Raw genomic sequence first — 114,618 nt, 5'->3', positions numbered from 1 at the left:
ATGCCGTCCGCGTATGAGCCTGACCTGAGGAGCACCCTTGGCCTGTGATCTGTGGCTGGTCCCGCTCGTCGACGTGCTGTGCCACAGCCCCGACAATCCCTTCGCGGAGGAGATCGCGGCGTACGACAAGGCGCTGCACGAGGCCGGCCTGCCCCCCGTTCCCGTCTTCGCCTACATGCCGGGCCTGTCCGGGGACGTGGCCCCGGTCGCGGGCTTCGACTACGACGCGCTGCATTTCCTGCGCCGGGCGTATCTCCTCCAGGTCTGCGGCCTCGAGGTCACGCCGGTGGACGAACTGGGCGGGGACTACGAGCAGTTGCTGGAGATGTTCGACACGACGGCCCAGCAGTCGCACCTGGTCTGGCACTACGACCACGCGGGTGCGTACGTCCCTGTCGACTTCCCGGCGCCGTTGTCCAACGACGAACTGCTTGCGGGCGGGGGGCCCTTGGGCTCGGCGCAGGCGCTGCTGCGGGAACTGGAGTTCGTGGCCCCGTCCATCGGCATAGACGCGGCGAATCCTCCGCGCCCGCCGACGCCGCCGGAGGCGCCCACGTCCCTGGAGGAACCGGCGGCCCCGGCTCCCCCGGACGACAGCCCCTTCGCGAGGGAGCGCCACGTGTGGCTGGGCCTGCACGCGGCAACGACGCGGAGCCTGGCCCAAGGCTCAATGATCATCTACAGCTGACCCGGGGCTTCGGCCCCCGGGAGCACGCCCCGCACTTGGCCTGCCGGAACCCGCCTTTCCGCCTCCGGCAGGCCAACCCTCCTCCCACCCACCCCGCACTCCGGGGTGCCCCCCGCGTCGGGCCCGCCCAGCACCGCTCCATCCCGCCCACAGAGCCCGCCCTTCTCCCACCCACCCGCCCCGCGCTCCGGGGTGCCCCCCGCGTCGGGCCCGCCCGGCGGTGTCCCAGCCCGCCCGCAGAGCCCGCCCTTTTCCCACCCGCCCGCCCCGCACCCGGGGGCGACACCCCCCGCGTTGGGCCCGCCCGGCGGTGTTTCAGCCCGTCCGTAGAGCCCGCCCCTTTCCCGCCCGCCCACCCCCCACCCGGTGGGGGACATCTTTCAGCCCGTCCGGCGTTTGAGGACGAACTCGGCGGAGCCGGTGATCGACCGAGCCACGGCGGGGTCTGGGGCGGAGCCCCAGTTTCGGGAAGGGGCGGGATTGGGGATTGCCCCGCAGGGACCGCCTTGACCCGCACCCACCCCACCCCACCCCGCCCCCTCAACGAGGCTCAGGCGGCCGCTGCCGAGGCATGTTGGGCCGAGCCCCCGGCGGCAGAGCGGCCCGGATGGGGAGGACGGCCCCTGCCTCCCCCCGGGAGGCCGGAACCACGGCCTGCATGGCCAACGGCGCGGGACCGGACCGAAACTCCACCATCCAGTCCGCGGTCTCGGACCGCACCAGCTCGGTCACATCCTCCGAGAACCGCCGAAGCACCCCAAGACACCGCTCGGCAGCCTCACTCGCAGTCCCCTCGGTGGGCCCCAGCACCTCCCGCACACTCTCCGACGCCCAGTCGAACTGGAGCACCTGAAGCCGCCGCTGCACGGCCTGCGCGGTGGCCACGTCCCGCATCCACCCGGAGGTCAGCCCGAAGAACCGGTCGCACCCGAGACACGCGACCCCCGCGAGCAACGAGACGAACCCCCAGGTGGCGACGCCCCCCACCGCCCCCGCGAGATCGAGCAGCGGAAACACCCCCGCCCCCACGGCCCCCACCGCGGCCCCGGCCCGAGCGAGCCGCGCCCCGCACCGCTTCCACGCCCGGTCGGACAAGTACCACTCCGCGGTGTTGAGCGCGCCCCGCTCCACCCACCGGTACAGCTCGTCGAGCCGTTCCGCGGGCTCACCCCAGTCGCCGAGGGGAAAGGTCCGCCCCGTCAGATCCCCGAGCCGAGCACCGTCCGCGCCACCGGAAGCGCTCTGCTGCGCACCGGCACCCGCACCGGCACCCGCACCGGCACTCCCACCGGCCCCCGCCCCGGCACCCTGCCCCTCATGGGGCACCCCCTCGGGCTGCATATCCGGCTGGCTCACCCGGCACTCCCTCTACCTCTACGAGATCCCTGACTGTTCCCTGCGGCGGTTCCGTACGGTGCGCGCCCGGTGACAGCTGGTGCTGACGCGACAGATGTCATCTGCTCATGCGCAGCCCCAGTCCTACCGCCCAATGGGTGGCCCTGAGCCCGTTTTCGCGGTATTTCCGCCCGGAAGAGGTGCTTGATCAGGTATAGGAGGACGGCTGATCTCACTCGAAAGAGTGCTGGGGCGAGGGCACCCTCGACCACGTAGGCTCATTCCAGGTGGAAAATCCACCGTAAACACCTCCATGAACAGGAGCTGATCGTGATCCCCGGTGGTGGCCAGCCCAACATGCAGCAGCTGCTCCAGCAGGCCCAGAAGATGCAGCAGGACCTCGCGACCGCGCAGGAGGAGCTCGCGCGCACCGAGGTCGAAGGTCAGGCGGGCGGCGGCCTCGTCAAGGCGACGGTCACCGGCTCCGGCGAGCTGCGCGGCCTCGTGATCGACCCCAAGGCGGTCGACCCGGAGGACACCGAGACTCTCGCCGACCTGGTCGTCGCGGCGGTCCAGGCGGCGAACGAGAACGCGCAGGCGCTCCAGCAGCAGAAGCTGGGCCCGCTCGCGCAGGGCCTGGGCGGCGGAGGCATCCCGGGCCTTCCCTTCTAAGAGGGCCGCAGGCCAACTACCGTACGTATCAAAGCCTGATACTCGGCAAGAGCAGAAAACTGGAAGCAGGAAAGGCACCCCGTGTACGAAGGCGTGGTTCAGGACCTCATCGACGAGTTGGGCAGGCTGCCCGGCGTCGGTCCCAAGAGCGCGCAGCGGATCGCCTTCCACATCCTGCAGGCGGAGCCGACGGACGTACGCCGCCTCGCGCACGCCCTCCTTGAGGTGAAGGACAAGGTCCGCTTCTGCGCGACCTGTGGCAACGTCGCGCAGGAAGAGCTCTGCAACATCTGCCGCGACCCGCGCCGCGACCTCAGCGTCATCTGCGTGGTCGAGGAGCCGAAGGACGTCGTGGCGATCGAGCGTACGCGCGAATTCCGGGGGAAGTACCACGTACTGGGTGGAGCGATCAGCCCCATCGAGGGGGTCGGCCCGGACGACCTGCGTATACGAGAGCTGCTCGCGCGGCTCGCGGACGGCACGGTCACCGAGCTGATCCTCGCCACGGACCCGAACCTGGAGGGCGAGGCCACGGCGACGTACCTCGCGCGCATGATCAAGCCCATGGGCCTGAAGGTCACCCGCCTGGCCAGCGGGCTCCCTGTCGGGGGAGATCTGGAATACGCGGACGAGGTCACCCTGGGCCGCGCCTTCGAGGGGAGACGACTCCTAGATGTCTAAGAAGCAGACAGAGAACGCAGCACAGCCGGAAGCGACAGCCGCCGTCGAGCCGACCGCCGCCGCCGCCGATCCGATCGTCGTCCCTGAGCCGATCATCGCCGCCGAGTCGACGGTCCTCCTGCACGCGTCCGCCCAGGACCCGGACTCCTTCGCCGTGCAGATCTCGGACCAGATCGAGAGCTTCATCGTCGCGGTGACAGAGGTGGCCAAGGGCGACGAGCCGGACTCGGCCGTCCCCTTCCTCCTCCTGGAGGTCTCCCAACTCCTCCTGGCCGGCGGCCGCCTGGGCGCGCACGAGGACATCGTCCCCGACGAGCGCTACGAGCCGGACCTCGGCCCGGAGCGCGACGTCGACGACCTGCGCGAACGCCTGGCCGCCATGCTGGAGCCGATCGACGTCTACTCCGAGGTCTTCGATCCGTACGAGCCCCGCAAGGCCCCGGTGGCCTGCCGCATCTCGGACGACCTGGCGGACGTGGTCGCCGATCTCTCCCACGGCCTTGCGCACTACCGCGCGGGCCGCACCACGGAGGCCCTGTGGTGGTGGCAGTTCTCGTACTTCTCGAACTGGGGCTCCACGGCATCCGGCGCCCTGCGCGCCCTCCAGTCCCTGGTGGCCCACGTCCGGCTGAACCAGCCCCTTGAGGACCTCAACGGCCTGGACACGGACGAGGACCTGGCCGAGGACGCCCTCGCGGAAGCGGCGGGCAAGGTCATGGCGGAGGAGATCGCCGGCCCCCTGGGCCTGCGCTCGGTGCAGTAGACGCCGGCGAGGCGCCGACCTGGCACCGGCTCCGGTCCGGGCCCGACCGCCCGGACCGGACAAGGCCGGTGAAGGATCAGCCCTTCGCGCCCAAGTCACCCGCGCCGCCGCCCGCGCCGCCCGTGCTGCCTGTGCTGCCCGTGCCGCCCGGCCGCAGCTTCCGCCACAGCGACCACGCGGTGGTGGCCCAGGCCCACACGCCGACGACCAGCACGACGACCTTGGTCCAGAACCAGAGGGACGCGGGCTGCGGATCACTGACCAGGTCGAGCCCCCACCAGAGCATGCCCACGGTGAACAGGGCGGTGGGCAGCACCTCGGCCCGTGCCGCGCGCCGCGACTTCCCCGGCCCTTCGCTGAGCCGCAGTGCGTAGACCTCGACGTCACCGAACTCGCCCACGGCGCTCCCGCCCGAGGCGGCGAGATGGTCCCGCGCCTCGGCCACGCAGCGCCGGGCGCTCCCCGCGGACATGCCGTGCCGCCCCCGCAGCAGGGCGGAGAGCCGTGCCAGCCAGGCCTCGTCGTCACTCCGTATCGCCTCGGCAGGCACGGCCCGGCCACGGAACCAGCGCCCGACGGGCTCGGCGGGAACGCGCCATCCCAGCACCCCGAGCAGCGCGCCGACGACGAACAACGAGGGTGCGGGAACGCTCACTTGAGGCCCCCGGGGAATGGCGGTGAACCCCGCGGCGCAGGCCACGACGAGCACAGCGGCGCAGCCCATGGCGACCCGCCCGGCCCGAAGCCGTCCCGCCGCCCGCAGCTCGGGGATGACACCGGTCACCAGGACGACGAGCACGGCGAGCAGCAGCCCGGCCCCACCCGTGGGCCAGCCGACCGGAATCCAGAGCCCGGCACTGGCCCACAACACCACACCGAACAGGGCGACTTGGGCACCGGCCACAAGGAGCGAGCTGGTGAACCGGTCACCGGCGGCGAAGCCCTCGACGTCGACGGAGCTGCGATGGGCCTCGTCGATCCGCTCGGCGGCCACGGCGTCGGCGTACGCGGCGGGATCGCCGAGGACCTCCCGGGCGGGGAGCCCCGCCTCCGCGGTGGTCAGCCGGGCTTCCTCGAGCACCTGCTCGGCGAGCCCGTCGGGCGGTGTGTGCCCCAGCGCCAGGGCGAACTCGAACTCGGCGGCCCACTGCGCGTCGTCGCCGCTGGGCCAGTCGGGCTTCTGTTCCCTGCCGTCCGTACGCATCATCGTGTTCCCCCAGTCCGTGTCGGTCGGCCTTCCGGCCCTTCTGGCTTCCCCGACGCTTCCGTCGAGCCTTCGGTGCCACCGGCCAAGGCGGCGCCACCGGTGTCGCCGGCGCCACCGGCCAAGGCGGTCACCACGCCGTCGAAGTGGCGCCAGGCGCGATATTCGACGGTCAGCCGCTCGCGGCCCGCGTCGGTGAGGCTGTAGTACTTCCGCCCGGGGCCGCCCTCGCCCGCGCTCCAGCGGATGTCGACGGCGCCTTCCTCTTCCAGCCTGGTCAGGGCCGGATAGAGGGTCGCCGCCTTGGCGTTGGCCAGCCCGGCCGCGCCCAGCTCCTGAAGCAGTGCGTACCCATAGCTCTCGCCCCGCTCCAACATTCCGAGCAGGCACAGCGGCAGCGCCGCACGCAGCCACGCGGAACTGACATCCGCCATCTGACCCGCCTCCCCGACTAGTTGAGTTTTTAGAATAGTCGAGGACTCGGACATCTGCCAGCCCCCAAGTGAGCCGCCGGGCTCCCTCCCGCAGAGGCCGGGCTCCCTCCTGCGGAAGTGCAGCCACAAAAGTGCAGAACCTGTGACCCGCCCCACTTTCCGGAGTGCTCCACTCCCCAGCGGGCATGTGCCAAGCCGAGCGGTCGAAACGTACGCCCCGAGCAGCGGGCGCGTATGCCGGCGGATGATCACGTAGTGGGCGGGACATCTCACCATGTGATATCGGCGAGGCGAATTTCGGCCGCTCGTTAGACTGAGCCGACCGCAGCAGTGCGGTAAGAGACGGACTGAGCGAGGAGCGCACGTGAGCCTTGTCGTGCAGAAGTACGGAGGCTCCTCCGTAGCCGATGCCGAGGGCATCAAGCGGGTCGCCAAGAGGATTGTCGACGCCAAGAAGAACGGCCATCAGGTCGTTGTCGTGGTGTCCGCCATGGGTGACACGACGGATGAGTTGATCGATCTTGCCGGGCAGGTATCCCCGATTCCTGCCGGGCGTGAATTCGACATGCTGCTGACCGCCGGGGAGCGGATCTCCATGGCACTCCTTGCCATGGCGATCAAAAACCTGGGTCACGCGGCCCAGTCGTTCACGGGCAGCCAGGCCGGTGTCATCACCGACTCCGTCCACAACAAAGCGCGGATCATCGATGTCACGCCGGGCCGCATCCGGGCCTCGATCGACGAGGGCAACATCGCCATCGTCGCCGGGTTCCAGGGCGTCAGCCAGGAGGGCAAGAACATCACCACGCTTGGTCGTGGTGGATCCGACACGACCGCTGTCGCCCTCGCGGCCGCGCTCGACGCGGAGGTCTGCGAGATCTACACGGACGTGGACGGCGTTTTCACCGCCGACCCCCGTGTGGTGAAGAAGGCCCAGAAGATCGACTGGATCTCGTTCGAGGACATGCTGGAGCTCGCGAGCTCCGGGTCCAAGGTGCTGCTCCACCGCTGTGTGGAGTACGCCCGTCGTTACAACATCCCGATCCACGTCAGGTCGTCCTTCAGTGGACTTCAGGGCACGTGGGTCAGCAACGAACCGCAAGGGGACCGCAAGGTGGAGCAGGCCATCATCTCCGGTGTCGCGCACGACACCTCGGAGGCCAAGATCACGGTCGTCGGCGTGCCGGACAAGCCGGGTGAGGCCGCCTCGATCTTCCGCGCCATCGCGGACTCCGGGGTCAACATCGACATGATCGTGCAGAACGTGTCGGCAGCCTCGACCGGGCTCACGGACATCTCGTTCACGCTGCCCAAGGCCGAGGGCCGCAAGGCGATCGACGCTCTTGAGAAGACGCGCTCGGCGATCGGCTTCGACTCCCTTCGCTACGACGACCAGATCGCCAAGATCTCGCTGGTCGGCGCGGGCATGAAGACGAACCCCGGCGTCACGGCCGCCTTCTTCGAGGCGCTCAGCGACGCGGGCGTGAACATCGAGCTGATCTCGACCTCCGAGATCCGCATCTCGGTCGTGACCCGCGCCGATGACGCGAACGAGTCCGTCCGCGCCGTGCACACCGCCTTCGGCCTCGACTCCGACACGGACGAGGCCGTGGTCTATGGAGGCACCGGGCGATGACCGGAAAGCCGACGCTCGCGGTCGTCGGAGCGACCGGGGCCGTCGGCGCGGTCATGCTCCAGATCCTGTCGCAGCACGCCGACATCTGGGGCGAGATCCGACTCGTCGCCTCACCGCGCTCGGCCGGCAGGAAGCTGGCCGTGCGCGGTGAGGAGGTCGAGGTCGTCGCGCTGAGCGAGGACGTCTTCGACGGCGTCGACGTGGCGATGTTCGACGTGCCCGACGAGGTCAGCGCGCAGTGGGCTCCCATCGCCGCGTCCAAGGGCGTCGTGGTGGTCGACAACTCCGCCGCTTTCCGGATGGCCCCGGACGTGCCGCTGGTCGTCCCTGAGGTCAATCCGCATGCCGCGCGCGTACGCCCGCGCGGCATCGTCGCCAACCCCAACTGCACGACCCTGTCGATGATCGTGGCCGTCGGCGCGCTGCATGCCGAGTTCGGCCTGCGCGAGCTGATCGTCTCCTCGTACCAAGCGGTGAGCGGGGCGGGGCGCGACGGCGTGGACACGCTGCGGCGGCAGATGTCGCTGGTGGCGGGCTCGGAGCTGGGCACGAGCCCCGGTGACGTACGACGTGCTGTCGGCGACGACACCGGGCCCTTCCCGGAGCCCGTGGCGCTGAACGTGGTGCCGTGGGCCGGGACGCTGCGGGAAGACGGCTGGTCGTCCGAGGAGATGAAGGTGCGGGACGAGTCCCGCAAGATCCTCGGTCTGCCCGATCTGAAGGTCGCCGCCACGTGCGTACGCGTGCCGGTCGTGACCACCCACTCGCTGACCGTCCACGCGCGCTTCGAGGACGAGGTCACGGTGGACCGCGCTCGCGAGATCCTGGCCACCGCTCCGGGTGTCGTGCTCTTCGACAATCCGGCAGCCGGGGAGTTCCCGACACCCGCCGACGTGGTCGGGACCGACCCCACGTGGGTGGGCCGGGTGCGGCGCGCGCTGGACGATCCGACGGCCCTGGAGCTCTTCGTGTGCGGGGACAACCTGCGCAAGGGGGCCGCGCTGAACACGGCCCAGATCGCGGAGCTGGTGGCGGAGGAGTTCACCTCCTGATGGGGCAGATCGGCCCACCTGATGGGGCAGATCGGTCCACCTGATGTGGGGCAGATCGGTCCAGACCAGGCCTGATCGTGCCTGATCAGGCCCGACCGGGCCCGAATGATCCCCGGGGTGAAAGCGTTTGTGGGATCTGTGTAAGTTCTGTGTCCAACTTGGTGGCCAGGATCGCTTGAACTGGACCATTGCCGCGTTCGAAGATTCGCATTATTCGTCCCCGTCCACTGCAACCGGCAGCTGGGCGGGGCGCGTCTTTGCGATCGCCCTCCCGGGGGCATGACCTGAGCGCTGCGGAAATTGGGCATAGGGGAAGAGCTGGTACGCATGGGGGCATTTGATGCATCGTCACCGACACCGACGATGCCTGCCGCAAACGCGCCGCGCGATGCGTACAACCCTCACGGGGGTAAGCGTGTCCAACAGGCGTGGCAGAGGTACTCGATTTCACAGCGGTTCAGGCGAGGGGCGCGACCCTGCGTCCGCCTCGCCGTCCCCGTGCGCCCGCCGGCATGCCGGTGATCGCCCCCATGCCCACCACGAGATCGGCCCGCATCCCGACGCAGCGCGAGGGCGCTGAGGAGACGATGAGCGCGGGCACCACAGTCGACCACCTGACCGAGACCTACCGCGCCCACTACAGGTCGCTCCTCGGCCTCGCGGCGCTGCTTCTCGACGACACGGCTTCCTGCGAGGACGTCGTGCAGGAGGCGTTCATCCGGGTGCACTCGGCGCGCAAACGCGTCCGGGACCCGGAGAAGACGCTCGCCTATCTGCGGCAGACCGTCGTGAACCTCTCGCGGTCCGCGCTGCGGCGCCGGATCCTCGGTCTGAAGCTGCTCTCGAAGCCGATGCCGGACATGGCGAGCGCCGAGGAGGGTGCGTACGACCTCCTTGAGCGGGACGAACTGATCAAGGCGATGCGCGGTCTCCAGCGCCGCCAGCGCGAGGTCCTGGTCCTGCGGTATTTCGCGGACATGACCGAGGCGCAGGTCGCCGAGACCCTGGGCATATCGCTCGGGTCGGTGAAGGCGTACGGCTCGCGCGGGATCGCGGCTCTGCGGGTCGCCATGGAGGCACCGGCATGAGCAAGCAGGAGTACGGGCGTGAGCGTGATCGCGATGAGAACGCCGAGAACGCCGAGAGCGCTGAGGGTGCCGAGAGCGCCGAGAACGCCGAGTTTGAGCAGCATGCTGGGGACGGAACTGTGAAACACGGTCAGGGCGACGAGCCCACCGGGTCCGAGCGTGAGGCCGGTGCCGAGCCGGACGCTTCGTCGGGTGCCTCGCCCGGCGGCTCGCCGGACTCCGCACCGAGTGCCGCGTCGGATTCCGGATCGGATTCCGCATCGGATTCCGCCTTGGACTCCCTCTTCGGCGGTGAGAGCGGCCCCGACGAGCTGGCGCTGCGCAGGATGATGCGTTCGGCCGTCCAGGAGATCGAGCCGGGGGACCGTGCCCTGGAGCGTCTGCGGCATGCGGTGCCCGCGCGGCGGGCGCGCAAGCGCCAGGCCGTGGTCGGCATGGCCGCCGCCGCGCTCTTCATCGGCACCGCCATCCCCGCTCTCGTGCACGTGACGAACTCCGGCGGCGGCTCGGACGACCGGCCGTCGATCGCGGGCAACAGCGAGCAGACGCAGGGCGGTTCCAGTCAGGGCAAGGGCCCTGACGGCGGAGAGAAGGGCGAGGGCAGCGACTCCGGCCCCTCCAAGTCCAAGGACAAGAAAGATAAGAAGGACAAAAAGGACGGCAAGGGGAAGGGCGAGTCCAGCGGCGGCGCGACCGGTGGCCCCGACCCGTCGGGCACAGAATCCGCCGACTCGCCTGCCTGCACGGCGGACCAGCTCGGCGACGCCGGCGGTAGCGCGGGCGCGGCGGAGGCCGACGGCAAGGTGTACGGCAGCTTCCGCATCTCGAACGTCTCCACCAGCAGCTGCACGGTCAGCGCCGCGGGCAGCGTGACCACGTCGACGACGGGGGCGGCCGACCCCGCGAAGATCGGCGTCGCCGACCATGTGGCGGGCGACGCGGCGACCGGTCTGCCGGACCCGGCCCAGGCCGTCAGCTCGCTGGTCCTCCAGCCGGGGGCCGCGTACGAGGTGAAGTTCGCCTGGGTGCCTTCGGAGGCGTGTCCGACGGACGGCGGCGGCGACCCCTCGCCCGACCCGACTCCGACGGAGGGCAGCGGCGGCGACAGCGGTACGCCGGGCGGTGTCGAGCCCCAGATGGTGCGCGAGGACGGCGGCGTCCTTGACGGCGGAGTGACGGTGTCCCTGACGGCGTCCGCGGGCGCGCCCGCGTCGGGCGCGACGATCGCCAACGCGTGTGCGGGGACGGTCTACAAGACGGGGATGCTGTCGGCGTCGTAGGCGACACCGAGCAGGAACGCGTACGCGTACGCATACGCCGGGCGGGCTGGAAGCATCCAGCCCGCCCGGCGTTTGTGTTCGTGAGCGCCGCGCGGGCTAACTCTCGGGCAAGAGCCCCAGCTCGGCGTCCCGCGCGAACTCCCGCTCCCGCCGGAACAGCCGGAACCACATGAAGACGACGAACCCCGCGAAGACGAACCACTCGCCGGTGTAGCCGAGGTTCTGGAAGGCCTTGAGGTCGAGCCCGGAGTTCTCCGGCGTGGCCGCGGGCACGGCCTTCATCCCGGAGTCGCCCTTCTCCAGGGTGACCCAGGCGTCGTACACATTGCCCTGGACCAGGTTCACAAGGGAGGCCGCGCTGATGGCGCCGAGCTGCCCGTCGGGCAGCCCTCCGGCCGCACTGACCCCGTTCGACCCGGGGCTCTCCGAGGCCTGGAGCGCGCCCGTCACGGTGACCTCGCCGGACGGCGCCGGGGGAGCCTTCGCCGCGCTCGCGTTCCCGGGGAGCCAGCCCCGGACGACGGGCAGGTCCTTGCCGTTGCCGGTGCGCAGGAGCGTCAGGACGTAGTACCCGGACTTGTCGTCCAACTCCCGGTCCGGGACCAGCAGTTGCTTGCCGTACCGCCCTGTCGCGGACGCCCGTTCCCCGGATGTCTCCTGGTCCACGGGGAGCAGCGAGTCCAGCGGCTTGGGCTTCGTCTCCGACGTGGTCGGCGACGCCTGCCGGTCCGCCTGCTTCTGCGCGGCGTCGTGCGCCTCGACGCGGTCCTCGAACCGCCCCAGCTGCCATGACCCCATGAAGATGCAGACGGGGATGGCCAGCAGTACGAAGACGTTGATCCCCCACCAGCGGGGCGTCAGCAGGAACCGGTACACACCCCCACGGTACGGGGGCGCCCGTGGGAGACGGGCCGCGGGGTTGGCGAAGCCGCCCGCCCCGCGGCCACCGCCCGCCCCGCGGCGGGCCGCCCCCGGCTAGCGAAGGTGTCGCTCGGCGAAGTCCAGTTCCAACCGCACCTGCTTGATCCGCTCGTCGACGACGAGCGAGCCGTGCCCCGCGTCGTAGCGATACACCTCGTGCACCGCGTCCCGGGCCTTGAGCCGGTCCACGTAGTTGTCGACCTGGCGGATCGGGCAGCGCGGGTCGTTCACGCCCGCCGAGATGTAGACCGGCGCCTTCACCGCGTCCACGTACGTCAGCGGGGACGAGGCCTCGAAGCGCTCCGGGACCTCCTCGGGCGTACCGCCCAGGAGCGTGCGGTCCATGGCCTTCAGGGCCTCCATCTCGTCGTGGTACGCCGTCACGTAGTCCGCGACCGGTACCGCGGCGAGGCCCACCGCCCAGGCGTCGGGCTGGGTGCCGACGCCGAGCAGCGTGAGATACCCGCCCCAGGAGCCGCCGGCCAGGACGATGCGGTCCGGGTCCGCGAGGCCCGACGTCACCGCCCACTCCCGGACCGCGGCGATGTCCTCCAGCTCGATCAGGCCGACCCGGTGCTTGAGCGCGTCCGTCCACTCCCGGCCGTACCCCGTCGAGCCGCGGTAGTTGACCCGCACCACCGCATACCCGTGGTCGACCCAGGCCGCCGGGCCCGCGGCGAACGCGTCGCTGTCGTGCCACGTCGGGCCGCCGTGGATCTCGAAGATGGTGGGCAGGGGGCCGCTCGCGTCGGCCGGCTTCTGCACGAGGGCGTGGACCCGGCCGCCGGGTCCCTCCACCCACACGTCCTCCACCGGCACGGAGGCCGGGGCCTTCATGCCCGGCGGGTCGAGCACGACGCCGCCCGTCGTGGAGCGCACCACCGGCGGCTCGGCGGCCGACGACCACAGGTACTCCACGCTGCCGTCGGGCCGTGCGGTCGCCCCCGACACCGACCCGGCGGGAGTGTCGACCCTGACGAGATCACCCGAGGCGAATCCGTACCGGAACAGCTCGCTGCGCGCCTCGAAGCTGTGCTCGATGAGCAGGGCGGAGCCGTCCGGATACCACTCGGCGCTGACGTCCCCCGGCAGGTCGAGCGCCAGGTCCGTCTCCTCGCCCGACGCGACGTCCCACACCATCGGCTCCCAGCGGCCGCGCCGCTGATGCCCGACGAGCAGCCGCGTGTCCCCGTCGACCGGCGCGAAGCCGAGGACCTCGAGGCCCAGCTCGACCGTGCCGCCCTTGGTGTCGTCCAGCTCGGCGACCGTGGAGCCGTCCGGCCTGACCACCCGGAGGGTGGAGTGCATCGCGTCGCCGTGCTCCGTGTGCTCGACGGCGATCAGCGAGCCGTCGTGGGAGAGGTCGCCGACGCCGGCGGACTCGCGGTGGCGGTAGATCTCGACGGGGCCGGCGCCCGGGGAACGTACGACATGGATCGTCGAGCCCTCGTCGTCCGTCGAGCGGCCGACGACCGCCATCCGCCCGTCGCGCGCGAGGGCGAGGCCCGACGGATACGAGGCTTCGAGTCCCGCCACCGCGGGCTCGTCGCTGCCGCCGCCCGCGAAGGGCTGGCGCATCCATACGCCGAATTCGTCGCCGTCCGTGTCGTTGAACCACCAGATCCATTCGCCGTCCGGCGAGAGCAGGCCGTCCGTCGTGCCGTTCGGCCGGTCCGTCACCTGGCGCTGCTCGCCGGTCGCGCGGTCCCATGCGTACAGCTCGTACGTCCCCGTCGCGTTCGACACGAACAGGGACCGGTCGGGGGCGTCCTCCGCCCAGTCGGGCAGCGACACCCGCGGCGCGCGGAAGCGCTTCTCCCAGTCCGGCATCTCCGTGCCCCCGCCCGCGTCGGTCGTCTCCACTGCACCCGCACCCAAGTCGCTCATGGACCCCATAGTGCACGCCCCGGCCGACAATCCGCTGGCGAGGGTCCCCAGCCTGTGGATAACTTTCTGGGATGTACTCACCGACCCCCTCCGACTGGCGCGAGGCCAACCGAAGACGCTGGGACGAGCGCGTGCCCCTCCACCTCGCCAGCGACTACTACGACCTCGAAGCCTTCCGCTCCGGCAAGGACCCGCTGCGCGACTTCGAGCTCACCGAGGTCGGTGACGTCACCGGGTGCTCGCTGCTCCACCTCCAGTGCCACATCGGCCTGGACACCCTCTCCTGGTCCCGGCACGGCGCGTCCCGCGTGGTCGGGCTCGACTTCTCCGAACCCGCCGTCGAGGCGGCCCGCGACCTCGCCGCGGAGCTCGGCCTCACCGCCGACCAGGCGTCCTTCGTCGCCGCCGACGTGTACGACGCGGCCGGTGCGGTGCCCGATTCCTCGTACGACATCGTCTACACCGGCGTGGGAGCCCTGTGCTGGCTCCCCGACATCCAGCGCTGGGCGGAGACGGCGGCCGCGCTCGTCGCGCCCGGCGGCTTCCTCTACCTCTCGGAGTTCCACCCGCTCGCGGACATTCTCGACGACGCGACGGGCTCACGGATCGAGTACGACTACTTCGCCCGTGACGCCTGGATCGACGAGACTCCCGGCGGGTACGCGGACACGACCACCCCCACGGTGCACAACCGCAGCGTGGAATGGCAGCACCCCGTGGGCGAGGTCGTCACGGCCCTGGCATCGGCGGGCCTGCGCATCGACTTCCTCCACGAGCACGACGCGACGCTCTTCGAGCGCTTCGGCAGCCTCGAACTGCGCGACGGCACCTACCGGTTCCCCGCGGACCGCCCGCGCATCCCCCTCATGTACTCCCTGAAGGCGAGCAAGGCGGTGAGGTGAGCTCCGGATGCCGATCCGACGGACGCGGGGGAGAGCCGTACCGCTCAAGGCCGCGCGGTCGGCCGCATCCACCCCTCCCACACGAGCCCGGCCGGCGTCGGGGCCTCGGTCTCGCCCCGGCGGGGCGGCGCCGCCGATCCGGGCGCGCCCCGGTCGAACTCCCCGAGTTTCGTCCAGCCCCAGGACCGCAGGACCTCCCGCCCCAGATCGTCGTCCCGCTTGATGACCGCGACGACCAGATCCGTGGCGTGCCGGATGAGCAGCAGCGTGCGCAGGCGGTCCGAGACGCCCTGGCGCCGGTAGGCGGGCACGACCATCAGCTCGGTCAGGATGAAGACCCGGCCCGATGCCGTGCGTTCCTCGACCTCCGGGGGAAGGACGCCGCGGAACCCCTCCCACCACTCGCCGGTGCGCGCGGCGCGGTAGCCGTAGAGGCAGCCGACCAGGCCCGCCGCGTCGGCGACGACCATGTCGAAGTCGGGCCGCTGCACGGTGTTCTCGAACGTGCGCAGGAACCCCTGCCGGTCCCGGTACTCGGCTCCGGCATCTCCTTCGTAGGCCTCGACGTAGACGTCGGCGACCGCTTCCCGCTGCTGCTCCGCCTGCCAACGGGTCAGCCGCCGCAAGAACACCTCTGCCATTCGTTCTTCCTCCGCCCGCCCCCGCCGAGGGAACCCCTCGACCCCCTCGACACCCCTGGACTCCGCATGGTGACACCACCGAACGGTGAGCGGAACGGGGCGTCGGGTATACATCGCGCCGGGTCAGCGCGGTTTCAGGGGCGCTGCGCCCGCCTTGTGCCCCGTCCCGGTCCACTTGCCCCAGCAGGGGGCGATTACCTCCCCGTCGAACACGCGAAAATCTATGTTCGCTGGAGTAGACATTGGGTGGTCGCGTGGTTATGGTTTCTCTCGTAGCCAGAGAGACAGCAGGGCCCGGCAGAGACGAACTGCCGGGCAGCAGTACGAAGTCCCCCCTTCGGTAAATGTTGATCAAGAGGGAAGAACGGAGGAGCCTCGCGCCATCAGGATCGCCCGGGCGGAACTGCAGAGCCCGGGTACCGCAGGACATCGATAGTGAGGTGGTCTCCGGTCGAGCAACCGCGATCCCCGCACTCCCCCGCTCCCAGGCGGGTGTGCGGAAACAGAAGGCCGGCGCGGTATCAGGGCCGGCAGATGGTGTAGCAGTTTCCTTCGGGGCCCGGGTGCCAGTACGGCACCCGGGCCCCTCCACGTGTTCACGCCCCGTCGGCGCATGGGTGGGGAGCTTCTAGCGCGGGGGTACGGGGCGGTCGTAGATGTTGTTCGGGGTGACGATCTCGGTGATCGCTCGGGCGATCGGCGAGGACGGCTCCACGCCGTTCTGCGTGATGTCGGTGTTGAGCTGTACCACCAGGGTCGCCTTCTTCGAGGGAAGGTAGACCGTCACGCTCTCGTAGCCCGGGATGGAGCCGTTGTGCCCGATCCAGCCGCCGCTCTTGAAGATGCCGAGGCCGTAGCTCGTGCCGGGGTAGCCGGTCGGCAGCGTCCGTAGCCGCTGCTTCTGGGTCTCCGGGCTGAGCAGCTCCCCGGTGGCGACGATCTTGGCCCAGCGGCGCAAGTCGTGCATGTTCGAGATCATCGCCCCGGCCGTCCAGCCCCAGCTGGGGTTCCAGTCGGTGGCGTCCTCGACCTTGCCGCTCAGCGTCTGGTTGGTGTAGCCGCGCGGGTGCGGCTCGGGGAACTCGGCGCCACTGGGGAACAGGGTGTGCTCGAGGTGGGACGGGCGGAGCACCTGCTCGTCGATGAAGTCGGCGGCGCATTTGCCGCTGACCTTCTCGATCACCAGACCGAGGAGGATCAGGTTGGTGTTGGAGTACTGGAACTCCTTGCCCGGGGCGAAGGTGTTCTTGTGCTTGTAGCCGTACGCGAGCACTTCCCGCGGGGTGAACGAGCGGCTCGGGTCGCTCAGCAGATCGTGCTGGAAGTCCGCGTCGGCGGTGTAGGGGTACAGGCCGCTGCGCATCTCGGCGAGGTGGCGGAGCGTGATCCGGCGACCCTTCGGTACGCCGTCGATGTAGCGGGAGATCGGGTCGTCGAGCCGGATCAGTCCGTCGTCGACGAGCTTGAGCAGCGCGGTGACCGTGAAGGTCTTGGTCTCGCTGCCGATGCGCGTGTACAGATCCGTGGTCATCGGCCGGCCGGTGGCCTTGTCGGCGACCCCGCTCGCGCGGACGTAGCACCCCTTGCCCGGCATCCACAGCCCGACGGCGACACCGGGGACGCCGGTCGCCCGGCGGACCTTCTCGATGGCCTTGTCCAGGCGAGCGGTGGTCTTGCGGCTGAAGCCGCCCGAGGGGCAGTCGTCCTGGCCGTGGCCGTCGCCGTCCGTGAGACGGACCGCAGCGCCGGCGACACCGGCGGCAGGGGCAGGACCGGCCGTGGCAGGAGCCGCCGCCAGCGGGGCCAGCACGGACGCCACCAGCAGCGAAGCTGCGAACAGGCGCCGGGAGGAAGTACTTCGCATGTCGGGGGCACCGCTTCCGGGTCGGGGCTGAGGGTGCTACGGCACCACCCGGAGCGCGGACGGAGCCCCTCCTGCGGTCTGCGCCCCCGCGAGTCCACTCGATCGGACCGATGTTCGGTCACAAGGCGTGACGACCGACAGGCGTTCGACGACGGACGCGCTCTCCATGGCTCGCTGAGAGCGCGTCAGGGGCGACGACCACGGGAGGGACGTCGTCAGAGATGCAACATGGACATCACTTCGGGACTCCGCACACCGGTCGCCACGCTGGGGATGTTCTCGCCGGGCCGGATCCATCCCGCGGCTTCGGCCGCTGTGACGGCGGCCTTCTCCGCCGCATCGGCCTCGGCGTTCAGACCTTCGTCGGCGCCCAGGGACCTCGCCCCTGCCGCGGTTCCCGCGGCGAGTGAGGCCTTGAGGGCCGCCTTGCAGGCGAGGGCTGCCGATTCGGCATCACCATCGACGAGTTGACCCATCTGGGAGGCCTGCGCGGCGGACGAGGCCGCGTTCCGGGCGCAGCGGGAATCCGCTGCCGGGTCGGGCTCGCTCTCGGAGAGTACGGCGAGGGCCTGCGCTGCCACGCGGGCCGCGTGAGCGGCCTTCCAGACGGCGTCGGCGTTGCCGTCGGCGGCATGTTGCTCGACGTAGCGGCTGAGGGCTGCCGCCCGCGCGGCCGCGCTCTCGGCACGCGCGGCGTGCCGCGCCTTGAGGGCTGCGGCCGTCGGCTCCCGCTCCTCGTGGTTGTGCTCGTTCACCGGCACCTCCTTGTCTGCGCAGGGAGCGGCGGAGCGTTGTAACCTCGCCCTCGCCCCCGCCCCCGGCGTCGCCCACAGCGGTGGACGGCGGATGTGTCGGGCAGGGTGGCACGTTGCCGCACAACAGACCAGAGCCGCGCGCAACAGACCAGAGCCGCGAACGAAAGACCAGAGCCGCGAACGAAGGGCTCTTCGCGCTACGAGTCCCGCCGGGCGGGCGGCAGCAACAGATCGCGTTCCGGGTGCTGTTCACCCGAGACGCTGCCCTGGATCCCCAGATCCTTGCGAGCGGCGTCGTGGAAGGTGTTGATGGCACGGAACGCCTCGCGGTTTCGGTGGCGCCACTCGTCGAGCGTCCCCTCGGTCCTGCCGGTCGCCTGCCAATCGATCTGCGCGATCAGGAAGTTCAGGTCGTGGCCTGCCTCGACGGCGTCGTCACCGCCCATCAGCATGACCCGCTCGAACGCACTGCCCCAGGCGCGCCCGGCCTCCGCCAGGTCGTCACGCAGCTCGTGCTCGGTGCGACGGTGGTCCCGCAGGCCCTCGCGCTGCTCGTAGAGCCGAACGGCCATGGCTATGCGGACCTTCGCCGCGTCCACGTAATTGCCGTACGCCTCGACCTTCTTGTCGTCCCACCGGGTCAGGAGCTGGTTGCGGTTCCGGCTCCGTTCCAGCAGGAAGTTGGTCACGTGCGTGCTGAGGGCGCCGAGCAGGACAGCGGCCACCGTGACGAGCTGTTCGCCCGTTCCCACTGTTCCCCCAGTTCGGCCGACTCCTCGGAATGACTCGACGATCTTACGAGTGCGGCGAGTGAGGGGGAAGGATCTCCCGCCTACTGGAAGAGCCCCAACGCGTCGTCCAGTGACCAGACTTGCCAGCCCATGGCGAAGAGGACGACGACTGAGATGAGGGCCATCATCAGGTTCTGACCTTGTTCGGCCCAGTCGTGGATCATCAGCACGAAGTAGATGAGGTTGAGTACGAGTCCGCCGACGAGCGCGATCGGTGTGAGCAGGCCGAAGATGAGGCCGAGTCCAAGGGCCAGCTCCGCGTAGGCGACGACGTAGGCCATCACTTGCGGTCGCGGCTTCACGGTCAGGTCGAAGCCCGCCCGTACGAACTGCCAGCGGTGCTTCTCGGCGATGCCCACCGCCCAGCCGATGCCCCCTCCGGTGAACCAGGTCTTCTTGTCCTTGTGGCGCCAGCTCTCCAGCCACCACAGGCCGAGCCCGATCCGGAGCACGGCGACCCATTCGGCCCCGCTGAGCCACATCGTCTGCATCGAGCGCCCTCCTTCGTCCTGACCTGACGGAGCGTCAGTTCAGCGGATGCGGGCCGATCGCGCAAGGGGTCGAGTTTCAGGCGGGCTGTTGCCGTTGCCGAAGCGAGCCCATAACCTCAATCTGATGGACCGTCAGATGCGTGTAAGGGAAACCGGCAGGTAGTTGGGGGCACAGCAGTGGACAACAACGAGGTCGGGGCCAAGGAGCTCCCCCGCATCATCAGCGTGGACGACCACGTGATCGAACCCGCCCACCTCTTCGAGAAGTGGCTCCCGAGCAAGTACCGCGACCGGGGCCCCAAGCCCTTCACCGCAGGTATCGGCGAGCTCGAGTACATCGGCGGCAAGTACAAGTTCACGACGGATCCCGAAGGCCAGGTCACCGACTGGTGGGAGTACGAGGGAGAGATCTTCCCGTACAAGCGCATCATCGCCGCCGTCGGATTCTCGCGGGACGAGATGACGCTCGACGGCATCACGCGCGAGCAGATGCGCCGTGGCTGCTGGGACCCGAAGGCCCGCCTGGAGGACATGGACGTCAACCACGTCGAGGCCTCCCTCTGCTTCCCGACGTTCCCGCGCTTCTGCGGGCAGACGTTCTCCGAGGCCAAGGACAAGGAGGTCGGGCTCGCCTGCGTCCGGGCGTACAACGACTGGATGGTGGAGGAGTGGTGCGGTGACAGCCGCGGGAGACTGATCCCGCTCTGCCTCATCCCGCTGTGGGACGTGGACCTCGCCGTCGCCGAGATCAAGCGCAACGCCGCTCGCGGCGTGCGAGCCGTGACCTTCAGCGAGATCCCCACGCACCTCGGGCTTCCGTCGATCCACTCCGGCTACTGGGACCCGTTCTTCGCGGCGTGCGAGGAGACCGGCACGGTCGTGAACATGCACATCGGCTCGTCGTCGCAGATGCCGGCGGCGTCGCCGGACGCGCCCCCGGCCGTTCAGGCCTCCCTGAGCTTCAACAACGCGATGGCCTCGATGATGGACTTCCTCTTCTCCGGGGTCCTCGTGAAGTTCCCCCGCCTCAAACTCGCCTACAGCGAGGGGCAGATGGGATGGATCCCGTACGCCCTGGAGCGCGCCGACGACGTATGGGAGGAGCATCGGGCCTGGGGCGGGGTCAAGGATCTGATCCCGGAGCCCCCGTCGATGTACTACTACCGGCAGATCTTCTGCTGCTTCTTCCGGGACAAGCACGGGGTCGCGTCGATCGAGACCGTGGGCGTCGACAACGCCACCTTCGAGACCGACTATCCGCACGTCGACTCGACATGGCCGCACACGAAGGCAGTGGCTCAGGACCACGTCGGCCACCTCCCCGAGGACGTGGCGTACAAGCTGCTCCGCGGGAATGCGATTCGTATGCTGGATCTGCCGTTCGACCGGGACCTGCGGGCGCGTCCGTAAGCGCGCCTGTGGGCGCGCCCGCTCGTGGTGGGCCGGGAGCGACCGGCTCAGCCGGCTCCACCACCGGGCAAGGCCGTCGGACGGGGCCAGCGGGTCAGCGGGTCAGCGCAGGGTCTCGGCATCGATACGGGAGAAGACCAGCTCGCTCTCGCCGACGATGGGGCCCCGCCAGCGCACCGGGGGCTCGGGCCGGCGCAGGGCCCGGGGGTAGTTCTCGGGCCTGTAGTCCGTGGGCAGCCGGTAGGTGCGAAAGCCGTGCCCGGCCATGGTGTCCATCAACTCGTCGATGGAATCGCCCAGTTGGGCCATGCGCTCCGGAGTGACCTCCACGGCGATCTCCACGTCAGGGCGGAGCTGTCCCAGTACGGGAGCCAGCCCTCGCATGACCCCGCCCTCGGCGCCCTCGACGTCGATCTTGATCACGCGGGCCCGGGTGAGTTCGTCCTCGTCCAGGATCTCGGGCAAGGGCCGGGCCTTCATCTCGAAGCTCGACTCGGCAGGGCCGTCGTACGGGACGATGGAGTTCGCGCCCATGTTGTTCGAGCTGGCGAGTATGAAGGTCAGCGTCTCGTGGCGGTCGGAGACCGCTGCGTTGACCGCGCGGACGTTGTCGCAGCCGTTGATCTCGATGTGCCGCAGCACGCGCTCGTGGAAGGCGCCAGACGCCTCGATGGCCACGACCCGCCCCGCGCTGCCGACGAGGCGAGAGCCAAGGACCGCGAAATAGCCGATGTTGGCGCCGACGTCGACGAACGTGTCCCCGGTACGCAGGCGGCTCTGCAGCCACCGCGTCATGTGCGGCTCCCACGCGCCGTAGAGGCTGATGAACCGCTGGATGAGGTCACGGGAGTCGCAGGCGAAACGGGCCCCGAACTCCGCCTCGACCACGCGCTGACGCGGATGGTCGCGCAGGTGCGGGTTGAGGTACCGGGCCGCGAGGGGGCCCTTGAGAAGGGAGCCGGGTGCGTTGCGTACGTAGCCGCGGCCGAGAGTGACCAGAAGCTCCGACGCGCGGTGGAGAGAAGCGGGGGGCATAGCCGCGACCGTACGAGTCCGTCGCGGCGTGGGCAAGATCGGATGGCTTTCAGGCCAGTATCAGCGTGCGGTGCACATGTATCGGCGTGCGTCGCACATGACGGCTTTACCTGCTTTATTGACGGACGCCGGACGCTGTTTCTCCGCCGGTTACGGCATAACCGCTCTTGATTGAGTGCCGAACCAGCGGGACCTGTCTGCATAGCGCCCCAAGCTCCCGGTGTTTTCGCCTTTGTGGGTTTCGGTCCAATGCCGATCCAATGCGCTCACCCTCCCCGTGCAGGAGCGAACGGCTTGATTTGTTCGCCTATTGACGGGGTGGGTTGGTCGCGGAGCGCAGCGACTGTTGCACGGGAAGTCAGTCGGAGCTGACGGGATAGCGCCACTGGAAGTGTTCCAGCGCTCGCGCCCTGGCCTCGACCACCGTCATGCGGGCATCGCGCTCTGCCGTGTCGACGTGCGCCGCCTGGCCGGTCACCTGGCCTTCCCACTTGCGGTAGAGCAGGCCGACCTCGGACGAGAACCAGCCGCGGCAGGTCGAGTTCAGGGCGAGCAGCAGCCCCGTGTCCTCGGACGCGGGCAGCGCCATCCAGCCGCCCAGGGCCACGAGCAGGTCGCGGCGGACGAAGAGCGTCGCCGGGTGGACCTGTGCGCGGTAGTCGTGAGAGGCCCAGTAGTCGAGTACTTCCTGACGCTCGATCGGCCCGTGCTCGGGGTCGCCGGGGAAACCGGCCGTGGAGCCGTCGGGGAGCAGATCGAGCACGCGTGACGTCGCCCAGCCGATGGTGCGATCAGCTTCGAGCGCCGCGAGGTCGCGGGCCAGCGAACCCGGCGCGAGCTGGTCGTCGGCGTCCAGGACCTTGACGTACGCGCCGTCCGCGTGGGCCAGGGCGATGGTCCGGGCAACCCCGGGGCCTCCCGGGCGACCCTGCTTGAAGGTGATGCGGGCGTCGTCGGGGACGTGGGGCGCGACCTGGTCGGTCGTGCCGTCCTCCTGGATCAGCCAGTGCCACTCCCAGCCCGCGGGCAACTCCTGCTCGCGGATGGACTTGTACGCGTCAGCCAGGAAGTGCGCCGACGGTGCGTGGACGGCCGTGATGATGATGATGCGCCGGCTCACGGCTCACCACCTTTCCAAGTGAGTCGTGAAGAGCATTTCCGTGCGGTCGCCGGGCAGCGTGACGTCAGACATCTCCACGATGCGGTCGTCCGTGTCGTACAAGGTCTTGCGCAGGACGAGAACCGACGTGCCGGGCGGCAGGCCCAGCTCGTCCGCTTCCTCCACCGTCGGGGGCCGGGCCGTCACCCGTTCCTCGACGCGGTCGATCTCGATGCCCACCGTGAGCAGCTGGTTCCATGTCCCGCCCGGCCAGGGCTCTTTCGTCTCGTCCAGGAGGTCGGGGTTCTGCTGGACGAGGTCGCGGATCAGGAGCGAGGTGACGAGGCTGAACGGATTCCGCTCGGCGCTGTAGCGCGTCCGGTAGGTGCGCTCGACGAGCGCCGTTCCTTCAGCGACGCCCAGGGCCGCTGCGATCTCCTTGGATGCCCCGATCTCGCGGTACGCCGCGTGAAAGACGAGGTCGTCGACCCCGAGCCCGGTGTCGCGCTCGGTCGCCCCCGTGCCCAGGCGCTGCCGCTCGGGCGCGCGGGCACGGTCCTTCTCCCACTGGTGCCGTGCGTTCGTGCGCTCAATCGGCGTACGCGGGCGGCGGACGAAGGTGCCGCGGCCGTGCTGCTTCTCGATCAGCCCCTCGGCCTGGAGCACGCGCAGGGCTTGCTGGACGGTCGGCCCGCTGCGCCCGGTGGTCCTGACGAGGTCCGACTCGGACGGCAGCCGGTCACCGGGCCCGAGCCGGCCTGCGCGGATCTGCGCGCGCAGCTCGTCCGCGATCTCCTCGTAGGCCTTCGCCATCCGCGCGCACCGTCCCGTCGTTCACAGCGGGCTCAGCATACGACTCCTAAAGAGGACTTGACGAGGCCCGGTCACCAACGAGCTCCGCTATCGCGCTTCACCAACGGGCTTCGCTAACGAGCGAGGCGGGCCGCATCCGCGTTATGCAAGGCCCGCTGTCCACGAAGCATGGCCCCACCACCCAGTTGGGCCGGAATTAGCTGTCCGGCTGTGCCTCAATTTGAACCACCGGGCGCTGAGGCCACGAAAGGGCCCGATCGCTGGCGACGGGGGATGCACCAGCGATCGGGCTGTGGCCAACCGTAACAAGGCTGCTCGGGTAAAGGGAGGCAACTACTCCGTCGAAATGGGGAGTTGTGACCGGGATCACGCAACGTGATCCGTAGGGGAGGGGTGGCGAACCGTTAGTCGTCGCAGGGAGGCGCGTACGAGAGGCGCGGCAGATACTCGTGCCATTTCTCCCGTGTAAGAACGTCCCGAGTGGTCGAGCAAATGCGACGAATCGCCTCGCCGGTGTCCAAGTTCCAGAGCCGGACGGTATCCGTGCCGCTCGAAACTCCGAGCATCTCGCCCTGCGGGCTGAACGACAGAAAACTGCCGGTCTTGGCGTTGGGGCTCATGGACTGACCGATGGGGGAGGCGCTTGAGGGGCGGGTGACGTCCCAGAGGCGGACCGTGTTGTCGTTGCCGCCGCTGGCCAGGGTGTGGCCGTCCTGGCTGTATGTCAGGGAGACCACCGCGTCGGTGTGGCCGGTGAGTGGGGACCCCAACTGGGCTGCTTTGCGGGGGTCGGTGACGTTCCAGAGCCGGACCGTGCCGTCGTCGCTCCCGCTGGCCAGCGTACGGCCGTCCGGGCTGTAGGCGAGCTCGTTGATGGGGCCGAGGTGCCCCTTGAGAGGCTTGCCGAGCCGGGTGACATGGCGCGGGTCGGACACCTTCCAGAGCCGGATCGTGCCGTCCGCGCTGGCGCTGGCGAGAGTGCGCCCGTCCGTGCCGAAGACGAGGGAATTGACGTAGCCCTTGTGGCCCGTGAGCGGCTCGCCGAGCTTACGGAGGCGCGAGGGCTCGCTGACGTCCCACAACTGAATGGTGCGGTCGGTGTCGGCGGTCGCCAGCGTGCGCCCGTCCGGGCTGAAGTCCAGCGCGGCCGCGAACCGTGTCCGCAGGGCGACGGGCGGCCCGTGGGGGACGGGGCGCGTCGGGTCGGTGACGTTCCACAGCTGCACCGCGTGGTTTCCCGTGAGGACCGCGAGAGTGCGGCCGTCGGGGGAGAACACAGGCGAACGCACCTCCCCGTCCCAGGGCTTGAACGGTTTGCTCAGCGCCACGGGCCGGTTGGGACGCTCCACGTCCCACAGCCGAAGCTGTTGGTCGCGTGCGGCTGTGGCGAGCACCTTCCCGTCAGGGCGGAACGCTCCGATCCGGCCGATCATGTCCGACGTCGGTATCGACCACAGGCGGACCTTGTTGTCGCCGCTCCCCGTGGCGAGAGTACGTCCGTCGGGGCTGAATCCGAGCGCGTACATCTCCCCGCTGCTGCCCGCGAGGGGCTCGCCGACCTGTGAAGGGTGCGCCGGATCACGGACGTTCCACAGACTGGCCGTGCTGTCCGCGCTGGCGGCCGCGAGCATGGTTCCCGCGGGGTTGAAGGCCACGGACCACACGGCCCCGGTGTGGCCGGTGAGCGGCGGGCCGAGCGATTTCGCGTGGCGCGGGTCGGTCACGTTCCAGAGCCGGATGGTGTTGTCCCTGCTGCCGCTGGCGAGGGTACGTCCGTCGGGGCTGAAGGCCACCGAGTGCACCGTGCCCGTATGGCCGGTCAGCGCTTTGCCGACCGGCTTCGGGCGACGCGGCTCGGCGATGTTCCAGAGCCTGACCGTGCCGCTGTCGCCACCGCCCGCCAGTGTCCGCCCGTCGGGGCTGAAGGCCACGGAGCGTACGGCGGCGGTGTGGCCGGACAGGGCGCCGAGCGCCTTCGGCCGGCTCGGGTCGGCCACGTTCCACAGACGGACGGTGTGGTCGTCGTTGGCGGAGGCCAGAGTGCGCCCGTCCGGGCTGAAGGCGACCAGATAGATCGCACCGCCATGACCGGTGACGGGCGGCCCCAGCGAACGCGGATGGCCGGGATCCCGGACGTCCCACAGCCGGACCGTGCCGTCGTCCGACCCGGTGGCGAGGGTGTCGCCGTCCGGACTGAAGACCGCGCTGCTCACCCAACTCGTGTGCCCCGTGAGGGGTTTGCCCATGGGCTGAGGACGGGACGGGTCGGCCACGTCCCACAGCCGTACGGTCCTGTCGTAGCTGGCGGTGGCCAGGAACCGTCCGTTCGGGCTGAACGAGGTGAGGTAGACGGCGCCCTTGTGGCCGAGGAGCGGGGTGGCCAGCGGTGCGTTCACGATCGAGAGCAGGCGGTTCTTCGTGCCTTGGTCGTCCGGCCGCAGGTTGTGGGCCACCAGGTCGAGTTGGGCGGACAGTGACGGATCCGTGTGCTGGGCGCGATCGGCCTCGGCGACCACCTGCTCGAACACCGCGTCGTCCCGCTGCTGCCACGCGACCACCGCCGATGCGACGGCCACCACGGCAAGGACGACCAGAGCCGCCACCGCACCACGAATGATCAGCACGGTGCGCCTGCGGAGCCTGGCCGATGCGGCCAGGAACTCCACCGCTCCTCTGGTCAGAAAGGTGCCACCGGCGGTCTTGCGCCAGGCACGGGCCTGCTCGAGACGGGAGCCCCGGTAGAGCAGTGCCGTGTCGCGGTCGGAGTCCTCCCAGGTCCTGCCGTCCTCTTCGAGGCGTTGGCGCAGCAGGTTGTCGTTCCTGTCCTCGTCGATCCAGTCGCGCAGCCGGGGCCAGGCGTGGAGCAGCGCCTCATGCGTGATCTCCACGGTCTCCGAGTCGAGCGTCACCAACCGGGCGCGTACCAGCGCTTCGAGCGACTCCTCCGTCTTGCCGGGATCCGTCGACTCCTCGGCGAGCTGGCGCCGCGTACCCCGCCTGCGGGTGGCCTGGGTGTCCTCACCGAGCCGCACCAGCCTGAGGAGGAGCAGCCTCGCGGCTGTGCGGGCCGGCGGGTCGAGGTCGGACCAGGCACGCTCGGCGCTCGCCGCGACGGCTCCCTGGATTCCTCCCGCCGCGCGGTAGCCGCCCAGCGTCAGCCTTCCTGCCTTCCGCCGCTGCCACGTGGCGAGCAGGGCGTGGGAGAGGAGCGGCAGCACTCCCGCGTCGTGGGTGCCGCGGGGCCCGTCCGTGCTCACTTCCCGGACGATCAGTTCCGCGAGCCCCGGTTCGAGCTCGAGACCCACGGCCTTGGCAGGTCCGGTCACCGCGTCGCGCAACTCCGTGGTGGTCAGCGGCCCGAGCACCATGTGCCGGTGCTGCAGCGCGTCGGCCAGTTCGGGATACCCGAGGCAGTGCTCGTAGAAGTCGGCGCGTACGCCGAGGACCACGAGCGCGGCAGCGGGGTCGCCGCCGTCGCCGGGCGAGGACGCGGCCTGAAGAAGCTGAATGAAGGTACGCGTGCCGGCCTCGTCGGAGGACAGCGTGAACGTCTCCTCGAACTGATCCACGATGACGACCGGCCGGCCGGCGGACGAGGTCTCGCGTCGCGCCCAGGCGGTGACGGCCTCGCGCACGGCGCTGGAGAACTCCGGACGGCCAGGCTCCGGCACGGCTGACCCCGCCGACACGGTCGGCACCACCGGCGCGGCCGGCACCACCGGTTCCTCGGCGGCAGAGATGAGGTGAGCGAGATCAGGTATCTGACGGGCGAGTTCCGCGAGGGGATCACTCCCCGGCACGAGCTGCAGCACGGGCCCTGCCTGGCCGCTGTCACCACTCAGCGCGCCGTTCTGCAGTGTGGGCACCAGACCCGCATTCAGCAGGGAGGACTTTCCCGCCCCCGAGGCGCCCACGAGCATGACCAGACCGCCCGTCTTCTCCGCGGCGCGGAGCTGAGCGACGAGGGCATCCGTGCTCCGCTCGCGACCGAAGAACCACCGGGCGTCCTGCTGGCGATACGAAGCGAGACCGCGGTAGGGACACACACCGTGGACGGCGGTCGGGGCCTCGGCCTGAAGCCGTTCCTCGTCTTCCGCGGATACCGGGGCGGCGCGACCGCTGACCGGGTCGGCCACCGCGCGCTCCCACAGGAGCTGCCACTGGGCCATGTCGTACAGACCGGTGGAGACCGGCGCGGGCTGCTCGCGCCGCGCTTCGGGTATCAGCACATGAAGTACCGCTGAGAGGGCAGCGAACTGGGCAGGCACGTTCTTGGCCCGCCGCCAGTCGCTGATCCGCTGGGCGGATACCCGCACGATCCGCCCGCGTTCGTCGACCCGCTGATGCCGGACGACCGCCTCGGCCACGCGTTGGAGGGGAGGGTTACCGGCTTCCTTGTACAGCAGCGCGAGACGTTCCGCGAAGGCTGTGCGTGCCCCCGAGTCGGAACTCAAGGCCTCCACCCCTAACTTCCCCGCGCCTGAACATCCGGACCGGAAAACTCACCTTATACGGCTGACCTGCGGATAAGGCGTCCGGACGATGACGGAACCTCCCCCTCCAAGGCCCCAACTGGCAGGATCACGAATCGGTAGCGAACCAACCGCGCAGCGTCAGGGCAGGTCATCGGCTCGAGGTGACTCGCAGAGGTGACTCGCGACGCTGCATCGCCTCGGCTGGTTTCCGCCGTTCACCCCGGACCGCTGTCGCGTGGACTGCGGATCCGCCTTTCCTCGATCCGCGCTGTTACACCGACACGGCGCGGATCGATGCAGTCCGTCGTTCGGCACCGGTCCCCACAGGGAGGGACCGGTGCCGAAACGACGCGGCGAGTGGGCGAGGCCCGTACATGGCTGCCTGTCTGTCCATCCATCTGTCCGTCTGCCTGGCGCGGGCGCGTGCGCCTCGTGACTAGTTGGGGCGTGGTGGCTCGGGAGGCGGCATGGGCCGCCCGGATCCGGATCGCGGTGTCACTCCCCGGGCTTGAACCCTTATGACCCACTCCCCACCCATTCCCCGCTGCTCCCGAAAACGGCCCCAGAGAACGAGTCAGGCCCGGTTCCCATTTCTGGAAACCGGGCCTGACCTGCGATTTCAACTGTCGGGTGACGGGATTTCAACCCACGAGCTCTTCGTCCCGAATGAGGTTCGACGAAGGCCACCACCAGTCGTGACGGTGATGCCCCTGGTCAAGGCGTCGGTGCGGCGAGGGGGACTTCAGCACAACGTCCGGCGTTGTGATGCGGATCACTCTAAATTCCCGGGCGCGGATTGCCGGTTCGGGGCGTTGCGGCGCCCGAGAGGAGACAAGCTCACCCATCATCTGCCGGAGGACCACCCATGAGGCCCGAAGCTCCCGAAGAACCGCAGACGCCGGAAGCGGAGGCATCGCCTGCGACCGTCCTGCCCCGTGAGGCGGGCGAGTCTGAGGCGAAAGAAGCCGAGGATCTTGACGCCTTTTACGCGAGCTACGGTCTGGTCAGGCGGTGGCGGGTGCTTCCTGAGCCGAAGCCTGTACCCATTGATCCACAGTCCGCTCACGGCCTCCCCGTGCTGGATGAGGGCGACCTCATCGCGTACGGGGGCGATGGAGGAGTCCGCGACAGCTCCTACTTCTATTTCGGCAACGAAAAGGACGGTGGGCGCCTGCTGGCAGGGCGCCTGTTCCGGAACAACTCCAAACTCGAACCGGGGCAAATCGTCCACACCTGGACGGAAGGGGAGGTCAACGACCCATGGGTCGGAGCGGCGAACCCCGCGAGGCCCAGGTCTCCAGAGGTTCGCGCGGAGGCCCGTGAGGCCAGGCTCGCGGCACGAGCCGTGGAAGCACGGAATGAGGCGGCGCTCGGCAACACCGAGCTCATCGAGAAGTTCATGGCCGTCGACCTCGGTCTGTGGCGGGGTGCCCGCTGGCAGGAGCCGGTGTCCACAGCTCTCCTTGGCGATTGGGCGAGCACCCTGTACACGCACGGCACCATTCGCCGTGGGGCTCTGTCCCGGCTGATGCATGAGGTGCGCGAGATCCACCGACAGCTCACGCCACTGTGGCGCCGGCGCTGCGCCGGAGAGCGACTGCTCAGCCTCGATGTCCCCGTTCTGGAGAATGGGCTGACTCTCGCTGACCTCGTCGCAGGAGGGCCCGACCCGGCCGACATCCTTACGGGGGTGCTGCCTGACGATCCGCGTGTGCTCGCCGTGCTTGAACAGATGTTGCCGACTGAGAGGGCCGTCGCGCTCGCTTGGTCCCGTTCAGGGACGTCAAGTTGGACCGAAGCAGCCGTCACGGTGCTGGCCCTCACCTCGCAGGCTTACGCGCAGGGCGACGCCGAGGCTCTAGGCGAGCGAGTACGCCGCAAACTCAAGCGGCTCGGTCGTCGTGCGCACCACAGTTGGGATGGCGAGGAGCCGTCCCATTTCCGAGCAACCCAGTCGCCTGGTGGTGGTCGAGCTGATGGCCGTGCAGCGGAAGCGCGGGAGGCGTGAATGCCTGACGCGTTGACTCTCGCCTTGATCGCCATGGTCGGCTGCTTCGTTGTGCGCGAATCTCGGCGCGACGAACGGCTGGGCGCCGCGCTTTTGGTCGGCGTTGCCGCTGTGGCACTGATGCTGACGCTGTACGGGGCAGGTCCTGACTAACAGTGATCGGCCGCTGCCGGCTGGCGTTAGCCGACAGGGGCCTGACCCGTGATGCGGTTCAGGCCCCTGTCTTGGTGCTTCAGCGGTCGGGACCGCGAGATTCGAACCCACGACTTCTACGTCCCGAAGCAACTTGGGGCGGTAGTTGTCCTTGGGCTGCTATGTCTGTCACCTGCACCGACGGTCCGCTGACGTCCACGGTTGTTCGCGGTTGTGCGCCGTGGTTGTCACGCAGTTAGACACTCACCTCGTACGGCTCGGACGGTCCATGTGCCACCCAGCCAACGGCGTCACCTACGGCGGTTGATGACGTCGCGAAGCATCTCAAGCCAGCTCATGGAGAGCCGCTGGAGCCGCCACCACCAACCCCGCTGTCTTCCTTGCCGCTGTGGGCCAGCTGACATGCGCGGAGGACGGAAGTTGACGCTCCGGCTCCGGCGGCGAGCACGGCCATGCAAATGGCAGTAGCCGTTCCGTCCAGCTGGGTTGCCGCAGGCTTGCCCCTGCCGTGTCACGCCAGAACAACGCCGCATGAACGGAGTCTGGCAGAGCCTGTGTTACCGAGAGCGTCGACTGAGGCAACTGGCTGCGGAGTCTCTCAGCCCTACCTAGAGGCCATCAGCTTGGGAAGCTGCGATCAGTAGAGCTGGTTCGGATGCTGACCTGGGTAAATGGTTGGGTTGTAGCCCCGGCGGCGTCCGCTTTCACCGTGATTCCCCGCTGCTCCCCGCTCGATCTGGTGCGCTTGTGGTGCGGCATCGACCTCGGCACGGCATGCCCGAACGGCGCTATGCACCTGTGGAGCGTCGCCAGGGCGCCCGACGTAGCCATCCGCGAAGAGTTCCAGACGGTGGGGGATCGTAGGCGCGGTCATGCCACAGTCTGCGCAGATGCTTGAATTCGTAGTCACGCCCGTCTTCGGCGTCCTCCAAGGTCTCGACCCACAGGCGCGCGAACGGCTGCCGATGCATCTGTGAAGAGATGGCGCCGCTCCAGTCACGCCACGTGTCATCGGAGACCCAGCCTTGCGACCGCAGGTCAGCCTCATCTTCGCTCAGGCGAAAGTACAGACGAATCGCCAACTCCTCTTGCGGCCCCAGACTGTGCCCGTCCAGACCACGAAGGGTGGCCGTTGAGTACTTGTCCAGCAACGACCAGTAGCGTGCTACGTAGACGTCCTCGATCTGCCGGACTCGCTGTGTCCGTACCTGCCAGACGGTGATACCCCACGCAATGACTGCCGGGACCAGCGCAATCGTCAGTGATAGCCACTCCATGGTTAGCCATTGTGGGGGCCGTTTGAGGCACCTCCCGTACCACTGGCGGCGTCCAACACGCTTTCCAACTGTGGGGGTGGGTGGTGGGCGTCGTTCCAGGTGGTTCACCTGCGTTCACGCGAGGTTGGCCGCTCACGCGGTACCGGCGCTGGGTCAGTCATGAATGGCGGTGAACCAGGCTGAATGAGACGGAAACTGAGACCGGGCCGTGCCTGGCCGGCTGCTCCTTGACGTCGAGTGTCAGGCGGGAGTCTCCGCTGCCGTGTCCTCAGGGCGATCAGTGATGGTGAACTCCATCCACTCAATGCCGACGACACTGAACGTGGCGCTGACGTTGGCGGACGCGATGCCTTCGAACTCATGAGGTGCGCCCGCTTCGGAGCCAAGGAGACTCCACGGTGTGGCGATTTTCCAGGCCAACTGGAGAGTGGTGAGTAGTGCGTGCTCCGAGGTGGAACAGGCGAGAGGGGAGGCGAGCCGCAGTTCGGCGAGCTCTGGGAACTTCCAGTACCGCTGGTATCCCACGATCTCGAAGGGGCACGGCAACAGCTTCTCGATGCGGCCGACCACTCGTTCGGCGCTACGCCGGTCACCCGCATGTGCGTAGCAGCGCCATCGGATCGTCTCGAACATGCTGGCACCCTACGGCTCTTGCGAACCGTGAGCCGCTCCTGTCGGCCGGGTACCGGCGCAACGCCTGGTTGGGACCTCAGTTTGGGAAGCTTGGGTCACTCTGGGGCGCATGGCCAGCTGACCTGCTGCGAGCGGACTCGGCGCTTGGTGGGGGGCCAGCTGGTTCCCCGGTGTTCCCCGTGACTCTCCGCAGCATCTGGCACGCAACTGGCACGGTCTGACGCTTCTACAGTCAGTGGGAACAGTCCCTGGGATGGGGTGCCCGGGGCGCCGAACTCGCCTACGGGTAGGCAGAGTTGCAGGTCATAGGCTGTGATATAGTTTTGCTGCTCGATCTCTTCGCCCCTTGGGCTGTGGCATCAAGGGGGTGGGCTCTACGCCGCCAGAGGATGAATCAGAGTTCGAAGATTTATAAATCCATATCGTGAAATCGCAAGCCTGATTTCTTTTCGCGACGATGGCGCATTAGTGCCGGAGTGATTAGAAGTCGGGCTTTTCTTGTTTCGCTACAGAGAAGGTTAGAAGCTTCGCCCGAGAGTTAAACAATCAATGGAGGTGCTGGTGCGCGAATTGTTCACGCAGGTCGGGCAGACGGTCCGGTTCGCAATTGCCGACGAATCCCGGACCGCCCGCCTGAAGTCCCTGATCACGACGACTGCCATCGTCGTAATCGTGGGCTACTACGTCCTGTTCGTTAGGTAGACGCCTCCTACGCCAGGACAACTTAAGGGTACGGCGGGCCGCATCCTCGTGGCTACGGCCCGCCGTGCTCGGCCCAGGTCCGCTCACGTGCTGAAGTGCATTCTGAACGGCAGCGGAGCGTGATCTGTAACCCGCGTCGCCTGCACCTGAAGGACAGAGGTGCCTCTGCTGAGTCCGCTCGTCCTGGGCATGGCTCCTGTCGAGACCCTTAGGTGGGAGACATCCGCTCTAGGAGTTCGATCACCACGCGCCTACGAGGTTCGCATCCGCCCATGGGTATGTCTCCGATGGATGCTCGTGTGTGCTGCCGTACGCCCTCGTTGATGTCTGGCATGGATGTCGGGTCCGCGTTTGGTCTGCGACTCTCAGAAGTGGAATACCGTGGCACTAGAGGCCACGTCGGTCAGTCCGCTTGCTGATGAACAGGAGAGCGGCAGTGACGACTGCCAACCCCACGATGATCACTGCGGCCCGGAACTCGATCACAGCCATCACGATGACGAGCCCCACCGCCAGCACACAGCCGAGCGCCGTCGTGGACCGTATGTGGTGTGTTCGGCGTCTGTCTTTCCAGGGGTGTTCCTCGTGATAGGCCATTGGTGACCTCCCTGAGCCGCCCTCCCCTACTTACAGGTTGCCTCATCGTGACGCGCCACGCAGGCGCGTTCCCTCCGACCGCCGTGCGCACGGCGGACTTAACTTTGCGATTCCTTCGTCTGGAAGGAACTTGCCTGTGGGGCGCCTGCCGCTGGGCCTGTGCGTCGTTCACCAGTTCTAGGGTCGAGCTCAGCATTCCTCCGCCTTCTCGACCGGCACTGAGTGTCACTTTATTGTTTCTCCCACGCCTCTTCTGTCGAGCCGATACCATCGCGATCCAATCTCTTCGAGGCGGTGCGGTTTGATTCTGCGTGAGTTTCTGTATGTGGATACGGACAAGACTCGGGCGATGCTCGCTCAGCTTGATGGAGGGGTGGCGGAAGAAGAGCGGGAGACCAGTAGCGAGGAGAAGCGATATACGGTCGGACCTCGAAGCATTGCTCAACATCTCCAAGTAGCTGGTGCTGAAAGATACACGCAGAAATCGCTTGGCGATGCCATTTTCCCGATGCTGGAAGGTGCTTTGGAGAGCGAAGGATTGCTTCATGATATATCGGCCGAAGTTGCAGATCCAGCGCAATGGGAATCGGGTGGACTGAGCCGAATCGCCCCGCCCGGGTCGCTCGTACGCATCACTGCTATGGGGTCATTGTTCGACAGCCGTTATGCAGCGAGCGCCTTTGCTGCCTTCGCCTCCGTGACTCTGGGATTGCACGGTATGGGAATTGACTTAGGTGCGACCGCGAAAAAAGTTCCCCCGGGTAAGGGGAAATCCGGGCAGGGGCAGCGCCCCCCTAAGGCTGGCCATACACAACCTGAGCCTCAGCTGGAAGACGCCATCCTCGACTTCCAAGGTCCGGGCGGTGTAGACGGGGACGCTCTCCGGGCCATCATCCGCATGGCGCGCGGAATCTTCGCACCCGGGCTACATATCAACCTTTCGCCGGTTGAGTCGAGTAATGTGCTAATTGGGGCTCGACTGCAACAAGGTCGGCAGTATTTGGACAGCGAAGCCGACATCCTTTTCGCGCGATACGGGACGGAACCGCAAGAATGGACATTGGTGGGTAGCGTTGGTAGCTATGGCGCCAAGGACACTACACTTCCAGAGTTCGACTTTTTCGGCGCAGAGGGTGTGAAGCGGGGAAGGTTCGCGGACGGCATCAATGGCCTAATGCGATACATGGGAGGTATGGGGTTCGTTGATCTACCCCAGTATCCCGGGTTTTCGGTCATTCCGTTTGCTGTTTATCGAGCGATTCCGCGAACGGCCGGTCAACTTGCTGTACACGAGTGATAGGTCGGCGGAGCGGCTTTGGGCTGGAGCTGCTTTGGGGCGAGTGATCATGGCCCCGTAAGCTCATCGCGAGTCGGGCAGTCTGTGGACCTGCCCGTTAAAGCACGACGTTGGGGCCATGATCTTAGAGGCTTGCCCCAAAGTGGCTGCGTAAAGCCGTGGAGCCGACCGCCTCAGCCACGATGTACCCATTCTCTGAGTTCAGTTGGCCGCCAGCTCTTGAACCAGTAGAGAAAGTTGCAACTCAGTCCGACTGATGGGGCTTGAAGTCGTGTGCGCACGCTGGGAGTTCCGCCGCCTGGCGGTCGGCGAGGGGTAGGAAGACAACTGGTCGGATCGTCCAGGTGATCCGAGTGTCGGCATGCGTCACAGAGACCGTGCAGGGCTTCATGGCCAGGAGCGCTCTGCGGGTCTGGGCCCGTCCCGCGTAGAGCCACCCCCAGGCTTCGTCCGAAGCGTCGGTGTCGAGTGCCGGTGAGATGGTGCGGAGTGCGATCGCTACCCACCTGTCGGCCTGCGGTGCCGAATAGGCGTCGAACGATGCTCGTAGATGCGGCCCGCCCTGATGGCCCGTAGTGGTCTCCGTCCAGCACTCGCACCAGTAGCCGCGTCGGGGCCCTCTCATCCGCATGGTTGGACTCCTCGGCCGGTATCGGTGAAGAGCTCCGCGGTGACCGTGTGGCCCTTGTCGCTGTCGTGAACGACGACCCGGTGTGCGATCACGCTGACCATGCCCAGGCCTCTGCCGTGCTCCGCCTCGTCGTCCTGGTGCTCGACCTTCGGTGCGGTTCTCGTGCCCCCGTCGTCCGTGACCGACAGGGCGACCATCTGCGGTGATACCTCGACGGCCAGGGAGAAGCTGCCCGCCTGGCGACCGCTCGCCGTATGCAGGATTGCGTTCGCGCTCAGCTCGCTCACGATCAGCTCGGCGTCCTCGGCGAGGGGTGATCCCCGCAGGATGTCCCGCGTCCAGCGTCGGGCCCGGCTGACCTCTTCTGGGAAACCTGGGCAAGTCAGGCCCCAGACTCGGATAGTGCTCGTATACTCGTGCATACAAGTTCCTTCGTGCTGGTAGGCCGCCATGTGCAGCGGGTTCGAGCTAGACGAGTTTCACGCCGTCGTGGGCGCGGATGGCCGGTGGGGAAGCCGCGTCGAGTGCGTCCAGGACGCGGATCGCGAACGCCTCGTCGGCGAGTTCGGTGACTTCGTCGCGGGTGGCCCAGCGCAGAGCTCGGGTCTCGTCGCCGGTAGTGGGCGTGCCGTCGGCGGCCTCGCAGCGGAAGACCATGGAGACGATCAAGCCCGTCATGTTCTTGTAGATGCCGGTGAGTGTCGCGGGAAGCGCGATCTTGATGCCGGTTTCTTCGAGGACTTCGCGTTGCAGGGCCTCGGGGATGGTTTCCTCGCGTTCGAGGATGCCGCCCGGGGGTTCCCAATGGCCGTTGTCGCGGCGCTTGATCAGAAGGGCTCGGCCCTGCTCGTCGACGATGACTCCGGCAACGCTCACGGAGTGCGGACGGTCAGTGCTCAAGGTCCTCGGCCCTCTCGGATGGCTAGGCTCTCCACCGTAGCAACAACACTCGCCCACTCGTCTAGATACCTAAAGGAGTACACGTGACGTCACTTCCGAGCCTGCTCGGCGACATCGACCCCACGAGTGATCGTGCGGTCTTCCGGCAGATCGCCGACCAGCTGCGCGAGGCCATCGACCGTGGGCGATTCAAGGAGGGCGAGAAGCTGCCCTCCGAAGCCGAACTCGTCGAGCATTACGGCGTCTCCCGGATGACCGTTCGGAACTCCTTCTCGGTTCTCACGGGTGAGGGCCTGGTCCACGCCGAACACGGCAAGGGCGTCTTCGTACGGCCACGGCCGCCGGTCCGACGCCTGGCCTCCGACCGCTTCGCCCGGCGCCACCGTGAGCAAGGCAAGTCCGCCTTCATCGTCGAGGCCGACGCTGCGGGCAGCCATCCCCAGGTCGACAGCCTGGAGGTCAAGGAAGAGAAGGCCACTCAGGACATCTCCACCCGCCTCGGCTCCGTACGGCGCGTGCTCGCTCGTCGGCGTCGGTATCTGCTCGACGGCCGCCCGGTTGAGTTCGCCACCTCCTACCTTCCGCTCGACATCGCGCGCGGTACGCAGATCGCTGAACCCAACCCCGGCCCCGGCGGCATCTACGCCCGCCTCGAAGAGCTGGGGCACCACCTCGACCACTTCGAGGAGGAGATCCGGGCCCGGATGCCCGCGCCGTCAGAAGTGCGGACGCTCCGGCTGGCCTCTGGCGTGCCCGTGATCCACCTGATCCGCACCGCGTATGACACCGAAGGGCGGGCCGTGGAGGTCTGCGACACCGTCATGGCGGCGGACGCCTACGTCCTGTCGTACCAGCTCCCGGCCACGTGAGGGCCTGACGGCCGTGGTGCACGGTGGTCGCTTCCCCGAACTCGTACATCCCAACAGGCATACTTGTATAGACGAGTGGGCAAGTTGTGTGGCAACGTAGTCGCTGCGTACATCGCCAAGTACGCCACCAAGGGCGCCGAGACTGCCACGGGAGCTCTCGACCGTCCGGTCAGGTTCCTCGCCGAACTCGACCAGCTCGACATCAGCGACCACGCCCGCCGCATGGTCCGCACCGCCTGGGCTCTCGGCGCCCGCAAGGAACTGGCGGAACTCCGGCTTCGGGCCTGGGCCCACATGCTCGGCTTCCGCGGCCATTTCTCGACAAAGTCCCGCCGCTACTCGACCACCCTCGGCGCGCTCCGCACTGCCCGTGCCGAATGGCGCGCAGCACAAGCCACAGCGGCCACCGCTGACCCGACCACCTACGGAAATCCGGAGGTGGGGGGCGACACGACCCTCGTTCTCGCCCACTGGGTCTATGCCGGAACCGGCCTCACTGATGCCGAAGCCTGGCTCGCCGAATCCATCGAACCCGCACCCGGAACAGAAGGAGAACCAACGCATGCGTGACGACGAGCTGTTAACCGTGGCCGATGTCATGGCTCGCCTGAAGGTCAGGCGCTCCAAGGTCTACGACCTGATTCGCACTCGGCGTCTGCCTTCTGTTGCCATCGGGCGATGCCGACGTATCCCCGCTGCCGCTCTCGCCGAGTTCATCGCAGGGCAGATGGAGCGTGCTGCCTGATGACCATGCGTCGTAGCCGTGGTGACGGCGGCCTGCACTGGGATGCGAAGCGGCAGCGCTGGATCGCCACCGCGAATCTGGGCTTCGATCCGAGCGGCAAGAGCATCGTCAAGCGGGCGAGTGGCAGGACCAAGACAGAGACGAAGAACAAGCTCAAGGAGGTATTGCGCGATCACGAGGACGGGCTCGCCATCGCGCCCACCAACTACACCGTCGCGGACGCAGTGAACGACTGGCTCACGTACGGCCTGGCGGGGCGTGACGAGAGCACGATCGAGACCGTCACCGGGCTGAGTCGGACCCACGTGATCCCAAGCCTGGGAGCGCGAAAGCTCCGTGATCTCAGTGCGGAGGACGTCGACCGTTGGTTGGCGGTCAAAGCTCGGACGCTCAGCACGCGCACCCTGCGGGGGCTGCACTCCTGCCTCAATCGCTCGGTCAAGCGGGCCATGGCGCGGGACAAGGTGAAGCGCAACGTCGTCGAGCTGTGCGCCGTTCCGGCCGGCCGTCCGGGGCGCCCGTCCAAGGCGCTCACCTTGGTCCAGGCGGAGGCCGTGCTCAAGGCGGCCGAGGGGACCTCGATGTACGCGTACATCGTCGTCGCCCTGCTGACCGGTGCCCGCACCGAGGAGCTTCGCGCGCTGACCTGGGACCACGTGTTTCTCAGGGGCAGGCCGGACGTCAATCCGCCGCAGCCTCCGCACATCGCCGTGTGGCGGTCGGTCCGACGCGGCGGGGACACCAAGACGCGGAAGTCCCGGCGCACGCTCGCCCTGCCTGCGCGGTGCGTGGAAGTGCTGTGGGCGCAGTTCGAGGACCAGGGGTGGGAGCGCCTCGGCGCCGGTGACGGCTGGGAGGAGAAGGGGCTCGTCTTCTCCTCTGCTGTCGGCAAGCCGCTGGATGCGACCAACGTCCGCCGTGCCTTCCGGGTGGCCCTCAAGGATGCGGAGGGGATCGATGCCGACGAGTGGACGCCTCGGGAGCTCCGGCACAGCTTCGTGTCGCTGCTCTCCGACAGTGGCGTGCCCCTGGAGGAGATTTCCTGGCTCGTCGGCCACTCGGGGACCGCTGTGACCGAGGAGGTCTATCGGAAGCAGATCCGGCCTGGCCTGTGATCCAGACCGGCGCCGTGGTCATGGACGGCATCTTCAAGCCCGCTCCGGAGCGGTAGTCACGCAGATAGACACGCACAAAAAGCAGGTGGCCTACCCACTCTTAAGAGTAGGCAGGCCACCTGCTGTTTCAGCTGTCGGGGTGGCGGGATTTGAACCCACGACCTCTTCGTCCCGAACGAAGCGCGCTGCCAAGCTGCGCTACACCCCGATGTCGTTGCTCCACCGGCCCGCTGCGCAGGTCGTGGCGACATCGATTACTTTAGCGGACCGGCGCCCGGAGACGAAATCCGGTTTTCGGGCCCTTGCTCCCGGGCCGCACCGTGCCTCGGCGACCTGGGCGGATCCGGTCCAGGCCGACCAGGAGCAGGGCCAGCGCGTAGAAGGCCAGGCCGAAGAAGACCGCGTTGGCCAGGACCCCCGCGTATCCGTGCACCTCGACGTCCAGGAACGGGTAGGGGTAGCGCGCCGGTGAGCCGGGGGACATGAGCGCGCCGCGGGTCAGGGCGAAGGCCAGGTAGGCGAGCGGGTAGACCATCCACTGCGCGGCGTGATGCAGGCGGAGGCCGCCGGGGCGGGTGAGCAGGAGCCAGTCGAGGAGCGCGCCGATCGGGGTCACGGTGTGCAGCAGTTGGTTGGAGAGGGAGTGCCAGCCGGAGTACGCCTCGATGTCGTCCGTCATGGCGAAGCCGCTCGAACCGTTGGCCAGGACGAAGTGGTAGACGAGGCCCGTGATCGAGATGAAGAGCAGCGTGCCGCCGGTCAGGAGCGGAGGCAGTGCGCGGTGGCCCCGCCAGGCGCGCAGGGCCGAGAAGGTGAAGACCACCGCCAACAGCACATTGCTCTGGATGGTGAAGTAGCTGAGCACCCGCAGTGGGCTGCCGATGACCAGGTCGATCACGATGCCGGTGACCGCGGCCAGGGCGACCAGTGCCCGGAAGGCCGCGGTCACGGGGCGGCGCGGGCGCGGCACGACCGCCTCCGCCGGGGCGGTCGACGAGGTCCGCGTGATCATGTCCCCACGGTAAGCACCGTTCCGCTCATCCGCAGCGCGGCAGAGAAGCAGGGGGGCAGCTCCCGGCCCGGGGGCGGTCCACGCCGGCCCCAGCCCGCCCCCCCGGGAGGGACCCCTCAGCCCCGAGCAGTCAACGTAAGCAGCGTCGCCTCCGGCGGGCACGCGAAGCGCATCGGGGTGTAGCGGTTCGCGCCGCAGCCCGCCGAGACGTGCATGTACGACGTCTGCCCCTCCGCCTCGTGCGTCGACAGGCCCTTCACGCGGTCCGTGTCCAGGTCGCAGTTGGTGACCAGCGCCCCGTAGAAGGGGATGCACACCTGGCCGCCGTGCGTGTGCCCCGCGAGGATCAAGGGGTAGCCGTCGGCCGTGAAGGCGTCGAGGCTGCGCAGGTACGGGGCGTGCACGATGCCCATCGAGAAGTCGGCGCCCGCGTCGGGACCGCCCGCCACGTGCGCGTACCGGTCGCGCTTGATGTGCGGGTCGTCCACGCCGGTGAGGCCGATCTCGTAGCCCTCGATCTTCAGCGCGTCCCGGGTGTTGGTGAGGTTCAGCCAACCCGCGGCGTCGAACCCGTCGCGCAGGTCCTCCCACGGGTTGTGGATGACGCCGACGGCGGGCGGGTTGCCGTTCAGGCCGTGCTTGCCCTGCACCTTCTCAAGCAGGTAGCGGGCGGGGTTGCGCGGCTTCGGGCCGTAGTAGTCGTTCGAGCCGAAGACGTACGCCCCGGGGAACTGCATCAGCGGGCCGAGCGCGTCCAGCGTCTCCGGCACGCCCTCCGGGTCGGAGAGGTTGTCCCCGGTGTTGATCACGAAGTCGGGGCGAAGGCCCGCGAGGGAGCGCAGCCAGCGCTGCTTCTTGCGTTGTCCGGACACCATGTGGATGTCCGACACCTGGAGGACTCTGAGCGGTCGCATCCCCGGCGGAAGGACCGGCACCGTGACCCGTCGCAGTCGGAAGAGGCGGGCTTCAATGCCCACCGAGTAGGCCAGACCGGCGGCGGCCGTCGCCGTGATTCCCAGAGGTACTGCGTATCGCGCGCGCATCCACCCATCGTGTCAGACCCGAAGGCCCCGTAAATCAGCGGGCGTCGGGCCGTACGCACCTGCGACAATCACCGCATGACCACGCTCAAGGCGAAGCTTCAGGAAGACCTCACCGCCGCTATCAGGGGGCGCGACGAGCTGCGCTCCTCGACGCTCCGGCTGACCCTCACCGCCATCACGAAGGAGGAGGTCTCGGGCAAGACGGCCCGCGAGCTCTCCGACGACGAGGTGCAGAAGGTGATCGCCCGCGAGGCGAAGAAGCGCCGCGAGGCTGCGGAGGCCTTCGCCAACGGCGGCCGCGCCGAGCAGGCCGAGAAGGAGAAGGCGGAGGGCGAGATCCTCGCCGAGTACCTGCCGAAGCAGCTCTCCGAGGACGAGCTCCGGGCGATCGTCGCCCAGGCCGTCGAGGAGGCCAGGGCCGCCGGCGCCGAGGGGCCGCGGGCCATGGGCCAGGTCATGAAGATCGTGAACCCGAAGGTCGCGGGCCTGGCGGAGGGCGGCCGCGTCGCCGCCGTGGTCAAGCAGCTGCTCGCGGGCTGAGCACACTCACGTACGGGAATGATGAGGGCGCCCCCTGAAGCAGGGGGCGCCCTCATCCACGTATCAAGCGGAGGAGCCGGAAGAGCTACCGGTCACCGGTCACCTGTTACCGGTTACCGCTCACCGCTCACCGCTCACCGGTCCCAGCCCCCACCGATGCCGCCCCCATTGCCGTTCCCGCCGATGACGTCCGGCGGCAGCGAGATGTCCGGCCAGGGATCGCCGCCCCCGCCGTTGCCGCCTCCGCCATTTCCGCCACCGCCGTGGCCGCCGCCACCCGGCTTGTTGTCCTCGTGCGGCTTGTCCTTGTCCTTGCCCTTGTCGCCGTCCGGGATGTGGATGGTGTTGAAGCCCGGCGCGGGCTTGCCCGCCAGCGCGCCGCTCATCGCGTCCCGCCAGATCGGACCGGGGACCTCACCACCGAAGACCTTGTCGTACGGGACTCCGCCGATGGTGATGTCGACCATCTGCCGCTTGTGCTGCGGGTCGCCGACCCAGACCGCGCCCGACATGTTCGGGGTGTAGCCGACGAACCAGGCGGCGTAGCGGTAGTCGGTCGTACCCGTCTTGCCCGCGCTCGGGCGGGAGCCGAGGCCGGCCTGCTGGCCGGTTCCGTCCTCGACCACGCCCTTGAGGAGGGTGTTGATCGTGTCGGCCGTCTTCGGAGACATCGCGCGCGAGCACGTCGACTTCGGCACCGGCAGCGTCTTGCCGCCCGGAGCGGCGATCGACTCGATCGCGACGGGCGAGCAGTACTTGCCGCGCGAGGCGAACGTCGCGTACGCGCCCGCCATCGTCAGCGGCGACATCTCCTGGGTGCCGAGCGCGATCGACGGCGCCTGGTCCATCTTGCGGCCGTCCGCCCGCTCGACGCCCATCTCCTTGGCCATCTTCGTCACCGGGCAGATGCCGATGTCGCCGATCATCTCCACGTAGTAGGTGTTGACCGACTTCGCGGTCGCTTCCTTCATGCCGTAGGGGCCGACCTCGGACTCGTTCTCGTTGGTGAGCTTCGCGCCGCCCGAGTTCACCCACTTCTTGCCGTCGCACGCCGCGACGCTGTCGGGGTAGGGCATCTCGTACGGAGCGCCGTAGCTCTTCGTCGGCGGCATGCCGCCCTCCAGGGCGGCCGCCGCGACGATCGGCTTGAAGGTCGATCCCGGCTGGTAGCCCGCGCCGCCGCCCATGGAGTCGTCCACGGAGAGGTTGATCGTGGTCTCGTCCTTCTTGAAGCCGTAGGGCCGCGACTGGCCCATGCCCAGGATCTTGCCGCTGCCCGGCTCGACGATGGTGGCCGCCGTGGCCACGTCGTCGCTCTGGTTGACGTGATCCTTTATCGACGCCTGCACCGACTGCTGTGCCTGCGGGTCGAGGGTGGTCTTGATCCGCAGACCGCCCTGGTTCCAGACCTTGGCACGGGCTTCCTTGGTCTTGCCGAAGACGGGGTCGGAGAGGAAGACCTCGCGTACGTAGTCACAGAAGAACCCGGCGCCGCTGACGGCCGTGATGCAGCCGTTCTTGGGCCTGCTCACCTTCAGGCCGAGCGGCTTCTCCTTCGCCGCCGCGGCCTCCGCCTGCGTGATGTCGTGCGTCTCGGCCATCCGCTGCAGCACCGTGTTGCGGCGCTTGGTGGCTTCCTCGGTGTCGTTGACCGGGTCGTACCGGCTGGGGGACTGCACGATGCCGGCAAGCAGCGCGGCCTCCTGGACCTGGAGGCTCTTGGCGGGCTTGGAGAAGTAGCGCTGGGCCGCGGCCTCGACTCCGTACGCCTGCTGTCCGAAGTACGTGATGTTCAGGTAGTTGCTGAGGATGCGCTTCTTGCCCAGCTTGTCCTCGACCTGGATCGCGTACTTCAGCTCGCGGATCTTGCGCCCGAGGGTCTGCTGGGTGGCCTCGGCGACCTTCGTCGGGTCGTCGCCGGCCTCCTCGACGAAGACGTTCTTCACGTACTGCTGGGTGAGCGTGGACGCGCCCTGGGAGACGCCGCCGCTCTGGGCGTTCTGGTTCAGCGCGCGCAGGATGCCCTTCGCGTCGATCGCGCCGTGTTCGTAGAAGCGCGAGTCCTCGATCGCGACGATCGCCTTCTGCATGTACGGCGAGATCTCCTTGAGGGGGACCACCGTGCGGTCACGCGAGTAGACCGTGGCGATGGAGCCGCCCTCGCTGTCGAGGATGGTGGTGCGCTGACTCAGCGGCGGCTGCTCCATGTTGGAGGGGATGTCGTCGAACTCCTCCACCGAGCCCTTCGCCGCGAGGCCGAGCGCGCCGGCCGCGGGCAGGGCGATACCTGCCAGCACGGCTCCCGCGAGCACGCTGACACCTAGGAACTTCGCGGCCTGCTGAGTTGGTGACAGACCACCGCCCGAGCGCTTCTTTCCCATGGGGGCAGCCTACGTTCTGATTCGCCGGACACGCCTCAATGCCTTGGCCTAAGCTGCTCTCAACTGTCACAGCAGTGCGGTTTGGCAACAACCCCTCCGTCGGTCCCGAATCCCGAATGGGGACTCCCTCTGCTCTTTTGGGGCTAGGGAAAGCGTGTCCGAATTCGCCTCATGCGGCATTCGATGCCCGTTGTGACTCAGCTGAAGTGCCCGCATTTGCCGGGTTAATCACGCATGTCGCCAGCTCACTCCGTCGGGTGATCTGCCGCTTACGCATAGTCCGTTCGGGCCATTCAAGATTGGGCCCGAAGGGGGTGTTGCGCTGTGCCCACCTTCCGTAACGTCCTCAACTGGCGGCGGTGAATATGCCGCTGCCGCCGTGGGGGAGCCTCGATTCGGGAGAGGACGGCGCCGGTATGGGCTGGGTAACCGACTGGAGTGCGCAGGCGGCCTGCCGCACTACCGATCCAGATGAACTGTTCGTTCAAGGAGCAGCGCAGAACAGGGCCAAGGCGGTGTGCACCGGCTGCCCGGTGCGCACGGAGTGCCTGGCCGATGCGCTGGACAACCGCGTCGAGTTCGGCGTGTGGGGTGGCATGACTGAGCGGGAGCGCCGCGCATTGCTGCGCAGGCGTCCAACAGTCACCTCATGGCGCCGTCTGCTGGAGACGGCGCGCTCCGAGTACGAGCGTGGCGCGGGCCTGCTGCCCGTGGACTTGGAGGACGACGAGACGTACGAGAGCTACGCGGCAGTGGGTTAGCGCCCGTCGGGTCAGCCCGTCCGCCGCGTGGCGGTGGGGAATGCCCTCATGGGCAGGCCCCCACCGGCCGCGTGGCAGCGTGCGCCGGTCCCGCTGCTCAGGAACTGCTCAGGCAGCTCCGGCCGGATCACCATCAGTACCGGTCGCGAGCCGGTCCCCGATGGCCCGAAGGCCTGCCAGGTCGTGCACATCGCCCGGCAGCGCCGTCACTTCGGCCACGGCAACCTCGGGGTGAAGCGCGGTGAAGCGGTCGCGCGTGCGCTGTTCGCGCGCGAGCAGCTGCATGCGCTCCGCGTGCAGTCGCAGCAGCCCTGCGGTCAGCTGTGCCACGGGCGGATGCGTGTCATGCGGATGCGTGTCATGGAGTTCAGAAGGTGCTTCGGGCGCTTCGTCAGGCGCTTCAAGCGTTTCGGCAGGTGCTTCGGGCGCTTCGGAGGACTCCTCGGAGGGTTCTTCCGAGGATGCGTCAGAAGGTGCGGGAGTCCGGGAACTGCCAGGGGCCTCGGGGGAGTTGCCGGGAGCCTCGTGGGAGCTACGAACTCCAACCTTCCCGTCCTCCTGATCCACAATGCGGCTCTCTTCAAGATTTTCCGCGGCGGCGAGCGCCCGCTCGGCCGAGAGCTGAGCGGCGCCGCTGCTGTGCACCCGGTTCAGGACGAGACCGGCGAGCGGCATGTCGTCGGCGGCCAGGCGCTCCACGAAGTACGCCGCCTCGCGCAGCGCGTCCCGCTCCGGCGACGCCACCACGAGGAACGCCGTGCCCGGCGCCTGGAGCAGCCGGTACGTGGCGTCCGCGCGGGTGCGGAAGCCGCCGAACATGGTGTCCATCGCGGCCACGAACGTCTGGACGTCACGCAGCAGTTGGCCGCCGAGCAGCTTGCCCAGGGCCCCCGTCATCATCGACATTCCGACGTTCAGGAACTTCATCCCGGCCCGGCCGCCCACCTTCGCCGGGGCCATGAGCACCCGGATCAGCTTCCCGTCCAGGAAGGAGCCGAGGCGCTTGGGCGCGTCGAGGAAGTCCAGGGCCGAGCGCGAGGGCGGCGTGTCGACGACGATCAGGTCCCACTCGTCGCGGGAGCGTAGCTGCCCCAGCTTCTCCATCGCCATGTACTCCTGCGTGCCCGCGAAGCCCGCCGAGAGCGACTGGTAGAAGGGGTTGCCGAGGATCGCGCTCGCCCGCTCCTTGTCCGCGTGCGCCTCGACGATCTCGTCGAAGGTGCGCTTCATGTCGAGCATCATGGCGTGCAGCTCGCCCTCGCCGTCGACCGCCTTGACCTTGCGCGGGACGTTGTCGAGCGAGTCGATCCCCATGGACTGGGCGAGCCGGCGCGCCGGGTCGATGGTCAGGACGACGACCTTGCGGCCCCGTTCGGCGGCGCGCAGGCCGAGCGCGGCCGCCGTGGTCGTCTTGCCGACGCCTCCGGAGCCGCAGCACACCACGATGCGGGTCTTCGGGTCGTCGATCAGGGCGTCCACGTCGAGCGTGCGGGCCGGGTCCAGGGGGCGTGCCGTGTCCGGGTCTCGTGCCGGGTCCGAGGTCATGCGATCCCTGGTCATGCGATCCCTTGCTTCCGCAGTTCCGTGGCGAGTTCGTAGAGCCCTGCCAGGTCCATTCCCCCGGCCAGCAGCGGGAGTTCGTGCAGGGGGAGGCCGAGGTCGCCGAGGACGGACCGCTGGGAGCCCTCCAGGGCGTACCGCTCGGCGTACTCGGCGGCCTGCTCCAGGAGCGGGTCGACCAGACGCTCGGCGACACCTCCGCGGCGGGCCCCGCCGAGTCCGGCGGCGGACAGGGATTTGGCGATGGCGGTGCGCGGGGTCCCGCCGAGCCCGAGTTCGAGGGCGGCCTCGTCGAGCAGCGCGGGCCGCACCATGTTGACCATGACGCGCCCCACGGGGAGCTTCGCGGCACGCAGCTCGGCGATCCCGTCGGCGGTCTCCTGGACGGGCATCTCTTCGAGCAGCGTCACCAGGTGGACCGCCGTCTCGGGCGACTTGAGCACGCGCATCACGGCCTGCGCCTGATTGTGTATCGGGCCGATCTTGGCGAGCCCCGCCACCTCGTCGTTCACGTTCAGGAAGCGCGTGATGCGGCCGGTGGGCGGCGCGTCCATCACCACGCAGTCGTACGTGTACCGCCCGCTCTTCTCCTTGCGGCGTACGGCTTCGCAGGCCTTGCCGGTCAGCAGGACGTCCCGCAGACCCGGCGCGACGGTGGTGGCGAAGTCGATGGCGCCGAGTTTCTTGAGCGCGCGTCCCGCGCCCCCCAGCTTGTAGAACATCTGGAGGTAGTCGAGCAATGCCAGTTCGGGATCGATGGCGAGGGCGTACACCTCCCCGCCCCCGGGAGCGACGGCGATCTTCCGCTCCTCATACGGCAGCGCTTCGGTCTCGAAGAGCTGCGCGATGCCTTGTCTGCCCTCGACCTCCACGAGGAGGGTGCGCTTGCCCTCCGTCGCGAGGGCGAGCGCGAGTGCGGCGGCCACCGTGGTCTTGCCGGTACCGCCCTTGCCGCTGACGACCTGGAGCCTGCTCACACTTCCGAGCCTAACCAGTCGGCGTCCGGGCTAAGCAGGAGGCCACCGTGAGCAGTGCCTCAGAACGGCTACAGTCGGCCATATGACCAAGTGGGAATACGCAACCGTGCCGCTGCTCGTCCATGCCACGAAGCAGATTCTGGACACCTGGGGCGAGGACGGCTGGGAGCTCGTCCAGGTCGTCCCCGGGCCGAACAACCCTGAGCAGCTCGTGGCCTACCTGAAGCGGGAGAAGCAGGCATGAGCGGGGCCGTCGAGGCGAAGCTCGCCGAGCTCGGCATGACCCTGCCCGAGGTCGTGCCGCCGATCGCCGCCTATCAGCCGGCGGTCCAGTCCGGTGTGTACGTCTACACCTCGGGCCAGCTCCCGATGGTGGAGGGCAAGCTTCCGGTGACCGGCAAGGTCGGCGCGGAGGTGACGCCCGAGGAGGCCAAGGAACTGGCCCGCACGTGCGCCCTGAACGCCCTCGCCGCGGTGAAGTCCGTCGCCGGTGACCTGGACCGCGTCAAGCGCGTCGTGAAGGTCGTCGGCTTCGTGGCCTCGGCCCCGGACTTCACGGGCCAGCCCGGCGTGATCAACGGCACCAGCGAGCTGCTGGGCGAGGTCCTCGGCGACAAGGGCGTGCACGCCCGCAGCGCCGTGGGCGTGGCGGTCCTGCCGCTCGACGCGCCTGTCGAGGTCGAGGTCCAGGTGGAGCTGACCGAGGCGTGATCGCCGCCTGGTCGCTTCGTTGACGGCTTGCTTGTCGGCCGCCTTCTGGCACCCGATAGTTGCCTCTCGAACATCAGCCCACTAGGGGATAGCCTCCGCCCATGGCTAATGGGCAGTGGTACCCCCCGGAGTGGCCCGACCGCATCCGTGCGCTGAGCAGCGGCGAACTGATTCCCGCGACTCCGCGCCGGGCGGCCACGGTCATGCTCCTTCGGGACTCCGTGACGGGCCCCGCCGTACACATGCTGCGCAGACGCGCCTCCATGGCCTTCGCCGGAGGCGCGTACGCGTATCCGGGCGGTGGCGTGGACCCGCGCGACGACGACCACCTCGTGCGCTGGGCGGGCCCCTCGCTCGCGACGTGGGCGGAGCGCCTCGGCGTGGACGAGCCGGGCGCCCAGGCGATCGTGTGCGCCGCCGTCCGCGAGACGTTCGAGGAAGCGGGCGTGCTGCTCGCGGGGCCGACCCCGTCGAGCGTCGTCGGCGACACCACGGGCGACGACTGGGAGGCGGACCGCGAGGCCCTGGTGGCCCGCGACTTCTCCTTCGCCCAGTTCCTGGACCGCCGGGGCCTGGTCCTCCGTAGTGACCTCCTTGCCGCGTGGGCGCGCTGGATCACTCCGGAGTTCGAGCCGAAGCGCTACGACACGTTCTTCTTCGTGGCGGCCCTCCCGGAGGGGCAGCGCACCCGCAACGCCTCCACGGAGGCCGACCGCACGGTGTGGATCGCCCCGGGGGAGGCCACGGCCGGTTACGACAAGGGCGACCTCCTGATGATGCCGCCGACCATCGCGACCCTGCGTCAACTGAGCCCCTACGGGTCGGCGGCCGAAGCCCTGGCCGGCGCCCCGGAGCGCGATCTGACCCCGGTCCTGGCCCAAGCGCGCCTGGAGGACGACGAGTTGGTGCTGACCTGGCCGGGCCACGAGGAGTTCACCAAGCACATCCCCACGGGGAGCCGTCCCGCATGACCACCCCCACCCCCAGGGCCATGCCCACGAACCGGACGGGAGTCACCCCCGCATGACCGAAGCCGCCGCCCTCCCCGGCCAGCCCCGGGGCGGGGTCCTCAGCGGTCCCGCCACCGCCCGCGCGGTCAACGTCCTCGCGCCCAACGCGTCGGCGATGACCCTGGACGGAACCAACACCTGGATCGTTTCCGAACCCGGCTCGGGGCTCGCGGTCGTCATCGACCCGGGCCCCCTGGACGACGTACACCTCCAGCACGTCATCGCCACGGCGGAGAAGGCCGGGCAGCGGGTCGCGCTCACCCTGCTCACCCACGGCCACCCGGACCACGCGGAGGGCGCCGCGCGCTTCGCCGAGCTGACCGGCTCCAAGGTGCGGGCCCTCGACCCGGCCCTGCGCCTCGGCGACGAGGGCCTGGGCGCGGGTGACGTGATCACGACGGGCGGCCTGGAGCTGCGCGTGGTCCCGACGCCGGGCCACACCGCGGATTCCCTCTGCTTCCATCTCCCGGCCGATCAGGCGGTCCTGACGGGCGATACGGTCCTGGGCCGCGGTACGACGGTCGTGGCGCACCCTGACGGCCGCCTGGGGGACTATCTGGACTCCCTGCGGCGCCTGAGGTCCCTGACGGTCGACGACGGCGTGCACACGGTCCTGCCGGGCCACGGCCCGGTCCTGGAGGACGCCCAGGGCGCGGTCGAGTTCTACCTGGCGCACCGCGCGAACCGCCTGGCCCAGGTCGAGACGGCCGTCGAGAACGGCCACGCGGCGCCGTCGCAGGTGGTAGCCCATGTGTACGCGGACGTGGACCGCTCCTTGTGGCCGGCAGCGGAACTGTCGGTACGGGCACAACTGGACTACTTGCGCGAACACGGCTTGATCTAGCCCAAACGCCAAGCCACTGCCCCGCAAATCGAACCGGCGGGCAGATCACCCACGCCCCGATCCCGCCCACCGAGGCGGCAACTGACCCACGCACCGATCCCGTACCCGCCCAGCCCTCCACGGCAACCCACCCCCCCACCGCGGGGCAATCGGGTGGGTGGGCGGGAAAGGCTTGTGCGGAAGCGCAGATGGGGCCCCGCCTCCAAGAGAGGCGGAACCCCATCCACGTACAAGAAACAGCGTCAGCGTGACCGCTTCGCCAACCGCTCCACATCCAGCAGAATCACCGCGCGAGCCTCAAGCCGAAGCCACCCGCGCCCGGCGAAGTCCGCCAGTGCCTTGTTGACCGTCTCGCGGGAGGCGCCGACCAGCTGGGCCAGCTCTTCCTGCGTGAGGTCGTGCACGACGTGGATGCCCTCCTCGGACTGCACGCCGAAGCGGCGCGACAGGTCCAGAAGGGCGCGGGCCACACGCCCGGGCACGTCGGAGAAGACCAGATCGGACATCTGGTCGTTGGTCTTGCGCAGGCGCCGGGCAACGGCACGCAGCAGCGCCGCGGCCACCTCGGGCCGTGCGTTCAGCCACGGCTGAAGGTCGCCGTGGCCGAGGCCGAGCAGCTTGACCTCGGTGAGCGCGGAGGCGGTTGCCGTACGCGGGCCCGGGTCGAACAGCGAGAGCTCACCGATGAGCTCGCCGGGGCCGAGCACCGCGAGCATGTTCTCGCGGCCGTCGGGTGAGGTGCGGTGAAGCTTCACCTTGCCCTCGGTGACCACATAAAGGCGGTCTCCGGGGTCGCCCTCATGGAACAGCGCATCCCCGCGCGCGAGCGTCACCTCACTCATGGAGGCGCGGAGCTCCGCGGCCTGTTCGTCATCGAGCGCCGCGAAGAGCGGGGCGCGCCGCAGAACGTCGTCCACGAGTTCTCTCCTTGTCGACCTGCATCAGGGGACCGTGGTCCCCATTTTGCCGGACCGTCCAAACAGTGTGATCAGTCACAAGTCTGCCGCACTGGCGTCGCATGCTGTGCGGGAGGGGGCCAATTGGGGGCCGATCCATAGGGTCCAGGGCGGATGTCAGTGTCGGGCTCTAGGCTGGCCGGGTGTCCAAAAAGCCGGTGAGAGCACAGGCCATGGGGACTGGGAAGGTTACATGCCGCCCGGATTCCGCTGTGGGCGAACACGCTTCCACTGAACCAGAGAATGCGACAAAAGGGACAAGGGTGCCACCGGTGAGCAAGCCTTCGGAGAAGAATCAGGCCACCGCGGGCGCGGCGAAACCCACCCCGGTCAAGAAGGCCACCGCAGCGAAGAAAACCGCAGCAAAGAAGACGGCCGTGACCAAGAAAGCCACAGCCGCGACCAAGAAGGCCGCCGCGACCAATAAGGCCGCCCCGGCGAAGCAGGCCGCCGCGACCAAGCAGGCCGCCCCGGCCAAGAAAGCCACCGCCCCGGCCAAGACCAAGACCAAGGCCAAAGCCAAGCCCGAGTCCCACGCCTCCCTCGTCCGGAGGGCCCGCCGCATCAACCGCGAGCTCGCGGAGGTGTACTCGTACGCCCACCCCGAGCTGGACTTCGAGAACCCCTTCGAGCTGCTCGTCGCCACGGTCCTCTCCGCGCAGACCACCGACCTGCGGGTGAACCAGACGACCCCGCGCCTTTTCGCCGCGTATCCAACGCCGGAGGACCTGGCCGCCGCCAACCCGGAAGAGGTCGAGGAGTTGATCCGGCCGACCGGTTTCTTCCGGGCGAAGACGAAGTCGATCATGGGGCTCGCCGCAGCCCTGCGGGACAACCACGGCGGCGAGGTCCCCGGCCGCATAGAAGACCTGGTCAAGCTGCCCGGCGTAGGCCGCAAGACCGCGTTCGTCGTGCTCGGGAACGCCTTCGGTGTCCCCGGGATCACCGTGGACACCCACTTCGGGCGGCTCGTCCGGCGCTGGAAGTGGACCGAGGAGACCGACCCGGTGAAGGTCGAGGCCGCCATCGCCGACCTCTTCCCGAAGAGCGAGTGGACGATGCTCTCGCACCGCGTGATCTTCCACGGCCGCCGGATCTGCCACTCCCGCAAGCCCGCCTGCGGCGCCTGCCCGATCGCCGGCCTCTGTCCGTCGTACGGAGAGGGTGAGACCGACCCGGAGAAGGCGAAGAAGCTCCTGAAGTACGAGATGGGCGGCCTGCCCGGCCAGCGCCTCAAGCCCCCGCCGGACTATCCGGGAAAGGCGGCGCCCCCGCTGGGCGCGGCATGAGCGAGGAACCAACCGAGGGTCCACAGGCGTTGTCCACAGTTGGACGGGGGTGCCGATGACGCACGCGAGCGACACGAGCGAGACAACCGACACGAGCGATACGCACATGAGTGATGGGAACGGCTTCCAAGGAACCGGCCGGACACCCGGCCAGAGCCCCGGCCGCACAGGCAGCCCCGCCGAGCACGCGCCGGGCGGCCCCGCAGGCCACGCGCCAGGCAGCCCCGGCGGCCACCTGACGGGCAGTCCGGGCGCGCACCAGACGGGCAGCCCGAACGGATACGCGCGCCTCAGCACCGAGGGCCTCCCCGCCTGGCTGGATCCCGTCGCCCGCGCCGCCGAGACCGTCCGGCCGACCCAGCTCAGCCGCTTCCTGCCCCCGGAGAGCGGCGCCGGGCGCCAGTCCGCCGTGCTGATCCTCTTCGGAGAGGGCGACCGCGGCCCCGAGCTGCTCCTGATGGAGCGTTCGGGCAGCCTGCGCTCGCACGCGGGCCAGCCCTCCTTCCCCGGCGGCTCCCTCGACCCCGAGGACGGCGATCCGCTCGCCGACGGCCCCCTGCGCGCCGCCCTGCGCGAGGCCGAGGAGGAGACCGGGCTCGATCCCCGGGGCGTCCAGCTCTTCGGCGTGCTGCCCAAGCTCTTCATCCCGGTGAGCGACTTCGTGGTGACCCCGGTGCTCGGCTGGTGGCGCTCGCCCACCCCCGTCGGCGTCGTCGACCCGGCCGAGACCGCCCGCGTCTTCACCGTCCCCGTGTCTGATCTCACGGATCCCGCCAACCGCGCGACGACGGTTCATCCGAGCGGCCACCAAGGCCCGGCCTTCCTCGTCGAATCCGCTCTGGTCTGGGGTTTTACGGCCGGAGTGATCGACAGAATCCTGCACTTCGCAGGCTGGGAGCGCCCCTGGGACCGCACCAAGCAGGTGCCGCTCGACTGGCGCGCATGACAAGGTTGCGGGGACGTGGCGACCGCGATGCGAGGCGAGGATTGAATCGGTGAACGTGCTGGACATCCTGTTGGTGGTCGCCGCCGTGTGGTTCGCGGTCGTCGGCTACCGCCAGGGATTCGTCGTCGGCATCCTGTCGGTGATCGGTTTCCTGGGCGGCGGACTCGTCGCGGTGTACCTGCTGCCCGTCATCTGGGGCGCCCTCACGGACGACGAGGGAGCGGTGAGCACGACGGCCGCCGTCGTCGCCGTGGTCATCGTGATCGTGTGTGCCTCCATCGGCCAGGCCTTCACCACGCACTTGGGCAACAAGCTGCGCCGGTACATCACTTGGCAGCCCGCCCGCGCCCTGGACGCCACGGGCGGCGCGCTGGTCAACGTACTGGCGATGCTCCTCGTCGCCTGGCTGATCGGCTCCGCCCTCGCGGGCACGACGCTGCCGACGGTCGGCAAGGAAGTACGCAACTCCAAGATCCTGCTCGGCGTCTCGCGCACGCTGCCCAATCAGGCCGACACGTGGTTCGCGGACTTCTCCTCGGTCCTCGCGCGCAACGGCTTCCCGCAGGTCTTCAGCCCGTTCTCGAACGAGCCCATCACCGAGGTGCAGGCCCCCGACCCCAAGCTCGCCAAGAGCGAGGTCGCCACGAAGGCCAAGCGCTCCATCGTGAAGGTGCAGGGCGAGGCCCGTGGCTGCGGCAAGGTCCTTGAAGGCACCGGCTTCGTCTTCGACGACCGTCGCGTGATGACGAACGCGCACGTGGTCGGTGGCGTGGACGAGCCGACGGTCCAGATAGGCGGAGACGGCAGGACGTACGACGCCAAGGTCGTGCTCTACGACTGGGAGCGCGACATCGCCGTACTCGACGTGCCGACCCTCCAGGCGCCCGCGCTGCAGTTCACGTCGAAGGACGCGGTCAGCGGTGACAACGCGATCGTCGCCGGCTTCCCGGAGAACGGTCCGTACGACGTCCGCCCCGCGCGCGTGCGCGGTCGCATCACGGCCAACGGCCCGGACATCTATCACCGCGGCACCGTGCGCCGCGATGTGTACTCGCTCTACGCGACCGTCCGTCAGGGCAACTCCGGCGGCCCGCTGCTCACGCCCGACGGCAAGGTCTACGGCGTGGTCTTCGCGAAGTCACTGGACGACCCGGACACCGGCTACGCACTCACCGCCGACGAGGTCCGCAAGGACATCGAGGCAGGCCGCAGCGCCAACCAGGAGGTCGACAGCCAGGGCTGCGCGCTGTAGCCGGGCGCAGTCGGGGGAGCAGGCGGATCAGTCGCGCGTATGCCTCAGCCGCGCCGAGACCCAGCGGGCCCTGCGGCGCAGGATGTGGGGAATGCCGATGCCTTGAGCGGGGCCTTCATGGCCCGGATCGTGCGGAGCGCCCCTCTCACGGCTGTTCAGCGCTGTGGCCGAGCGGCGGTTGCGTGCTGCGTCACTGTAGTCGTGCGTCCAGCCCATACCCCGACGTGTGCCCGTGCCCCAAGGTCGGTAATCGCGCCCACGGGCCCCAATTGGCCTATGCGGGAGGCAATTGGCCGTTCGAAGAACAAGCGTTCGCATGACGTCGGTTCAGAGACCGTTCAAGGCAACGCGCGGCCTACCGGTCCGGCTCGGGATCCTTCAGCCAGTTCACCAGCTCGGTGGAGAAAGCGACAGGGTCCTCCTCCTGCGGGAAGTGCCCGAGACCGTCGAACAGCCGCCAGCGGTAAGGCGCTTCGACGTACTCGCCCGAGCCCGCCGCGCTGCGCGTGCGCATCACCGGGTCCAGGGAGCCGTGCAGATGCAGCGTGGGAACCCGCACAGGGCGCTTCATGCGCCGGTTGAACTGGATGCCGTCCGGGCGGGCCATCGACCGCACCATCCAGCGGTAGGGCTCGATCGAGCAGTGCGCCGTCGACGGGATCGTCATGGCACGGCGGTAGGTCTCCACCGACTCGTCGTCCGGAAGCCGCGGCCCCGACCAGTCCCGCACCAGACGCCCCACCAGAGCCGCGTCGTCCGCGACGAGTTGACGCTCCGGCAGCCACGGCCGCTGGAAGCCCCACACGTACGAGCCCGCGGCGGTCTGCTTGCGGTCCGACAGCATCGCCGAGCGCCAGCGCCGCGGATGCGGCATCGAGGAGACGGCGAGGCGGCGCACCAGCTTGGGGCGCATCACGGCCGCCGTCCACGCGAGGTACCCGCCGAGGTCGTGCCCGACGAGCGCGGCGTCCGGCTCGCCGAGCGACCTGACGACGCCCGTGATGTCGAGCGCGAGGTTCGCCGGGTCGTAACCCCGCGGCGTACGGTCGCTGCCCCCCACGCCCCGCAGGTCCATCGCGACCGCACGGAAGCCCGCGTCGGCCAGCGCCACCAGCTGGTGCCGCCAGGTCCACCAGAACTGCGGGAAACCGTGCAGGAGCAGCACCAGCGGCCCGTCGCCCATCTCGGCGATGTGGAAGCGGGCGCCGTTGGCGGCGACGTCCCGGTGGGTCCACGGTCCTTCGATGCGTACGAGTGACGTCGGTTGGGCCGGATGGGGGGCGGGCGTGGCAGGGTCCGTCATGAAGACGAGCGTGCCACAGCCGCAGCCTTGTCACTGACACGGTCGAGGGTGGCACCCGTGGAAGCCGCGGGGCTCATCGAACGCGGGTGCGGCTTGACGTTCTGGAGTACGGCAGCCGTCTGCTTGGCCGACGCGGCCGCCTTCTGCGGCCCCTTGCCCTTCTTGGCCTTCTTCGCGAAGACGACGCCGATCAGCGCGAGCACCCCGGCGACCAGCACGTTCGCCGCGAAGGAGAGCACGAAGCAGATCGCCATGTTCCAGCCGCTCCACGTGCGGATGCCGTACGCCAGGGCGAAGCTCAGCATCGGCAGCGAGAAGAGCAGCACCGCCCCCGCCGCGGCGAACGCGCCACCGCCGACCGCACCCCGCTTGACGTCCTGCCGCAGCTGGGCCTTGGCCAGCGCGATCTCGTCGTGCACCAGCGCGGACATCTCGCTGGTGGCCGTGGAGACCAGCTGGCCGAGGCTGCGTTCGGTGCCGACGGGCCCGTCGGGTGTGCTCATCGCTTCTCCCCTTCTCCGTAAGTCTGTGTACGTCTGCGCAAGCGTGCTCACATACGTCTGTTCAGATACGACCGCCCAGCTCAGTCTGCGCAGTCAAGTCTGCTCAGATCATGCCGGACCGTCGTCATCGGCGCGTGCCCCGGCCGACACTTCGGCAAGCCTGCGGTGTTCGGCCGCCTTCTTCTCATAGATCGCGGCCATCCGCAGGTGGTACTCCGGCTTGTCCTGTTCGTACACATCGGGGATGCCGTCGAGGTCGTCGTCGCGCTCCTCGGCGTCGTACAGCGCGCGGTAGCGGGCGTTGCGCATCTTCAGCAGGATCCCGGAGAGCACGGCCGCGATGAGAGACCCCATCAGGACGGCTGCCTTGATCTCGTCGGTGAGCAGCGGGTCCCCGGTGAAGGCGAGTTCGCCGATCAGGAGCGAGACGGTGAAGCCGATGCCGGCCAGGGATGCGACCGCGAACACGTCGGGCCAGGCGAGCTCGTCGTTGAGCTCGGCCTTCGTGAACCGCGCCGCCAGCCAGGTGCCGCCGAAGATGCCGACCGCCTTGCCGACCACGAGACCGAGCACCACACCGAGGGTCTCCGGCTTGCTGAATACGTCCCCGAGCGCGCCGCCCGACACCATCACACCGGCGCTGAACAGCGCGAACAGCGGCACCGCGAGACCAGCGGAGAGAGGCCGCACCAGGTGCTCGATGTGCTCGCCCGGCGAGTGCTCCTCGTCCTCGCGGCGGCTGCAGCGCAGCATCAGGCCCATCGCGACACCGGCGATGGTGGCGTGGATGCCGCTGTTGTACATCAGCCCCCAGATGACCAGGGCCAGCGGAACATAGACGTACCAGCCGCGTACGCCCTTGCGGAGCAGCAGCCAGAAGACGGCGAGGCCGAGGACCGCGCCGCCGAGGGCGGCGAAGTTGAGGTCGCTGGTGAAGAAGACCGCGATGATCAGGATCGCGAAGAGGTCGTCGACGACGGCGAGGGTGAGCAGGAAGGCGCGCAGCGCGGACGGCAGCGAGGTGCCGATGACCGCGAGGACGGCGAGCGCGAAGGCGATGTCCGTGGCGGTCGGCACCGCCCAGCCGTCCATGGAACCGCCGCCGACGGTGTTGACCAGGACGTACACGAGAGCGGGTACGGCCATGCCGCAGAGCGCGGCGACGACGGGCAGGGCGGCGGCCTTGGGGTCGCGCAGATCGCCCGCGACGAGCTCACGCTTGAGCTCGATGCCGGCGACGAAGAAGAAGACGGCGAGCAGTCCGTCGGCCGCCCAGTGCTGGATGGAGAGGTCGAGGCCGAGGGCGCTGGGTCCCAGGTGGAAGCCGCTCACGGACTCGTACGACCCGCCGGCTGTGTTGGCCCAGATCAGTGCGGTGACCGCGGCGACGAGGAGCAGGACACCGCCGACGGTCTCGGTGCGCAGCGCGTTCGCGACGAAGTTCCGCTCGGGCAGCGAGAGCCGTCCGAGGACCTTGCGGTTGTTGTTGCTGGGTGCGGGCGCGGCCACGGGGGTCGACCTCCGGTCGGTAGGCAGGACAAAACACTTGCCGACCAGACTTCCCGGCGCACCTAGGTTCTTCTTGTCGCGATCTCTTGTCGCGATGTTGACGCGGTCCTTAGCGTACCTAACATGCGACCGGACCTATCCGGCGATCGTCACTTTATGCGCAAGAGGGGCACCCGGCGCGGTGCCGGATGCCCCTCTCTGGCTCGGGCCTGACTGCCTGACCAGTCCTCGCTGGGTTAGTCCTCGCTGGGTGCGGCGGGGAGCTTGGTCTGGATCAGGTCCATCACGGAGGAGTCCGTGAGCGTGGTGACGTCACCCAGCTCGCGGTTCTCGGCGACGTCCCGCAGCAGGCGGCGCATGATCTTCCCGGAGCGGGTCTTGGGCAGCTCGGCGACCGGCAGGATCCGCTTGGGCTTGGCGATCGGGCCGAGGGTGGTGCCGACGTGGTTGCGCAGGTCGGCGACGAGGCCTTCGTCGTCGGCGTTGGCGGTGCCGCGCAGGATCACGAAGGCGACGATGGCCTGTCCGGTGGTCTCGTCGGCGGCGCCCACGACGGCCGCCTCGGCGACCGAGGGGTGCGAGACGAGCGCGGACTCGACCTCGGTGGTGGAGATGTTGTGCCCGGATACGAGCATCACGTCGTCCACGCGGCCCAGGAGCCAGATGTCGCCGTCGTCGTCCTTCTTGGCGCCGTCACCGGCGAAGTACTTGCCTTCGAAGCGCGACCAGTACGTGTCGAGGAAGCGCTGGTCGTCGCCCCAGATGGTGCGCAGCATGGAGGGCCACGGCTCGGTCAGGACGAGGTAGCCGCCACCGCCGTCCGGCACTTCGCGCGCCTCGTCGTCCACGACGGTCGCGGAGATGCCCGGCAGGGCGCGCTGGGCGCTGCCCGGCTTGGTCTCGGTCACGCCCGGCAGCGGCGAGATCATCATGGCGCCGGTCTCGGTCTGCCACCAGGTGTCCACGATGGGGCACGTGTCGGCGCCGATGTTCTTGCGGTACCACATCCAGGCCTCGGGGTTGATCGGCTCACCGACCGAGCCGAGGACCCGCAGGCTGGAGAGGTCGAACTTCGCGGGGATGTCGTCGCCCCACTTCATGAACGTCCGGATCGCGGTCGGCGCGGTGTAGAGGATCGTGACGCCGTACTTCTGGACGATCTCCCAGAAGCGCCCCTGGTGCGGGGTGTCGGGCGTGCCCTCGTACATGACCTGCGTCGCGCCGTTCGCCAGCGGGCCGTACGTGATGTACGAGTGCCCGGTGACCCAGCCGATGTCGGCCGTGCACCAGTAGACGTCGGTCTCCGGCTTGAGGTCGAAGACCGCGTGGTGGGTGTACGCGGCCTGCGTGAGATAGCCGCCGGACGTGTGCAGGATGCCCTTGGGCTTACCCGTCGTGCCCGACGTGTAGAGGATGAAGAGCGGGTTCTCGGCGTCGAAGGCCTCGGGCGTGTGCTCGGCGGACTGGCGCTCGGTGAGCTCGTGCCACCACACGTCGCGGCCCTCGGTCCACGCCACGTCCTGACCGGTGCGGCGCACGACCAGGACGTGCTCGACGGAGCTGCCCTCGCGGGAGACGGCGTCGTCGACGGCGGGCTTCAGCGCGGCGGGCTTGCCCCGGCGGTAGCCGCCGTCGGAGGTGATGACGACCTTGGCATCGGCGTCCGCCACGCGCTTGGCGATGGCGTCGGCGGAGAACCCGCCGAAGACCACGGAGTGCGCGGCGCCGATGCGGGCGCAGGCCAGCATGGAGATGACGGCCTCGGGGATCATCGGCAGGTAGACGGCGACGCGGTCGCCCTGCTGGACCCCGAGCTCGGTCAGCGCGTTGGCGGCCCGGCTGACCTCGTCCTTCAGCTCGGCATAGGTGATGGCCCGGCTGTCGCCGGGCTCACCCTCGAAGTGGATCGCCACGCGGTCGCCGTTTCCGGCCTCCACGTGACGGTCCACGCAGTTGTACGCGACGTTGAGCTTCCCGTCGGCGAACCACTTGGCGAACGGCGGGTTCGACCAGTCCAGCGTCTCGGTCGGCTCGGTGGCCCAGGTCAGCCGGCGGGCCTGCTCGGCCCAGAAGCCGAGCCGGTCAGCCTTGGCCTGTTCATACGCCTCCGCGGTGACGTTGGCGTTGGCCGCCAGGTCGGCCGGCGGCGCGAACCTTCGCTCTTCTTTAAGAAGGTTGGCCAGGCTTTCGTTGCTCACGACATCTCCCATTCCCAGGGTGTCCGTTGTGTCCAAAGCCACAGCTCATCAGACGTATACCCCTGGTGACAAGAGCCTGCCGAAAATTGGTTTAGACCTTTACTCGGGCGGGGGGCTCCTCGCGCGGTGATCCTTCGTGCGGTGACGGTGTCACCTGGTCGAATACGTCGTCCTGACTCTCGGTCAGGAGATAGGCCTGCGCCTCGCCGACATGGAAGTACATGCCATGCAGTTCGAGGGAGCCCTCGGCCATCCGCCGCGCCACGGACTCGTGCCCGCGCAGGTGCTCCAGCTGCTGGACCACGTTCGTCAGGCAGAGCTGCTCGACCGCGTCGGCGGGTGCCCGACCGGCGAGCCGCGCCCACCCCTCCTTCTGGTGCGCGGCCATCCGCTCCAGGCTCGGCGTCCCGTGCCGCAGCCACCGCTTCAGGGGCGTCTGGGCGCCCCCGGGCGGGGTGTTGAGCAGGGCCTGCATCGCCCCGCACCCGGAGTGCCCGCACACGGTGATGGACCGCACCTGCAGGACGTCCACCGCGTACTCGATCGCGGCGGCCACCGAGTCGTCCCCGCTCTCGGCGCCCGGCAGCGGGACCAGATTGCCGACATTGCGTACGACGAAGAGGTCGCCGGGGCCGCTCGACGTGATCATCGAGGTGACGAGCCGGGAGTCGGCGCAGGTCAGGAAGAGCTGCGAGGGCTGCTGCCCCTCACGCGCGAGCCGGGCGAGCTCGCCCCGTACATGGGGGGCCGTGTTGCGCTGGAACGCGCTGATGCCGCTTGCCAGTTGATACCCGCTGGGCCGCTCCTCGCCCTGCGGGGTCTCCTGCGGGCGGTCGCAGTGGTGGTTGCGCCAGGCCGTCCAGGGCCTGCAGCACGAGTGTGATGCGCTCGCGGGCTCGGCGATCCGCGTCCCCGCGCGTCCGGTCACCTCGACGGTGCCGCCCTGTGCGGTGTGCGCGTCCTGCCAGCACTGCAGCGCTTCGTACGCCGCGTGATCCATGAAAGATCCGTCCAACTCGACGATGATGGCGGCCCCTTGGGGGGCGAGGTGCAGCGCCCTGCTGAGGCGCGGCACGGCGAGGAAGGTCAACTGACCGCGCACACGGACGTGGTGGACCCCGTCCTCCTCGATGTGCGTGATGCGGGTGCGGGCGAGGCGGTGCAGCGCGACGGCCACGGCGACGGCGACACCGATGGCCACGCCTTCGAGCACGCCGAGGAAGACCACGCCGAGCGTCGTCGTGGCGTACACGAGGATCTCGCGGTGGCGGGTGATGGTGCGGATGTGGTTCAGGCTCACCATCTGGATGCCGACCGCCATCACGAGGGCGGCGAGCGCGGCGAGCGGGATCAGCTCAAGGAGCGGGACCAACAGCAGGGCGGCCACTACTACCCAAACGCCGTGCATCATCGTGGAGTTCCGGCTGACGGCACCGGCTCGTACGTTGGCCACGCTGCGCACCGCGACCCCGGCGACGGGGAGCCCGCCGAGCACTCCGGAGACGGCGTTGGCGGCGCCCTGGCCGAGCAGTTCGCGGTTGAGGTCGGAGCGGCCGCCGCCGGGGAGCACGTCGCGCCGCCCGGAGACGAGCTTGTCCACGGCGACGGCGCCGAGCAGTGACTGCACGCTGCAGACGAGCGTGGTCGTGAGGACGGCGGCGATGAGCCCGAGCACGGGCCCTTCGGGCAGGCCCGCCAGCGCGTGACTGCTCCATGACGGCAGGTCGACCTTGGCCACGCTCAGCCCGGCGAACACGGCGACAGCCGTCGCGGCGGCCACGGAGACGAGCGGCGCGGGCACGACGCGCAGGACTCTGCCCGTACGGCCGGGGATCCGCGGCCAGAGCAGCAGCACCGCGAGCGTCAGCGCGCTGATCGACAGCGCGGACGGCTGCGCGTCGGCCAACTGGGCGGGCAGCGCGCGGAGGTTGTCGAGCACGGAGCTCTGCGGGGTGCCGCCGAGCACGATGTGCAGCTGGGCGACGGCGATGGTGACGCCGATGCCGGCCAGCATGCCGTGCACGACGGCGGGGCTGACGGCGAGCGCCGAGCGGGCCACGCGCAGGCAGCCGAGGCCGAGTTGGGCGATTCCGGCGAGGACGGTGATGGCGCAGGTGGTCCGCCAGCCGTACTGGTGGATGAGGTCGGCGGTGACGACCGTGAGACCCGCGGCGGGGCCGCTGACCTGCAGCGGCGATCCGCCGAGCCATCCGACGACCAGGCCGCCGACGGCGGCGGCGACGAGGCCCGCCTGGAGCGGCGCCCCGGTGGCGAGCGCGATGCCGAGGGACAGCGGCAGGGCGATCAGGAAGACGGCGATCGACGCGGAGACGTCGGCGCCGGCGATGCGGAACTTACGGAACTTGCGGAACTTGCCGGGCGGCGGCGCGTGGGGCTCGTGGTCGCGTGAGGCGTGGGCCGAGTCGGTGGCATGGGTGGGGACGCAGGCAGACATGGTTTCCCGTCTCCTCCGGGGCAGCGCGGTCGCGGGACAAGGGGTCCTCCGGAGGCCTCCGGAGGGCGGGTCGCGGCCGTGGGTCACGGCGTTGCAGCGGCGGGATATCTCAACTCTCGGTAAACGAATCGTAATGGAGAGTAAAGGTCTCGGATAGACAAGCGGGGCAAATGGGGCACTAGATCACCCCGAAGGGTGAATAAAGCTATTCGTCGGCTTGTCGGAACTTCTTACACATGCCTCCGTGCGACGTTGGCGGCGCCGGCGGTCATTTCCGGGCAATTACGCCGTAATGACACCGGTATCCCGACTCGAAGCCGACTAGAAGGAAGCAGGTGGGCGGAAGATGGCCGCCACCCAGAGGATCCAGCGGATCGCCGCGGGCATCACCGCCCTCGTGGCATCCGTCGCAGTACTGGCCGGTTGCTCGAACGGCGACACCGGCGCCAAGGAAGGCGCGCACGGCGCCAAGAAGGCGTCCCCCGCACCGGCCCCCAAGAGCGCGGTCCGCATGATCGGTGACGGCTCCACCGCCTTCACCGGCCGACAGCCGCACCTGCCCGAGCCCGAGCGACTGAGACCCGGCCAGAAGCCGCCCCAGTTCGTGGTCTTCTCCTGGGACGGTGCAGGCGAGGACAGCCAGAAGCTGTTCTCGCACTTCCGCAAGGTGGCCAAGCGGAACAACGCCACGATGACGTACTTCCTCAGCGGCGTGTACATGCTCCCCGAGGCCAAGCGGAAGCTCTACGACCCGCCGCAGCACCTGGCCGGCAGCTCGGACATCGGCTTCAACGACCGCAAGGGAATCAAGGACACCGTGGAGCAGCTCCGCGGCGCCTGGCTCGAGGGCAACGAGGTCGGCACCCACTTCAACGGCCACTTCTGCGGCGTGGGCCGCGGCGTGGGCGAGTGGTCGGTCGCCGACTGGAAGAGCGAGATCAACCAGGCCAAGTCCTTCGTGAAGGCCTGGAAGACGAACACGGGCATGAAGAAGGCGCAGCCTCTGCCCTTCGACTACGACAAGGAACTCATCGGCGCCCGCACGCCCTGCCTCGAAGGCCAGAAGAACTTCATGCGGGCGGCCCGCGAACTGGGCTTCCGCTACGACACCAGTGGCGTCAACAACCAGGTCTGGCCCAAGAAGAAGGAAGGCCTCTGGGACCTGTCGATGCAGCTGGTCCCGGTCCCCGGCCGCAAGTTCGAGACGCTCACCATGGACTACAACTTCATGGTGAACCAGTCGGGCACGACGTCGCAGGGCGACCCGAGCAAGCACGAGTACTGGGGCGACCAGATGCGCGACGGCCTGCTCCAGGGCTTCGACCGCGCCTACAAGGGCAACCGCGCACCGCTGATCATCGGCAACCACTTCGAGTCCTGGAACGGCGGCACGTACATGCGCGCCATCGAGGAGACGATCGAGTCGGTCTGCACCAAGCGCGACGTGCGGTGCGTCTCCTTCAGGCAACTCGCCGACTGGCTCGACGCCCAGGACCCGCAGACCGTGGAGCGCCTGACCAAACTCCCGCTCGGCAAGGCCCCGAAGGAGGGCTGGGCGTCCTACCTCTCCGCCCAGCCCGCACCGGCACCGAAGGGCGTACCGGGCGCCCCGGCGGTCAAGCCGTAGCGACGGTCCGCTCACCGAGCACGAAGTCGGGGTCGACCTGGGCCGCCAGGCAGATTCCTTCTTCTGCACCCCTCGCACCGCTTCGCGGGCTTCGGGGTGCTGCGCCGGACTCCGTCCGTCGGATGGCGTGCCGTCAGGCGCGCTGAGGCTGCGACTCGCGCAGCACGAAGTCGGGGTCGACCTGGGCCGCCAGGTCGGCACCCGTTCGTTCGTTGCCCCAGCTCTGCGCGTTCTTCAGGTGGAAGTGGACCATCTGGCGGGTGTAGCGGTCCCAGTCCCTGCGTTCGTACGCGGTGTCGACGGCGTCCTGAAGTGCTTGCAGGGAACGGCGGTTGTCGTCCTCCAGGAGTTCGAACCGGGGCGGGCGGCCCTTCTCCATGGCGCGCACCCAGTCCGAGTGCCCGACCGTCACCAGGAGGTCGTCGCCCACCTGCTCGCGCAGGAAGTCGATGTCGTCCTGGCCCTGCACCTTGTTGCCGACGACCTTGAGGTCGATGCCGAAGTCCCGTGCGTATTCCCTGTACTGGCGATAGACGGAGACCCCCTTCCGGGTCGGCTCGGCCACCAGGAACGTCATGTCGAAGCGGGTGAACATGCCGGACGCGAAGGAGTCCGAACCGGCGGTCATGTCGACGACCGCGTACTCGTCGCGCCCGTCGACCAGGTGGTTCAGGAGCAGCTCCACCGCCCCCGTCTTGGAGTGGTAGCAGGCGACACCGAGGTCGGCTTCGGTGAACGGCCCTGTGACCATCAAACGCACGGCTGCGTCGTCGAGTTCCACCGGCCGCGCGCACGCGTCGTACACGGGGTTGTCCTCGCGCACCCGCAGGATCCGCGAACCCTCCCCGGGCGGCGTCGTCTTGATCATCGTGTCGGCGGAGGAGATCCGCGGATTGGAGCCCCGCAGGTAGTCCTTGATGAGGGGCAGGCGCGCGCCCATGGCGGGCAGCTCGGCGGCGACCGCCTCGTCGAGGCCGAGCGCGGGGCCCAGGTGCTGGTTGATGTCGGCGTCCACCGCGAGGACCGGTGCTCCGGTGGCGGCGAGGTGTCGGATGAAGAGCGAGGACAGCGTGGTCTTGCCGCTGCCGCCCTTCCCTACGAAAGCGATCTTCATGTTCACCAAGGGTAGCCGCACGGTCACCTGCCGTATCGATGCGGCGTGAAGAAGACCACTCCTTCGTGGGGGGAGCGCCGGGGGTGCGTAGGGTCGTACTCATGAGTACGACAGCCGATCCGCTCGCGGCCCTGGGCGCACTGCCCGGCGTGGCCGACTCCGTGGACTCCGTGCGCAAGGCCGTGGACCGGGTCTACGGCCACCGGATCATGCGGCGCCGCAGCAACGAGATCACCTCCGAGGCGGCGCTGCGCGGCGCGCGCGGCTCGGCGGCGCTCTCCGGTGCCGAATGGGCGCTCGAAGAAGTGCGCCGACGCAGCGACTTCAGTGGCGACGACGAGGCCCGCACGGTCGGCGCGGCCCTGCGGCTGACCGCGGAGGCCGGCCAACTCCTCTCCATCTGGCGGCAGTCGCCGCTCCGGGTCCTCGCGCGCCTCCACCTGGTCGCCGCCGCGGAGAACGACGAGGCGGCGGGGCGGCCGCGCCTGGCGGGTGAGCCGGTCGACGAGCCGCTGATCGAGCTGGACGTGCCGGACTCCGACGAGGTGGCGGGCCGCCTGGAGGGCCTCTCGCAGCTGATCATCGCGGGCGGCTCGGCGCCGGCCCTCGTGACGGCCGCCGTGGTCCACGGCGAGCTGCTCAGCCTGCGTCCCTTCGGCTCGCACAACGGTCTGGTCGCGCGGGCCGCCGAGCGCATCGTCCTGGTGGGCAGCGGGCTCGACCCGAAGTCGGTCTGCCCGGCCGAGGCGGGGCACGCGGAACAGGGGCGGGCGGCGTACGTGGGGGCGCTCGACGGCTACGCGTCCGGGACGCCCGAAGGAATGGCCGCCTGGATCGCCCACTGCGGGCGTGCGGTCGAACTGGGGGTCAGGGAGTCGACGGCGGTCTGCGAGGCCATGCAGCGCGGCGCGGCCTGAGGCGTTCGCTCGGGGCCCGCGGGGCGTCGGTGAGAGGCCCTGAACAGGGTTGCGGCGGTACGAGAACTCGTACCGCCGCTGGCATGTTCACCGTGTTACCAAGCGTCCTCGAAGGTTGCCCATCAGGTCGGGAACTTGGCCCGTAACCTGGTGCGGCTGGCCCGTAATCGACGGGTCGACGTCGCGTGGGTGCTCGATGTTCATGCATCGGTCCGTGGGGCCTTGGTTGCGTTTAAAGGTAATCCTCTCGGATGTCCTTGGTCTCGCGGGCCGTTGACTCCTTTGTACTCCTGTCCTGGAGTAAGCGGAAGTGCTGGCACTACTTCTTTACTTTTAGGTTCAAACAAGGGTGAATCGGGCACGCGAGGTTCGGCGACGACTCACGAACCACACGAGCCCCGCCGTGGCCGCCGCGGCACCCACCGCCGCCACCGCGACAAGCGCGGGCCGGGACGGCTTCTGGCGCCGTTCCTTGAGCGGGACCGGGCGATGGAAGTCGAGAATCGGCCACCCGCGCGCGAGAGCCTCGCGGCGCAGTGCGCGATCGGGGTTGACCGCGTGCGGATGCCCCACGGACTCGAGCATGGGGAGGTCGGTCGCCGAGTCGCTGTAGGCGTAGCAGCGGTCGAGGTCGTACCCCTCGGACTCCGCGAGCTCCTTGATCGCGACCGCCTTGGTGGGGCCGTACGCGTAGTACTCCACCTCTCCGGTGAAGCAGCCGTCGTCGCCGACCACCATCCGGGTCGCCACCACCCGGTCCGCGCCCAGGAGTTCACCGATCGGCTCGACGACCTCGGCGCCCGACGTGGAGACGATGACGACGTCCCGTCCCGCGGTGTGGTGCTCCTCGATGAGGGACGCGGCCTCGTCGTAGATGATCGGGTCGATCAGGTCGTGCAGTGTCTCGGCGACGATTTCCTTGACCTGCTGCACGTTCCATCCGCGGCAGAGCGCGGACAGGTACTCACGCATCCGCTCCATCTGGTCGTGATCGGCTCCGCCCGCGAGGAAGACGAACTGTGCATATGCAGTTCGCAGTACCGCTCTGCGGTTGATCAGGCCGCCTTGGTAGAACGACTTGCTGAACGTGAGAGTGCTCGACTTCGCAATGACCGTCTTGTCCAGGTCAAAGAAGGCAGCTGTGCGAGGCAAGGAGTGGTTTTCCACGAGCCCGAGCATAGGCGCCCACCATTCGGCGTAAGGTGAGGCGCGTGGGTTTGCCTGAGAAGGCTCTCGGGTACACCATGGAAGTCACGGATCGTTCGCGACCGTGCTAACCCGGTCTGGCTCCTCCCCCCCCGAGTCGGACCGTGGGGACGACCCCCGCTCTCCCCCCCGGCGGGGGTCGTCGCATGTCCGGATGGGTTTTCCGGGCCTCTTCCGACCCTCATTCGATCGCCTGGCGCCTTGTGGCGGCCGTTTCGGCGATCTTTTCGCATGTCCAAGATCCGTGACTGTGCGTAGTCGTCAGGCTGCTCTGCGGAAGTCTCCGAGATGTCACCGGTATGGGTGAAGGGGATATTCACAGCCCCCGCCTTGTCCACAGTTATTGACCAAGATCCACACGTTATCCAGGACCGCTGCACGCTGATTCCGCTCGTTCCACACGCGAAGTTCATGGCCGGATTGCTTTGGCCGGCTCATCGCTCATGTGGAACGCGGCATTCAACGGGCTTGCAGTGAGAGGGGGCTGGGGATCGTGGCTCGAGTGATTACGCGTGACGGGTCGGCGTCGTCCGATGGACGGCAGGGCGGACCGCTGATCGTCACGGAAGATGAGGACCTGCTGGACGACCTGCTGCGGCTGTGCGCCGCCGCGGGGGCGCGGCCCGAGGTGCGGCACGGCGTGCCGGAGGGCAGAGGCGGCTGGGACGCGGCGCCGCTCGTCCTCGTCGGCGACGACGCGGTGGACCGGGTGCGGGGAGCCGGGCGCAGGCGCGGGGTCGTGCTGGTCGGGCGCGATCAGGACGACTCCGGGGTCTGGCAGCGCGCGGTGGAGATCGGCGCCGATCATGTGCTGGTCCTGCCCGACGGCGAACGATGGCTGGTGGACCGCATCGCCGATGTCGCCGAGGGCGTGGGGCGGCCCGCGCTCACGGTGGGAGTGATCGGCGGGAGCGGCGGGGCCGGTGCCTCGACGCTCGCGTGCGCGCTTGCCGTCACGGCGGCCCGCGCGGGACGGCGCACGATGCTGGTGGACGCCGACCCGCTGGGCGGCGGGCTCGACGTGCTGCTCGGAGGCGAGGCGGCCGACGGGCTCCGCTGGCCCGCCTTCGCCCAGTCCAGGGGCCGGGTCGGCGGGGGCGCGCTGGAGGAGTCGCTGCCCGAGCTGCATGCCCTGCGGGTCCTGAGCTGGGACCGGGGCGATGCGGTGGTCATCCCGCCCGAGGCCATGCGGGCGGTGATCGCCGCCGCCCGCAGGCGGGGCGGGGTGGTGGTCGTGGATCTGCCGCGCCGCGTGGACGAAGGAGTGGCCGAGGCGCTGGCCCAGGTGGATCTGGGGCTCCTGGTGGTGCCTGCGGAGCTGCGCGCGGTGGCGGGGGCCCGACGGGTCGCGTCGGCGGTGGGCATGGTGCTGCGGGATCTGCGGGTGGTGGTCGGCAGCGGCGGCACAGGCCGCGCCGGGGGCGGCGGACTCGACGGCCTCGGCGGCTTCGACGCGGAGGAGGTCGCGCGACTGCTCGGGCTGCCGCTCGTCGGTGAGCTGCCACGGGAGGCGGGTCTGCCGGGCGCGATGGCCGCGGGGATGCCGCCGGGCGGCGCCGCGCGGGGGCCACTCGCCCGGTTCTGCACGGCCTTCTGGGAGCGCGTTCCGGTCGATGCCACGGGAGGCGGCTCATGAGCGCCGTCGTCGGGGCCAAGATGCTGGACGGGGTGCGCCAGTGGCTCGCGGAGAGCGGCACGGAACCGACCCCGGCCCGCGTGGCCGAGGCGCTGCGGGCCCAGGGCAGGGTGCTCGGCGCCGCGGAAGTCCTGGGCGCGGCGGCACAGCTGCGCTCGGAGCTGGTGGGCGCGGGCCCGCTGGAGACACTGCTCGCGGACGACTCGGTGACCGATGTGCTGGTGTCGGCGCCCGACCGGGTGTGGGTGGACCGAGGCGGGGGCCTGGAGCTGACCGGGGTGTCCTTCAAGGACGCGGCGGCGGTGCGGCGGCTCGCACAGCGGCTCGCGGCCGTGGCCGGACGCAGGCTCGACGACGCCAGGCCCTGGGTGGACGCACGGCTCCCGGACGGGACCCGGCTCCACGCGGTGCTGCCCCCGGTCGCCGTCGGCTCGACCTGCCTCTCCTTGCGTGTCGTACGCCCCCGGGCCTTCACCCTCGCGGAACTGACCGCGGCGGGGACGGTGCCGCCGGGCGGGGACCGGGTGCTGCGGGCCCTGCTCGACGCCAGGCTCTCGTACTTGATCAGTGGCGGGACGGGTTCGGGCAAGACGACGCTCCTGAGCGCGCTCCTCGGCCTCGTCGGGCCGGGTGAGCGGATCGTGCTCGCCGAGGACTCGGCGGAGCTGCGCCCCGATCACCCGCACGTGGTGCGACTCGAAGCCAGGCCCGCGAACCAGGAAGGAGCAGGCCGCGTCGGCCTGGACGACCTGGTGCGGCAGGCACTGCGCATGCGTCCCGACCGGCTGGTCGTCGGCGAGGTGCGGGGCGCGGAGGTGGTCCATCTCCTGGCCGCTCTGAACACGGGCCATGAGGGAGGTTGCGGCACGGTCCATGCGAACGCCGCGGGGGACGTGCCGGCCCGCCTGGAGGCGCTGGGGACGGCAGCCGGGCTCGACCGCGCCGCACTGCACAGCCAGTTGGCGGCCGCGCTGTCGGTGGTGATCCATCTCGCACGGGACCGGACGGGGCGGCGGCGGATCGCCGAGGTGCATGTCCTGGAGTGCGATCCGTCCGGCCTTGTGGTGACGGTGCCGGCGCTGCGGTGGGGCGAGAAGGAGTTCGTCCGGGAGCGGGGTGGGGAGCGGCTCGACTCGCTTCTGGCAGGCGGCGGTTGGAGTGGTGGGGGATGAGTGCGGTGGGGGTGGCGGCGGCCGTGTGCGCGGGGAGCGCGGCCTGGCTGACGGTCGGTCGGGACCGCGGGCTGCGCCGGGCGCGGGCGGTGCTCGCGGGCGGTGGCGAGGCCGGTCCGGGGGATGCGGCGTGGCGGCGGGCGATGGCCCGCGCCACCGGTCGGGTGCGGCACGAGTGGTGGGCTCTGGCAGGCGGGGCGGCGGTCGCGCTGCTCGGGGATTCGATCGTGCCGCTGGTCCTGGGGGCGGCAGGGGTGCCGCTGATACGGCGCGTGCGGCGGGCCAGGGACGCGCGGCTCGAAGGGGAGCGCCGGGCCGCCGCGGTGATCGCCTTGTGCGGGGCGCTCGCGGGGGAGGTGCGGGCGGGACGGCAGCCGGGGGAGGCGTTGAGGGCTGCGGCTGGTGGTGACCTCGGGCTTGCTGATGCCGGGGCCGGGGCCGGGGCCTGGCTCGGGGAGGCGCGGGCCGGGGTCCTTGCGGCGGCGCGGTTCGGCGGGGATGTGCCGGGGGCGCTTGAGGCGGCGGCGCGGGAGCCGGGGGCGCAGGGGCTGCTGGGGCTCGCGGCGTGCTGGCGGGTGGCGGTGGACCGCGGCGCCGGGCTCGCGGCGGGGCTCGAACGGCTGGAGGGCGCGCTGCGGGCGGAGCGGGATCAACGCGGCGATCTGCGGGCCCAGTTGGCCGGTGCGCGGTCGACGGCGGTGATGCTCGCGGGTCTGCCGGTCCTCGGGCTGCTCATGGGGAGCGCGCTCGGTGCGGCGCCGCTGCGGGTGTTGCTGCATACGGGTCCGGGGCTCGGATGTCTGGCGGTGGGCGGGGTGTTGGAGGGCGCCGGCGTGTGGTGGGCGCTGCGGATCGTGCGGGGGGCGGAGGAGCGATGAGCGTCGTTGTCCACGAGCTGGGGGTGGCCGTGTGGGGTGCGGTGGCCGTGCTGTGGCTGGTGTCCGCGGTCCTTGCGGCGCGGCGGGAGCGTGCGGTGCGGGGGCGCTCGGAGGGCGTGCTGGGGGTGGTGGAGCGGCCGCCGGGTGGTGTGTCGAGGCGGTGGTTGCGGTGGCGGGGCGTGGGGCCGGGGTGGCCTGCGGTGGCCGGGGCCGTGAGTGCCGGGTGGGTTCTGGTGGGCGGTGTTCCGGGGTTCCTGGTGGGGTTGGGTGCCGGGTACGGGGTGTGGCGCTGGTGGCGTGGGCGTGACGTCCGTGTCGCGGAGTTCGACACCGCGGAGGCGGCTCGGCAACTGCCTTTGGCGGCCGATCTGTTGGCGGCATGTGTCGCTGCGGGCGCGGGTCCTGTCGTGGCCGCCCAGGCTGTCGGTGACGCGCTGAAGGGGCCGGTCGGGGAGCGGCTCGCGCAGGGAGCCGCGGAGGTGCGGCTCGGGGGTGAACCAGCCGACGCGTGGCGGAGGTTGGGCGCGATACCGGGCGCGGGGGCGCTGGCCCGCCTGCTGGAGCGGGCGGGGGAGTCGGGGGCTCCGGCGGCGGAACCGGTGGCACGCCTCGCTGCAGAGTGCCGCGCGGAACGGAGCCGTGCGGCGACGGCTGCGGCGCGCAGGGCCGGCGTGCTGATGACAGTGCCGGTGGGGCTGTGCTTCTTGCCCGCGTTCATCGCGGTCGGGGTGCTGCCTGTGGTGATCGGCCTGGCGGGTGGGTTGCTGAGCGGCATCTGAGCGGGTCGGTGACCGATTGGCTCGACGGCCGGGTCGTGCGACGGCCGAGTGGTTGGACGGTGGCTTCGTGAGGCGTGGCTGCCGTGATCTGAACGGAACGAAATTCCATGGGGGTTGAGATGTGGGGACAGCTGTGTGCGCGGGCGTTGCGGTGCAGGGCGCGTGCGGTGCGGAGGGACACGGGGATGGTCACTTCGGAGTACGCGATGGGTCTCATCGCGGCGGTGGGGTTTGCCGGACTGCTCTACAAGGTGGTGACGAGCGGGCAGGTCAGGGCGGCGCTGCAGGCGGTCGTGGAGAAGGCGCTCGATGTCCAGTTCTGAGCGGGCGCGTGGCGGCCGGGGCCGCCACGGGGACCAGGGGTTCGTGACGGCTGAGGCGGCCGTGGTGCTGCCCACGCTCGTGCTGTTCACGATGGCGTTGGTCTGGGTGTTGCTGGCCGCGTCCGCGCAGATCCAGTGCGTGGACGCGGCGCGGGCCGGGGCGCGTGCGATGGCCCGGCAGGACCCCGAGAGCGCGGCCGTGGCGGCGGCTCGGCAGGCGGCGCCGCGTGGTGCGTCGGTGGCCGTGCGGCGGGACGGAGACCTGGTGCGGGTGGAGGTCGCGGCGGACTCGCCGGGGCCCGGAGCACTTGGGCTCGGGCTGCGGGTGCGGTCGGAGGCGGTGGCGTTGGCTGAGGAGACGGTGGGGGTGGGCGCGTGAGGGGGCGGGGCGGATTCCGGACCGCGGGGACCGCGTCGGACCGGGGAGCCGCCACGGTGTGGGTCGTCGTCGTGATGGCCGTGCTGTGCGTGGTCTGCGGCGCGGTCCTCGCGATGGGCCAGGTGATCGTCGCCCGCCATCGAGCGGGCGGTGCGGCCGACTTGGCGGCGCTTGCGGCCGCTGACCACTGGACGGAGGGGCGTTCCGGGGCGTGCGCCAAGGCCGCCTGGGTGGCCGAGGCCCAGGGGACGCGCCTCGCGCGGTGCGCGGTGCACGGCGAGGTCTCGGACGTCACCGCGGCGGCGGACTTCGGCCCGTTCGTGACGGAGGTGAGATCCCGGGCGGGTCCGGCGGGTCCGGCGGGTCCGGCGGGTCCGGCGAGCGGGGCGAGTGCGGCGAGTGCGGCGGGTCGGGCGGGTCCGGCGGCACCGGCTGGCCCGGCACGCCCGGTTGCCCAGGCGCCGGCAGCGGGGGCTGTGACGCACGCCGGGGGGCGGGCGGCCGTGCGGTCAGCGCGAGCCTCTGGAGGGCTGCCTGGCCCCCCTGTGGCGCCTGCTGGGCGGAAGTCTGAGGTGCGGGCGGGGCGCTTAGCCCCGGGTCGGACAGGTGACGGCATCGCGCCGCCGGTCGGCAGATGCCGCTCAGGGGGCGGGTGCGTCCTTGAGCAGGGTGGACAGGAGGCGGACGGCGCCGCGTTTGTGCAGGGGGTCGTTGCCGTTGCCGCACTTCGGGGACTGGATGCAGGACGGGCAGCCGGCCTCGCACTCGCAGGAGGCGATGGCCTGGCGGGTGGCGGTCAGCCACTCGCGGGCCGTGTGGAAGGCCCGCTCGGCGAAGCCCGCGCCGCCCGGGTGGCCGTCGTACACGAAGACGGTCGGCAGGAGCGTGTCCGGATGCAGCGGCACGGAGACACCGCCGATGTCCCAGCGGTCGCAGGTCGCGAAGAGCGGCAGCATGCCGATGGAGGCGTGCTCGGCGGCGTGCAGGGCGCCGCCGAGGATCTCCGGATTGACGCGGGCGGCGTCCAGTTGGTCCTCGGTGACCGTCCACCAGACCGCGCGGGTGCGCAGGGTGCGGGGCGGCAGGTCCAGCTTCGTCTCGCCGAGGACCTCGCCGGTAATGAGCTTGCGGCGCAGGAAGGAGACGACCTGGTTGGTGACTTCGACGGAGCCGTAGCAGAGGCGGCCGGAGCCCCAGGGGATCTCGGTGTCCGTCTCCAGGATGGAGATGGCCGTGGTGTCGCGGGCGGTCGTGGAGTACGGCGGCCCTGCCTCCTCGACCAGGGCGACCGAGTCCTCCAGGTCAAGACGGCGCACGAGATACGTACGGCCCTGGTGGAGGTGGACCGCGCCCTCGTGGACGGCGGTGTGCGCGGCGGACGCGTCGACGGTGCCGAGCAGCCTGCCCGTGCCCTCCTCGACGATCTGGACGGGCTTGCCGCCCTCGCCGCGGATGTCGGTCAGGTCCGCGGCCCGCTCCCTGCGGGTCCAGTGCCAGGCCTTCGTGCGGCGGCGCAGCAGCTTCGCGGCCTCCAGCTGCGGGATCAGCTCCTCGGTGGCGGGGCCGAAGAGGGTCAAGTCTTCGTCCGTGAGCGGCAGTTCCGCGGCGGCCGCGCAGAGGTGGGGCGCGAGGACGTACGGGTTGTCGGGGTCCAGGACCGTCGACTCCACCGGCTGCTGGAACAGCGCTTCGGGGTGGTGGACGAGATACGTGTCCAGCGGGTCGTCGCGGGCGACCAGGACGGCCAGCGCGCCCTGCCCGGAGCGCCCGGCGCGGCCCGCCTGCTGCCAGAGCGAGGCACGGGTGCCGGGATAGCCGGAGATGATCACGGCGTCCAGCCCGGAGACGTCGACGCCGAGTTCGAGGGCGGTGGTGGCCGCGAGGCCGAGGAGTTCGCCGGAGTGCAGGGCACGCTCCAGGGCGCGGCGTTCCTCGGGGAGATATCCGCCACGGTAGGCGGCCACGCGGCGGGCGAGGGAGCGGTCGACCTCGGCGAGGTGTTCCTGGGCGATCACCGCGATCAGCTCGGCGCCGCGCCGGGAGCGTACGAAGGCGACCGAGCGCACACCCTGCACGGTCAGGTCGGTAAGGAGGTCGGCCGTCTCGGCGGTGGCGGTGCGGCGGACGGGGGCGCCCTTCTCGCCGTGGAGTTCGGTGAGCGGGGGTTCCCAGAGAGCGAAGACGAGGTCGCCGCGGGGCGAGGCGTCGTCGGCGACCTCCTTCACGGGAAGTCCGATGAGGCGTTCCGCGGAGACGGCAGGATCGGCGGAGGTGGCGGAGGCGAGGAGGAAGACGGGATCGGAGCCGTAGCGGGCGCAGAGGCGGCGCAGGCGGCGCAGGACCTGGGCGACGTGGGAGCCGAAGACGCCGCGGTAGGTGTGGCACTCGTCGATGACGACATAGCGCAGGGCGCGCAGGAAGGAGGACCAGCGGGGGTGGGACGGGAGTATCCCGCGGTGCAGCATGTCGGGGTTGGTCAGGACGTAGTTGGCGTACTGACGTACCCATTCGCGTTCTTCGACGGGGGTGTCGCCGTCGTACACGGCGGGGCGGATCGCGTTGCCCAGGGGCGCCGCGAGTTCGCGCACCGCGCGGCGCTGGTCGGCGGCCAGGGCCTTCGTGGGGGCGAGGTACAGCGCGGTCGCGCCGCGGCCGTTGGGGGCCTCGGAGCCGTCCAGGAGGGCCGAGAGGACGGGGGTGAGATAGGCCAGCGACTTTCCCGAAGCGGTTCCGGTGGCCACGATGACCGACTCGCCGTCCAGGGCGTGCTCGGCGGCGAGCGCCTGGTGGGTCCAGGGGTGCTCGATCCCGGCCGCCTGGACCGCGGATACGACCTCCGAACGGATGCGATCAGGCCAGACTGCATATCGTGCCTCGCGCGGGGGCAAGTGCTCCGTATGAGTGACGCGCGAAGCACGGCTCGGCCCCGCGGTCAGCCGGTCCAGGACCGCCCGTGGAGACGTGCGTACCGGGGCGCCCGAGGAGGGTCCGCCCGGTGGAGAAAAGTTGGCCATCGGCACCGAGTGTGTCACTGGCGGGATGGACAATGGTCCCAAGGCGTCGTGCACGCCTGCCGGTAAGTGATTGAATGCCATCGCGGCTGGCGATCCGTCCCGGGGGCTCTGCCGAGGTGTCCCAAGGGATGACCGCTCGATAGCAAGGTGCTGGAGGATCCGTGGACCTGTCCCTGTCGACCCGTACCGTCGGCGATCGTACGGTCGTCGAGGTCGGTGGAGAAATCGACGTTTATACCGCGCCCAAGTTGCGCGAACAGTTGGTCGAGTTGGTGAACGACGGCAGTTTCCACCTGGTCGTCGACATGGAGGGCGTGGATTTCCTCGACTCCACCGGACTCGGCGTGCTGGTCGGCGGCCTGAAGCGGGTGCGTGCCCATGAGGGCTCGCTGCGCCTGGTCTGCAACCAGGAGCGCATTTTGAAGATCTTCCGCATCACCGGCCTGACCAAGGTGTTCCCCATTCACACCTCGGTCGAGGAAGCGGTCGCGGCCACCGACTGAGAGCCGGATGCCCCGGGTCGGCTGCTTGTCCGGCCCGGGGGTGGCAGAACAGCAGGGGCCCGGGCCCTCGGCCCGGCCCTCTGACAGCACGCGCGTATGTCCGAGGGGGATGCATGGCCACCGTTGAACTCCGCTTCAGCGCGCTGCCCGAGCACGTCAGGACCGCCCGGCTCGTGGCGGCGGCGGTCGCGCGCAGGGCCGGAGTGGACGAGGCCGTTCTCGACGAGGTCAGACTCGCGGTCGGCGAGGCCTGCACGCGCGCCGTGGGGCTGCATCAGAGCAACGGTGTCGCGACGCCGGTGCGGGTCGCCCTGATCGAGGACGAGAAGCAGTTCTCCATCGAGGTCGGCGACGACGCCCCCCACGCGACTCCCGGCGACCGGGCAGCTGGCGCGGGGCCCGGTGCGGGCGACGAGCTGGACGCCGAGGGCGAGGACGAGATGGGTCTCGCCGTCATCAGCGGGCTCGTGGACGACGTGGAGGTCACCGCGGGCGAGGGCGGCGGTCTGATCCGCATGACGTGGCCGACGACCCCGGCGCCGCTTCTCTGACCCTGCGAGGGCTCTCTCCCCGGCTCGACCGCGGTACGAAGGTCTTGCTCCCGATCCGGGAGCAGGGCCTTTTTTCTTTGTGGATCTTTTGTGGATCATTGCCCCAGTCAATTGCCTCGGGACCACCGACCATCGTCAACGCTTTTGGGGCATTACTGCTTTCGGGGTCAGTCTGCGGTCGCGATCATTTGCTGGGAAGCAATCTCTAGCCAATTCCGTTTGCGGCGCTCTGTTTTGATCAGGTTCCGCTCCCTACAATCCGTCCACATCTTGAGCTCACCCCAGGCGTCAAGGAGGACGAATGGCGGGGCTTTCTACCCCTCATCAGTTTGATCACCCCACAACCTTCGCAGCCGCAGTACTGACCGACGACAACCGCCTCATCGTGATGGTCATCGCGGCCGTCGCGATCGCGGCTCTCGCGGTCGCCTGGGTGCTCGTACGCCAGGTGCTCGCGGCCGACGAGGGCACCGACAGCATGAAGAAGATCGCCAAAGCGATCCAGGAGGGCGCCAATGCCTACCTCGGCAGGCAGTTGCGCACTCTCGGTGTTTTCGCCGTCGTGGTGTTCTTCCTGCTCCTGCTGCTGCCCGCAGACGACTTGAATCAGCGTGCCGGCCGATCGATCTTCTTCTTGATCGGTGCGGTGTTCTCGGCGACCACCGGCTATATCGGCATGTGGCTCGCCGTACGCAGCAATGTTCGTGTGGCGGCAGCCGCACGAGAGGCCACTCCGGCGGAAGGTGAACCCGAAAAGGATCTCACCGCCGTTTCGCACAAGGCCATGAAGATCGCTTTCCGCACGGGCGGCGTTGTCGGCATGTTCACCGTGGGTCTTGGCCTTCTGGGCGCCTCCGCTGTGGTGCTGGTCTACGCGGCCGACGCGCCGAAGGTCCTCGAGGGGTTCGGCCTCGGGGCGGCGCTGATCGCGATGTTCATGCGTGTGGGCGGTGGCATCTTCACCAAGGCCGCCGACGTCGGCGCCGACCTGGTCGGCAAGGTCGAGAAGGGCATTCCGGAGGACGACCCGAGGAATGCCGCGACCATCGCCGACAACGTGGGCGACAACGTCGGCGACTGCGCGGGCATGGCCGCCGACCTCTTCGAGTCCTACGCGGTGACCCTGGTCGCCGCGCTCATCCTCGGCAAGGTCGCGTTCGGAGACTCCGGACTCGCCTTCCCGCTGATCGTCCCGGCGATCGGCGTCGTGACGGCGATGATCGGGATCTTCGCGGTGGCCCCACGGCGCTCCGACCGGAGCGGCATGACGGCCATCAACCGCGGATTCTTCATCTCCGCGATCATCTCCCTGGTGCTCGTGGCGGTGGCGGTCTTCGTCTACCTGCCGTCCTCGTACGCCGACCTGGACGGCGTCACGGACGCGGCGATCGCGGGTCACGACGGGGATCCGCGGGTTCTCGCGGTCGTCGCCGTCGCGATCGGCATCGTCATGGCCGCGCTGATCCAGCAGCTCACCGGGTACTTCACGGAGACCACCCGGCGTCCGGTGCAGGACATCGGCAAGACGTCGCTCACCGGCCCGGCCACCGTCGTTCTGGCCGGAATCTCGATCGGGCTCGAATCGGCCGTCTACACCGCGCTCCTGATCGGGCTCGGCGTGTACGGGGCGTTCCTGCTCGGTGGTACGTCGATCATGCTCGCCCTGTTCGCGGTGGCGCTCGCCGGAACCGGCCTGCTCACCACGGTCGGCGTGATCGTCGCCATGGACACCTTCGGTCCGGTCTCCGACAACGCGCAGGGCATCGCCGAGATGTCCGGTGACGTCGAGGGCGCCGGCGCGCAGGTGCTCACCGACCTGGACGCCGTCGGCAACACCACCAAGGCCATCACCAAGGGCATCGCCATCGCCACGGCCGTCCTCGCGGCCGCGGCGCTCTTCGGCTCGTATCGCGACGCCATCGCGACCGCGGCCAAGGACGTCGGCGAGAAAATGGGCGACGGCGCCCCGATGAACCTGGTCATGGACATCTCGCAGCCGAACAACCTGGTCGGCCTGATCCTGGGCGCCGCGGTCGTCTTCCTCTTCTCGGGGCTCGCGATCAACGCGGTGTCGAGGTCGGCCGGAGCAGTGGTCTACGAGGTGCGGCGGCAGTTCCGCGAGCACCCCGGGATCATGGACTACTCCGAGGAACCGGAGTACGGGCGCGTCGTCGACATCTGCACCAAGGACGCGCTGCGCGAGCTGGCCACGCCAGGTCTGCTCGCCGTGCTCACGCCGATCGCGGTCGGCTTCTCGCTCGGCGTCGGCGCACTCGGCTCGTTCCTGGCGGGCGCGATCGGCACGGGCACGCTGATGGCGGTCTTCCTCGCCAACTCCGGCGGCGCCTGGGACAACGCGAAGAAGCTCGTCGAGGACGGCCACCACGGCGGCAAGGGCAGTGAGGCCCACGCCGCGGTGGTGATCGGCGACACCGTCGGTGACCCGTTCAAGGACACCGCGGGCCCGGCGATCAACCCGCTCCTGAAGGTGATGAACCTGGTGGCGCTGCTCATCGCGCCCGCGGTCGTCCAGTTCAGCTACGGGGATGACGCGAGCGCGGGGATCCGGGCACTGATCGCGGTGCTCTCGATCCTGGTCATCATCGGCGCGGTGTACGTCTCCAAGAGGCGGGGCATCGCCGTGGGCGACCAGGAGGACGGTGGTGCGGAGCGAGTAGGTAACTCGGCTGACCCGGCTGTGGTTTCGTAACACCGGGTCAGACTCTGCCCAACACAGGGGCGGGCGGCGCGTCTTGACGCGGCGTCCGCCCTTTGTGCGCCCGGTGAATCTCTCGTGAGCCTTCTCTCGCGCTCTCTGCTTGGTGCAAATGGCTTCAATAGGGGTGGTACCGGACCCCCGGCATGCGGTTGTAGCCCAGTTGGCGTGTAAGTTCCGGGGCCGAGAGCCATGGAAGGGACCAATCCGGTGAACAAGAAGCTTGCAGCCGCACTGTCCGGCGGTGCGGTACTGGTACTGGCGCTGTCGGGCTGCAGCGACGACGGCAACGAGAAGCTGGACTCCTGGGCCAAGGACGTCTGTGACTCGGTCCAGCCGCAGTCGAAGAAGATCGCCGCCGCCAATGCCGCGATCCAGAAGGAGACCTCGGACAACAGCTCGCCGGAGGACGTCCAGAAGACCGACTCCAAGGCGTTCCAGGACATGTCCGACGCCTACAAGGCGATGGGTGCCGCGGTGAAGGACGCGGGCGCCCCGCCGGTCGACGGCGGTCAGAAGAAGACCGACGACGCGGTCAAGGAACTGAACGCCATCTCCAAGTCGTACGGCGACCTGAAGAAGAAGGTCGACGGCCTGGACACCAAGAACCAGGCGGACTTCGCGGACGGCCTCAAGTCCGTCGCGGGCGAGCTGGACAAGCTGAGCAAGAGCGGTAACGAGGCGCTTGAGAAGCTTCAGGAGGGTGAGGTGGGCAAGGCGATGAGCAAGCAGGACAGCTGCAAGTCGGCTAGCGCTACGCCTTCCGCCGCCTAGGGGTTGCCCCTTCGCTTTGCCTCGCTGCCCCGGAGCCTGGGGACTACCCCCCGGTGCCGGGGCAGCGTTGCGTCTGGCTGTTGCCCGGCAGCTTCGGGGCTGTGCCCACCCGTTCCGCCCTGCGGAACGCCTGCCCACAGCGGCGGATACGAGCGGATGCGGGTCACAATGAAGGGGTGAGTATCGCTAGCGCCCCCCTGCCCTCGTCCGATCGTGCCGATGTCTGTGCCCAGTTGCGGGAAGCCCTGCTGGCGGCCGACTTCACCGCTGATGGGCTGCTCGAGCTGCTCGGGGCGCCTGCCTACACGGCGCTCGCGCGCAGCGAGACCGTGCCCGCGCTGCGGGCCACCCGCGGCGAAGGGCCGCTGGAGACGCTCGTACGCCTCTTCCTGTTGCAGCGTTCCGTGCCGCACGCGCGCGTGGCGGCCGTTCTTCCGGTCGGCCCTCTACTGGAGAGCGGTTGGCTCTCCGCGGCGGACGGCGAGGGCGCGCTGAAGGCGACCGTGGACCTGCGGCCCTACGGCGGGCCGAGCGGTGAGGACTGGTTCATCGTCTCGGACCTGGGGTGCGCGGTCGGCGGCGCCGGCGGCATCGGCAGCCATGACGAAGGAGTCGTCCTCGGTGTCGGCGGGGCCTCGACGACGCTCGCGGGGCTCACGGTGCGTACGCCCGTGGCCAGCGCTCTCGACCTCGGTACCGGCTCAGGGATCCAGGCGCTGCACGCCGCACAGCACGCGACCCGGGTGACCGCGACCGACCTCAACCCCCGTGCGCTGCACATCACGCGGCTCACCCTCGCGCTCTCCGGGGCGCCCGAGGCGGACCTGCGGGAGGGTTCCCTCTTCGAACCCGTGGGCGAGGAGACGTACGACCTGATCGTGTCCAATCCGCCCTTCGTGATTTCTCCCGGGGCGCGGCTCACCTACCGCGACGGCGGGATGGGCGGGGACGATCTGTGCCGGTCGCTCGTTCAGCAGGCGGGGGAGCGGTTGAACGAAGGGGGGTATGCGCACTTCCTCGCCAACTGGCAGCACGTGGACGGTGAGGAGTGGACCGAGCGGCTCCGGTCCTGGGTGCCGCGCGGGTGCGACGCGTGGATCGTCCAGCGCGAGGTGCAGGACATCACGCAGTACGCCGAGCTGTGGCTGCGGGACGCCGGGGACCACCGGACGGATCCGGAGGAGTACGCGGCGCGGTACGACGCGTGGCTCGACGAGTTCGAGGCCCGCAAGACGCGCGCGGTCGGCTTCGGGTGGATCACACTGCGCAAGTCCACGGCAGGGGCGGGCTCCGCCGAGCCGTCCGTGACCGTGGAGGAGTGGCCGCACCCCGTCGAGCAGCCGCTGGGCGAGACGGTGCGGGAGTTCTTCGCGCGGCAGGACTTCCTGCGGGCGCACGACGACGCCGCGCTGCTCGCGGGGCACTTCAAGCTCGCGGACGGGGTCGTGCAGGAGCAGGTCGGGCTGCCCGGCGCCGAGGACCCGGAGCACGTCGTGCTGCGTCAGCAGCGCGGGATGCGGCGGGCCACCAAGGTGGACACGGTGGGCGCGGGCTTCGCCGGTGTGTGCGACGGGACGCTGAGCGCCGGGCGGATTCTCGACGCGATCGCCCAACTGGTGGGGGAGGACCCCGTATTGCTGCGGGACCGCACGCCCGCGCAGATCCGGCTCCTCGTCGAGCAGGGCTTCCTGGAGCCGGTCGGCGCCTAGCCGGCTCACCGGACGCCGCGAGGGGCGGGCCGTTGGCGGTACGCGTACGGCGTGTCTCGTACGTTTCGCGGACATCGGTCCCCCGTTGTGGGTGGGATGGATGGGCGTCGGCGACCGCTGGACGTACATCGAGAAGGTGGACTGTGCGAACCAGCTCCGAGGCGACCGGATCCGGTCGAGTTGGACCCGGCGCCGGTCGGTGATTTCGGCCGGGCGCTCTCCGTTCACCCGGGGTTCGCGCCCCGGCTTCCCGGGCGTGCAAGTTTCCCAAGCCGGGAACTCAGTACGGGGAGGCAATGCCATGGAGAGCGGACCAGCGATCTTCGCGGGATCGGTATTCGCGCTGTTCGGAGCGGGGCTGCTGCTGTGGACCGGGGCACGCGTGGCGCACCGCTCGCCGGTCGCCCACGGTGTGAACCCTGTCGCATCGGCGACACTCGCGGCGCTCGCCGGATCGGGCGCACTGGTGCTCGGAGTGTGGTGTTTCACTCGGTTGTGACGGGAGGCGGCCGGTGGCCGCGGGGCGCGTACGGGCCGTAGGCCCGGCGCCGGTGCCGAGCCGGTGGTGAAGCCGGTGGTGAAAGGGCAGGTCGCCACTCCGGGCGGCAGGAATGGCGGTAGTCGGGTTACCGTTCGAGTGGCCGTTGCGGGCTTTTCCCGTTTGACACGGGGGCGGGATGTACCGTCACACTCCGCAGCGTCAGCGCAACGCAAGCGCACCGAGCGAGGCCACGCAGCAGGGCCACGAGGCCACGCAGCACGGCCACCGAGCACCGACCGGAGAGAAGAGCGAAGTTGTCCCCGACCAGCGAGACCGCAAAGGGCGGCCGCCGACTCGTCATCGTCGAGTCGCCTGCCAAGGCGAAGACGATCAAGGGTTACCTCGGCCCCGGCTACGTAGTCGAGGCGAGCGTCGGGCACATCCGCGACCTCCCCAACGGCGCCGCGGAGGTACCCGACAAGTACACCGGCGAGGTGCGCCGTCTCGGCGTGGACGTCGAGAACGACTTCGAGCCCATCTATGTCGTGAACGCCGACAAGAAGGCGCAGGTCAAGAAGCTCAAAGACCTGCTGAAGGACTCCGACGAACTCTTCCTCGCCACCGATGAGGACCGCGAGGGCGAAGCCATCGCGTGGCACCTCCTCGAGGTCCTGAAGCCCAAGGTCCCGGTCAAGCGCATGGTGTTCCACGAGATCACCAAGGCCGCGATCCAGGAGGCCGTCGCAAGCCCCCGCGACCTCAACAAGCGCATGGTCGACGCCCAGGAGACCCGCCGCATCCTCGACCGTCTCTACGGCTACGAGGTCTCGCCGGTCCTGTGGAAGAAGGTCATGCCGCGCCTGTCGGCCGGCCGCGTCCAGTCCGTGGCGACCCGCCTCGTCGTCGAGCGTGAGCGCGAGCGCATCGCCTTCCGCTCCGCCGAGTACTGGGACCTGACGGGCACCTTCGGCACCGGCCGCACCGGTGACGCCTCCGACCCCTCGCAGCTGGTCGCGCGCCTCACCACGGTCGACGGCAAGCGCATCGCGCAGGGCCGCGACTTCAGCTCCGTCGGGCAGCTCAAGTCCGACACGCTCCACCTGGACGAGGCGAACGCCCGCTCGCTCGCCGCGGCCCTGGAGAACACCCGGTTCGCGGTCCGCTCCGTCGAGTCCAAGCCCTACCGCCGCTCTCCGTACGCGCCGTTCCGTACGACGACGATGCAGCAGGAGGCCAGCCGCAAGCTGGGCTTCGGCGCGAAGGCCACGATGCAGGTGGCCCAGAAGCTGTACGAGAACGGCTTCATCACCTACATGCGTACGGACTCCACGACGCTGTCCGACACGGCGATCACCGCCGCTCGCGCCCAGGTCACGCAGCTGTACGGCAGCGACTACCTGCCGGACAAGCCCCGCACGTACGCGGGGAAGGTCAAGAACGCGCAGGAGGCGCACGAGGCGATCCGTCCTTCGGGTGATCGTTTCCGCACACCCGCCGAGACCGGCCTGACCGGCGACCAGTTCCGGCTCTACGAGCTGATCTGGAAGCGGACCGTCGCCTCCCAGATGAAGGACGCGGTCGGCAACTCCGTCACGGTCAAGATCGGCGGCACCGCCGCCGACGGCCGCGACGCCGAGTTCAACGCGTCCGGCAAGACCATCACCTTCCACGGCTTCATGAAGGCGTACGTCGAGGGCGCGGACGACCCGAACGCCGAGCTCGACGACCGCGAGCGCAGGCTCCCGCAGGTCAGCGAGGGCGACGCGCTGTCCGCCGACGAGATCTCGGTCGACGGCCACGCCACCAAGCCGCCGGCCCGCTACACCGAGGCCTCGCTGGTCAAGGAGCTCGAAGAGCGCGAGATCGGCCGCCCGTCGACGTACGCGTCGATCATCGGCACGATCCTCGACCGCGGCTACGTCTTCAAGAAGGGCACGGCACTGGTGCCCTCCTTCTTGTCCTTCGCCGTGGTCAACCTCCTGGAGAAGCACTTCGGGCGGCTCGTCGACTACGACTTCACCGCCCGCATGGAGGACGACCTCGACCGCATCGCGCGGGGCGAGGCGCAGGCCGTGCCGTGGCTGAGGCGCTTCTACTTCGGCGAGGGCGACGACGCGGGTGCCGCGTCCAGCGCGGGCAACGGCGACGGCGACCACCTCGGCGGGCTCAAGGAGCTGGTGACCGACCTGGGCGCGATCGACGCCCGGGAGATCTCCTCCTTCCCCGTCGGCGAGGGCATCGTGCTGCGGGTCGGCCGCTACGGCCCGTACATCGAGCGCGGTGAGAAGGACGCGGAGGGCCATCAGCGTGCCGACGTGCCCGACGACATGCCGCCGGACGAGCTGACCGTCGAGTACGCCGAGGAGCTGCTCGCCAAGCCGAGCGGCGACTTCGCGCTCGGCACCGACCCCACGTCGGGTCACGAGATCATCGCCAGGGACGGCCGGTACGGCCCGTACGTCACCGAGGTGCTCCCCGAGGGCACTCCGAAGACCGGCAAGAACGCGGTCAAGCCGCGGACGGCCTCGCTCTTCAAGTCGATGTCACTCGACACGGTGACGCTGGCGGACGCCCTGAAGCTGATGTCCCTGCCGCGTGTGGTGGGCGCCGACGCCGAGGGTGTCGAGATCACCGCGCAGAACGGCCGCTACGGCCCGTATCTGAAGAAGGGCACGGACTCGCGCTCCCTGGAGGCCGAGGAGCAGCTCTTCAACATCACGCTGGAAGAGGCCCTCGCGATCTACGCCCAGCCCAAGCAGCGCGGGCGGGCCGCCGCCAAGCCGCCGCTGAAGGAGCTCGGCGAGGACCCGGTCAGCGGAAAGCCGGTCGTCGTCAAGGACGGCCGCTTCGGGGCGTACGTCACGGACGGCGAGACGAACGCGACGCTGCGGGCCGCCGACAGCGTCGAGGACATCACCCCCGAGCGTGGCTACGAACTGCTCGAGGAGAAGCGGGCGAAGGGCCCGGCCAAGAAGACCGCCAAGAAGGCGGCGAAGAAGGCCCCGGCCAAGAAGACCGCCGCCAAGAAGACGGCTGCCAAGAAAACGGCCGCCAAGAAGACGACGGCCGCGAAGAAGACCACTACGAAGACCGCGGCCGCCAAGAAGACCGCGGCTTCGGCAGCGCAGGCGTCCGACTCCGAGTAGCCGAGTAGGCAGCCGCGTACGTCACCTGGTGACGGCGCTGTGAATGTGTGAACCGAAGGGGCGCCCGTTTGTTCGGGCGCCCCTTCGGTGTGTCACACCGGGCGGATAGGCTGGACGGATGACGCGTGCCGAGCAGCCAACGGTCGGAAACCCGGCCCCCGACGACGCCCTGGTCGCAGATTCCCGAGAGCGTGCTGTCCGCGCCTTGCTGCGCGTGCCGCAGCTGAAGCGCCTCTGGAGCGCCCAGCTCGTCGGCGGTGTCGGCGATGCCCTCGCCCTCCTTGTCCTTGTGGTGCTCGCGCTGCAAGCGGCCATTGCCGAGGGGGCGTTCGGGGGCGGCTATCGAGGAGTCGCGTTCGCGGTCACGGCCGTCTTCGGAGCACGCGTTCTCGCGACGCTGCTCTTCGGGGCGGTGCTCCTGGGGCCGCTGAGTTCGATCACCTCACCGGACGGGCCGCTCGACCGGCGCTGGACGATGCTCGTGGCGGACGGTCTGCGGGTCGGACTCCTGATCGTCGCGCCGCTGTGGATCGACTGGACCCCGGACAACGCCCTTGCGATGCTGCTCGTCACCGCCTTCGTGATCGGCGTCGCCGAGCGCTTCTGGACGGTCTGCCGGGAGAGCGCGGCGCCCGCGCTGCTGCCCGCGCCGCCCCTGGAGGGCGCCACCGTGCGGCCGCTGCCGGACCACATGGACGCACTGCGGCGCCTGTCGCTGCGTACGGGATTCGTGGCGCTGCCCCTCGCGGCCGCCACGCTCGTCTTCGTCACGCTGATCGGCAACCTCCTCGGCACCGGGCTCGAGTGGTTCGAGGTGCACCAGGCAGGGCTCGGCTCGTTCGTCGCCGCGGGCCTCTTCGCCGCCTCCCTGTCGATCGTCTACTTCCTCGAACTTCCCGCCACGCAGACGCCACGCGCGCGTAGCCCGCTCGAAGGACTGCGCAGGCCGCGCACCGGCAGCGGTACCGACAAGGGCCGTACCGGCGCGATCCCGCTGCTCGTCGCCGCCTGTGCCGCGATCGCCGGGGCCGTCGCGGCCGCCGTGGCCGTCGCCGTGCTGCACGCCAAGGACCTGGACGGCGGGCCCGTCACGTACGGCCTGATCGTCCTCGCACTCACCGGCGGCACCGTCGTCGGCATCCGCACCGCGCCGTCCCTGCTGCCCACGCTTCCGCGCCGCCGGCTGCTCGCGCTCGCGATCGCCCTCACCGGTGTCGCGCTGCTCGCCGCGGGCCTCGTGCCTGACCTGACGACCGTGCTGCTGCTCCTGGTGCTCACCGGCGTCGCCGCGGGCATCGCCGCGCACACCGGGCACGCGCTGCTCGACCAGGAGGTCGAGGACTACCGCAGGGCGCGCACGACGGAACACCTCCAGGCGGTCGTACGCCTCTTCGTCGCGCTCGGCGCGCTCATCGCCCCCGTGGTCGCGGCGGCCATCGGCCCGCACCGCTTCGTCAACGGCAAGTTCGTGTTCGACCACGGAGGCGCCGCCTTCACGCTGATGCTGGTGGGCGCGCTGCTCCTGCCGGTGGCCGCGCTGGTGCTTGCCAAGATCGACGACCGGCAGGGAGTGCCGCTGCGGCACGACCTGCGGGACGCGCTGCGCGGCGGCGACGACCCGGAGCAGGGGATCGCGGCCACGGGCTTCTTCATCGCCCTGGAGGGCGGCGACGGCGCGGGCAAGTCCACGCAGGCCGAAGCGCTCGCCGAGTGGATCAGGGCCAAGGGCCACGAGGTCGTCGTGACGCGCGAGCCGGGAGCCACGCCGGTCGGCAAGCGGCTGCGGTCGATCCTGCTCGACGTGTCGTCGGCAGGCCTGTCGCACCGCGCCGAGGCACTTCTGTACGCCGCTGACCGTGCCGAGCACGTGGACACGGTCGTTCGTCCCGCCCTTGAGCGGGGCGCGGTCGTCATCTCCGACCGGTACATCGACTCGTCCGTGGCGTATCAGGGAGCGGGGCGCGATCTGTCCCCGACCGAGATCGCCCGCATCTCGCGCTGGGCGACGGCGGGGCTCGTGCCGCATCTGACGGTGCTGCTCGACGTTTCTCCGGAGGCGGCCAGGGAGCGGTTCACCGAGGCGCCCGACCGTCTTGAGTCGGAGCCCGCCGAGTTCCACACGCGCGTGCGGTCCGGTTTCCTGACCCTCGCCGCGGCCGACCCGGGCCGGTATCTGGTGATCGACGCCGCCCAGGAGCCGGAGGCGGTCACGACCGTCGCCCGGCACCGGCTCGACCTGATGCTGCCGCTCTCCGAGGCCGAGGTGAAGGCGCAGGAGGAGGCCCGCAAGGCGGCCGAGGAAGAGGCGCGCCGCAAGGCCGAGGAAGAGGCCGCGCGCAAGGCCGAGGAGGAGCGGATCGAGCGCGAGCGCCAGGAGCAGCTCGCCAAGCTCCGCGCCGAGGAGGAGGAGCGGGCGCGCCGCGAGCTGGAGGAGGCGCAGCGCCGCGAGGCCGAGCGCCAGGCCGAGGAGGCCAGGCAGCGCGCCGAGGAGGCGAAGCGCCGGGCCGAGGAGGAGCAGGCCCGCCTGCTCGCCGAGGAGAAGGTGCGCGCCGCCGAGGAGGCGCGCCGCCGCCGGGAGGCGGAGGAAGAGGCGCGGCTCCGGGCCGAGGCGGAGGAGCGTCGCGTCGAGAAGCAGCGCAAGGCCGAGGAAGCCCTGCTGCGGGCCGAGGAGGCGCGGCGCTTGGCGGCGGCTTCGGCGGCGGCCGCGGCTGCTGCTTCGACGGCTGCTGCTTCGGCTCCGGCACCTTCCGCGCCCCGCCCGAAGCCGGCTCCGGCTCAGGCTCCGGCCGCGTCCCCCTCGGATGCCGTGCCGGACAACGAGACGACGGTGCCCACTCCCGTGGTGAAGCCCGGTGCGCCGACGCCGGGTGCGGCCGACGAGACCGCGGTGCTCCCGTCGGTACGGGACACGTCCGCCTCGGAGGAGACCGAGGTGCTGCCGCAGCCGCCGGTGCCGGGGGCTGCCGACGAGACCGCGGTCCTGCCTCCCGTACGGGAGGACAAGGTGCCGCCGGGGTACTTCCGCGACGAGCGTCCGGCTCCCGCACCCGACGGCGGGGGTGGGAACGACCGGACCCGTGAGCTGCCCCAGGTCGACGAGCACGGAGCTCCTCGGCAGCGGCCGCGCTCGGACTGGGCGGAGGAGACTCCGCTGGATGATCTGCCTTCGCTGGCCGATGAGTTGCTGGGCGATCCGGACGAAGACGAGGGCGGCCGCGGGCGCGGCCGGGGCCGGGGCCGGAACGGGCGCTGAGCCTCACTGCACGGGCGCCCCGCAGGACATCCTGCGGGGCGTCCTGCGTTGTCAGTGGCGTGCTCCACAATGAATGCGACAGCGCGGGGTGCGACGTGCGAGGTACTGGATACGACGCGGCGACGCGAGTGCAAGAGCAAGTGCAAGAGCAAGTGCAAGAGCAGGGCGGAGGCGGTGACCGATGACCGTATGGGACGACCTGGTGGGCCAGGATCGGGTGAGTGAGCAGCTCGGTGCCGCCGCCCGGGACGCCGACACGCTGGTCACCGCCGTGGCCACGGGCGCTCCGCGGCCCGAGGCGTCGAAGATGACGCACGCCTGGCTGTTCACGGGACCGCCCGGCTCCGGGCGGTCCACCGCCGCCCGCGCCTTCGGTGCCGCGCTCCAGTGCACCAGCCCGGACCGCGCGCTCGGCGGCGCCCCCGGCTGCGGCTTCTGCGACGGGTGCCACACGAGCCTGGTCGGCACGCACGCCGACGTCGAAGTGGTGCGTACGGACCTGCTGTCCATCGGCGTCAAGGAGACCCGTGAGCTGGTCAGGCGGGCCCAGATGTCGCCCGCGGGCGGCCGCTGGCAGGTCATCGTCCTGGAGGACGCCGACCGCCTCACCGAGGGCGCGGGCAACGTCCTGCTGAAGGCCGTGGAAGAGCCCGCCCCGCGCACCGTATGGCTGCTCTGCGCGCCCTCGCTGGAGGACGTGCTGCCCACCATCCGCTCCCGCTGCCGCCATCTGACGCTGCGTACGCCTCCGGTGGACGCCGTCGCGGACGTGCTCATCCGGCGTGACGGCATCGAGCCGGACGTCGCCGCCGCCGCCGCGCGCGCCACGCAGGGGCACATCGGCCGCGCCCGCCGCCTCGCGACCGACCCGCGGGCGCGCGAGCGCCGCGCCGCCGTGCTCAAGCTGCCCCTGCGCGTGGAGGACATCGGTGGCTGCCTCAAGGCCGCGCAGGAGCTGATCGACACGGCGGGCGACGACGCGAAGCAGGTCGCCGAGGAGGTCGACGTCAAGGAGACCGACGACCTGAAGGCGGCCCTCGGCGCGGAGAAGGGCGGCCGGATGCCGCGCGGCACTGCGGGCATCATGAAGGAGCTGGAGGACCGGCAGAAGCGCCGCAAGACCCGTACGCAGCGCGACAGCCTCGACCTCGCACTCATCGAGCTGACCGGCGTCTATCGGGACGTGCTCACCCTGCAGCTCGGCTCCCGCGTGGCGCTGGCCAACACGGAGGTGCTCGACATGCTGGAGCGCCTGGCGCGTGGCACCTCGCCGGAGTCCACACTGCGCCGCATCGAGGCGATCGGCGCCTGCCGCACCGCACTGGACCGCAACGTGGCGCCGCTGCTCGCGGTGGAGGCGATGGCGGTGGCGCTGCGGGCGGGCTAGGCGGGTCAGCCCGGGAGCGGTGATCGGCCGAGGGGGGGCAGACGGGTGCCGAATGCCGGACGAGGGGGCCCGAGGATTGACGGAGTCACCCATACGGGCACATTGCGTCACCATGCCAACGCATAGCGTTAGGCTCGCGTGATGCGCATCAGAGGACTCCGCACCCCCGCGACCGTGTTCTTGGCCGCCGGACTGCTCATCTCCGGCTGCTCGGCCGGGAGCTCGACGGCGGACGCGTCCATGGCCGCGCTGCCCCGCGCCACTCCGGAAGGACTGTCTCCGTACTACGGACAGAAGCTGAACTGGCGCGAGTGCGGCGTCCCCGGCTTCGAGTGCTCCACGATGAAGGCGCCGCTGGACTACGCGAAGCCGGACGGCGCGGCCATCAGGCTCGCCGTCTCCCGGAAGAAGGCCACAGGCCCCGGCAAGCGCCTGGGCTCGCTCCTGGTGAACCCGGGCGGACCCGGCGGCTCGGCGATCGGCTACCTCCAGACGTACGCGGCACTCGGTTACCCCGAAGAGGTCCGCGCCCAGTACGACATGGCCGCGGTCGACCCGCGCGGCGTGGCCCGCAGCGAGCCCGTCACCTGCCTCAACGGCAAGCAGATGGACGCGTACACGCAGACGGACATCACACCGGACGACCAGCGCGAGACCGCCGAACTGTCGGACTCCTTCAAGAAGTTCGCGGCGGGCTGCGAGAAGCACTCCGGTGAGGTGCTTCCGCATGTCTCCACGGTCGAGGCGGCCCGCGACATGGACATCCTGCGCGCGGCGCTCGGCGACGAGAAGCTGAGTTACGTGGGCGCTTCGTACGGCACGTTCCTGGGGGCGACGTACGCCGGGCTCTACCCCGACCGCGTCGGGCGCCTCGTCCTGGACGGAGCGATGGACCCCTCGCTGCCGGCCCGCCGCATGAACCGGGACCAGACGGCGGGCTTCGAGACGGCGTTCCAGTCGTTCGCCAAGGACTGCGTGGGGCAGTCGGACTGCCCCCTCGGAACGAAGAGCGAGGAGGACGCGGGCAAGCGCCTCACCTCACTCTTCGACGACCTGGACCGCACGCCGATCCCCACCGGCGACTCCGACGGCCGCAAGCTGGGCGAGGCACTCGCCACGACGGGCGTGATCGCCGCGATGTACGACGAGGCCGCCTGGCCCCAGCTGCGCACGGCACTGGCCGCCGCGATCAAGGAGAAGGACGGCGCGGGCCTCCTCGCCCTCTCGGACAGCTACTACGAGCGCGACAGCGACGGAACGTACGCGAACCTCATGTTCGCCAACGCCGCGGTGAACTGCCTGGACCTTCCCCCCGCCTTCGACACGGCGGACGACGTGAAGAAGTCGCTCCCGGACTTCGAGGAGGCCTCCCCGGTCTTCGGCAAGGGCCTGGCCTGGGCCTCGCTGAACTGCGCGTACTGGCCGGTGAAGGCGACGGGGGAGCCGCACCGCATCGAGGCGGAGGGCGCGGCCCCGATCGTCGTGGTCGGCACGACCCGCGACCCGGCGACCCCCTACCGCTGGGCCGAGTCCCTGGCCGACCAGCTCTCCTCGGGCAAGCTGCTCACGTACGAGGGGGACGGGCACACGGCGTACGGGCGCGGCAGTAAGTGCGTGGACTCGGCGATCAACGAGTACTTGCTGGAAGGCAAGGCCCCGGAGGACGGAAAGCGCTGCTCACAGGGGTGATACGGGCGAGAAGCCCGCGTCGGCCGGGGGTGTGCGGAGCACCCCCGGAAACTGTGTAGACTTGGCGTCGCTGCTGATCGCACCATAGGTGCGGGACGCGTGCCGCCTTAGCTCAGATGGCCAGAGCAACGCACTCGTAATGCGTAGGTCTCGGGTTCGAATCCCGAAGGCGGCTCTGTGGAAGCCCCAGGACTCACTCGCCGTGACCTGGGGCTTTTGCTTTTAACGGATGCGGCGACGGCGTTGGGCACGAGCCGCGCGAGTGTCGCCGGTCTCAGTTCTGGTCTCAGTGGGGCCCGCAGAGGGCGGAGCGAAGAACTCTCCCATGCGCCGCATCGCGTCCTTCGACAGGTGCGATCTGCCCTTCACGTAGCGCCTCGTCTGGCTGATCTGGGTGTGCCGCAGGATCTCCATGATGGTGGGCATGTCGACGCCCAACTCGTTCAGGATGGTGCCGGCAGTGTGGCGGCTCCCGTCGTACAGGCGACGGTCATCGATCCCGGTTTCCCTGAGCAGCTCCTTGAACTCCTCGTAGTCGGCGCGCGGGTCGAGTGGGCGCCCGTCCGGCCGTGAGAACACGACGTCGTGCTCCTGCCACAGCTCACCGGCAGTGGCCCGCATCTCGTCCTGCTGAGCCTTGTGGTCGAGCAGGAACGGGATGAACACGGGTGGGATCGGAACGGCGTTCTGGCTCTTCTTGGTCTTGGGGCGGGTGAAGACGAGACCACCCTCCTTGCGCACGGGGCAGGCGCTCGCGTGCTTCGTGCACCCCTTGGCACACGGCTTGGGGCACCCCCGCTTGTAGTCCTTGTGCGGGGTGCAGTCCGGAGGGCAGGGCCTGAAGCGGTGGAGGCGCGCTCCGCAGGCGTGCGGGTCGTCGCATCCGTGCCGCCAGGTGAGGCGCTGTAGCTGCCACTTGGGGTGGAACAGCTCCGCCTCCAGGTCGACGTACGACCACCGCAGGCCGAGCGTCTCGCCCTGCCGGAAGCCCATGCCGACGCCCACGATCCAACGCATGAAGGTGGGCCGCTTTGAGGCTGCTTCGAGGAAGGCCTTGGCCTCCTTCTGCGTGAAGGGATTGGCCTCCTCGCGATCCAGGATGAGTTCGGTATCGCGCAGATGACGGCCCGGCGGGTCCTCACCGAGCTCCGGAACGCAGGGCTGGCACAGATGCAGCCGGGCATCGGGACTTTCGTCACTGAACTACCCGAGCCGTAGCAGCGAGGCTCCCATGCCGTTGAGGTGTCATCGATGCCTCACATCACGGGCACAGGAGCCTCGTTGCTTCTATAACCTGCCGTACTTGGCCTGCCACATGCGCCGGCGGATTGCGTCATGATGCTCTTCAGTCATCCGTGAGGGTGACCGACATTGTGAGCTCCCACCACACCAATGCGAGCTCGTTGCTCCGGTGTCCCTGGGCACGTATGACGCCTTCGCTCAGGTCGCCACAAGATTCGACGTCTCCGTTGGTGCCGCCTGCGCGGTCTTTGACCTACTCTCCGACCGTTCTCTTTACGCCATTCCGGACACCCATGGCCCGAAGTTGTGGTCGTACTGTGACGATTCGTCGAGCATCCATCCTTGGATCTTCATCGCTGTCCCCTCAACCAAGTTGAGATTCTTGTCCTTGGAGTTGCCCTTTCCGGCGGCGCAAACCGTCCTGTATTCATACTTGTTGGATGAAACCATTTTCCCGTATATGGACACGCATGCGGATTCGCCGTCTTTGGCGTCGTCATAGGCTCTAAGGAGGTCCCCCTTCGTGCTGAAAGCCCCCCTGCCGTGTGAGCTGTAGGATCCAGACGGGTTAGCCCAGTAGATTTTGTCAACGGCGTGCGCTTGGGTGCTAGAAGCGAACAGCGTCAGGGCCAGGGCGCTTAGCCCGACGGATGTCCATTTGGTTGAATGCTTCACGGGTCCTCCATGTTGCCAACTGGTCAGTTTTCGCGGCGAATTATATCACTGAGCTTTTTACAGCTGCCCGTCGTGAGTGTGCAATGCATGAGGTCCCACGCCTCGGAGGGGAATTCGGCGTTGCAACTGGCCTGCTCAAACGTCTGGTTGGCTTGGTGCGCGCCTGCGGGCCGCAGAATCCGGGCTGGGTGCCCGCGCACCTCGCAGCAGCCCAGGCAGAGCCGGGCCGTCTGTGGGCCGTCCAAGGGGAATCGGAAACGACCGGCAACGGCCAACAACAACGGCTCCGCCGCAGCTCAGAGGCCGATGCCTCGGGCGTCACTTCAGGCCCCGAAACCCGTACGTGAGTTGAGGAACAACAAGCCTGAAGGAATATGCGGGCTACCTCTGCCGGGGCGACTCCAGACATCATCGTGCTATGGACGCTGGTATAGCGACGGTGGGAGCCGCAGCGATCGGCTTGGTGGCGGGTGGAGGGAGCGCCCTCCTTAGTGGTGTTTTTGCCTACAAGGCAGGGCGTAAGCAGGTCGAGGATCAAGGTCTGGCGACACATAGACAGTGGCTACTGCAGCAGCGACAAGAAGCCTTCGTGGCCTATCTGGGTGCCTGCGATGCTTTCATCGACGGCCTAGATGCATGCAACCTCGCTCTTGGCACAGCCGAAGCCACCGGCGATGTCTCGCTGTACGAGGGCGCCATAGAGTGCGTGGATGTGGAGGTCTACCTCACGGCAGAGCGGCTAGAAGGTGCGACTGACCACCACCTAGGCAAGATCCTCATGCTTGGCCCTGGCGCTGTTTCCCAACGAGCGGATGTCCTACGAGTGAGCGTGCGTGCCGCGCGAGAAGATTTGGGGCATCTGACCGATGCGCTGCTTCCACAAGCGTCTCCACGGCCTGAGCTTGCAGGAGCGGACGACTGGTGGTCGAGAGTTCAGCGCGCCAGGGACCAGGTTGCTGCGAATCGATCCGCGTTCGTAGCTGTCGCTCACACGGCCCTGACTTCCTTCAAGGTGCCGGGGTAGTGCGTGGCCAGTGGGAGCACTGGTCTCAATCGCGGTCTCAAACGGCATCGGATCCGGAAGTGTCCGTCGCCGTTCATCCATGTCCGGCAGGCCCCTGATCAGGCAAGAAGCCTGCCGGACGGAGGGCCATGGACTCACTCGGACCAAGGTCCGACAACTCGTAATGCGTAGGTCTCGGGTTCGAATCCCGAAGGCGGCTCTGCTGAAGCCCCAGGACTCACTCGCCGTGACCTGGGGCTTTTGCTTTTGGTGGGTGGGTTGGTTACTTCGGGTCGCGGTTGAAGACTGCCTTTGACCAGTAGTAGCCGAGGGCCGAGAGTGCCACGGACCAAGCGAGTGTGAGCCAGCCGTTGTTGCCGATCTCGGTGCCCAGGAGGAGGCCTCGCAGGGTTTCGATGGCCGGGGTGAAGGGCTGGTACTCGGCGATCGGTTGGAACCAGCCCGGCATGGCGTCGACCGGGACGAAGGCGCTGGAGAAGAGCGGCAGCAGGATCAGCGGCATCGCGTTGTTGCTGGCCGCCTCGGCGTTCGGGCTGACCAGACCCATGCCGACCGCGACCCAGGTGAGCGCCATCGCGAAGAGCGCGAGGAATCCGAACGCCGCCAGCCATTCCAGGACCGTGGCGTCGGTGGAGCGGAAGCCGATGGCCACGCCGACCGCGCCCACGAGGACCACGCTCATGACCGACTGGATCACGCTGCCGATGACGTGTCCGATGATCACCGAGCCGCGGTGGATGGCCATGGTGCGGAAGCGGGCGATGATGCCCTCGGACATGTCGGTGGAGACGGACACCGCGGTGCCGACCGTGGTGCCGCCGATCGTCATCAGCAGGATGCCCGGGACGATGTAGGCGATGTACTCGGACCGGTCCGCCCCACCGCCGCCGCCGATGCCCGCGCTCATCACGTCTCCGAAGAGGTAGACGAAGAGCAGCAGCAGCATGATCGGTGTGAGCAGCAACTGGAGCGTCATGGATGGGTAGCGCTTCGCGTGCAGGAGGTTGCGGCGCAGCATCGTGGACGAGTCGCGTACGGCGAGGGAGAGGGAGCTCATCGGACGTTCTCCTTGGTCTTGTTGGGGGCGTCGGTGCCGCCGGTGAGGGCGAAGAAGACGTCGTCGAGGTCGGGGGTGTGCACGGTCAGTTCGTCCGCCTCGATGTCGGCCGAGTCCAGCCAGTCGAGGATCGAGCGCAGCTCGCGCTGGGTGCCGTCGCTGGGGATCTGCAGGGACAGGGCCTCGTCGTCCCTGGTGACCTCGCGCAGGGCCGATGCGGCTGACTGGTACGCGGCCGGGTCGGTGAAGCGGAGCCTGATGTGTCCGCCGGGGATCATTCGCTTCAGTTCCTCCGCGGTGCCTTCGGCCGCGATCTTGCCGTCGTTCAGGACCGCGATGCGGTCGGCGAGTTCGTCGGCTTCTTCGAGGTACTGGGTGGTGAGGAAGACCGTGACGCCGTCGGCCACGAGTTCGCGGATGATGCCCCACATGTTGTGGCGGGAGCGCGGGTCCAGGCCGGTGGTCGGCTCGTCGAGGAAGATGATGCGCGGGTTGCCGACCAGCGTCATGGCGATGTCCAGGCGGCGCTTCATGCCGCCGGAGTAGGTGGAGGCGGGCTTCCTGGCGGCCTCGGTGAGATCGAAGCGTTCGAGCAACTCGGCTGCCACCCGCCGCCCTTCCTGCTTGGGGAGGTGGTGCAGGTCGGCCATGAGGAGCATGTTCTCCTCGCCGGTGATCAGGCCGTCGACCGCGGAGAACTGGCCGGTGACGCCGATCGCGGCGCGGACGCCGTCCGGGGAGGTGGCGACGTCGTGGCCCGCCACCTGCGCCTGGCCGCCGTCTGCCCTGATGAGGGTGGAGAGGATCTTCACGGCGGTGGTCTTGCCGGCGCCGTTCGGGCCGAGCAGGGCGAAGACGGAGCCGGACGGGATGCGCAGGTCGATGCCGTCGAGGACGGTCTTGTCGCCGTAGGACTTGCGCAGGGCGACGGCGGAGACGGCGGAGAGCGGCTCCTGGTCGTTGCCGTTCCTGGATGTGGGCATGACAGATGAAGGCATGGGGTACTCCCGATCGTGGTCGAAGGCCGGAACGGAGTTGGCGGAGTTAGTTGACGGAGTTACTGGGGTGCGGGTGCGGGTGCGGGTGCCCGGAGTGCGCATGCCCGGGGTGCCCGGGGCGCGGGTGGGGGGCGTGCGCGGAGTCAGCTGTTGTTGCTCAGGCGCGGGCGCGGCGGATGTCGATGTTGCCCCAGCGGGTCCGGGCGCGGACCTCGACGGTGTCCCCGGTCTTCTCCGGGGTCTCGGACGCGGTGAGCGTGTTGCGCACCTGCCCGCGGCCGGAGCTGACGTCGAGCCAGGCGGCGGTGCCCTCACGGATGCCGATGTCGATGGCGCCGTAGCTGGTCTCCAACTGGACCGTCCCGCGGGCCACTTCGGCCACCCGCAGGGTGCCGTGCGCGGTGGTGGCGGCGACCGAGCCCTCGGCGCGCTCGATGCTGATGTCGCCGTTCGCGCCGCTCACCTGCAGGTCGCCGGAAGCGGTGCCGACGTTCGTGGAGCCGTGGGAGTTCTTCAGGACGGCGACACCGTCGACGGTGCCGACGCGCAGGCTGCCGGAGCTGGTGCTGATGTCGGCGGGGCCCTCGACCCGGTCGACGGTGATCGAGCCGTGGGAGGCGGTCAGGTTCAGCGGGCCGGTCGTGTCGAGACGGACGTCACCGGACGAGGTCTTCACGCGGACCTCGCCGAGCCGGCCCTCGCCGAGCACCTGGGTCCAGGCGCCGACCAGTTCGACGCTCGAGTCCGCCGGCAGTTCGACCGTGACGTCGACGGTGCCGGTGGGGCCGACGAGGTAGCGCTGCTTGGGCGTCTTGATGTGCAGCTTGCCGCCCGAATAGGTGACCTCGGTCTGCTCGGCGGCCCGCACGTCCTGGCGCTTCTTCGGGTCTCGGGGGGCCACGTCCACGACGGTGTCGGCGCGGTCGATCGCCGCGAACTGGATGGACCCCGCGTCCACCTGGGCGTTGACCGAGATCGGCTGGGGAGTGTCGAAAGAAGGCATGGCTGTCCCGTCCTCTTGGGTCCTCTTGAGTGTTCGTGGCGTCCCCGCGGTGTGTGAGGCGGGGCGTTTGGGGCGTTGGGTTCGGGGCGTTGGGGCGTTGGTGCGGTCGCGCCGTTCCGGGGGGGCTGGTATCAGGGGCCGGTACTAGGGGTTGGTCAGCTCACCCAGCCCGTGAAGCTCTGGCCGATGGCCCTGGCCTTCGCGGGGGAGCGGGGGGTGGTGGCGCCGCGTGTGTCGACCGCGGCCGACACCGCACGGATCAGCCACGCGTTGACCGACAGGCCCTCGCGGTTCGCGGCCTCCTCGGCGCGGGCCTTGAGGTGGGCCGGCAGGCGCAGGTTGACGCGGGCGGTGCCGCCCTCGTCGGCGTCGGCCGGGGCCGGTCCGGGCGCGGGGGCAGCTTGCGCCTGTGCCGGTGCGTCGAGCGGTTCGGTGTGGTCCTCGTGCTGCGGCAGCACCACTACGAAGTCGGGGTCGAGGCCACGCAGCCGTACGTCGACCGAGCCGGGGGCGAGCTCGCGGGTGATCTCGTCCATCGCGGCGGAGAGAACGTTGAGCATGGTCAGACGCGTCGCCGACTCCAGCGGGGCGGTCAGTCGCTCGGCCAGCTCCCGGGCGTCATCGCCGCCGGCTTCGGCGGCCACCGCGAGTTCGCGGCGGAGGTTGTCGACATACGGCGTGAGGTCCATGACGCCATCATGGCACCAGCGTGGTGCCATCCGCAAGCCTGAATGGTGCACTCTGAGGGTCCGGCTTGGGGTTGACTGCTCTGACCTGCGGAAACGTGAGGAAGTTGGTCTGAGGTGGCGTGGTGCCGTGCGTGTTTGCGCGTCTCTTGGTGCGGGGGGTGGTGCCAGATGGCGCCAGGTGGCACCAGGTGGGGCTGGGTGGCGTCACGTGGCGTCGTGTGGTGTCACGAGGGGAGGGCTGTCCTCGGCTCGTGACACCACGCCACGGGGTTCAGTGTGGACCTCAGGGCGTCCCCGATTAGAAGATCGTTCTAGAAAGATGTACTGCTGTGGTTCGGTGCGGCGTGGTCGTTCCCGGGCTCGCGTCCGTAGCGGCGTGCGCCTTCAGCGCGCGTACGAGCCGAGGCCGACCAGGCAGTAGACGTACTCGTTGATGGTCGAGCCGTTGAGGGTGTAGCGGTACGAGAAGGCGTACTGCGTCCTGGGGTTGTCGTCGCAGCGGCTCATCTCCGACGTCATCGGGATCGTCTGGATCACCTCGTAATGGGCGTCGGACGCCGAGCAGGACACCTCTTCCACGTCGTCGACCTCCTGCGCGGTCGTGGAGTCCGGCAGCGTTCCGTTGAGGCAGGTGCCCGACCGGAAGGGAGTGGGGGCCTCGCTGGTGGGGGTGGTCACGGAGTCCGTGGACGGGGCGTCCGTGTAGGGGTCGCTCGGGTACGGGGTGCTGGTGGACGGGTCGTACGATCCCTGGCTCGTCGAGGAGCTCGTCGAGGGGCTCGTCGAGGAGCTCGGAGAGGCGCTGTCGCTGTCGTCGCCCCCCTGGTTCAGGAGCAGGATGACGACCAGTACGGCGCCGACGGCGCCTAGTGCCGCCAGGCAGCCGCGGGCGGTGGAGCCGGGTGGTGAGCCGGGTGGTGAGCCGGGTGTGGAGCCGCGTGAAGGGCCAGGGCGCGGCGTCGGCGATATGGGTTCAGACACCGGGTCAGTATGATTCAGCGGGCCGTTTGGGTGGAGTGTTTTTCTAGAAAAGCGCTCTAGAAGTGGTGTGCTCTACGCTGGTGGCACCATGAGCCCCAAGCAGCAACGCGGTGAAGAGACCGCCGACCGACTCCTGGATGCCGCGCTCCAGGTCTACGCCGAGTCCGGAGAGCAGGGCGTCACCGTCGGCGCGCTCACCAAGACCAGCGGTGTCAGCCTCGGGAGTCTCTACCACCACTTCGGCAGCGTCGACGGCCTCATGAACGCTCTGCTGCTGCGCTGGCTCGGCCGGCTCCTCGCCGAGATGGCCGCGTCCGTGGAGCGGTCCCGTACTGCACGGACCGGTATCCGCTCCCTTGTCCGGGCCTACCTGAAGTTCATCAAGGAGAATCCGGACGGCGCGCGGCTCCTGCACTCCTCGTACGCCGACCGGCTCGGGATGGCTCAGGCCAGGCAGCTCCGTGACGCGCAGGAGGCCAGGCTGTCCCCGATGACCGACTGGATGCAGCGGCACGTGGATTCGGGTGAGGTCGCTCCGCTGCCGATGCCGTTGATCGAGGGGCTGGTCCTGGGGCCCGTCGTCGCGACCGCGCGGCGCTGGCTCGCCGGTTTCGACGATGTCGATCTGGATCAGGCCGCGCGGGTTCTGCCGGAGCGGATTTGGCGTTCGCTCGTTCCTTGAGTCAGTGGCGTAGTGCCTTGCCGATTTCTGCCTTCGGGGTGCCGGACAGGGATCGGTTGCTGCGGGCCGTGCCGGACTTCGACTTGGCCGGGTCCACGTCGCTGATGTTGAGGACGGCCGTGTCCAGGAGGTTGCCGTCGCTGTCGCGGAAGTTGACGGAGACGGTGTAGTCCGCCTTCTTGTCCGTGCTGTTGGTGGCCGTGATCTTGGCCGCCGTCCGGTTGTCCTCGGACTTGGTCGGGCCGTCCACCTTCACGTCGGTCTTCGCGTCCACGCCGTCCTTCACCTCGGCCATCTTGGAGGCGGCGGCTTCCGTGGCGGACGAGACGGCTTCGCCCGCCTTTGCTGTCGCGGAGGCGGCCCTGTCCTTTGCCTTGTCCACGTCGCTTTCGGAGCAGGCGGTGGTGCTGAGGGCCAGGAGGGCGGTGGTGGCTGCGGCTGTGGCCAGGCGGGTGGCGCGGGTGCGGGCGTGGGTGCGGGTGCGGTTCATGCGGACCACCTTCGGGGTGGTGGGGAGTGGGCGCGAGGTGAGGGCGCCGTATGGGTGTGCGTCTGGTGCTGCGTGCGGTGCTGGTCCGTCTTGTGGGCGGGGCCGCGCCGGTATGTCCGTCCTCGCTATCGTCCGGTGGCCGTGCGGCTTCTTCGGCGAGGGAGTGCCGCGAACCGTGCTCCGGGCGGACATACCGGCACGTCCCCTCGCGAGCGCTACCGACTGCGGGTGTGTGGGGGCCGCGATCCAGTGATTGGGATACGTCGTTGCTCCGGGCGGTCGGTGCGAGGATGCCGCGATGAGTGATGCCAGTGATGCCTCTTACGTTCGTTACGAGTCGCCCGTGCGCCATCCGCGAGGGCACTTCCCAGGGGTCTTCGTCCTCGTCAACGGGCTTGCCAGGGAAGGGAAGTTGACGCCGGAGCAGGAGCGGTTCCGGCGGGCCAACAACGACTGGTACGACGCCGCGTATCCGATCCCGTCGAAGGTCGACCCCACCGTCTACGACCAGGACGTCACGCCCTGCGCCGTGGCCTGGTTCAAGGTCACCGCCACCCATCTCATCGAGCGCGTACCCGGCTATCTGGAGATTCTTGACGCCCACGGCATCGAGTGCCGGGTGGTGCGGTCATCGGATCCCGGGCGGATCGTCTATGAGGACGACTTCCAGGTCGTGGTCGTGCCTCACGAGGGGTAGGGCGGCGTCCTCGGGGGCGGGCCGAGGAGTTATGAGGATCCTGTCAGGCCGCTGTCCGGATTCCGTTTGGCCCGGCCCGCCCCGCTTATGCTCCAGACCATGTGCGCTTTTGTCCTGGTCGCGGAGGATGACGAGAAACAGGCCGAGCTGGTCCGCCGCTATCTGGAGCGCGAGGGCCACACGGTCGCCGTCGTCCACGACGGGCGCGCCGCGATCGACGAGGTGCGGCGCAGGCCGCCGGACCTGCTCGTGCTCGACGTGATGATGCCGCGGGTCGACGGGCTCGGTGTCACGCGCGTCCTGCGGGGCGGGAACGGGGGAGGGAGCGGGAACGGGGGCGGGAGCGCGAGCGGATCCGTCGTCGGGATTCCGATTCTGATGCTGACCGCCCGCACGACCGAGGACGATCTGCTGCTCGGCCTCGATCTCGGGGCCGACGACTATCTGACCAAGCCGTACAGCCCGCGCGAGCTGATGGCCCGAGTCCGTACGCTGCTCCGGCGCTCCCAGGGCACGCACCATCCGGTCGTCGAGGGCGCCGAAGCCGTGCCGCGTGTGCTGCGGGTCGGCGGGCTCTCCGTCGATCCCGTACGGCATGAGGTGACCGTCGACGGGCGGCTCGTCGAGTGCACGCCGGGGGAGTTCGAGCTGCTCGCCGCGCTGGCCGCGGAGCCGGAGCGGGTGTTCACACGGCCCCAGCTGCTCGATCGTATCCACGGGTCGTCCGGGTACATATCCGTGCGCACCGTCGACGTACACATCCTGAATCTGCGCAAGAAGATCGAGGTCGATCCGCGCAGGCCCCGGCATCTCGTGACCGTCTTCGGCGTCGGGTACAAGCTCACGGGCGCGGCCGTCGGGGCGGCGCGCCATGGCGCGTGACATACCGTTCCGCAAGAGCCTGCTGCCCCGGCTGCTGGCCGTCTCCGTGCTCGTCTCCGTGGTCTCGATCGCCGCCACCGCCTGGCTGGCCGCGCAGACCACGTCCGGCGCGATCCGGCAGGAACAGGGGCAGGTGCTCGCCGACGACGCCCGTGTCTACGACGAACTGCTCGGCCTCGCGGCCGGTGCGCCCGGGTGGCAGGGCGCCGAGAAGACCGTGCGGGAGCTGGCCCGGCAGACCGGGCGGCGCATCACCCTGACCACGCAGGACCGTGTCGTCATCGCCGACTCGCGGGGTAAGGGAGGCAAGGGCGGCAAGGGGTCTTCCGGTGACGAGCTGCCGTCCAAGGCCTCGGCCGTCGTCGATCCGCTGGCCGTCGACGGGGCGTTGACCGCCGGTGCGGGGAGCGCGGACGCGGAGGCCGGGGGCCAGGACCGCATCGATCCGCGTGCGGTCGGGCCCTTCCGGCTGCCGGGGACGGAGCGGAAAGAGCTGGGGAAGGTGGCCGGGAGCATCGTGGGCTGCATGCAGGACCTCGGGGTCTCCGCCCGGGTCGTCCAAGGGCCCAGCGGGCGTCCGCGCGTCGAGGCGCCCAACGATCCGTCCCAGCTCCTCGACTCCAGCTGCCATGACTACCGGCTCGACATGCCCACCCGTACGGAGAGCAAGGCGCTCGACCGGCTCAACGAGCTCACCAACGCGTGCCTGCGCCGCGGGGACGCCCCGCCCGTCAAGGTCGGGCTCGATCTGACGTGGTGGCAGTCGCTGGGCGTGTTCGACCGTGATTCCGGGCGCTACATCCCCACGGACGCGGAGACGGCGACGGACAGGCCCGTGGAGCCGGGCGGCGGCCGGGTCGGACCGGAGCCGGGCGGCGGCCGGGTCGGACCGGAGCCGAGTGTTCCGACCAAGGAGCCGGGCACGCCCACGAGCACCCCTTCGGCATCGTCGTACGTCCCTGAACCGACGGGCGGTGTCAGCCGTGTCGGCAACGAGTACGACACCAAGACCGCCGCCTGTGTGGGCAGCGCCCGGCGCGAGCAGCTCGGGCTGTACGTCTCCGAGCCCGCGCTCCTCTTCGTCACCAGCTCCGACGGTTCGCGCACCGCGGTGGCCCGCGCGGTCGAGAGCTCGCGGTTCAGCCTCTCGGGGGCCAACACCACCCGGCTCGCGGGCCTCTCGGCGGGCATCCTCGCGGTGACGGTCGCCGTGACCGCCTTCGCCGCGACCCGGCTGACCCGCCCGCTGCGGGCGCTGACCGCCGCGACCCAGCGGATGAAGACGGGCGAGGCCGCGGAACCCGTCACGGCGCGCTCGGCGGGATCGGCGGGCGAGATCCGCCAGCTCGCCGACGCCTTCAACGACATGGCCGCCCACCGCAAGGCCCTTGAGGACCAGCGCCAGGCCATGGTGAGCGACGTCGCGCACGAGCTGCGTACGCCGCTCTCGAACATCCGTGGCTGGCTGGAGGCGGCCGAGGACGGCGTGGTCGCCACCGATCCCGAGCTCGTCACCTCGCTCCTCGAAGAGGCCCTGCTCCTCCAGCACATCGTCAATGACCTGCAGGATCTCGCCGCCGCCGACGCCGGTACGCTCCGGCTGCACCGCGAGCCCGTGCACGCGTCCGACGTCGTGGACCAGGTCGCGGCGGCGCACCAGGCCGGGGCCGAGGCGGCGGGCGTACGGCTGAGCGCGACGACGCTCGGCGACCCCTGTTTCACGGCCGACCCGCTCCGGCTCCGGCAGGCGATCGGCAACCTGGTCTCCAACGCGGTCCGGCACACCCCGGAGGGCGGCAGCGTCACGATCAGCTGCCGGGCCACGCTCGACGCGGTGGTGGTGGAGGTCGCCGACACCGGTACCGGCATCGATCCCGATGACCTGCCGCACGTCTTCGACCGCTTCTGGCGCGCGGACAAGTCACGTACGCGGGCGACCGGCGGCAGCGGGCTCGGCCTCGCGATCGTCCGCCAGCTGGTGGAGGGGCACGACGGGACGGTGACGGCGCGGAGCACGCCGGGGGAGGGGGCGGTGTTCACGGTGCGGCTGCCTTCGGGATGAGGGGCGCCGCGGGTGTTACCCGGGGATACCACCGCGGGGCGTCATGGCGGGCCTCATCCGCGTGAGCGAATGGTGGGAGATCGGTGAGCACCTGGTGCTGGAATCCGGAGGCCGGTGCGTGTGGCCGGGGTCCGCGGGCAGGTGCTCGCCGCGTGGGTACGGTGACGCTCGCGTGGATACGGTGACTCCCGCGCGGCTGCTTCGATTCCGCGAGCACCTCAACTTCTCCACCCCGTAAGGAAGTTGAGGGTGCATCGCAGAAACTGAGCGGGCCCGGCCACAACGGTGACACTCCCCCGAGTTACGCGCTTGGCGCGAGTACCGGCGGGGCCGGGCCCGATGTGTTGATTCCATCAGGGCCCGCCAACCGATCGCTAACATGTGGCCAACGGTTGGCGGGAGATGGCGTGGACGTGCGGTGCGACGGGTTGCGATTCGGACTCCTGGGCGCGCCTGCCGTGTACGACGCCGACGGCGAGCCCCAGCCCGTGCAGAGCGCCAAGGGCCGGGCCCTGCTGGCCGCGCTGCTGCTCGAACCGGGCCGGGTGGTATCCGTCGACGCCCTCAAGGACGCACTGTGGGGCGGCGCGCCGCCCGCGTCCGCGCACGCCTCGCTGCAGAACCACGTGACGCGGCTGCGCCGTCTCCTCGACGATCCGGAACGGCTGCGGGCGGTGCCTCCGGGGTACCGGCTGCGGGTGGCCGACGGTGAGCTGGACGTGCGGGTCTTCGAGCAGTTGGTCGCGCAGGCCCGTGCCGCGCACGCGCAACGTGACTGGGACGGCTGCGCGGACGCCGCGTCCGGCGCGCTCTCCCTGTGGCGCGGCGCACCGCTGGGCGGGCTGCCCGCGGATGCGGCGGGCCACGCGCTCGTACCGCGCCTTGAGGAGGCGCGGCTCCTCGCCCTCGAACTGCGCTACGACGCGGAGTTGGCCACCGGTGCCGGTGCCGGTGGCGGAGGGCTCGTGCCGGAGCTGGCGGAACTGGTCGCCGAGTACCCCTTGCGGGAGACCTTCCACCGGCAGCTGATGCTGGTGCTGCACCGCACGGGCCGCCAGGCGGAGGCACTCGCCGTCCACCGCGAGCTGCGGCGCAGGCTGGTGGACGAACTGGGCGTGGAACCGGGCGCCTCGGTGCGGGAGGCGCATCGGGAGGTGCTGCAGGAGCCTGCGGGGGCGGCTTCGGTGGGGCTTGGTGGGGTCGTTGGGGTTGGGCTTGGTGTGGGTTCCGGGGCTGGGCGTGGCGTGGTGTCCGGGGCGGGGCTTGGTGTGGGTTCTGGGGGCGGGCGTGGTGTGGCGTCCGGGGCTGGGCTCGGCGGGGCCGCTGGGGCTGGGCGTGGCGTGGTGTCCGGGGCCGGGCTTGGCGGGGCCGCTGGGGCGGGGCGGCCTGCTCCGGAACTCGAAGTAACCGCCGGCCCGGGGTCCGAGGTCGGGGGTTCGGCCCGACTGTCTGTCGGTTCGGGGTCCGAGGTTGGGGGTTCGGCCGGACTGTCTGTCGGTTCGGGGTCCGAGGTTGGGGGTTCGGCCGGACTGTCTGTCGGTTCGGGGTCCGAGGTTGGGGGTTCGGCCGGACTGTCTGTCGGTTCGGGGTCCGAGGTTGGGGGTTCGGCCGGACTGTCTGTCGGTTCGGGGTCCGAGGTTGGGGGTTCGGCCGGACTGTCTGTCGGTTCGGGGTCCGAGGTCGGAGGTCCGGCCCAACCGCCCGTCGGTCCGGGATCCGGTGTCTCCGTCGGCTCGGGATCCGGCGTTCCCGTCGGTTCGGGATCCGGTGTCTCCGTCGGTCCGGGATCCGGAGTCCCCGTCGGTCCGGAGTCCGAAGCGCTCCCCGCGCCGGGCCCCGACGCGGCCGTCGTCCCTGCACCGGCTCCCGCACCAGCCCACGCACCCGCACCCGTACCAACCCCCGCCCCTGCCTCCGCCTCCGCCTCCGTCCCCGCCTCCGCCTCCGCCTCCGCCTCCGTCCCCGTCCCCGCCTCCGCCTCCGTCCCCGCCTCCGCCTCCGCCTCCGCCTCCGCCTCCGTCCCCGCCTCCGCCTCCGCCTCCGTCCCCGCCCCCGCCTCCGTCCCCGCGTCCGCATCCACCCGACCCGCTCAACTCCCCCCATCCCCACCCCACTTCACGGGCCGCGAAGAAGTGGTGCGCTCCCTGGCGCCGCTCCTCACGGGGCAGGGCGGCAGCAGTGACGCGCTCGGCCGGGCGCCCGGTTCCGCGCCTCCCGTCGCCGTTCTGTCCGGCATGGCGGGCGTGGGGAAGAGCGCGCTCGCCCTGCACGTGGCCCACCGGCTGCGCGAGCACTTCCCCGACGGGCAGCTCTACGTCAATCTGCGCGGGGCCACCCCGGGCATGACGCCCCTCACGCCCGACCAGGCCCTCGCCGCCCTGCTCCGGGACCTCGGGGTCGAGTCGAACCACAGCCCCGAACACCCGGACGCCGCAGCCGCGTTGCTCCGCTCGCTGCTCGCGCCCACCCGCACCCTGCTGGTCCTGGACGACGCGGCGACCGCCGCGCAGGTGCGGCCGCTGCTGCCCGCGGGCTCCGGCTGCGCGACCATCGTCACCAGCCGTTCTCCGCTCACCGCGCTCGACGGCGCGGGACGATTCCCGCTGGAGCCGCTCTCCGCGGGGGACAGCATCGCCCTGCTGCGCGCCGTCTCCGGGCGGGCGGGGCTCGACGCCGGGCACCCCCTGGTCGAACTCGCGGGCCGCCTCCCGCTGGCCCTGCGCATCATCGCGGCCCGCCTCGCCGCCCGCCGCGCGCTCACCCCGGACGCCCTCGCCGAACTCCTCACCGTCAGCGGCGGGCGGCTGCATCACCTGGAGCACGACGACTTGAGCGTGCGGCGCTCGCTCGCCGTGGCCCTGGACGCGCTGCGCATGTCGGAGCGCGAGTCCGACCGGGACGCGGCCGCCGCCCTCGCCGTGATCGGGGCGCTGGATCTCCCGGCGTACGGAGTCCCGCTCGTCGCCCGGCTGTTGGGCGTGGAGGAGTGGCGCGCGGGGGCCGCGCTCGACCGGCTCGTCGACGTCGCGCTCCTCGAAGAGACGGCCTACGGCCGCTATGCCCCGCACGATCTCGTACGCGACTTCGCGAGGGAGGCGGCCCACCAGGACGGCACGGGGGCGGCGGACGTCGTGGAATCGGCGCTCCAGTGGTACGCGGAGTCGGCGCGGCAGACCGTGATGGCGATCATGCCGGAGGGCCTGGACCGCGACGACCGGCTGCGGGGAGTCGACGAGCGACTGCGGGGGGTCGACGAGCGGCTGCGGGGAGTCGACGAGCGGCTGCCGCCCCGGCACACCGCCGACGGCTCCCCGGTCCCCGCCGTGCCGCCGATGTCCACCGATGACGCCTTCGCCTGGGGCGACACGGAACTCGCCAACGTCATCGCCCTCGCCGACCGCCACGGCCGCGAATCGGTCCTGCTGCCCGTGCTGGTCCGCTGCTTCTTCTCGTATCTCAAGCGCCGCGGCAGGCTCGGCGAGGCGGACCTCCTGAACCGCCTCGCGGTGACCGCGGCCCGTCGGTGGAGCGACATCGCGGGCGAGGCGCAGGCCCTCACCGACCTCGCGGGCCTCAACTACGTGTCGGGGCGCAGCGGCGCGGCGCTCGCCCTGATCGACGAGGCGCTGGTCCTGTGGCGTGAGCTGGACTGGGTGTCGTTCGTGCACCGCGCCGTCCTCAACCGCAGCCTGCTCCTCGAAGCGCTCGGCCGCTACGAGGAGTCGGCCGAGGCGCTGCGGCAGGGCCTGGAGCTGGCCAAAGCCCTGGACGATCCGTTGAGCGAGGCCTTCGCCCTCAGCCACCTCGGCAACATCTACGAGCACACCGACGCGCGCACCGCGATCGACCACCACGAGCGGAGCCTGGCCATCGGCGAGGCCCTCGCGCACGCCGGCCTCCGCCAGGAAGCGCACTGCGACATCGGCCGCGCCTACCTCCTCCTCGGCCAACCGGACATGGCGCTCACGCACTTCGAGGAGAGCCTGCGCATCCACGGCGAGGCCGAGGACTGGCACAACGAGTCCAAGGTGCGCCTCGGCATGGTCCGCGCGCTGCGCGAGGTGTCCCGGCCACAGGACGCGGCGCGCGAGTGCGCCGATCTCCTGGAACGTGCGGAGCAGCGGGCCGACGCCCACATGGCGGGCCTGGCCCGGCACCAGAGCGGACTCCTGCTGTACGCGGAGGGGCGGGCCGAAGAGGCGTACGCGCAGTGGAGGGCGGCGCTCGAGGCGCTCGACGGCACGGACAGCAGCGAGGTCGTCGGCGAGCTGAAGGACTTGCTGGCGGGTGCGCGGGCGGGCTGAGCCCTCTGTCCTGGACCAGGGCTACTTCGCGTCCGCGTAACACTCCACCACGGCCACGGAGAACGGGAAGCGCACCGGCGTCTCGCCGAACGCGATGCGCCCCGCCAGGTCGCCGGCCGCGCGGATCGCCGCCGTGACCGTCTCGGCCTCCTCCTGCGGGCAGTGCACGATGACCTCGTCGTGCTGGAAGAAGACCAGCTCGGCGCGGAGACCGGCCGCGGCGATGGACTGACGCAGTGCGGCCAGCATCAGCAGGGCCCAGTCGGCCGCGCTGCCCTGGACGACGAAGTTGCGGGTGAAGCGGCCGCGGGCGCGGGTGTTGGACGAGGCATACCCAGGAGTGAACTCGCCGTCCTGGGAGGGCAGTTCGGCAGGGTCTTCCTGCGGGATGCCCGCCTCGTCGAAGTCGTCCGCGCCGGCCGCCGGCGGGCTCGTCCGACCCAGCCAGGTCCGTACGAGGCGGCCCTCCTCGCCCGCCTTCGCGGCGTCGTCGACGTACGCGACGGCGGCGGGGAATCTGCGGCGCAGTGCCGCCAGGTTCTTCAGGCCGTCGCCCGACGTCTGCCCGTACACGGCGCCGAGCAGTGCGATCTTGGCGTGGTCGCGGTCGCCGGAGAACGCGCGGTCCGAGAGGCGTGTGTAGAGGTCCTCGTGGCTCCCGGCCACCTCCATGAGGCCCCGGTCGCGGGAGATCGCGGCGAGGACCCGCGGCTCCATCTGATCGGCGTCGGCGACGACGAGCCGCCAGCCGGGGTCGGCGACGACCGCACGCCGGATGATCTTGGGGATCTGCAGCGCGCCACCGCCGTTCGTCGTCCAGCGTCCGCTGACGGTGCCGCCCGGCGTGTACTCGGCGCGGAAGCGGCCGTCGCGCACCCAGTCCTGGAGCCAGCTCCAGCCGTGCGCCGTCCAGATCCGGTACAGCTTCTTGTACTCGACGAGGGGGCGCACCGCCGGGTGGTCGATCTCCTCCAGCTCCCAGCGCCGGGTGGACTTGACCCTGATGCCGGCCTGCGCGAAGGCCTTGATCACGTCGTTCGGCAGGTCGGGGCGGACGCGGCGGCCGAAGGCGGCGGAGATCTCGTCGGCGAGCTCGGCGAGGCGGCGGGGCTCGGCTGCTCCCGCGTTCCTGCCGCCGCCCGCATACCGCTCGCCGAGGAGCTCGGTGAGCAGGGTGTGGTGGACGTCGGCGCGCCAGGGCAGGCCCGACACGTTCATCTCGGCGGCCACCAGCATCCCGGCCGACTCGGCCGCCGTGAGCAGCCGCATCCTGCCGGGGTGCTCGGCGGCCTCGTGTCTTCGCTGCTGCGCGGCATACACCTCCAGGAGGGCGTCGAAGGGGAGGGAGGTGACGGGGGAGGGCTCGAAGAGGGAGTCCTGGGCGCCGGGGGCTGCCGCTCTGGGGGGAGGGTCGGCCGGCACCGGGGCGTTGTGCAGCCGGGCCCAGGCGGCGGCGGCCGAGCGGGGCTCGCCGAGGCGGCCCTCGTGACCGAGGAGGAGGAGCTCGGCGTCCTCGATGTCATAGCACCGCTCCACGCGGACGCCGGCGGTGAACAGGGCGGGATAGATCTCGGCGGTGGAGCGCCAGACCCAGCGGCTCACGTCGGGCCGGTCGCGCACGGCTCCGGCGAGGTCCGGCTCGTGCAGGGTGGGGCCTGCGGGCAGGCCGTCTTCCCCGAGGGGGGCGAGGGTGGCGCCTCCGGCCTCGGTGGCGGCGAGGGCCCACCTTGCGGTCATGCGGCCGAGTCTGTCACCAGGCACTGACAATCCTGCGGAGGGCTTTGCGGGGGCTGGGGGTGCCCTGGGGTGGGCGGGGCATCCGGGGGCTTCGCCTGCGCCGAGGGGGCCTTTCCCGCTCACTCGCCCGTTCACCCCGCGGCGCCCTTCCTTGCCGAACGAGATCTCCCGCCCGATTGCCCCGTCGGTTCATCTTCCGGGTGTCCCCGACATGCGAGGGGTCTCCGGCGCTGCGAGGCTCGGGGCATGAGAGTGGCCCTTGCGCAGACCGACTGTGTCCTCGGCGAGGTGGACGAGAACCTCGCGGAGGCCAGGGACCAGATCGGCCAGGCGGCGGCGCAGGGTGCCGACCTCGTCGTCTTCCCCGAGCTGAGTCTGCACGGGTACCACCTGGGCGGCCTGAAGCGGGACACGTCGCTGGACGCGATGGACACCCGCCTCCTGGAGCTCTCCACGTTCGGCCCCGACGTGATCGTCGGTCTGCACGAACACACGAGTCTGCGCGCGTACAACACGTCCGCGTACTACGCGAGTGGCCAACTCCTCCATGGCCACCGGAAGTTGTACCTCCCCAACTACCTGGCCTGGGAGGAGCGCAAGCACGTCAGCCCCGGCCAGCACCTGCGTGCGTACGACCTGCCGGGCGGGCACGGGCGCGCGGCGACCCTCATCTGCAATGACGCGTGGCAGCCGGTGCTGCCGTGGCTGGCGGTGCAGGACGGTGCCGAGGTCATCGTCATTCCCACGAACAGCGCGGCGAGCCTGGATCCCGAGGCGATGGACACGGGCCTGTACTGGGACACGCTGCTGTCCTACACGGCCCGCATGCTCCAGTGCTGGGTGGTCTTCGTGAACCGGGTCGGGAACGAGAACGGGGCTTCGTTCTGGGGCGGTTCGCGGGTGGTGGACCCGCGGGGGACGGTGGTGGCGCAGGCGCCGAAGTGGGAGCCGGGCCTGGTGACGATCGACATCGACGTCCATGAGGCCCGCCGGCATCGGCGTGCGGTTCCTCTTGTCGCGGAGGCGCGGCTCGGGCTTGTGGACCGGGAGGTACGGCGCCTCATCGACGAGGGCGGCGACAGTTAGCCTGCGGCTCGCTGGACGGTCCTTGCCCTCACCCCCGCTGGGCGGCCCCGCAAGGACCTCCCGGTCCACCCGCCCGGCACTCCGCATCCGCCCCTGGCCGAACAGGCCTCTCCCACCCACCCGCCCGTTCACCCCGCATCCGCCCCATGCCGAACAGGCTTTCCCACCCACCCGCCCGTTACCCGGCAGTCGGGAGCGCTCGTGAGGGGACGTGCCGGTATGTCTGCCCGGAGCACGGTTCGCGGCGCTCCGGCGGCGAAGCAGCCCCGCGGGCACCGGACGATAGCGAGGACGGACATACCGGCGCGGCCCCGCCCCCAAGGCCAAGTGGCGCCGCAGCACGGATGCACCTGCAGTCGGCAGTGCTCGTGAGGGGACGTGGCGGTATGTCCGCCCGGAGCACGGTTCGCGGCGTTCCGGCGGCGAAGCAGCTCCGCGGTCACCGGACGATAGCGAGGACGGACATACCGGCGCGGCCCCGCCCCCAAGGCCAAGTGGCGCCGCAGCACGGATGCACCTGCAGTCGGCAGTGCTCGTGAGGGGACGTGGCGGTATGTCCGCCCGGAGCACGGTTCGCGGCGTTCCGGCGGCGAAGCAGCCCCGCGGGCACCGGACGATAGCGAGGACGGACATACCGGCGCGGCCCCGCCCACCCCACCGGCGGACCCCGGCGCTCAGCGCCTCCGCACCCCCAGCACCCCCACCCCCGCACCAACCACCGCACACACCCCCGCAGCCACCCCCACCACCCCCCAGGGCACCACCACCCCCGCCGGCGCCGACAGCTGCGCGAGGCCCGCGCTCAGTGCGCCCAGGTTGAGCAGCGTGACCGCCAGGCCCAGTGCCGCGCCCACCGCCACCGCAAGCAGCGACTCCCCGGCGATCACCCACCGCACCTGCCCCCACGTCGCCCCGGCCATCCGCAGCGACCGCAGCTCAGGACCCCGTACCGACGTCGCCATCAACAGCGTTCCCGCCAGTGAGATGACCGTGTAGACCAGAGCGATACCCAGCAGCACCAACAGCCCCAGCCGCGTCTGCGGCTTCGTCGCCGGGTGCGTGTCCGCCAGCCATTCCTCCGCCGACCGCACCCGAAGCTCGGCCCCACCCTCACCCTCACCCTCGCCCCAGCCCCGCAGCGCCGCCGCCACCTCGTCCCGGTCCGCCCCGGCCCGCAGCCCCACGTCAATACGGTCGATCCGCGCCCCCGCCCCCGCCCCCGCATTGGCCGACGTGACGTACGCCCCGCCGTCCCCGGTCCCCCGCGCGAGCACCGCGACGATCCGCAGCCGCGCAGGCCTGCCGTCCCCGAGCCAGACATCGACCCGCTCACCCACCCGCCGCCGCTCCCACTCCTCGTTCACGACGATCGACCGGTCGTCGAGATCGCGTACGTCCCCCGCCACCACCGGCAGCCGCGACACCGCGGCGAACGCCGCCGGATCCTTCAGGGCCCGCGCCTCCGAGCGGATCAGCGCCGTACCTTCCTCCCGTACGTACACGGCCGTGGTGGCCGACGACGCAGCCACCTTCACCCCGTCCACCTTCCCCGCTCCCAGTGGCCTCAAGTCGTCCCCCGTCACCACCAGTTCGGCCCTCGTCCGCTCCCTCGCCTCCTCTGCCCTCGCCCCTCCCGCCGTCTGAGCCGAGCCGAACAGCGAGCCCGCGAGGGCCACCGTCACCAGGACCGGCGCCGCGACGGCCGCCGTGCGCCGCACGGACGCGGCTGAGTTCTCGCGGACCAGGAGCCCGACCGCGCCGGGCAGGCGGACGGCGCGCAGGACGGGACGTACGAGAAGGGGAGTGAGCGCGGCGAGTGCGGTGATCAGGATCATCGGCTGGGTCGTGTACGTCTTCCGCTTCATCAGCGCCGACGGGTCGGTCCACAGGGTCAAGGCCAGCATCCCCACCCCCGCCACCAGCAGCGCGCCCCCCACGATCCGCCGACTCCACGGCATGACCCCGGTGTCGACGGACGCGTCCCGCAGCGCCTCGACGGGACCCACGCGCCCCGCCCGCCGCGAGGCGATCCACGCCCCGGCGAAGGCCACCGAAACCCCGACCCAGAAGGCGAGATGGTACGGCCAGACCGCCCCGCCGATCCCGAACCACTCCGGAGCGATCCCCGCGTCCACCAAGGCCTCGGCAAGCACCGGCGCGCCCCACGCCCCCAGCACGCAGCCCACACCGGAGGCCACGACCCCCACCGCGAGCGCCTCGGCGAGCAGCAGCCTGCGCACCTGCCCCGGTGTCGCTCCGGCCATCCGCAGCAGCCCGAACTCCCGCCGCCGCAGCGCCACGACAAAGGCGAAGGTGGACGCCGTGACGAAAACCGAGACAAAGGCTGACACCCCGCCCGCCGTTCCCAAGAAGGAGTTCACCGCCACCAGCGCCTCCGCATCCCGCCCCGGCTCCGGATCGGCGAGCCGCCGGTCACCCCCGGTCAGGACGCGAGCCCGAGTGCCGCTGGCCTCGACGGCCTCCCGCACCTCCTCGACAGGAGCATCCACACCCACCGCGTCCCATGCGGCCACCCCATCCAGCTGGACCGGCCCGAGGCGTCGAAGCTCGCGCAGAAGTTCGATATCCACAGGGTGTGGATGAGCGAGCGGCTTCGACACGAACTCGACGTCCGGCCCCCGCTTCACCGGGACAGTCAGGGTGTTCTGCCCCATAACGACCACGGGAGACCCGGCGAACCGCACGGGCTCCCGCTCCGGCGCACTGAACGTCGAGGCGAGCCCCAGCCCCATCGCGGCAGTGAGCGCCACGCCGAGCGCGACGGCGACGAAGGCGCCGAGCAGTCCGGCCCAGCGCGTACGAAGGGAAGCGAGAAGAATCATCGGGCAACAACCTCTCCGCAACCCGCCCCAAAGCCGCCCGCCTCGCGACCGCCCCCCACCTCAAGCCCCGCCATCCGCCGAGCCACCTCCCCCGCATCCGGCGCAAGCACCTCATCGGCCACCCGCCCGTCCACCAGGAACACCACCCGGTCCGCGTACGCCGCCGCCACGGGGTCATGCGTGACCATCACGGTGGTCTGCCCTTCCCCGTCGACCAACTCCCGCAACAGCAGCAGCACTTCACGACTTGTCGTCGTGTCGAGCGCGCCGGTCGGCTCGTCGCCGAACAGCACGGCAGGCCGCGTGACGAGCGCACGCGCCAGCGCGACCCGCTGCTGCTGACCACCCGACAGCTCCCCGGGCCGATGCCGGGCACGGTCACCGAGGCCCACCCGGGCCAGCGCGTCCGCCACCTCCGTACGCGAGGGCCTGCGCCCCGCGAGCCGCAGTGGGAGGGCGACGTTCTGGGCCGCGGTCAGTGACGGAAGGAGGTTGAAGGACTGGAAGACGAAGCCGATGCGATCCCTGCGCAGCAGGGTCAGCCGGCGCTCGCTCAGCCCCGTCAGCTCCGTGCCGCCCACCTCCACCGTCCCGGACGTCGGCCGGTCGAGCCCGGCCGCGCACTGCAGCAGCGTCGACTTGCCGGAGCCGGAAGGGCCCATGATCGCGGTGAAGGTCCCTGCGCGTATCGCGAGGTCGACGCCGTCGAGGGCGGTCACATCGCGGTAGAGGCGGCGGACGGCGGTGAGCCGTACGGCAGTTGAGGTCATGCCTCAACCCAACCGCCCACGGCCCCGCCGGGCACGACCACTGGGGGG

Annotated in this window: 93 protein-coding genes, 3 tRNA genes and 4 pseudogenes; 54 read left to right on the top strand and 46 right to left on the bottom strand. The window is 69.9% G+C overall.

The window, feature by feature from the left end:
- The first annotated feature begins 37 nt into the window (after positions 1-37).
- On the top strand, positions 38-688 hold the full coding sequence (locus M4V62_RS20650; RefSeq protein WP_249588725.1) for a hypothetical protein: 651 nt from the start codon (positions 38-40) through the stop codon (positions 686-688).
- A gap of 540 nt (positions 689-1,228) precedes the next feature.
- Here M4V62_RS20650 and M4V62_RS20645 read toward each other — a convergent pair.
- Positions 1,229-2,044, bottom strand: a complete 816-nt coding sequence (locus M4V62_RS20645) for an SLATT domain-containing protein (protein WP_249588724.1) — start codon at positions 2,042-2,044, stop codon at positions 1,229-1,231.
- Positions 2,045-2,353: 309 nt separating this feature from the next.
- Here M4V62_RS20645 and M4V62_RS20640 point away from each other — a divergent pair, with 309 nt between their 5' ends.
- The 3 genes from M4V62_RS20640 (at position 2,354) to M4V62_RS20630 (ending at position 4,139) form a co-directional block, all read left to right on the top strand.
- Entirely contained in the window at positions 2,354-2,695 is a 342-nt protein-coding gene (locus M4V62_RS20640) for a YbaB/EbfC family nucleoid-associated protein (protein WP_160506267.1), read from the top strand.
- Positions 2,696-2,776: 81 nt separating this feature from the next.
- On the top strand, positions 2,777-3,376 hold the full coding sequence (gene recR / locus M4V62_RS20635; RefSeq protein ID WP_030781910.1) for a recombination mediator RecR: 600 nt from the start codon (positions 2,777-2,779) through the stop codon (positions 3,374-3,376).
- A complete protein-coding gene (locus tag M4V62_RS20630; RefSeq protein ID WP_249588723.1) occupies positions 3,369-4,139 on the top strand; it encodes a DUF5063 domain-containing protein in 771 nt (256 codons plus the stop codon). The genes recR and M4V62_RS20630 overlap by 8 nt, the downstream gene beginning before the upstream one ends.
- 76 nt (positions 4,140-4,215) lie before the next feature.
- On the opposite strand, the gene M4V62_RS20625 is transcribed toward M4V62_RS20630, so the two are convergent.
- Together M4V62_RS20625 and M4V62_RS20620 are read right to left on the bottom strand one after the other, a co-directional pair.
- Entirely contained in the window at positions 4,216-5,346 is a 1,131-nt protein-coding gene (locus M4V62_RS20625; protein WP_249588722.1) for a hypothetical protein, read from the bottom strand.
- Positions 5,343-5,777, bottom strand: coding sequence for a PadR family transcriptional regulator (locus tag M4V62_RS20620; protein WP_249588721.1), 435 nt, complete (start codon positions 5,775-5,777; stop codon positions 5,343-5,345). The genes M4V62_RS20625 and M4V62_RS20620 overlap by 4 nt, the downstream gene beginning before the upstream one ends.
- Before the next feature lie 364 nt (positions 5,778-6,141).
- Here M4V62_RS20620 and M4V62_RS20615 point away from each other — a divergent pair, with 364 nt between their 5' ends.
- From M4V62_RS20615 to M4V62_RS20600, 4 genes are all read left to right on the top strand, one after another.
- Positions 6,142-7,413 carry an aspartate kinase gene (locus M4V62_RS20615; RefSeq protein ID WP_249588720.1) on the top strand — a complete coding sequence of 424 codons (1,272 nt, stop codon included), beginning with the start codon at positions 6,142-6,144 and terminating at the stop codon, positions 7,411-7,413.
- Positions 7,410-8,465: an aspartate-semialdehyde dehydrogenase gene (locus tag M4V62_RS20610; protein ID WP_249588719.1), complete on the top strand. Its 1,056-nt coding sequence runs from the start codon at positions 7,410-7,412 to the stop codon at positions 8,463-8,465. Before M4V62_RS20615 ends, M4V62_RS20610 begins: the two co-directional genes overlap by 4 nt.
- 428 nt (positions 8,466-8,893) lie before the next feature.
- Complete coding sequence (locus tag M4V62_RS20605) at positions 8,894-9,553, top strand: SigE family RNA polymerase sigma factor (protein WP_249588718.1); 660 nt, start codon at positions 8,894-8,896, stop codon at positions 9,551-9,553.
- Positions 9,550-10,833 carry a hypothetical protein gene (locus tag M4V62_RS20600; RefSeq protein WP_249588717.1) on the top strand — a complete coding sequence of 428 codons (1,284 nt, stop codon included), beginning with the start codon at positions 9,550-9,552 and terminating at the stop codon, positions 10,831-10,833. The genes M4V62_RS20605 and M4V62_RS20600 overlap by 4 nt, the downstream gene beginning before the upstream one ends.
- A 96-nt stretch (positions 10,834-10,929) precedes the next feature.
- On the opposite strand, the gene M4V62_RS20595 is transcribed toward M4V62_RS20600, so the two are convergent.
- Positions 10,930-11,709, bottom strand: a complete 780-nt coding sequence (locus tag M4V62_RS20595; protein WP_249588716.1) for an SURF1 family protein — start codon at positions 11,707-11,709, stop codon at positions 10,930-10,932.
- A gap of 99 nt (positions 11,710-11,808) precedes the next feature.
- The gene (locus M4V62_RS20590) at positions 11,809-13,641 is read right to left on the bottom strand and encodes a S9 family peptidase (protein ID WP_249588715.1); all 1,833 of its coding nucleotides are present in this window, start codon (positions 13,639-13,641) and stop codon (positions 11,809-11,811) included.
- Between the two features lie 71 nt (positions 13,642-13,712).
- Between M4V62_RS20590 and M4V62_RS20585 the strand changes: the two genes are divergently transcribed.
- Entirely contained in the window at positions 13,713-14,543 is an 831-nt protein-coding gene (locus M4V62_RS20585; RefSeq protein WP_249588714.1) for a class I SAM-dependent methyltransferase, read from the top strand.
- A gap of 44 nt (positions 14,544-14,587) precedes the next feature.
- On the opposite strand, the gene M4V62_RS20580 is transcribed toward M4V62_RS20585, so the two are convergent.
- The 5 genes from M4V62_RS20580 to M4V62_RS20560 form a co-directional block, all read right to left on the bottom strand.
- Positions 14,588-15,184 carry a hypothetical protein gene (locus tag M4V62_RS20580; protein ID WP_249588713.1) on the bottom strand — a complete coding sequence of 199 codons (597 nt, stop codon included), beginning with the start codon at positions 15,182-15,184 and terminating at the stop codon, positions 14,588-14,590.
- 628 nt (positions 15,185-15,812) lie between these two features.
- Positions 15,813-17,048, bottom strand: a complete 1,236-nt coding sequence (locus M4V62_RS20575) for a serine hydrolase domain-containing protein (RefSeq protein ID WP_249588712.1) — start codon at positions 17,046-17,048, stop codon at positions 15,813-15,815.
- 215 nt (positions 17,049-17,263) lie between these two features.
- Complete coding sequence (locus M4V62_RS20570; RefSeq protein ID WP_249588711.1) at positions 17,264-17,803, bottom strand: hypothetical protein; 540 nt, start codon at positions 17,801-17,803, stop codon at positions 17,264-17,266.
- 197 nt (positions 17,804-18,000) lie between these two features.
- Positions 18,001-18,555: a hypothetical protein gene (locus tag M4V62_RS20565; protein WP_249588710.1), complete on the bottom strand. Its 555-nt coding sequence runs from the start codon at positions 18,553-18,555 to the stop codon at positions 18,001-18,003.
- Between the two features lie 80 nt (positions 18,556-18,635).
- Positions 18,636-19,085 carry a DoxX family membrane protein gene (locus M4V62_RS20560; protein ID WP_249588709.1) on the bottom strand — a complete coding sequence of 150 codons (450 nt, stop codon included), beginning with the start codon at positions 19,083-19,085 and terminating at the stop codon, positions 18,636-18,638.
- A 177-nt stretch (positions 19,086-19,262) separates the two neighbouring features.
- Here M4V62_RS20560 and M4V62_RS20555 point away from each other — a divergent pair, with 177 nt between their 5' ends.
- Positions 19,263-20,495: an amidohydrolase family protein gene (locus M4V62_RS20555; protein WP_249588708.1), complete on the top strand. Its 1,233-nt coding sequence runs from the start codon at positions 19,263-19,265 to the stop codon at positions 20,493-20,495.
- 102 nt (positions 20,496-20,597) lie between these two features.
- Here M4V62_RS20555 and M4V62_RS20550 read toward each other — a convergent pair whose 3' ends face one another.
- The 4 genes from M4V62_RS20550 to M4V62_RS20535 form a co-directional block, all read right to left on the bottom strand.
- Positions 20,598-21,530: an FkbM family methyltransferase gene (locus M4V62_RS20550; RefSeq protein ID WP_249588707.1), complete on the bottom strand. Its 933-nt coding sequence runs from the start codon at positions 21,528-21,530 to the stop codon at positions 20,598-20,600.
- A 358-nt stretch (positions 21,531-21,888) separates the two neighbouring features.
- Positions 21,889-22,650, bottom strand: a complete 762-nt coding sequence (locus M4V62_RS20545) for a glycosyltransferase family 2 protein (RefSeq protein ID WP_249588706.1) — start codon at positions 22,648-22,650, stop codon at positions 21,889-21,891.
- Positions 22,651-22,653: 3 nt separating this feature from the next.
- Entirely contained in the window at positions 22,654-23,442 is a 789-nt protein-coding gene (locus M4V62_RS20540; protein ID WP_249588705.1) for a GntR family transcriptional regulator, read from the bottom strand.
- Between the two features lie 404 nt (positions 23,443-23,846).
- Positions 23,847-27,905, bottom strand: a complete 4,059-nt coding sequence (locus M4V62_RS20535) for a WD40 repeat domain-containing protein (RefSeq protein ID WP_249588704.1) — start codon at positions 27,903-27,905, stop codon at positions 23,847-23,849.
- Positions 27,906-28,782: 877 nt separating this feature from the next.
- Between M4V62_RS20535 and M4V62_RS20530 the strand changes: the two genes are divergently transcribed.
- Both M4V62_RS20530 and M4V62_RS20525 read left to right on the top strand, forming a co-directional pair.
- Positions 28,783-29,925 carry a hypothetical protein gene (locus tag M4V62_RS20530; RefSeq protein WP_249588703.1) on the top strand — a complete coding sequence of 381 codons (1,143 nt, stop codon included), beginning with the start codon at positions 28,783-28,785 and terminating at the stop codon, positions 29,923-29,925.
- Positions 29,926-30,078, top strand: coding sequence for a hypothetical protein (locus M4V62_RS20525; protein ID WP_249588702.1), 153 nt, complete (start codon positions 29,926-29,928; stop codon positions 30,076-30,078).
- A gap of 788 nt (positions 30,079-30,866) precedes the next feature.
- Here M4V62_RS20525 and M4V62_RS20520 read toward each other — a convergent pair.
- A complete protein-coding gene (locus M4V62_RS20520; protein WP_249588701.1) occupies positions 30,867-31,355 on the bottom strand; it encodes a hypothetical protein in 489 nt (162 codons plus the stop codon).
- A gap of 240 nt (positions 31,356-31,595) precedes the next feature.
- Positions 31,596-31,988, bottom strand: a complete 393-nt coding sequence (locus tag M4V62_RS20515; protein WP_249588700.1) for a hypothetical protein — start codon at positions 31,986-31,988, stop codon at positions 31,596-31,598.
- 1,600 nt (positions 31,989-33,588) lie between these two features.
- Here M4V62_RS20515 and M4V62_RS20510 point away from each other — a divergent pair.
- A complete protein-coding gene (locus M4V62_RS20510) occupies positions 33,589-34,584 on the top strand; it encodes a DUF6414 family protein (protein WP_425575204.1) in 996 nt (331 codons plus the stop codon).
- A 244-nt stretch (positions 34,585-34,828) separates the two neighbouring features.
- Here M4V62_RS20510 and M4V62_RS20505 read toward each other — a convergent pair whose 3' ends face one another.
- Genes M4V62_RS20505 through M4V62_RS20495 form a run of 3 tightly spaced genes read right to left on the bottom strand, consistent with a single transcriptional unit; the run spans position 34,829 to position 36,091 of the window.
- Complete coding sequence (locus tag M4V62_RS20505) at positions 34,829-35,209, bottom strand: hypothetical protein (RefSeq protein WP_425575205.1); 381 nt, start codon at positions 35,207-35,209, stop codon at positions 34,829-34,831.
- Positions 35,206-35,637 carry an ATP-binding protein gene (locus M4V62_RS20500; protein WP_249588697.1) on the bottom strand — a complete coding sequence of 144 codons (432 nt, stop codon included), beginning with the start codon at positions 35,635-35,637 and terminating at the stop codon, positions 35,206-35,208. The genes M4V62_RS20505 and M4V62_RS20500 overlap by 4 nt, the downstream gene beginning before the upstream one ends.
- Before the next feature lie 46 nt (positions 35,638-35,683).
- Positions 35,684-36,091: an NUDIX hydrolase gene (locus M4V62_RS20495; RefSeq protein ID WP_249588696.1), complete on the bottom strand. Its 408-nt coding sequence runs from the start codon at positions 36,089-36,091 to the stop codon at positions 35,684-35,686.
- A gap of 107 nt (positions 36,092-36,198) precedes the next feature.
- Between M4V62_RS20495 and M4V62_RS20490 the strand changes: the two genes are divergently transcribed.
- The 4 genes and pseudogenes from M4V62_RS20490 (at position 36,199) to M4V62_RS20475 (ending at position 38,900) form a co-directional block, all read left to right on the top strand.
- Positions 36,199-36,984: a GntR family transcriptional regulator gene (locus M4V62_RS20490; protein WP_249588695.1), complete on the top strand. Its 786-nt coding sequence runs from the start codon at positions 36,199-36,201 to the stop codon at positions 36,982-36,984.
- Between the two features lie 93 nt (positions 36,985-37,077).
- Positions 37,078-37,554 (top strand): annotated as a pseudogene (locus M4V62_RS20485) (replication initiator); the annotation flags it as partial.
- Positions 37,547-37,729 (top strand): helix-turn-helix domain-containing protein, encoded by a 183-nt coding sequence (locus M4V62_RS20480; protein ID WP_249588694.1) that lies wholly within the window; start codon positions 37,547-37,549, stop codon positions 37,727-37,729. The pseudogene M4V62_RS20485 and the gene M4V62_RS20480, both read left to right, overlap by 8 nt.
- Positions 37,729-38,900 (top strand): annotated as a pseudogene (locus M4V62_RS20475) (tyrosine-type recombinase/integrase). The gene M4V62_RS20480 and the pseudogene M4V62_RS20475 overlap by 1 nt, the downstream one beginning before the upstream one ends.
- Before the next feature lie 78 nt (positions 38,901-38,978).
- Here M4V62_RS20475 and M4V62_RS20470 read toward each other — a convergent pair.
- The 3 genes from M4V62_RS20470 to M4V62_RS20460 all read right to left on the bottom strand — a co-directional run bounded on the left by M4V62_RS20470 (position 38,979) and on the right by M4V62_RS20460 (position 40,899).
- A tRNA-Pro gene (locus M4V62_RS20470) sits at positions 38,979-39,052 on the bottom strand.
- Positions 39,053-39,103: 51 nt separating this feature from the next.
- Positions 39,104-39,856: a Pr6Pr family membrane protein gene (locus M4V62_RS20465; protein ID WP_249588693.1), complete on the bottom strand. Its 753-nt coding sequence runs from the start codon at positions 39,854-39,856 to the stop codon at positions 39,104-39,106.
- Positions 39,857-39,972: 116 nt separating this feature from the next.
- Positions 39,973-40,899, bottom strand: a complete 927-nt coding sequence (locus M4V62_RS20460; RefSeq protein ID WP_249588692.1) for a metallophosphoesterase — start codon at positions 40,897-40,899, stop codon at positions 39,973-39,975.
- Between the two features lie 75 nt (positions 40,900-40,974).
- Here M4V62_RS20460 and M4V62_RS20455 point away from each other — a divergent pair, with 75 nt between their 5' ends.
- The gene (locus tag M4V62_RS20455) at positions 40,975-41,439 is read left to right on the top strand and encodes a GatB/YqeY domain-containing protein (protein WP_249588691.1); all 465 of its coding nucleotides are present in this window, start codon (positions 40,975-40,977) and stop codon (positions 41,437-41,439) included.
- Positions 41,440-41,573: 134 nt separating this feature from the next.
- Here the strand turns inward: M4V62_RS20455 and M4V62_RS20450 are convergent, their stop codons facing one another.
- Positions 41,574-43,820: a transglycosylase domain-containing protein gene (locus M4V62_RS20450; RefSeq protein ID WP_249588690.1), complete on the bottom strand. Its 2,247-nt coding sequence runs from the start codon at positions 43,818-43,820 to the stop codon at positions 41,574-41,576.
- A 416-nt stretch (positions 43,821-44,236) separates the two neighbouring features.
- Between M4V62_RS20450 and M4V62_RS20445 the strand changes: the two genes are divergently transcribed.
- Positions 44,237-44,581: a WhiB family transcriptional regulator gene (locus M4V62_RS20445; protein ID WP_167828965.1), complete on the top strand. Its 345-nt coding sequence runs from the start codon at positions 44,237-44,239 to the stop codon at positions 44,579-44,581.
- Positions 44,582-44,689: 108 nt separating this feature from the next.
- Here M4V62_RS20445 and bagB read toward each other — a convergent pair whose 3' ends face one another.
- On the bottom strand, positions 44,690-46,126 hold the full coding sequence (bagB, locus tag M4V62_RS20440) for an ATPase BagB (protein WP_249592913.1): 1,437 nt from the start codon (positions 46,124-46,126) through the stop codon (positions 44,690-44,692).
- A gap of 11 nt (positions 46,127-46,137) precedes the next feature.
- Positions 46,138-47,118 (bottom strand): ATPase BagA, encoded by a 981-nt coding sequence (gene bagA / locus M4V62_RS20435; RefSeq protein WP_249588689.1) that lies wholly within the window; start codon positions 47,116-47,118, stop codon positions 46,138-46,140.
- Positions 47,119-47,200: 82 nt separating this feature from the next.
- On the opposite strand from bagA, the gene sp36 reads away from it, so the two are divergent.
- The 4 genes from sp36 (at position 47,201) to M4V62_RS20415 (ending at position 49,683) form a co-directional block, all read left to right on the top strand.
- Positions 47,201-47,362: a Sp36 family protein gene (gene sp36, locus M4V62_RS20430; protein ID WP_003975360.1), complete on the top strand. Its 162-nt coding sequence runs from the start codon at positions 47,201-47,203 to the stop codon at positions 47,360-47,362.
- Complete coding sequence (locus tag M4V62_RS20425) at positions 47,359-47,829, top strand: RidA family protein (RefSeq protein ID WP_249588688.1); 471 nt, start codon at positions 47,359-47,361, stop codon at positions 47,827-47,829. Before sp36 ends, M4V62_RS20425 begins: the two co-directional genes overlap by 4 nt.
- 101 nt (positions 47,830-47,930) lie before the next feature.
- Positions 47,931-48,800 (top strand): NUDIX hydrolase, encoded by an 870-nt coding sequence (locus tag M4V62_RS20420; RefSeq protein WP_249588687.1) that lies wholly within the window; start codon positions 47,931-47,933, stop codon positions 48,798-48,800.
- Between the two features lie 52 nt (positions 48,801-48,852).
- Entirely contained in the window at positions 48,853-49,683 is an 831-nt protein-coding gene (locus tag M4V62_RS20415) for an MBL fold metallo-hydrolase (RefSeq protein WP_249588686.1), read from the top strand.
- A 242-nt stretch (positions 49,684-49,925) separates the two neighbouring features.
- Here the strand turns inward: M4V62_RS20415 and M4V62_RS20410 are convergent, their stop codons facing one another.
- Positions 49,926-50,600, bottom strand: coding sequence for a Crp/Fnr family transcriptional regulator (locus M4V62_RS20410; protein WP_016642758.1), 675 nt, complete (start codon positions 50,598-50,600; stop codon positions 49,926-49,928).
- Between the two features lie 311 nt (positions 50,601-50,911).
- Here M4V62_RS20410 and nth point away from each other — a divergent pair, with 311 nt between their 5' ends.
- From nth to M4V62_RS20395, 3 genes are all read left to right on the top strand, one after another.
- On the top strand, positions 50,912-51,928 hold the full coding sequence (gene nth, locus M4V62_RS20405; protein WP_249588685.1) for an endonuclease III: 1,017 nt from the start codon (positions 50,912-50,914) through the stop codon (positions 51,926-51,928).
- Positions 51,929-52,034: 106 nt separating this feature from the next.
- Positions 52,035-52,874 (top strand): NUDIX hydrolase, encoded by an 840-nt coding sequence (locus M4V62_RS20400; RefSeq protein WP_249588684.1) that lies wholly within the window; start codon positions 52,035-52,037, stop codon positions 52,872-52,874.
- 49 nt (positions 52,875-52,923) lie between these two features.
- Positions 52,924-54,126: a MarP family serine protease gene (locus M4V62_RS20395; protein ID WP_249588683.1), complete on the top strand. Its 1,203-nt coding sequence runs from the start codon at positions 52,924-52,926 to the stop codon at positions 54,124-54,126.
- 27 nt (positions 54,127-54,153) lie between these two features.
- Here M4V62_RS20395 and M4V62_RS20390 read toward each other — a convergent pair whose 3' ends face one another.
- The 6 genes from M4V62_RS20390 to M4V62_RS20365 form a co-directional block, all read right to left on the bottom strand.
- A complete protein-coding gene (locus M4V62_RS20390; protein ID WP_249588682.1) occupies positions 54,154-54,342 on the bottom strand; it encodes a hypothetical protein in 189 nt (62 codons plus the stop codon).
- A 139-nt stretch (positions 54,343-54,481) separates the two neighbouring features.
- A complete protein-coding gene (locus M4V62_RS20385; RefSeq protein WP_249588681.1) occupies positions 54,482-55,429 on the bottom strand; it encodes an alpha/beta fold hydrolase in 948 nt (315 codons plus the stop codon).
- Complete coding sequence (locus M4V62_RS20380; protein ID WP_249588680.1) at positions 55,426-55,932, bottom strand: phage holin family protein; 507 nt, start codon at positions 55,930-55,932, stop codon at positions 55,426-55,428. The genes M4V62_RS20385 and M4V62_RS20380 overlap by 4 nt, the downstream gene beginning before the upstream one ends.
- A 108-nt stretch (positions 55,933-56,040) precedes the next feature.
- Positions 56,041-57,441: a Na+/H+ antiporter NhaA gene (gene nhaA, locus M4V62_RS20375; protein ID WP_249588679.1), complete on the bottom strand. Its 1,401-nt coding sequence runs from the start codon at positions 57,439-57,441 to the stop codon at positions 56,041-56,043.
- Positions 57,442-57,677: 236 nt separating this feature from the next.
- Positions 57,678-59,681, bottom strand: a complete 2,004-nt coding sequence (acs, locus tag M4V62_RS20370; RefSeq protein WP_249588678.1) for an acetate--CoA ligase — start codon at positions 59,679-59,681, stop codon at positions 57,678-57,680.
- A gap of 49 nt (positions 59,682-59,730) precedes the next feature.
- Positions 59,731-62,094 (bottom strand): bifunctional SulP family inorganic anion transporter/carbonic anhydrase, encoded by a 2,364-nt coding sequence (locus tag M4V62_RS20365; protein ID WP_249588677.1) that lies wholly within the window; start codon positions 62,092-62,094, stop codon positions 59,731-59,733.
- Positions 62,095-62,440: 346 nt separating this feature from the next.
- Between M4V62_RS20365 and M4V62_RS20360 the strand changes: the two genes are divergently transcribed.
- Positions 62,441-63,721 (top strand): polysaccharide deacetylase family protein, encoded by a 1,281-nt coding sequence (locus tag M4V62_RS20360; RefSeq protein ID WP_249588676.1) that lies wholly within the window; start codon positions 62,441-62,443, stop codon positions 63,719-63,721.
- Between the two features lie 133 nt (positions 63,722-63,854).
- Here the strand turns inward: M4V62_RS20360 and M4V62_RS20355 are convergent, their stop codons facing one another.
- The gene (locus M4V62_RS20355; RefSeq protein ID WP_249588675.1) at positions 63,855-64,835 is read right to left on the bottom strand and encodes an ATP-binding protein; all 981 of its coding nucleotides are present in this window, start codon (positions 64,833-64,835) and stop codon (positions 63,855-63,857) included.
- 101 nt (positions 64,836-64,936) lie between these two features.
- Here M4V62_RS20355 and M4V62_RS20350 point away from each other — a divergent pair, with 101 nt between their 5' ends.
- Positions 64,937-65,752 carry a Fic family protein gene (locus tag M4V62_RS20350; RefSeq protein ID WP_249588674.1) on the top strand — a complete coding sequence of 272 codons (816 nt, stop codon included), beginning with the start codon at positions 64,937-64,939 and terminating at the stop codon, positions 65,750-65,752.
- A gap of 339 nt (positions 65,753-66,091) precedes the next feature.
- On the opposite strand, the gene M4V62_RS20345 is transcribed toward M4V62_RS20350, so the two are convergent.
- Positions 66,092-66,931, bottom strand: coding sequence for an HAD family hydrolase (locus M4V62_RS20345; protein ID WP_249588673.1), 840 nt, complete (start codon positions 66,929-66,931; stop codon positions 66,092-66,094).
- Between the two features lie 520 nt (positions 66,932-67,451).
- Here M4V62_RS20345 and ssd point away from each other — a divergent pair.
- The 7 genes and pseudogenes from ssd to M4V62_RS20310 all read left to right on the top strand — a co-directional run.
- The gene (gene ssd / locus M4V62_RS20340) at positions 67,452-68,594 is read left to right on the top strand and encodes a septum site-determining protein Ssd (RefSeq protein WP_249588672.1); all 1,143 of its coding nucleotides are present in this window, start codon (positions 67,452-67,454) and stop codon (positions 68,592-68,594) included.
- On the top strand, positions 68,591-69,766 hold the full coding sequence (locus tag M4V62_RS20335; RefSeq protein ID WP_249588671.1) for a TadA family conjugal transfer-associated ATPase: 1,176 nt from the start codon (positions 68,591-68,593) through the stop codon (positions 69,764-69,766). Before ssd ends, M4V62_RS20335 begins: the two co-directional genes overlap by 4 nt.
- Entirely contained in the window at positions 69,763-70,644 is an 882-nt protein-coding gene (locus M4V62_RS20330; protein ID WP_249588670.1) for a type II secretion system F family protein, read from the top strand. The genes M4V62_RS20335 and M4V62_RS20330 overlap by 4 nt, the downstream gene beginning before the upstream one ends.
- The gene (locus tag M4V62_RS20325; RefSeq protein WP_249588669.1) at positions 70,641-71,423 is read left to right on the top strand and encodes a type II secretion system F family protein; all 783 of its coding nucleotides are present in this window, start codon (positions 70,641-70,643) and stop codon (positions 71,421-71,423) included. The genes M4V62_RS20330 and M4V62_RS20325 overlap by 4 nt, the downstream gene beginning before the upstream one ends.
- A gap of 107 nt (positions 71,424-71,530) precedes the next feature.
- A complete protein-coding gene (locus M4V62_RS20320; RefSeq protein WP_249588668.1) occupies positions 71,531-71,746 on the top strand; it encodes a DUF4244 domain-containing protein in 216 nt (71 codons plus the stop codon).
- Positions 71,733-72,125, top strand: a complete 393-nt coding sequence (locus M4V62_RS20315) for a TadE family type IV pilus minor pilin (protein WP_249588667.1) — start codon at positions 71,733-71,735, stop codon at positions 72,123-72,125. Before M4V62_RS20320 ends, M4V62_RS20315 begins: the two co-directional genes overlap by 14 nt.
- Positions 72,122-72,463 (top strand): annotated as a pseudogene (locus tag M4V62_RS20310) (Rv3654c family TadE-like protein); the annotation flags it as partial. The gene M4V62_RS20315 and the pseudogene M4V62_RS20310, both read left to right, overlap by 4 nt.
- Positions 72,464-72,766: 303 nt before the next feature.
- Here M4V62_RS20310 and M4V62_RS20305 read toward each other — a convergent pair.
- On the bottom strand, positions 72,767-75,220 hold the full coding sequence (locus M4V62_RS20305; protein WP_249588666.1) for a DEAD/DEAH box helicase: 2,454 nt from the start codon (positions 75,218-75,220) through the stop codon (positions 72,767-72,769).
- Between the two features lie 80 nt (positions 75,221-75,300).
- Here M4V62_RS20305 and bldG point away from each other — a divergent pair, with 80 nt between their 5' ends.
- From bldG to M4V62_RS20250, 11 genes are all read left to right on the top strand, one after another.
- On the top strand, positions 75,301-75,642 hold the full coding sequence (gene bldG, locus M4V62_RS20300; RefSeq protein ID WP_003975386.1) for an anti-sigma factor antagonist BldG: 342 nt from the start codon (positions 75,301-75,303) through the stop codon (positions 75,640-75,642).
- 113 nt (positions 75,643-75,755) lie between these two features.
- Entirely contained in the window at positions 75,756-76,193 is a 438-nt protein-coding gene (locus M4V62_RS20295; protein WP_249588665.1) for an ATP-binding protein, read from the top strand.
- Between the two features lie 301 nt (positions 76,194-76,494).
- The gene (locus M4V62_RS20290) at positions 76,495-78,903 is read left to right on the top strand and encodes a sodium-translocating pyrophosphatase (RefSeq protein WP_249588664.1); all 2,409 of its coding nucleotides are present in this window, start codon (positions 76,495-76,497) and stop codon (positions 78,901-78,903) included.
- 198 nt (positions 78,904-79,101) lie between these two features.
- A complete protein-coding gene (locus M4V62_RS20285) occupies positions 79,102-79,683 on the top strand; it encodes a small secreted protein (protein ID WP_249588663.1) in 582 nt (193 codons plus the stop codon).
- 176 nt (positions 79,684-79,859) lie between these two features.
- On the top strand, positions 79,860-81,392 hold the full coding sequence (locus M4V62_RS20280; protein WP_249588662.1) for a DUF7059 domain-containing protein: 1,533 nt from the start codon (positions 79,860-79,862) through the stop codon (positions 81,390-81,392).
- 301 nt (positions 81,393-81,693) lie between these two features.
- Positions 81,694-81,891, top strand: a complete 198-nt coding sequence (locus M4V62_RS20275; protein WP_249588661.1) for a hypothetical protein — start codon at positions 81,694-81,696, stop codon at positions 81,889-81,891.
- A 296-nt stretch (positions 81,892-82,187) separates the two neighbouring features.
- Positions 82,188-85,019 carry a type I DNA topoisomerase gene (topA, locus tag M4V62_RS20270; RefSeq protein ID WP_249588660.1) on the top strand — a complete coding sequence of 944 codons (2,832 nt, stop codon included), beginning with the start codon at positions 82,188-82,190 and terminating at the stop codon, positions 85,017-85,019.
- 118 nt (positions 85,020-85,137) lie between these two features.
- Complete coding sequence (gene tmk / locus M4V62_RS20265; RefSeq protein ID WP_249588659.1) at positions 85,138-88,272, top strand: dTMP kinase; 3,135 nt, start codon at positions 85,138-85,140, stop codon at positions 88,270-88,272.
- 181 nt (positions 88,273-88,453) lie between these two features.
- Positions 88,454-89,659 (top strand): DNA polymerase III subunit delta', encoded by a 1,206-nt coding sequence (locus M4V62_RS20260; RefSeq protein WP_249588658.1) that lies wholly within the window; start codon positions 88,454-88,456, stop codon positions 89,657-89,659.
- A gap of 141 nt (positions 89,660-89,800) precedes the next feature.
- A complete protein-coding gene (locus tag M4V62_RS20255; protein ID WP_249588657.1) occupies positions 89,801-91,348 on the top strand; it encodes an alpha/beta hydrolase in 1,548 nt (515 codons plus the stop codon).
- 101 nt (positions 91,349-91,449) lie between these two features.
- Positions 91,450-91,523 (top strand) — tRNA-Thr (locus tag M4V62_RS20250).
- A 47-nt stretch (positions 91,524-91,570) separates the two neighbouring features.
- On the opposite strand, the pseudogene M4V62_RS20245 reads toward M4V62_RS20250, so the two are convergent.
- Positions 91,571-92,446 (bottom strand): annotated as a pseudogene (locus M4V62_RS20245) (tyrosine-type recombinase/integrase); the annotation flags it as partial.
- 21 nt (positions 92,447-92,467) lie between these two features.
- Between M4V62_RS20245 and M4V62_RS43925 the strand changes: the two are divergent.
- Positions 92,468-92,566 carry a GntR family transcriptional regulator gene (locus M4V62_RS43925; RefSeq protein WP_249588656.1) on the top strand — a complete coding sequence of 33 codons (99 nt, stop codon included), beginning with the start codon at positions 92,468-92,470 and terminating at the stop codon, positions 92,564-92,566.
- 297 nt (positions 92,567-92,863) lie between these two features.
- Here M4V62_RS43925 and M4V62_RS20235 read toward each other — a convergent pair whose 3' ends face one another.
- Positions 92,864-93,265 carry a hypothetical protein gene (locus M4V62_RS20235; RefSeq protein ID WP_249588655.1) on the bottom strand — a complete coding sequence of 134 codons (402 nt, stop codon included), beginning with the start codon at positions 93,263-93,265 and terminating at the stop codon, positions 92,864-92,866.
- A gap of 1,149 nt (positions 93,266-94,414) precedes the next feature.
- Between M4V62_RS20235 and M4V62_RS20230 the strand changes: the two genes are divergently transcribed.
- A tRNA-Thr gene (locus M4V62_RS20230) sits at positions 94,415-94,488 on the top strand.
- 63 nt (positions 94,489-94,551) lie between these two features.
- Here the strand turns inward: M4V62_RS20230 and M4V62_RS20225 are convergent.
- The 5 genes from M4V62_RS20225 to M4V62_RS20205 all read right to left on the bottom strand — a co-directional run bounded on the left by M4V62_RS20225 (position 94,552) and on the right by M4V62_RS20205 (position 99,017).
- Positions 94,552-95,346 (bottom strand): ABC transporter permease, encoded by a 795-nt coding sequence (locus tag M4V62_RS20225; RefSeq protein ID WP_249588654.1) that lies wholly within the window; start codon positions 95,344-95,346, stop codon positions 94,552-94,554.
- The gene (locus tag M4V62_RS20220) at positions 95,343-96,344 is read right to left on the bottom strand and encodes an ATP-binding cassette domain-containing protein (RefSeq protein ID WP_249588653.1); all 1,002 of its coding nucleotides are present in this window, start codon (positions 96,342-96,344) and stop codon (positions 95,343-95,345) included. Before M4V62_RS20220 ends, M4V62_RS20225 begins: the two co-directional genes overlap by 4 nt.
- 157 nt (positions 96,345-96,501) lie before the next feature.
- Positions 96,502-97,347: a DUF4097 family beta strand repeat-containing protein gene (locus M4V62_RS20215; protein WP_249588652.1), complete on the bottom strand. Its 846-nt coding sequence runs from the start codon at positions 97,345-97,347 to the stop codon at positions 96,502-96,504.
- A gap of 155 nt (positions 97,348-97,502) precedes the next feature.
- Entirely contained in the window at positions 97,503-98,036 is a 534-nt protein-coding gene (locus tag M4V62_RS20210; protein ID WP_249588651.1) for a toxin-antitoxin system HicB family antitoxin, read from the bottom strand.
- A gap of 384 nt (positions 98,037-98,420) precedes the next feature.
- Positions 98,421-99,017, bottom strand: a complete 597-nt coding sequence (locus M4V62_RS20205) for an LppU/SCO3897 family protein (RefSeq protein WP_249588650.1) — start codon at positions 99,015-99,017, stop codon at positions 98,421-98,423.
- An 88-nt stretch (positions 99,018-99,105) separates the two neighbouring features.
- On the opposite strand from M4V62_RS20205, the gene M4V62_RS20200 reads away from it, so the two are divergent.
- Positions 99,106-99,699, top strand: coding sequence for a TetR/AcrR family transcriptional regulator (locus M4V62_RS20200; protein ID WP_249588649.1), 594 nt, complete (start codon positions 99,106-99,108; stop codon positions 99,697-99,699).
- Between the two features lies 1 nt (position 99,700).
- Here M4V62_RS20200 and M4V62_RS20195 read toward each other — a convergent pair whose 3' ends face one another.
- Positions 99,701-100,189, bottom strand: coding sequence for an FxLYD domain-containing protein (locus M4V62_RS20195; protein ID WP_249588648.1), 489 nt, complete (start codon positions 100,187-100,189; stop codon positions 99,701-99,703).
- Between the two features lie 298 nt (positions 100,190-100,487).
- Between M4V62_RS20195 and M4V62_RS20190 the strand changes: the two genes are divergently transcribed.
- The 4 genes from M4V62_RS20190 (at position 100,488) to M4V62_RS20175 (ending at position 108,134) form a co-directional block, all read left to right on the top strand.
- Entirely contained in the window at positions 100,488-100,886 is a 399-nt protein-coding gene (locus tag M4V62_RS20190) for a hypothetical protein (protein ID WP_249588647.1), read from the top strand.
- A 99-nt stretch (positions 100,887-100,985) separates the two neighbouring features.
- Complete coding sequence (locus M4V62_RS20185; RefSeq protein ID WP_249588646.1) at positions 100,986-101,768, top strand: response regulator transcription factor; 783 nt, start codon at positions 100,986-100,988, stop codon at positions 101,766-101,768.
- On the top strand, positions 101,758-103,830 hold the full coding sequence (locus M4V62_RS20180) for a sensor histidine kinase (protein ID WP_249588645.1): 2,073 nt from the start codon (positions 101,758-101,760) through the stop codon (positions 103,828-103,830). The genes M4V62_RS20185 and M4V62_RS20180 overlap by 11 nt, the downstream gene beginning before the upstream one ends.
- A 413-nt stretch (positions 103,831-104,243) precedes the next feature.
- Entirely contained in the window at positions 104,244-108,134 is a 3,891-nt protein-coding gene (locus M4V62_RS20175; protein WP_249592912.1) for a BTAD domain-containing putative transcriptional regulator, read from the top strand.
- A gap of 21 nt (positions 108,135-108,155) precedes the next feature.
- Here M4V62_RS20175 and M4V62_RS20170 read toward each other — a convergent pair whose 3' ends face one another.
- Positions 108,156-109,871 (bottom strand): bifunctional 3'-5' exonuclease/DNA polymerase, encoded by a 1,716-nt coding sequence (locus tag M4V62_RS20170; RefSeq protein WP_249588644.1) that lies wholly within the window; start codon positions 109,869-109,871, stop codon positions 108,156-108,158.
- A gap of 246 nt (positions 109,872-110,117) precedes the next feature.
- On the opposite strand from M4V62_RS20170, the gene M4V62_RS20165 reads away from it, so the two are divergent.
- Positions 110,118-110,957 (top strand): nitrilase-related carbon-nitrogen hydrolase, encoded by an 840-nt coding sequence (locus M4V62_RS20165; RefSeq protein ID WP_249588643.1) that lies wholly within the window; start codon positions 110,118-110,120, stop codon positions 110,955-110,957.
- A 674-nt stretch (positions 110,958-111,631) separates the two neighbouring features.
- On the opposite strand, the gene M4V62_RS20160 is transcribed toward M4V62_RS20165, so the two are convergent.
- Positions 111,632-113,800: an FtsX-like permease family protein gene (locus M4V62_RS20160; protein WP_249588642.1), complete on the bottom strand. Its 2,169-nt coding sequence runs from the start codon at positions 113,798-113,800 to the stop codon at positions 111,632-111,634.
- Complete coding sequence (locus M4V62_RS20155) at positions 113,797-114,570, bottom strand: ABC transporter ATP-binding protein (RefSeq protein WP_249588641.1); 774 nt, start codon at positions 114,568-114,570, stop codon at positions 113,797-113,799. Before M4V62_RS20155 ends, M4V62_RS20160 begins: the two co-directional genes overlap by 4 nt.
- Positions 114,571-114,618 lie beyond the last annotated feature (48 nt).

Origin of the sequence: Streptomyces durmitorensis, assembly GCF_023498005.1 — a bacterium.
Taxonomy (GTDB): domain Bacteria; phylum Actinomycetota; class Actinomycetes; order Streptomycetales; family Streptomycetaceae; genus Streptomyces; species Streptomyces durmitorensis.
Note: the sequence above shows the minus strand (reverse complement) of the source record. Positions and strands in the feature narration are given on the sequence as shown.

What these genes read in the sequence shown, in the direction of transcription:
- M4V62_RS20315 (WP_249588667.1), top strand. Translation starts at nt 71,733, where the DNA reads ATGTCCAGTTCTGAGCGGGCGCGTGGCGGCCGGGGCCGCCACGGGGAC.
- M4V62_RS20390 (WP_249588682.1), bottom strand. Translation starts at nt 54,342, where the DNA reads ATGGGCTGGACGCACGACTACAGTGACGCAGCACGCAACCGCCGCTCG.
- M4V62_RS20445 (WP_167828965.1), top strand. Translation starts at nt 44,237, where the DNA reads ATGGGCTGGGTAACCGACTGGAGTGCGCAGGCGGCCTGCCGCACTACC.
- M4V62_RS20185 (WP_249588646.1), top strand. Translation starts at nt 100,986, where the DNA reads ATGTGCGCTTTTGTCCTGGTCGCGGAGGATGACGAGAAACAGGCCGAG.
- M4V62_RS20325 (WP_249588669.1), top strand. Translation starts at nt 70,641, where the DNA reads ATGAGCGTCGTTGTCCACGAGCTGGGGGTGGCCGTGTGGGGTGCGGTG.
- M4V62_RS20500 (WP_249588697.1), bottom strand. Translation starts at nt 35,637, where the DNA reads ATGCACGAGTATACGAGCACTATCCGAGTCTGGGGCCTGACTTGCCCA.
- M4V62_RS20540 (WP_249588705.1), bottom strand. Translation starts at nt 23,442, where the DNA reads ATGGCGAAGGCCTACGAGGAGATCGCGGACGAGCTGCGCGCGCAGATC.
- M4V62_RS20225 (WP_249588654.1), bottom strand. Translation starts at nt 95,346, where the DNA reads ATGAGCTCCCTCTCCCTCGCCGTACGCGACTCGTCCACGATGCTGCGC.
- M4V62_RS20195 (WP_249588648.1), bottom strand. Translation starts at nt 100,189, where the DNA reads ATGAACCGCACCCGCACCCACGCCCGCACCCGCGCCACCCGCCTGGCC.
- M4V62_RS20335 (WP_249588671.1), top strand. Translation starts at nt 68,591, where the DNA reads ATGAGCGCCGTCGTCGGGGCCAAGATGCTGGACGGGGTGCGCCAGTGG.
- M4V62_RS20420 (WP_249588687.1), top strand. Translation starts at nt 47,931, where the DNA reads ATGGCTAATGGGCAGTGGTACCCCCCGGAGTGGCCCGACCGCATCCGT.
- M4V62_RS20190 (WP_249588647.1), top strand. Translation starts at nt 100,488, where the DNA reads ATGAGTGATGCCAGTGATGCCTCTTACGTTCGTTACGAGTCGCCCGTG.
- sp36 (WP_003975360.1), top strand. Translation starts at nt 47,201, where the DNA reads ATGACCAAGTGGGAATACGCAACCGTGCCGCTGCTCGTCCATGCCACG.
- M4V62_RS20610 (WP_249588719.1), top strand. Translation starts at nt 7,410, where the DNA reads ATGACCGGAAAGCCGACGCTCGCGGTCGTCGGAGCGACCGGGGCCGTC.
- M4V62_RS20220 (WP_249588653.1), bottom strand. Translation starts at nt 96,344, where the DNA reads ATGCCTTCATCTGTCATGCCCACATCCAGGAACGGCAACGACCAGGAG.
- M4V62_RS20625 (WP_249588722.1), bottom strand. Translation starts at nt 5,346, where the DNA reads ATGATGCGTACGGACGGCAGGGAACAGAAGCCCGACTGGCCCAGCGGC.
- M4V62_RS20585 (WP_249588714.1), top strand. Translation starts at nt 13,713, where the DNA reads ATGTACTCACCGACCCCCTCCGACTGGCGCGAGGCCAACCGAAGACGC.
- M4V62_RS20580 (WP_249588713.1), bottom strand. Translation starts at nt 15,184, where the DNA reads ATGGCAGAGGTGTTCTTGCGGCGGCTGACCCGTTGGCAGGCGGAGCAG.
- bagB (WP_249592913.1), bottom strand. Translation starts at nt 46,126, where the DNA reads ATGACCTCGGACCCGGCACGAGACCCGGACACGGCACGCCCCCTGGAC.
- M4V62_RS20630 (WP_249588723.1), top strand. Translation starts at nt 3,369, where the DNA reads ATGTCTAAGAAGCAGACAGAGAACGCAGCACAGCCGGAAGCGACAGCC.
- M4V62_RS20600 (WP_249588717.1), top strand. Translation starts at nt 9,550, where the DNA reads ATGAGCAAGCAGGAGTACGGGCGTGAGCGTGATCGCGATGAGAACGCC.
- M4V62_RS20425 (WP_249588688.1), top strand. Translation starts at nt 47,359, where the DNA reads ATGAGCGGGGCCGTCGAGGCGAAGCTCGCCGAGCTCGGCATGACCCTG.
- M4V62_RS20160 (WP_249588642.1), bottom strand. Translation starts at nt 113,800, where the DNA reads ATGATTCTTCTCGCTTCCCTTCGTACGCGCTGGGCCGGACTGCTCGGC.
- M4V62_RS20505 (WP_425575205.1), bottom strand. Translation starts at nt 35,209, where the DNA reads ATGAGAGGGCCCCGACGCGGCTACTGGTGCGAGTGCTGGACGGAGACC.
- M4V62_RS20260 (WP_249588658.1), top strand. Translation starts at nt 88,454, where the DNA reads ATGACCGTATGGGACGACCTGGTGGGCCAGGATCGGGTGAGTGAGCAG.
- M4V62_RS20465 (WP_249588693.1), bottom strand. Translation starts at nt 39,856, where the DNA reads ATGATCACGCGGACCTCGTCGACCGCCCCGGCGGAGGCGGTCGTGCCG.
- M4V62_RS20550 (WP_249588707.1), bottom strand. Translation starts at nt 21,530, where the DNA reads ATGCCCCCCGCTTCTCTCCACCGCGCGTCGGAGCTTCTGGTCACTCTC.
- M4V62_RS20165 (WP_249588643.1), top strand. Translation starts at nt 110,118, where the DNA reads ATGAGAGTGGCCCTTGCGCAGACCGACTGTGTCCTCGGCGAGGTGGAC.
- M4V62_RS20385 (WP_249588681.1), bottom strand. Translation starts at nt 55,429, where the DNA reads ATGACGGACCCTGCCACGCCCGCCCCCCATCCGGCCCAACCGACGTCA.
- M4V62_RS20200 (WP_249588649.1), top strand. Translation starts at nt 99,106, where the DNA reads ATGAGCCCCAAGCAGCAACGCGGTGAAGAGACCGCCGACCGACTCCTG.
- M4V62_RS20295 (WP_249588665.1), top strand. Translation starts at nt 75,756, where the DNA reads ATGGCCACCGTTGAACTCCGCTTCAGCGCGCTGCCCGAGCACGTCAGG.
- M4V62_RS20180 (WP_249588645.1), top strand. Translation starts at nt 101,758, where the DNA reads ATGGCGCGTGACATACCGTTCCGCAAGAGCCTGCTGCCCCGGCTGCTG.
- M4V62_RS20620 (WP_249588721.1), bottom strand. Translation starts at nt 5,777, where the DNA reads ATGGCGGATGTCAGTTCCGCGTGGCTGCGTGCGGCGCTGCCGCTGTGC.
- M4V62_RS20560 (WP_249588709.1), bottom strand. Translation starts at nt 19,085, where the DNA reads ATGCAGACGATGTGGCTCAGCGGGGCCGAATGGGTCGCCGTGCTCCGG.
- M4V62_RS20515 (WP_249588700.1), bottom strand. Translation starts at nt 31,988, where the DNA reads ATGTTCGAGACGATCCGATGGCGCTGCTACGCACATGCGGGTGACCGG.
- M4V62_RS43925 (WP_249588656.1), top strand. Translation starts at nt 92,468, where the DNA reads ATGACGGCCCGGCGGGTCCTCACCGAGCTCCGGAACGCAGGGCTGGCA.
- M4V62_RS20415 (WP_249588686.1), top strand. Translation starts at nt 48,853, where the DNA reads ATGACCGAAGCCGCCGCCCTCCCCGGCCAGCCCCGGGGCGGGGTCCTC.
- M4V62_RS20355 (WP_249588675.1), bottom strand. Translation starts at nt 64,835, where the DNA reads ATGAAGATCGCTTTCGTAGGGAAGGGCGGCAGCGGCAAGACCACGCTG.
- M4V62_RS20455 (WP_249588691.1), top strand. Translation starts at nt 40,975, where the DNA reads ATGACCACGCTCAAGGCGAAGCTTCAGGAAGACCTCACCGCCGCTATC.
- M4V62_RS20365 (WP_249588677.1), bottom strand. Translation starts at nt 62,094, where the DNA reads ATGTCTGCCTGCGTCCCCACCCATGCCACCGACTCGGCCCACGCCTCA.
- M4V62_RS20345 (WP_249588673.1), bottom strand. Translation starts at nt 66,931, where the DNA reads ATGCTCGGGCTCGTGGAAAACCACTCCTTGCCTCGCACAGCTGCCTTC.
- M4V62_RS20290 (WP_249588664.1), top strand. Translation starts at nt 76,495, where the DNA reads ATGGCGGGGCTTTCTACCCCTCATCAGTTTGATCACCCCACAACCTTC.
- tmk (WP_249588659.1), top strand. Translation starts at nt 85,138, where the DNA reads ATGACGCGTGCCGAGCAGCCAACGGTCGGAAACCCGGCCCCCGACGAC.
- M4V62_RS20400 (WP_249588684.1), top strand. Translation starts at nt 52,035, where the DNA reads ATGAGTGATGGGAACGGCTTCCAAGGAACCGGCCGGACACCCGGCCAG.
- M4V62_RS20520 (WP_249588701.1), bottom strand. Translation starts at nt 31,355, where the DNA reads ATGGAGTGGCTATCACTGACGATTGCGCTGGTCCCGGCAGTCATTGCG.
- M4V62_RS20530 (WP_249588703.1), top strand. Translation starts at nt 28,783, where the DNA reads ATGAGGCCCGAAGCTCCCGAAGAACCGCAGACGCCGGAAGCGGAGGCA.
- M4V62_RS20350 (WP_249588674.1), top strand. Translation starts at nt 64,937, where the DNA reads ATGAGTACGACAGCCGATCCGCTCGCGGCCCTGGGCGCACTGCCCGGC.
- M4V62_RS20255 (WP_249588657.1), top strand. Translation starts at nt 89,801, where the DNA reads ATGCGCATCAGAGGACTCCGCACCCCCGCGACCGTGTTCTTGGCCGCC.
- M4V62_RS20285 (WP_249588663.1), top strand. Translation starts at nt 79,102, where the DNA reads ATGGAAGGGACCAATCCGGTGAACAAGAAGCTTGCAGCCGCACTGTCC.
- M4V62_RS20575 (WP_249588712.1), bottom strand. Translation starts at nt 17,048, where the DNA reads ATGCGAAGTACTTCCTCCCGGCGCCTGTTCGCAGCTTCGCTGCTGGTG.
- M4V62_RS20330 (WP_249588670.1), top strand. Translation starts at nt 69,763, where the DNA reads ATGAGTGCGGTGGGGGTGGCGGCGGCCGTGTGCGCGGGGAGCGCGGCC.
- M4V62_RS20525 (WP_249588702.1), top strand. Translation starts at nt 29,926, where the DNA reads ATGCCTGACGCGTTGACTCTCGCCTTGATCGCCATGGTCGGCTGCTTC.
- M4V62_RS20590 (WP_249588715.1), bottom strand. Translation starts at nt 13,641, where the DNA reads ATGAGCGACTTGGGTGCGGGTGCAGTGGAGACGACCGACGCGGGCGGG.
- M4V62_RS20320 (WP_249588668.1), top strand. Translation starts at nt 71,531, where the DNA reads ATGGGGGTTGAGATGTGGGGACAGCTGTGTGCGCGGGCGTTGCGGTGC.
- M4V62_RS20480 (WP_249588694.1), top strand. Translation starts at nt 37,547, where the DNA reads ATGCGTGACGACGAGCTGTTAACCGTGGCCGATGTCATGGCTCGCCTG.
- M4V62_RS20360 (WP_249588676.1), top strand. Translation starts at nt 62,441, where the DNA reads ATGGCCGCCACCCAGAGGATCCAGCGGATCGCCGCGGGCATCACCGCC.
- M4V62_RS20305 (WP_249588666.1), bottom strand. Translation starts at nt 75,220, where the DNA reads ATGGCATTCAATCACTTACCGGCAGGCGTGCACGACGCCTTGGGACCA.
- M4V62_RS20215 (WP_249588652.1), bottom strand. Translation starts at nt 97,347, where the DNA reads ATGCCTTCTTTCGACACTCCCCAGCCGATCTCGGTCAACGCCCAGGTG.
- M4V62_RS20275 (WP_249588661.1), top strand. Translation starts at nt 81,694, where the DNA reads ATGGAGAGCGGACCAGCGATCTTCGCGGGATCGGTATTCGCGCTGTTC.
- M4V62_RS20170 (WP_249588644.1), bottom strand. Translation starts at nt 109,871, where the DNA reads ATGACCGCAAGGTGGGCCCTCGCCGCCACCGAGGCCGGAGGCGCCACC.
- M4V62_RS20380 (WP_249588680.1), bottom strand. Translation starts at nt 55,932, where the DNA reads ATGAGCACACCCGACGGGCCCGTCGGCACCGAACGCAGCCTCGGCCAG.
- M4V62_RS20210 (WP_249588651.1), bottom strand. Translation starts at nt 98,036, where the DNA reads ATGGACCTCACGCCGTATGTCGACAACCTCCGCCGCGAACTCGCGGTG.
- M4V62_RS20155 (WP_249588641.1), bottom strand. Translation starts at nt 114,570, where the DNA reads ATGACCTCAACTGCCGTACGGCTCACCGCCGTCCGCCGCCTCTACCGC.
- M4V62_RS20460 (WP_249588692.1), bottom strand. Translation starts at nt 40,899, where the DNA reads ATGCGCGCGCGATACGCAGTACCTCTGGGAATCACGGCGACGGCCGCC.
- M4V62_RS20450 (WP_249588690.1), bottom strand. Translation starts at nt 43,820, where the DNA reads ATGGGAAAGAAGCGCTCGGGCGGTGGTCTGTCACCAACTCAGCAGGCC.